The organism is Telluria sp. PB2R4, from assembly GCF_059685695.1.
Genome location: NZ_JCASIC010000017.1, coordinates 1 through 83,106, shown reverse-complemented (window position 1 = coordinate 83,106; position 83,106 = coordinate 1). Strand labels below are relative to the sequence as shown.

Here is an 83,106-nt window from a genome sequence, read left to right as displayed (position 1 = left end):
TGCGCTTGTGCCCGCGCCTGTGCCTGCGCTTGCGCCTGCCCCGCTGCCGCCGACGCCGCCGCCGGGTGCACGGGCGGTGGCAGCGACGGCGTCGGCGTCGGCATGGGCGTCGGCGCCGGCGCGACCGGCGGCGTTGGTGCAGGCCGCGGCGCTTCCACCGGCGGCTTGGCCAGCAACGGCGGCACCGTATTCGACTGCGGCGGCTGCGCGGGCAGCGCAGCCTGGGCCGTGCCGCACCATGGACAGAAATTCACCCGCCTCGGCATCAGGCGCCCGCAGTGGGGGCCGATGCAGCGGTAGACCGCGTCGTCTTGCACCATGCCGTCCTTCATTCCGGGTCCGGGATACCGTCGCCGGCGCTGGGCGCGCCGTCCTCAGGGTCGGGAATCGCATCGCCCAGCAGCGCCGCCAGTTCAGGCTGCGCGCCGACCGTGCTCCACTTGTCCAGCTTCGGGTTCCAGGCCATGTTCCAGGCACGCGTCGACGCGTCGATCTCGCCGCGCGCGGCCTGGGTGGCGACCTCGTCGATCGTGAACGGGCCGCGCTGGGCGCCCTGCACGAACAGCTTGTAGCGCGGCTGCACCATCGCGGCCGGCGCCGGCGCTTTCGCTAGCTCCACGCCGCCGACGGCGCGCTGCTGCAGCACCGCGGCCGCATGCTCGTCGCTGTGCAGGAACTGCGGCAGGATCACGCGCTTGTCCACCGGACGCTCGACTTCCCAGCTGTAGGCGTCGCCGGCGGAATCCGGCACCGTCTCGGTCCAGCCCTGGATGCCGCTCAAGGCGGTCTCGATCTGGCTGTGCGACAGCGTCGGGTCGAGCGCGGCGGCGCGCCGGATCCACGCGTCGTACAGGCGGCGTGCGGTGATGTTCGGCAGCGAGGGCGACGGCAGCTGGGCGCCGGTCTCGTCCACCTCGAGGCGCGGTTCGTACACGCGCAGCTGGTAGTAGCGCATCAGGGCCGCCAGCAACAGCAGCTGGTGCGGCCCCACGCCCGCCAGCCGGTGGCGCACACCCTGAATCAGGCCGTCGCGGTAGTACGGCGGCAGCCCGTTGGAGCGGATCGCGTACTCGTTGCCGATCTGGAGCCACTCGCCCGAGCCCGGCTCGACCTCGAACAGGTATTGCCCGCGCGGCTGGAAGCTGGCTTCGCGGTCGCCCAGGTCGGCCTTGCGGCGGATGACGCCGAGCGCGATCGCCTGCAGGAACCACTCGTAGTCGTCGGCCAGCCGGTTCAGCTCATCCATCGAGGGCGACAGCGGGTGGCGGAAGCGGGTGGCGTCGAAATGCAGGTGGGTCGGGATCTTCGGGTTCTCGATCTGGTACGAGGCGCGCCAGGTCGGCAGGCCGCGCAGCACCGTCATCGGGTAGCCCGACAGCTCGATGTAGCAGACCGCCTTGCCGGAAATACCCGTGTTGACGACCGAGAGCAGCTCGCCATGGAAGTAACCGGTCGGCACCGCGGCGCGCAGCTCGCCCTCCATCTTGCGCCAGGCAGCCACGTCGCCGACGCCGATGAAGCACTTGAACTGGTCGGCATTCGGGGTGAACTCGGCCGAGAAGCGCGCGTTCACCCACGGCATGGCGCTGCGGATCCATTCGGCGAACACGCGCTGGCGTTCCTGGGGCGTCATGCTGGACAGGCGTTCGAGCAGCGGGTCGCCTGGCTCCGGCTGCTCCAGTTCCTGGGTCGACAGCTGCAGCTGGGCGCGGCGGAACAGCTTGAGCAGCAGGTCGGCGCGCAGGCGTTCGTCGCCCAGCTGCGGGAACAGGCGCGCCGAGCCGCCGAATTCCAGCAGCACTTCCTCGCTCCAGGCGCTGACGTCGCCGCTCAGGCGTACCGGCGGCGGCAGCGTGTCGCTGGCCAGCTTGATGTAGGTGGCGTGCTCCTGGCGCGCATCGGCGCGCAGCTGGCTGATGCGCTGGTCGGCGGCCTGCAGCATGGCCTGGACCTGGCGCCGTCCGTCCTGGAATTCGCCGGCGATGCCGCTCCACTGGGCATTCCCGTATTCGTCGGTGGCCTGCGGTTCGCCCAGCCAGGACGACATATTGCGCATCACCTCGATCGACTGGTTGGCCGCGACCGCCAGCAAATGGAAGCGCAGGTAGTCGGCGATGTCGCGCTTGAGGTGGTTCATGACTTCGCGCGCCTGCGGCTCCTTGCCGAACATGCGTCCGGCGGCCTGCGACAGGTTGTTCAGCGATTCCTCCACCTGGCGCGTGCGCAGCGCGTCGCGGATGTCGCGGTAGCGGCGGCCGTTGCGCTCGACGTTGACGAGGTCGCGCTGCGACAGGCGCGCCTTGACCTGCTCCAGCAGCGAGAGCACGAATTCCAGGCCGCCCTGCTTGCGGTCGTCCAGCAGCGCGTACAGGCGCTCGCGCACCCGTGTCTTGAGGCGCGCGGTGACTTCACCCGTGTGGCGCTTGATGCGGTCCTCGCTGGTCTCGGCTGTGGCGCCGGCTTCGCGGATGGCGTCGCGCTCGAGCTGCGGGAGCAGTTCGGCGACCTTCTCGCGCCACAGCTTGATATCGTAGGACGCCATGATGCGGTCGACTTCGAGCTGCACCTTGCTCTCGACGCGTTCCAGCAGCAGCCTTCCGTCCTTATCCAACAGGAGCGTGCCGGTGAGCGCATACTCCGGGAAGGGCGTGACGTCCACCGTGCCCTTGCGGAAGTCGGGGAAGATGTCGAAGGGGCGCTCGGCCATGTCCATCTGCTCGCGCATGAAGCTGTCGCGCTCGGCGTCGCCGGCGCGCCTGGCGGCCGTCGTCTCGCCTTTCGCATCGGTGCCGACCAGGCCGAAGAAGGCTTTCACCATCAGCCCGGCCAGCTCGTAGGCGCGGATGTCGTCGCGCAGGCTTTGCTGGGTGTCGAGCACCGACTGGCCGAACGCGGAATAGGCCTTGGAATAGGACAGGCGCATGTCGCCGAAGCGCTGCTCGGGAACGCGCGGGTTGTAGGGCCCGAGCTTGTGCTGCTGCTGGTTGACCGCGACCGAGCGCTTGCGGTTGGCGAAATCGGCCGAGGCGAAGTCTTCGAACAGGGTGTCGGCCACCATCTGGTACACGTCCTTCACATCCAGCGTGGCCTTGTTGGCCAGGTTGGCGGTATCGACGAAATACACGTCGTCGAAGGGTGCGCCGCGCCCGGTGATGCTGTCCGGGTCCATCCAGTGGACTTGCGCGTTCATGTCGCGCATCGCCGTTTCCAGCTCCATCAGGGTGGCGTAGGCATTGGCCTCGGTGCGTTCCTTGTTGGCCTTGGCGAAGCCGCCAGGCATCAGCAGCACCAGGTCGACCTGGCTGTCCGAGACCTCCTGGCGGGCGATGGCTTTCGACAGCCAGCCGAGGTCGAGCACGCTGCCGGCGCCGGTGCCGCCCGCGCAGGAGGCGATGACCACGATGCGGAACTTCGATGTGTCGACCTGCAGGCCGAGACGCTGGTAGTTCTCCTTGCGCTCGATGCCGGCATTGCTGCCCAGGGTGTTCAGCGCGCCCTTGATGCGTCCGCGCAGCTTCGGGTATTTGTCGAACAAATAGAGCCGTGCCAGCGCGCGGATCTGGCCGGCGCCCTTGGAGGGATCGATGCCGAGCGAGCGCAGCTTTTTCGGACGCAGCGGCATCCAGCTTTCGATCAGCGGAAAGCGCGCCAGGCTGTCGTCGGACTCATGGTACTGCGGCAGGTCGAGCGGCTCGACCAGGCGCTCTTCGTCGGTCAGCTTCACCAGTTCGTACCAGGGGTCGGTGCGCTGCGACTTGCCCTCGTCGATGATGGCGTTGTTGTCGAGGTCGAAGTGCAGGAAACGCGCCACCGGGAAGTCGCCGATCGATTCGACGCGGGTCGGGTGGTGGCGGTTCCAGACCGCCGACAGGATGCGGCGGCGGATGCGCATCATCACTTCCATGCCGGTACCGCCGGCGCCGATGAACAGGGTCGGGCGCAGGTCGACCTTCAATTCCTGCTTGGCGTTCAAGGCTGCTGGGTTGGAAAAATCTGCCATGTTGTTCTCTTTATCAGGTTCAGCGGCGGCCGATGAACAGGGCTGCGACCAGCGCCACCAGGCCGACCGCCACCAGCGGGCCGGTGACGGCGAAGGTCAGGAATTTGCTGGCGTTGATGATCGCCAGTACCGCGGCTGCCGACAGGAAGCCCAGGCCGACAAACAACAGCCAGCCGGCGCTGCCCGCCGATGAGGGCGCGACGCGCCGCACCACCAGGTGGTGCACGTAGGCGTTACGCACGAAGAAGTACACCACCAGCAGGATCGCGAACACCACCGCGCCGATCGCCAGGTCGCGGGTCGAGGTGTCGGTGGCCGGCACCGGTGCCGTCGTGGTGTCGGGCACGACCTCGACGGGACGGCCGGCGGTCTCGGGCAAGGTTTGCGGCAGCGAATCTTGCGGCGAAGCCGATTCTTCCGGCAGCTTGAAGCCGGGATCGGCGGGCGATGGCGCGGATGGTTGTTGGGTGCCTTGCATGGGGTTTGTTTCCTTTTTTATTGTTAGCGGCCCAGGCGCACCTGCGCGCCCTCGCGCAGGTCGATTAACTGATGGCCGAACAGCGTGGTCTTGAGTTGCGCCACCTGGGCGCCGCCCTTGTCGTAAATGGGTTGCGTGGTGCCGGGCCGGGCGCGCATGGTGCGCAACTCGTCCTCGACGGTGAGCTGGGCCACGCGCGGCCGGCCGTAGGCCCACGCGGCTGCCCCGCCCGCGGCAAGCAGCGCCGCCGCCAGGCCGCCCAGCGCCGCCAGCGGGCCCATGCCGTAATGCACCCGCACCTCCAGCGGCAGCACCGCGGTCGAGGCTTGCACCGTGCTGGGCGGCGTGAAGATGTCGGGCAGCGGGTCGCCCGGGAACAGCGCGGCCATGCGCTGGCGGAAGTCCTGCGACAGCGCCAGGCGCTGGTTCGCCAGGTGCAGCTCGATGCGCCCCGGCAGCACATAGGCCGAGCCGGCCGACTTGAGCGCCGCCATCGACCACTTGTCGGGCAGCTGCGCCACCGGCAGCTGCATCGTCGAGCCGAGCGGCAGCGATTTGCCCGGCGCCAGGTTCTCGACGCGCTTGCTGGCCAGCGCGATCGGGCGGTCCTCGCCGGCCAGCAGCGAGCGTGCGCCGAGCGTGGCCGAGACGATGGTGTACGGATACATCGCATTCTCGAGCTGCCAGCGCACGCTGGCCCTGGGGGTGCGCGCATCGGGGTCGACGTCGGCGCGCAGGGCGCCGCCAGGCGCCTGCGAGAAGGACACGCCCGGCGCATCTTCCACCTGGGCCGGGCTGAGTCGCACGGTGTCGCGGTCGAGCGGCTTCAGGCGCGCCGGCTGTTCGGTGATGACGCGCCCGATGCGCCCGGATGCAAGCAGGCCGTCCAGCGCGCGGCTGCCTTCCCTGCCGACCGCGAAGGCGTACACCATCAGTCCATTGGCCTGGTAATGCTTGCCCTGCACCGGCATGCGCAGCGGGAAGGCGACTACCTTGTCGATCGCCTGTCCTTTATGTATCAGCTCGTAGAATTCGCGGTTGCGCGCCGCAGTCGCCTGGTCGTTGTTCGGGCTGTTGCGGTTATTGGTCACCAGCCAGACGATGCCGGGCTTGCCGCCCAGCGCCGTGCCGATGGCGGCCTGCACGGCTTCGCCGAGGTCGGTGTCGGCCAGCGCGCCGCTCCCCGGCTTGCGCGCGGTGTCGAGGCTGGCCAGCGCGCCGTCCACGCGGCTGCGCACGGTCTTGCCGTCGGCCTTGAGCGACAGCAGCGCCCTGGGCGAGGGCGCGCCAGGCAGCGACTGGTTGAAGGCCGCCAGCACCAGCGCGTCGCCCGGCTGCACGACGGCGCCGGCCAGGGCGCCGACCAGCGGCTTGAACTGCGACTTCGGGTCGCTGTAGAAGGGCTCCATCCAGCCCGAGTTCTGCACCAGGAATACATGCGGCGTCGCGTGCGCCTTCGCCCATGCAGCTGTCATGAAGAGCAGCGCCGCCAAGGCCGCAAAGAAGGGTCCAATGCGCACGCTCATGCGCGCATAACGCTCGGCCAACGGGTTCGTAGGGTGGGCGGCTTGGCCGCCCACGCGTCCCAGCCACGCCCGCGTCGCGACAGCGCAACCGATGGTTGAACGCGTGGGCGGGAGACCCGCCCACGCTACGATGGGATGCTGAACCACAGCGGCCCTCATGCCGGCTCTTCCAGGCGCCAGCCGCGCATCGCGTTCCAGTCCGGATGATGCAGCCACAGGCAGCCGTCGTAGACGAAGGGCACGCAGTCGAGCGGGCGGACCAGGCGCACCACCTCGTCGAGGATCACGTTGCGGCGGCCGATCCATTCGACCGTGGTCCTGGGAATCACACGGGCTTCCAGCGCATCCTCGGCGCGGCCGGTGACCTTGTGCATGCGCAGCACCAGCCCGCTCGGCTGGCTGCGGTTGTTGTTGAAGGCGCGCAGCAGGGGCAGCACCAGGGTCTCGTCCTGGTTCAGGTCTTCCACATGCTCGCCCGACCAGGGTTCGTCGAGCACCGGATGGCCGCGCCGGAACAGGAAGTTGGCGAAGCCGAGGCGCGCGCCATCGATCGGCGCCGCCTGCGGCCGTTCGCTGCCGAGCTCCAGGAAAGAGTAGCCCTGCCCGTCATGGCCGATGAGCCACAGGCGGCCGTCGCGGCTCTGGGTCGGGCCGCCGAAGGCCAGGCGCGGCTGCCAGCCCGGCGGCCAGGGCGTGAACAACGGCGCTTCGCCCGGGCGCCACGCAAGCTGGCCCTGCTCGTGCAGCCAGTACAGGCGGCCGTCGTAGCCGATCGGGCGCGACCAGCCCGATGCCGGCACATCGGGACAGGCGAATTCCTCGACCGCGTCGACGTCCAGGCGCGCGCTCCACAGCCTGACTGCGCCTTCCGGCGCCACCAGGCAGGCGATGTGGCGGCGCATGGCGCCGGGTGCGGCCGCCAGTGGCGCCTGCAGCACCGGTTCCAGGCGGTAGGTCTCGCTGACCGGGTTGATCCACAGGCGCTGCAGGCCGCCGTTGGTCGGCACGATGGCGACCTCGCCGCGGCGCGGCTCCAGCACCGGCAGCCAGGCATAGGACGAGAGCGTAAACGCCAGGCTCGCTGCGCCCTCTTCCGGCGTCATCACGTGCCACAGGCCGGCTACCGGATCCCAATACTGCAGCACGCCGCGGGTATGGGCCAGCGCCAGCAAGCGCTGTTCGGGGAAACCATAGTGGGCGGCCGCGAACACGCAGCAGGAATTGGGCGGCACCGGCATGCTCAGGTCGCAGCGGCCGGGATGCGGCGCGGCCGGGCGCTCTTCCAGGCTGTCGCCGAGCGGCAGCGAGGTGACGGGCAGGCCATGCGGCACGTGGCGCGGCAGCATGGCGTCGCCGCCCGGCCCCCACCAGCCGGCCTGGCGCGAGGGCGTGCCCGGCAGGCGCTGCAGCGGCTTGCCGCAGTTGGGGCAGAAGGCAAACCCTTCGGGGTAGATGGGCGCGCAGTCGCAGCTGCCCGGCAGCGAAGCGCCGAGCAGGCGGGCCACGTCCGGCAGGCGGCCGGGCGCGTGGGCCTGCCAGTCGATGCGGCCCAGCCCTTCGCTGGCCAGCAACGCAAACTGCCCGTGCTCGTCCTCCTGCCAGACACTGGCAGGCGTTTCCCATCTGTATGCCATCTCGTCGCCTTGTGCCTTGATTACATTGATCGAAATCTAGCCTGTCGAGGCTGTTGTTGTTGCTCAAATCATAGCGCCGGCCACTGCCGCGCGGCGCGCCGTACACGGGGTAGCGCGTGCTGACACCTGAAGGATCAATAGACGAGCCAAAAACGAGCCCATGCGCGGAACTTTTGGCCAACGTACGTATAATGGCGGCGATTTCGCCCTTATTTCCCTCGAACATGCATACGCCAGTTTCGCCAGACCTCCGCCAGCAAGAGGACCTTCCCGCGCACGCCGTCGACGCCGCCGGCGCCCACCTGGGCGACATCCTGGCGATCGCGCTCGGGCACGTACCGGACCATGGGGCATTGGTCGTCTACGACGAACGTACACCCCTGGCGCGTGCGCTGACCGAGGGCTACCGCCGCAACCTCCCCGGCGCGCGCTTCATCGATTTCGACAGCGCCACGCCAGACACCGTGCTGGCCGCCTTCCGCGCCATGGCGCCGCAGGATCTGGTGGTGCTGGTGCAGTCGACCAACTTCCGCCTGGACGGTTTCCGCATCCGGGTCGAGCTGTTCAAGCTCGGGCTGAAGGTGATCGAGCACGTGCACCTGTCGCGCATGCCAGGCCCGCAGTCGGAGCACTACATCGAGGCGCTGGCCTATGATCCGGAGTATTTCCGCGGCACCGGGCGCGCACTCAAGCGCCGGATCGACGCGGCGCCGCATGCGCGCGTGGTTGGCGGCGGCGAGACTCTGCATTTCGCTTCGCCGCTGGAGCCGGCCAAGCTGAACGTGGGCGACTACAGCGACATGAACAACGTCGGCGGCCAGTTCCCGATTGGCGAAGTGTTTACCGAGGCACTCGACCTCGAGGCGGTGCACGGCCGGGTGCAGGTGCACGTCTTCGGCGACACGGCCTACCGCTCCAACCACCCGGAGGTGCCGGTCACCCTCATCATCGAACGCGGGCGGGTGGTGGGCACCGAGAACGCGACCCCGGCCTTCCAGCAGGTGCTGGACAACATCACCCAGGACGAAGGCGAGGTCTGGGTGCGCGAGCTGGGCTTCGGGCTGAACCGCGCCTTTACCCGCGAACGGCGGGTGGACGACATCGGCACCTACGAGCGCATGTGCGGCATCCACCTGTCGCTCGGCGCCAAGCACGGCGTGTACCCGAAACCGGGCTTCAAGCGCAAGGATGCGCGCTACCACATCGACGTGTTCGCGGTGACCGATGCGGTGTACCTGGGCGAGGAATGTGTTTACGCACAGGAGCGGTGGATTTGTAACAACTAGTTTTTCTTCGGCGCCGCAAGTGCTACCATGGCATGTTGCATTCATTTCGTAGAGCATTCCATGGCGGGAAAAGCACTCTCTTGTGTCGATGAAGTCCAGGCGATCGGCGCGGTGCCGAAGATCCTGGAAACCGTCGCCGCAATGACCGGCCTGCGCTTCGTGTGCATCGCCCACGTCACCCGGGACTCCTGGACCGCCTGCGCGGTGCTCGACGAACTCGAATTCGGCCTCAAGCCGGGCGACCCGCTCGATGTCACCACCACCCTGTGCGAAGAAGTGCGCGATACCGGCGCCGCCGTGATCATCGACCACGTGCGCGAGAGCGACCGATACCGCGACCACCACACCCCGCGCATCTACGGTTTCCAGAGCTACTTTTCGATTCCCGTGTTCCGCCCGGACGGCCAGTATTTCGGCACCCTGTGCGGCCTCGACCCGGAGCCGGCGCGCCTGACCGATGCCGTCACCGTCTCGACCCTGCAGCTGTTCGCGGACTTGATCGCCAAGCAGCTCGAGAGCGAAAAGAACCTGGGCGAGGCACGCGCCGCCCTGCTCGACGCACGCGAAACGGCCGAGCTGCGCGAGCAGTTCATCGCCGTGCTCGGGCATGATTTGCGCACGCCGCTCGGTTCCGTCCTGTCCGGCACCGAGATCCTGCTGCTGAAGCACCAGGACCCGTCCACCCGCCAGGTGGTCGAACGCATCCAGCGCAGCACCCGGCGCATGGCGGCGCTGGTCGAGGACGTGGTGGACTTCACGCGCGGCCGCATGGGCAGCGGCATGGCGCTCGACCTGCGGCAGGTAGTGGGCGCCGACCTGCGGCTCTACGAGGTGGTGGACGAGCTGTCCGGACTTTACCCCGAGCGCGTGATCGATACCGCGATCCAGCCCGGCATGTCGCTGTACTGCGATCCGGAACGCTTGTCGCAACTGCTGTCCAACCTGCTGAAGAACGCCCTGGTGCACGGCAGCGAACACCACCCGGTCTTCGTCGTCGCCCACGTGCGCGACGGCCGCTTCACGCTGCGTGTCACCAACGGTGGGCCGGACCTGAGCCCGCTCCTCATCTCCCAGCTCCTGAAACCCTACTGGCGCGCCGCCTCGCGCGCCGGCAGCGAAGGGCTCGGGCTCGGCCTGTACATCGTCGACCAGATCGCGCGCGGCCATGGCGGCGCGATCGAGGTGACGTCGAGCGCCGGCTCGACCTCGTTCACGTTTTCGATGGCGGCGGATCCCCGCGCCTGACGCGGCAGTGGGGGCCGATTGCCAAGCGCTGCGAGGAGCAGGAGCGGTAGCGGCGCTACAATGAGGTTTTATCCGAAGCGACCGACCATGCTGACACCAGAACAGCGCGATCAATACCAGCGTGACGGCTTCCTCGTCATCCCCGGTTTCAAGCGCCTCGATGAGATCGCGGCCCTGCGCCGGCGCGCCGAGGAAATCGTCGACGAATTCGACCCCGCCGAATCGCGCACCATCTTCACGACAAAAGACCAGGAACGCGCCAGCGACGCCTGGTTTCTCGGTTCGGACAACACGGTGCGCTGCTTCTTCGAGGAAGAGGCTTTCGGTGCAGACGGCCAGCTGCGCCAGGCCAAGGCGCTCTCGATCAACAAGATCGGCCACGCGATGCACGATCTCGATCCGGTCTTCGACGCTTTCACGCGCGACCCGAAGCTGGCCGCCGTCGCGCGCGACCTCGGCCTCGCGCAGGCACAGGTCTGGCAGTCGATGTACATCTTCAAGCAGCCCGGCATCGGCGGCGAAGTGCGCTGGCACCAGGACGCCACCTTCTTCGACAGCGATCCGATCACCGTGACCACCTTCTGGTTCGCGCTGGAAGACGCCACCGTCGACAATGGCTGCCTGTGGGCCGAGCCAGGCGGCCACCACGGCCCGCTGCGCGAACGCTTCCTGCGCGATGGCGACAGCATCAAGATGGAAAAGCTTGACGCCACGCCCTGGCCGGATGACAGCACGGCCGTGCCGCTGGAAGCCAAGGCGGGTACGCTGGTCTGCTTCCACGGCCTGCTGCCGCATTACAGCGCCCCGAACCGTTCAGCGGTGTCGCGCCATGCATTCACACTGCATGCGACCGACGCATCGTCCAGCTATTCGCCACGCAACTGGATCCAGCGCGACGCCGGTTTCCCTGTGCGCGGCTTCGACTGAGCAAGGCGCGACCTACATCACCCTGACCCAGCCGCCCTTGTAAAGAATCGGCCCGCTCGGCCCGTTCGGATCGGGCGAGCCGCCCTTCGGTTCGAGGCTGACCGCCAGCACTGCGACGTCGGCGCCGAGCGCCTGGCGCGTGAGCGGCAGCGACAACTCGCGCCCCTGCCCCAGCAGACCGAGCGAACGCGGCTTGCCCTGTTGCGGCACCGCCCACAGTTGCAGTACCTGGTCCGCACTGACCGGCTGCGCATCCACCAGGCGCACGGTCAACCGCTGGCGCTCGCGATCGGCCAGCACCAGCAGCGCGGTGCGGGCCTGTTCGTCGGTCAGGGTGGCGATGTCGCTGAAGGAGGGTTCATTACGCTCCTGCATCACCGTCACCAGCAGCAGCGCCGCCACCATGCTCGAGGCGACGCCGAGGGTGCGCCAGTAGCCGATGGCGCCATGGCGCCAGAATTGCCACGCCGGCGCGTGGGCACGCAAGCCGAGGCGCGCCTCGATCGCGCGCCAGACCTGCGTGCGCGGCGCCACCGGCGGCACGAATTCCGCCATGGCGCCGATCCGGTCGCGCCATTCGGCCACCGTGCGGCGCAAAGCTGCATCGTCATGCATCAGGCCTTCGAAGCGGCGCCGCGCGCGACCGCGCAATGTGCCCAGCACATATTCGGCTGCGAGGCGGTCGCGCAGCGCTTCCTTTCCACGCAGCTTCATGGCCGCCTCCCGCCGGCCGTCAGGCATGCCTGCAGGCGCGCCAGGCTGCGCCGGATCCAGGTTTTTACTGTTCCTATCGGCAGCGCCAGCTTCTGCGCCACGTCGCTATGCGACAGGTCGTGGAAGAAGGCCAGGCTGACCACGTGCCGGTGTTTTTCCTCGAGTGCGGACATGCAGATCGCCAGCGCCTTCGCCTCGCTGCTCAGCTCGAGGGCGTCGGACGGGTTGGCGGTCGGATCGCGCAGGCTGGCCATCACGCTTTCATCGAAGTCCTCGCCGTCGATCGCTATCTCTGCCCCCTGGCGGCGCAACAGGTCGAAGGACTTGTTGCGGACGATGGTCGTCATCCACGTCATCGGCGCCGACACGCCGGCCTGGTAATCGCGGGCGTGGTGCCAGATCGAGACGAAACTTTCTTGCAAAACCTCTTCGGCCAGCTCGCGCCGGCGCAGGATGCGCAGCGCCAGGCCGTACAGCCGCGGCGAGCTGGCCTCGTACAACTGGCGGAAAGCGAGCGCATCTTTCTGCGCGGCGCCACGTAACCAGATATTCAGCTGTAATGAATTTAGCGAATTTGACGACTGAACCACAAGGACACCTTCCCAGCGACGAATGTTTCTGACGATTTTGCTTGGCAATGCAGAAACTTAACATATTTACGTCGCGGGCAATGCAATAAAAATATTTTGAATCCGATAAGACGCGGCCTGCGTATATGCCTAGGTAGCCGTGCCGTGCCGGACCCATGTGGTCGCAGCAAGCTCGCCAACATCCCTGCAGGGAACAACAACATCAAGGAGATCGTCATGCAATCTGGTTACAAGCATCACCGCTGGGCCACCGCCCTTCTGTCGGGCGCGGCCCTGGCCGTACTGACCCTGCCCGCCGTGGCCTCGAGCCACCGCGAAGCCCCGTTCCTGACCGGTGCACCGAAAGTGGACGGCACCGACTTCTACATGTTCCGCAGCTACGCGCCGGGGCGTGAAGGCTTTGTGACCATGATTGCCAACTTCAGTCCCTTCCAGGATCCGCAGGGCGGCCCGAACTTCTACCAGTTCGATAACAACGCCCTGTATGAGATCCACGTCGACAACAATGGCGACGCCAAGGAAGACATCTCCTTCCAGTTCCGCTTCAAGAGCACCTCGAAGCGTACCGCCCTCAACGTGGGCGGCAAGCAGGTGCTGATCCCCTTGATCAATTCGAACACCATCAGCGGCGTCAATCCGGCCTCGCTCAACGTGCGCGAAACCTTCACCATCGACATGGTCAAGGGCGACCGCCGCAGCGGCACCCGCACCCGCCTGGCCGCGGCCACCGGCGGCGCCACCGAGTTCGACAAGCCGGTCGACAACATCGGCGACAAGACCTTCGGCGGCACCAGCGGCTACGAGACCTACGCCAACCAGCATATTTATGACGTCAACATCCCTGGCTGCGGCACCGGCCGCGTGTTCGTCGGCCAGCGCAAGGAACCCTTCTATATCGCGGTCGGCAAGATCTTCGACCTGGTCAACCTGAACCCGCTGGGCGCCGAGGTCAACGGCAACAAGAACGACCTCGAGAACAAGAACGTCAGCGCTATCGCCGTCGAACTGCCGATCAGCTGCGTGGTGGCCGCGGGCGAACCGGTCATCGGCGCATATGCCACCGCCAGCATGCGCCAGGGCCGCCTGATCAATCCGGCACCGGCCAGCGGGATCAACACCGCCGTCAAGGAAGGCGGCGCCTGGGCCCAGGTCTCGCGCCTGGGCATGCCGCTGGTGAACGAAATCATCATCGGCATGGACGACAAGGACCGCTTTAACACCTCGAAGCCGAAGGATGACGGACAGTTCATCAACTACGTCACCAATCCGACCTTGCCGGCCCTGATCGAAACCCTGTTCCCATCGGCCAAGGCGCCGACCAACTTCCCGCGTAACGACCTGGTCACCGCCTTCCTGAAGGGCATCCCGGGCGTGAACCAGCCGAAGAACGTGGTGGCGTCCGAGATGCTGCGCCTGAATACCAGCATCGCGCCGACCGCACTGGCCGCGCAAAACGCGATGGGTGTGGCAGGCGGCGACAACGCCGGCTTCCCGAACGGCCGCCGTCCAGCCGACGACGTGACCGACATTGCCCTGCGCGTGTCGATGGGCGCCCTGTGCGTGCTGACCGGCGCCAACGACGCCCTCGGCGTGGGCTGCAAGCCGGCCGACGCGCCGGCCGGTGGCCTGGCCCTGACCGATGGCGTGCGCAAGACCGCGGCATCGTTCAAGCCGGCCTTCCCCTACCTGAATACCCCGCTGCCGGGCAACCAGTAAGGAGCACGCCATGACTTCCACCCTTCACCGCATGCGCACCGGCGCGCTGCTGGTGTCGCTGTCCCTGATGCTGGGGGCCTGCGGCAGCAGCAACGACCGCGATCACGTGGCCGAAACGCCGCCGCCCCCGCCGACCGGCACCAATCCACCGCCGGCAGCGACTGACTCGTTCTTCGCGCTGGTCGCCGCCCGTGTGGCCTCGCTGCTCGACAACGACGAACCGGTCGCGATCGATGCAATCACCGCCACCACGCCGGAAAACACCGAGCCGGAGCCGGTGCCGACGGCCTGACCCGACCTGAACGGAAGGCGGGATGCCGGCTGCGTCCCGCCCGTCCTGGAGACGTGATGATCCTGAAGATCACCCCCCTGCTGCTGGTCGTGCTGGCATGTGCCGGCGCGGCCGCAGCTCCCTATATCCCGGCCAGCGGCCAGCAGGTGATCGAACGCCTGCCTGGCCGGCTCGACCCGCTCCAGCGCGAGCTCTCGAGCATGCGCGCCCAGCTGGCCGCCAATCCGTCCGACCTGGGACGGGCGTCCAGCCTGGCGCGCCGCTACATCGAGCAGGCGCGCCGTGATGGCGACCCGCGCTACCTCGGCTACGCCCAGGCGGCGCTCGCGCCCTGGTGGAAGCAGCCGCGCGTCCAGGCCCCGGCCGAGGTGCTGGTGCTGCGCGCCACCCTGGCCCAGAGCACCCACGCCTTCGGCGACGCCCTGGCCGACCTCGATGAAGTGCTGCGGCGCGATACCGGCAATGCGCAGGCCTGGCTGACCCGCTCCACCATCCTGCTGGTGACCGGCGACTATGCCGGCGCCCGCGCCGGCTGCGCGCGCCTGTTCGGACGTGCGCCCGACCTGGTCGTACAAACCTGCCTGGCCTCGGTCGGCAGCGTCAATGGCCAGGCGCGCGCCAGCTACCGCCAGCTGGAACGTACCCTGGCCGCTCGCGCCGACGCGCCGGCGCCGCTGCGCGCCTGGTCCGCCACCCTGCTGGCCGAGATGGCCGAGCGGCTCGGCGAGCATGCCGCGGCCGAAGCCCACTTCCGCGCCGCCTTGCAGGCCGACCCGCAGGATACGTATCTGCTGGCCGCCTATGCCGACTTTCTGCTCGAACGCGGCCGCGCCCGCGACGTGCTGCGCCTCCTGGCAACGCGCACCCAGGCCGACGCCCTGCTGCTGCGCCATGCACTGGCGCTGTCCGCGCTCGGCGCGCCCGAGGCCGCAGGCCAGGTCGCCGCGCTGCGTGCGCGCTTCGAAGCGGCTCGCCGCCGCGGCGACACGGTCCATCGCCGCGAGGAGGCGCGTTTCGCCCTGGCGCTGGCGGGCAATCCACTTGATGCCGTGCGTCTGGCAAAACTGAACTGGGCGGTGCAGAAGGAGCCGGCCGACCTGCGCATCCTGGCGCAGGCCGCCGCGGCCAGTGGCGACGCCGAGGCCACGCGCCTGGTGCGCGACTGGCTGCGCCACAGCAAGCTGGAAGACCGCACCCTCGACGGCCTCGAGGCCAAGGCATGATGCGGCGCCTGCTTGCCCTGCTGGTCCTGGTCCTGTTCTGGACACCCGCCGCCTTCGCCCACAAGGCCAGCGACAGCTACCTGAACCTGTCGGTGGACGGTGCGCGCATCGAAGGCCGCTGGGACATCGCCCTGCGCGACCTCGAACTGGCCGTCGGGCTCGACGCCAACGGTGACGGCGAGCTGACCTGGGACGAGGTGCGCGCCCGGCACGGCGCCATCGAAGCCTATGCCCTGAGCCGCCTGAAGCTGGCCGCCGGCGGCGCCGCCTGTCCGCTGCGGGTGACCCAGCAACTGGTGGACAGCCATACCGACGGCGCCTATACGGTGCTGATGCTGCGCGGTGCCTGCGCGGCGCCGGTGGACAGCCTGGAGCTCGGCTATACGCTGCTGGCCGAGCTCGACCCGCAGCACCGCGGCCTGCTGGCGCTGCGCCATGCGGGTAAGGATGCGGACATTACCTCCACCGCCATCCTCGGCCCGGACAATCCGCGCCAGGCGCTGCGCCTGGCCGAGCCGAGTCACTGGCGGCAGTTCGCCGACTATGTCAAACAGGGCACCTGGCACATCTGGATCGGATTCGACCACATCCTGTTCCTGCTGTCGCTGCTGTTGCCGGCCGTGCTGCTCTACCGCGACCGCCAGTGGGTGGGACGCGAAGGCTTCCGCAGCGCCGCCATGGACGTGGTGCGCGTCGTCACCGCCTTCACGCTGGCGCATTCGCTGACCCTGACACTGGCCGCGCTGGGTGTGCTGGCGCTGCCCTCGCGCCTGGTCGAATCGGCGATCGCGGCCTCGGTGATCGTGGCGGCCCTGAACAACCTGCGGCCGCTGTACCAGCGCGGCCGGGTCCTGTTCGCCTTCGGCTTCGGGCTGCTGCACGGCTTCGGTTTTGCCAGTGTGCTGGCCGACCTTGGCTTGCCGCAAGATGCGCTGCTGCTGTCCCTGGTCGGTTTCAACCTGGGCGTCGAGCTCGGCCAGCTGGCCATCGTCGCCGTGTTCCTGCCGCTGGCATGGTGGCTGCGCAAGGGCATGTTCTACCGGCGCGTGGTCATGCTGGGCGGTTCGGCGGTGATCGCGCTGGTGGCGGCTGTATGGCTGGTGGAACGCGCTTTCGACCTGCAGCTGCCATTGTGGAGCGGGATTGCGGCATGAATTGCCGACGCCGGGCAGCGGTTGCTGGTTCGCCAACCATATGTACTATGTATCAGATTTTTTACAAATCCTCTGAGCAATTGATAATAGGTAAAGCTAGAATACTTTTTCCTATTCCAAATAAAAACCCAGGGGAAATATGATACGTCTGCCCATCGGACTAGCCGCGCTGTGCCTCAGTGCCACCGTTTTCGCCGCGCCGCCTTTCGACGACAAATTCCGCCAGCTCGACGAACTGCTGCCGACGCCGGGCGCCGTGCGCACCGCGTCGGGCGCGCCGGGCCACGCTTACTGGCAGCAGCGCGCCGACTACACGATGCGCGCCACGCTCGACGAAAACAAGCGGACGCTCACCGGTTCCGGCACCATCACGTACCACAACAATTCCCCTGACACGCTGAAGTACCTCTGGCTGCAGCTGGACGAGAACATCTACAAGCCGGATTCGGCCGCCCGCAGCACCGCCACCCTGCCTTCGCGCGAAGCATGGCAGGCGCGCGGCACCGACGGCGTGAAGTTCGACGCCCTGCGCAATGTACTGGAAGGGAATGCCTTCCAGGGCGGCTTCAATATCCGCAACGTGCGCGACAGCGGCGACCGTCCGCTCAAGCACATCATCAACGGCACCATGATGCGCATCGACCTGGCGCAGCCGCTCAAGCCGGGCGCGCGCGTGTCGTTCAGCCTCGACTGGAACTACAACATCAACGAGCAGCGGGTGCTCGGCGGCCGTTCGGGCTACGAGAAATTTGACGACAAGAACGACTTGTTCGAGATCGCCCTGTGGTTCCCGCGCATGGCGGCCTACTACGACGTCTACGGCTGGCAGCACAAGCAGTTCCTGGGCGCCGGCGAGTTCACGTTGGAATTCGGCGACTACGACGTGCAGATCACCGTGCCGGCCGACCACATCGTCGCCTCCACCGGCGAACTGCAGAACCCGGGCCAGGTGCTCACGGCCGCCCAGCGCGAACGCCTGCAGCAAGCCAAAACCGCCAAGAAGCCGGTCCTGATCGTGACCCAGGCCGAGGCCGAAGCCGCCGAGAAGGGCCGCGCCACCGGCACCAAGACCTGGCACTACAAGGCCAAGAACGTGCGCGACTTCGCGTTCGCCTCGAGCCGCAAGTTCATCTGGGATGCGCAGGGCATCAAGTCGGGCAACACCGACGTGATGGCGATGTCCTACTACCCGAAAGAAGGCAACCCGCTGTGGGAGCGCTACTCGACCCACGCGATCATCCACACCATCGAGCAGTACAACAAGTACTCGTTCGACTATCCGTACCCGGTCTCGATTTCCGTGAACGGCCCGGTGGGCGGCATGGAATACCCGATGATCACCTTCAATGGTCCGCGTCCGGTCAAGGACAAGAAGACCGGCGAGCTGACCTACTCGAAGCGCACCAAGTATGGCCTGATCGGCGTGATCATCCACGAAGTCGGCCACAACTACTTCCCGATGATCGTCAACTCGGATGAGCGCCAGTGGACCTGGATGGACGAAGGCATCAACTCCTTCGTGCAGTCGCTGGCCCAGGAAGCCTGGGAAGAAAACTGGGAAGAGATGCGCGGCCACCCGCGCACGATCGTGCCCTACATGCGCACCCAGAACCAGGTGCCGATCATGACCAACTCGGAGTCGCTTCTGCAGTTCGGTAACAACGCCTATGCCAAGCCGGCCGCCGCGCTCAACGTGCTGCGCGAGACCATCCTCGGCCGCGAACTGTTCGACTTCGCGTTCAAGGAATACGCCCAGCGCTGGAAATTCAAGCGCCCGACGCCGGCCGACTTCTTCCGCACCATGGAAGACGCGTCGGGCACGGACCTCGACTGGTTCTGGCGCGGCTGGTTCTACACCACCGACGCGGTGGACATCAGCGTGGACGGCATCACCGAATACACCGTCAGCACCAAGGATCCGGAAATCGAAAAGGCCTGGGCACGCGCCCGCAAGCAGGAAGAGCCGATCTCGGTCACCGACCAGCGCAACAAGGGCATGGAGCGCCGCGTCGACCGCTTCCCGGAGCTGAAGGACTTCTACAACGAGAACGACGACTTCACCGTCACCAACAAGGACCGCAACAAGTTCAACGAGACCGTGGCCGGCCTGGAAGACTGGGAAAAGGCCCTGCTCAAGGAAGGCAAGCACCTGTACCTGGTGGACTTCTCGAACAAGGGCGGCCTGGTGATGCCGCTGATCGTCGAGATCACGACCAAGAGCGGCAAGAAGTACATCGAGCGCATTCCGGCCGAAGTGTGGCGCATGTCGCCCAGGAAGATCACCAAGCTGTTCGTCACGGACGAGCCGATCGTGGGCCTGGTCCAGGACCCGTACTGGGAAACCGCCGATATCGACGTGAGCAACAACGCGTGGCCGGCCAAACCGACCCCATCGCGCCTGGAGCTGTTCAAGACCGAGCGTGACCCGGCAACGGGCAACCTGATGCGCGACTTCAATACCAAGCTGGCCCCACCGAAAGCAGCGGGCCAAACTGGCGAGGCGCCGAAGGCTGAGTAATAACTGGTTTGACCTGGGGCGCTTGAGTCAGGCGCCTTATACCGGCAGGGCTGCGCGCCCTGCCGTTTCTTTATTGAAGACGACCGAGCATGAAAATGAAACAACTGCAGGCGGCGATTGTCGCTGTGTTCCTGACCACCGCCGCGCAAGCCGCACCAGCCTTCGACGACAAGTTCCGCCAGCTCGACGAACTGCTGCCGACCGCCACCGACACCCGCACCGCCTCCGGCGCGCCGGGGCACCGCTACTGGCAGCAGCGCGCCGATTACCGCCTGCGTGCGACCCTGGACGAGAACAAGCGCGCCATCCTTGGTGCGGGTAGCGTCACCTATCACAACAATTCGCCGGACACGCTGTCTTACCTGTGGGTGCAGCTGGACCAGAACATGTTCCGCGCCGATTCGGACAACCGCCGCATCTCCACCCTGCCCTCGCGCGAAGCCTGGCTGGCACGTGGCAGCGACGGCGTCAAGTTCGACACCCTGAAGGCCACCCTCGAACAGCGGCGCTTCGAAGGCGGCATCCAGGTCACCAGCGTGACAGGCAGCGATGGCCGCGCCTTGCGCCACACGCTGAACAAGACCATGATGCGGATCGACCTGCCGCAGCCGCTCAAGCCGGGCGCGCGCGTCTCCTTCAACCTGGCCTGGACCTTCAACATCCCCGAAGCGAACGTCGTCGGCCGCCGCACCGGCTTCGAGAAGTTCGACGACGGCAACGATATCTACCTGTCGGCCCAGTGGTTCCCGCGCATGGCGGCCTATTACGACGTCAAGGGCTGGCAGAACAAGCAGTACATGGGCGACGGCGAATTCACGCTGGAGTTCGGCGACTACGACGTGCAGCTGACCGTCCCGGCCGACCACGTGGTCGCCTCGACCGGCGAACTGCAGAATGCCGATGCGGTGCTCACAACGGCCCAGCGCGAGCGCCTGCGCCAGGCACGCACGGCGAAGAAGCCGGTCGTCATCATCACCCAGGCGGAAGCAGAAGCAGCGGAAAAGGCGCGCTCGAAAGCCACCAGGACCTGGCACTTCAAGGCGCGCGACGTACGCGACTTCGCCTTTGCCTCGAGCCGCAAGTTCATCTGGGATGCGCAGGGCATCAAGAGCGGCGACAAGGACGTGCTGGCGATGTCCTACTACCCGAAGGAAGGCAACCCGCTGTGGGAGCGCTATTCGACGGCGGCCGTGATCCACACCATCGAGCAGTACAACAAGTATTCCTTCGACTATCCCTACCCCACCGCGATCTCGGTGAACGGCTCGATCGGCGGCATGGAATATCCGATGATCTCGTTCAATGCCGGCCGCCCCGTCAAGGACAAGAAGACCGGCGAACTCACCTATGCGAAGAGTACCAAGTATGGCCTGATCAGCGTGATCATCCACGAGGTGGGCCACAACTACTTCCCGATGATCGTCAACTCGGACGAGCGCCAGTGGACCTGGATGGACGAGGGCATGAACAGCTTCCTGCAGTTCCTGGCCGAGGAAGCCTGGGAAGACAATTACCCGTCGCGCCGCGGCGAGGCACGCAACATCGTCGACTACATGCGCAGCACCAACCAGGTGCCGGTCATGACCAATGCCGAATCGACCATCCAGCGCGGTAACAATGCCTACGCCAAGCCGGCCACCGCGTTCAACATCTTGCGCGAGACCATCCTGGGCCGCGAACTGTTCGACTTCGCCTTCAAGGAATACGCCGAACGCTGGAAGTTCAAGCGCCCGACCCCGGCCGACTTCTTCCGCACCATGGAAGATGCGTCGGGCACGGACCTCGACTGGTTCTGGCGCGGCTGGTTCTACACCACCGACGCGGTGGACATCAGCGTGGACGGCATTACCGAGTACACCGTCAGCAGCAAGGATCCGGAAATCGAAAAGGCCTGGGCACGCGCCCGCAAGCAGGAAGAGCCGATCTCGATCACCGACCAGCGCAACAAGGGCATGGAGCGCCGCGTCGACCGCTTCCCCGAGCTGAAGGACTTCTACAACGAGAACGACGACTTCACCGTCACCAACAAGGACCGCAACAAGTTCAACGAGCTTGTCAGCGGCCTGGAAGACTGGGAAAAGGCGCTGCTCAAGGAAGGCAAGCACTTGTACCTGGTGGACTTCTCGAACAAGGGCGGGCTGGTGATGCCGCTGATCGTCGAGATCACCACCAGGAGCGGCAAGAAGACCATCGAGCGCATTCCGGCCGAAGTGTGGCGCATGTCGCCCAGGAAGATCACCAAGCTGTTCGTCACCGACGAGCCGATCGTGAGTTTGGTGCAGGACCCGTACTGGGAGACCGCCGACATCGACGTGAGCAACAACGCGTGGCCGGCCAAACCGACCCCATCGCGCCTGGAACTGTTCAAGACCGAGCGTGACCCGGCAACGGGCAACCTGATGCGCGACTTCAACACCAAGCTTGCTCCGCCCAAGGACGCGCCGAAGGCACCGGCAGCAGAGAAGAAGGCCGAACAATGATCCAGCGCCGCTTCAAGGTCCTGTTCGCCGCCGCGCTTTTCGCACTGAGCGCGGCGGCGGGCGCGCACCGCTTCCACATGGGGATCACCGAGGTCGCCTTCAACGCGCGCACCGGCAGCACGGAGATCGTCCATACCTACATGGCGCACGACGTCGAGGCGCTGTTGATGAACATGTACGGGCGCCAGTTCGACCTGACCGATCCCGAAGACCAGGCCGTGCTGCGCAAGTATGTCGAGGGACGCTTTTGGCTTCAAGGCCAGGACAAGGCGCGCCTGCCGGTGCGCTGGGTCGGCATGACCGCCGATTCGCAGAGCGTGGTCATCTACCAGGAACTGGAGAACGCGCCGCTGTCGAAGACGGCGGCGATCCACCATGCCGTGCTGGTGGACTTCCTGCCGGACCAGGTCAACACCGTGAACCTCAACAACGCCGGCGCGGTGCGCTCGCTGACCTTCAGCCAGGCGGCCGTGGAACAGTTAACCCAGGCAACCCAGGAAACCCGCCCATGAAACTCCGCCCTCTTCCCTGTGCGCTGGCCGCGCTGCTGGCCCACGCACCCGCCATGGCCGACGACTTCGTCCTGCAGCGCGTACTGGTCGAGGGATCGCGCGCCAACCAGATCGGCCTGACCGACTCGGCCAGCGCCGGCAGCGTCAGCGCCAGGGAACTCGCCCAGCGCACCGTCTACCGCCCGGGCGAGCTGCTCGAGGCCACGCCGGGCCTGATCGCCAGCCAGCACAGCGGCGAGGGCAAGGCCAACCAGTTCTACTTGCGCGGCTTCAACCTCGACCACGGCACCGATCTCGCCACCTGGGTCGACGGCATGCCGGTCAACCAACGCAGCCACGCGCACGGCCAGGGCTGGACCGACCTGAATTTCCTGATCCCGGAACTGGTCGCCCGCCTCGACTACCGCAAGGGACCGTATTCGTCGGCAGAAGGCGATTTTTCGTCGGCCGGCAAGGCTTCCGTGGCCTATGCCAACCGCCTGGTCGCGCCGCTGGCATCCCTCACCGTCGGCGAGGATGGCTTCGCGCGCGGCGTGCTCGCAGGCTCGCCGGAAGCCTTCGGCGGCACCCTGCTGTACGCGCTGGAGCTATTGAAGAACGACGGGCCGTGGACGCGGCCGGACGGCTACCGCAAGATCAATGCGGTGCTGCGCTACAGCCGTGGCTTCGCCAACAACGGCTGGAGCGTCAGCGCGATGCATTACCGCGGCCACTGGAACGCCACCGACCAGGTGCCGCTGCGCGCAGTCGCCGGCGGCCAGCTGGGACGCTTCGACACGATCGACCTCAGCGACGGCGGCGAAGCCCAGCGCAGCAGCCTCTCCGGCGTGTGGCGCCAGACCGGGGCCGAAACCGCAACGAGCCTGAGCGCCTACGTCATCCGCAACCAGGGTGACCTGTATTCGAACTTCACCTATTTCCTGAACGACCCGGTCAATGGCGACCAGTTCAGCCAGCCGGACCGGCGCGTCACCACGGGCCTGGACGGCAGCCACACCTGGCACGTAGTGCGCAAGGGCGAACTGGCATCGGACCTCACCGCGGGCCTGCAGCTCCAGAACGACAACATCTTCAACGCTTTGCACGACACCCGCGCGCGACGCCGCCTGGCCACCGTCCGCGAAGACCATATCGTGGAATCCAGCATGGGTGTCTACCTGGAAAGCGCGACGCGCTGGAACGAGCACCTGCGCACCGTCGTCGGCGTGCGCGCCAACGCCTACCGCTTCCGGGTCGAGAGCGACCGCCCGGAGAATTCCGGCCGCGCGCGCGACACCCTGGCCACGCCGACGCTGAACGTCGCCTACGGCCCCTGGAAGCACACGGAGCTCTACCTGAACTATGGCCACGGCTTCCACAGCAACGACGCGCGCGGCACGGTGGCCGCGCTCGACCCGAAGACGCTCGATCCGGTGGACCGCACCCCGGGCCTGGTGCGCTCGCGCGGCATGGAACTGGGCCTGCGCACGGTGGCGATCCCAAAGATGGAGACCACGCTCGCACTGTACCGCCTGGATTTCGATTCGGAGCTGAGCTATATCGGCGACGCCGGCAACACCGAGGCGGGCGATCCGAGCCGGCGCTACGGGATCGAGCTGTCGAACAGCTACAAGGCCAACAAGTGGCTGTCGGTGGACTTCGACGCGGCCTATGCACGGGCGCGTTCGCGCGGCGGCAACCCCGCCGGCGACCGGATTCCGGGTGCGGTGGAAGGCGTGGCCCAGCTGGGCCTGACGGTGGATCGCGCCGGTCCATGGTCGGGCGCGCTGCGCCTGCGCTACTTCGGCCCGCGTCCCCTGATCGAGGACGACAGCGTGCGCTCGCGCGCCAGCCTAACGCTCAACGGCCGCATCGGCTATCGGCTGGGCAAGGACATGCACATCGAGCTGGAAGGGTTCAATCTCACCAACCGGCGCGATTCGGCGATCGACTACTATTACGCGTCGCGCCTGGCGAATGAAGCCGATGCCGTGGACGACATCCACTTCCACCCGATCGAGCCGCGTTCTTTCCGCCTGAGCTTCACGAAGAACTGGTAGCGACTTCTCACGAGTTGCCCAACCGCATGCTAGCCGCATGGAAAGCTGCTACGCTAAGCGGATGACACCACGTGAACTCCCCTACACCGCCCCGCTGCAGCTGGCGGACGCCATCCGCAGCGAGGGCTACGCCCTGCTGCGCCCCCTCGATGTCGCGCGCCTGGCCGGCTGCACGCTCGACGAGCTGCAGTCGCTCGTGCCAAGCTGGGACCGGCTCGAACTCGACAACTACCTGAAGGATGGCGGCCGTTACCGCCGTCGCCGCCATTCCTGCTTTATACATGAGGAAAAAGGCTCCGACGACGGCGGCGACGGCGGCCGCGCCCTGGTGCAGGTGCCGCACCGCCCGCACTGGCAGCCGGTCGAATACAACGCCCTGCACGGCGGCATGCACCGCCTGTTCGCGCCGATCGAGACCGCGACGGTCGCGAATCCGGCCTGGGCCCGCCTGCTGGGCGCGCTGGGCCAAGCCTGTTCCAGCGTGCGCGGGCACCACACCTGGTACGTGGAAGCGCACCAGTTCCGCATCGATACCGCCGACGGCATCGGCCGCCCGACCCCGGAAGGGGCACACCGCGATGGCGTCGACTTCGTCGCGGTGATCCTGATTGGCCGCACCGGCATCAAGGGCGGAGAGACGCGGGTGTTCGAGGCCGATGGGCCTTCCGGCAAACGTTTTACGATGCTGGAACCATGGACCCTGCTGCTGCTCGACGACGCCGCCGTCATCCACGAATCGACGCCGATCCAGCCCTTGGCCGAACATGGCCACCGCGATACGCTGGTGCTGACCTGGCGTGCCGGGGCGTTCCAAGGTGCGGACGTCGCATAAAAAAAGCGCCCGCGAACCTTGCGGCTGGCGGGCGATAATCCAATTTTCAGAGAAAACTGGAGGAGACGGTGCCAATATAGCGCGATTTTTTGTGCACTGCAATACCGTAGAATTACGTAGTCACTTTTGGTTGGGAAGCCTTTCCAAATACAGCCTGTCGGCAGGGCATTGTTGCACTGCGCAATATTCGCTTCCACGTATCAGTAACGCAGGAAACGCTCACTGCGCAGCAGTTCCCGCAATCGGCCGGGTTGTGCCGGCTGGCTCCGTGCGGCGGCCGCCATGGCGGCGGCCGAAGGCGTCGGCGCCGCCATCAGCACCGGCCCCGGCTGGGATACCGTCCCCTGTGACCCCTCGCCACCGGCGCGCGCGCGCAGTGGCGGCGCCGACGAAGCAAGCTGGTGCGGCCGCACCGGCGCCATCGCCAGCGCCAGCCGGCCGCCCGCCAGCCGCTCGATGAAATCGGCACGCTCGCCTTCCGTCATCTCCCTCCGCACCAGTTGCACCAGGGGCGCGACGTTGTCCACCGCCACGCCGGACGCCCGGACCGCCGAGACGACGAAGCGGAACCCGTCCTTGCGCTTGCCGCCCCACTGCCGCGGCGCCAGGAATTCGCGGCTCGTCAACAACGTGCGCAGCACCGCCCGCTGGTCTCCTCCGCTTGCCTCCCACACCCGCGCCACAGCGCGCTGCAAGTCCGCACTGGGCGCGGAGACGAAATGCCGGACCAGCGCCGCGCGGGCCGCCGCTTCGCCGCCGGCGGCCGGCCCACCCCGCGGGTAGGCAGCGTCGACTGCCGCGCGCAGCGTCGCATAGCGGCCCAGCACCGGTGGACGCAAGGCCGCGCGCGCCGCATCGTCCGTTTGCAGAAAATACTCCAGCCAGAACGCGGTCAGCACTTCTTCGAGCTGGCGCGGGCTGGCGATGGCGCGCAACAGCGTCTGCTCGCCGGCCGGGCTGCGTGATTCGGCCAGTGCGCGCAGTTGCGTCTCCAGGTGCGGCGGCATGGGTGGCGGGGCGAGCTGGCTGTCGACATAGGCGCGCACGTCGACGCCACGTACCCGCGCCAGTTCTCCCGGCGCCGCGCCGTAGCCGAGCCGGTTCAACAGGTGCAGCGCCAGCCCCTCATCGACCGGGCTGGCGCCATGCGCCTGGACCGCGCCACCCGTCGACAGGAGCAGCAGCGCGCGCACGGCGCCGTACATCAACAGGTTCAAGACTCGCATGCTTATTTATATACCTGCCATGGGCGCCTTGCCTACAACACGTGAATCGGCCCGCAGGACATTGCAATTTTGCTACACTTAGCGGCTCATACCGACGCTGATTGACGACGATGCCTACCTTCCCCCGCCTTCCCCGACATATCCCCGTTCCCCTGCTGGCCGTGGCCGGCGCAGCGCTCTGCTTTACGCTGGCACTGGCGGTGCCGAAGCGCGCCACCGCCAAGGACGAGAAGCCGGCTGCGGCAACGCCGGCCCTGACCGTGACCACCGGCCAGCCGGCCGCAGCCACCCTGCCGCTCGGCCTCACCGCCAACGGCAGCGTCGCCGCCTGGCAGGAAGCCGTGGTCGGCAGCGAGTCGAACGGCCTGCGCCTGCTCGAGGTCAGGGTGAACGTGGGCGACGTGGTCAAGAAGGGCGACACCCTGGCCGTGTTCTCCAGCGATACCGTGCGTGCCGACGTCGAACAGGCGCGCGCCGCGCTGCAGGAAGCGCAAGCGAACGCCAGCGCCGCCAAGCTCGATGCCGGCCGCGCGCGCGCCCTGCGCAGCTCGGGCGCGCTGAGCGAACAGCAGGTGACCCAACTCCTGACCGCCGAACGCACCGCCCAGGCGAGAGTCAACGCCAGCAAGGCGACGCTGGCCCAGCAGCAGCTGCGCCTGGACTACACCACCGTGACCGCGCCGGACAGCGGCATCATCTCGGCGCGCAGCGCGACCGTCGGCGCCGTCGTGGCCGCGGGCACGGAGCTGTTCCGCATGATCCGCCAGGGCCGCCTGGAATGGCGCGCCGAGGTCACCTCGAGCGACCTGGGTCGCATCAAGCCGGGCATGCGCGCGGCGGTGCGCGCCGCCAACGGCAGCGAGATCGCCGGCAAGGTGCGCACGGTGGCGCCGACGGTCGATCCGCAGACCCGCCTGGCGCTGGTCTACGTCGACCTGCCGCCGTCCCTGTCGAGCAACGCGCCGCTGAAAGCCGGCATGTTCGCCAGCGGCCGCTTCGAGCTGGGCGCCACCAGCGCGCTCACCGTGCCGCAGCAGGCGGTAGCGGTGCGCGACGGTTTCAGCTACGTGTTCCGCCTGAACCGCGACAGCCGCGTCAGCCAGCTGAAGGTCAGCACCGGGCGCCGCCTCGGCGACCGCATCGAGATCGTGGGCGGCCTGGCGGCCGGTACCCCGATCGTGTTCAGCGGCGCCGGCTTCCTGAACGATGGGGATTTGGTACGACAGGTACCAAATCCGGTCCGGAATGTCCCGGCGCCGGCCAAAACGCCGCGCCAGACCGCGGCACGCTGAGCGGAGCAGCGTCATGAACTTTTCCGCTTTATCGATCCGTAACCCGATCCCGGCGATCATGCTGTTCGTCCTGCTCACACTGGCAGGGGTACTGGCCTTCAAGGCCAACAAGATCCAGGACTTCCCGGACATCGAACTGCCGATCGTGACCGTGGCCGCGACGCTGGAAGGCGCCGCCCCGGCCCAGCTCGAGACCGAGGTAGCGCGCAAGATCGAGGACTCGGTCGCCACCCTGCAGGGCGTCAAGAACATCTATACCAAGGTGCTCGATGGCGTGGCCACGGTCACCGTCGAATTCGTCCTCGAGAAGGACCTGGCCGAAGCGGTGAACGACGTGCGCGACGCGGTCGCGCGGGTGCGTGCCGACCTTCCGCCCGAGATGCGCGACCCGAGCGTGACCAAGGCCGCCACCGCCGGGCGCGTGGTCGCGACCTTCATCGCCTCGCCCGCGCCGGGCGCCGGCAGCGCGATGGACGACCAGGCACTGAGCTGGTTCGTCGACAACGACGTGGCCAAGCGCCTGCTGAGCGTGCCGGGCCTGGGTTCGGTCAAGCGCGTGGGCGGCGTCACCCGCGAAATACGGGTGGAGCTCGACGATGCGCGCATGGCCGCGCTGCAGGTCTCGGCGCTGGACGTGTCGCGCCAGCTGCGCCTGGTGCAGCGCGAAGCACCGGGCGGACGCGGCGACGTGAACGGCGCCGAGCAGTCGGTGCGCACCATCGCCACCGTGGGCTCGGCCCAGGAACTGGCGCAGATGGACATCCCGTTGGCCGACGGCCGCCACGTGAAGCTCGGACAGGTGGCCACCGTGACCGACACCGTGGCCGAACCGCGCTCGCTGGCCGAGCAGGATGGCCGCAAGGTGGTCGGCTTCGAGATCTTCCGCACCCGTGGCGCGGGCGAAGTCGACGTGGCCGAGGGCGCGCGCGCGGCCGTCGCCGAGCTGCAGAAGGAGCACCCGAGCGTGGTGCTGCGCGAGGTGATCGACAACTCGGCGCCGGTGCAGGAAAACTTCGACGCGTCGATGGAGATGCTGTACGAAGGCGCGATACTGGCGGTGCTGGTGGTGTGGTGGTTCCTGCGCGACTGGCGCGCCACCCTGGTGGCCGCCGCTGCCCTGCCGCTGTCGGTCATCCCGGCCTTCCTGGGCCAGTACCTGTTCGGCTATACGCTGAACATGGTGACCCTGCTGTCGCTGGCCCTGGTGATCGGCGTGCTGGTCGACGATGCGATCGTCGAGATCGAGAACATCTCACGCCACCTGCGCATGGGGAAGACCCCGATGCAGGCGGCGCTGGAGGCCGCCGACGAGATCGGGATGGCGGTGATCGCCACCACTTTCGCGCTGGTGGCGGTGTTCCTGCCGACCGCCTTCATGGGCGGCATTCCCGGTAAATTCTTCAAGCAGTTCGGCTGGACCGCGGTCATCGCGATCCTGGCCTCGCTGGTGGTGGCGCGCCTGCTGACGCCGATGATGGCGGCCTACATCCTCAAGCCGGCCAAGCATCTCGGCGAAGAAAAAGATGGCCCGCTGATGCGCCGCTACATGACGGCGATGCGGTGGTGCCTGCGCCACCGCCTGGTGACGGCGATCGGCTCCGCCCTGTTCTTCATCGGCTCGATCGCCCTGGTTCCGCTGCTGCCGACCGGCTTCGTACCGCCGGCCGACCGCTCGCAGACGATGGTGACGCTGGAACTGCCTCCCGGCTCCACGCTGTCCGAAACGCATGCGGTGGCCGAACAGGCGCGCGTGGCGGCGATGGGCGTCGAGGGCGTGAAGAGCGTCTTCAGCTCGATCGGCGGCGGTTCCAGCGGCGACGCCTTCGCGCCGGGCGCGGCGGCCGAAGCGCGGCGTGCGGTGCTGACCGTGACCACCGTCGAGCGCGGAGACCGCGATGTCGGCCTGTCCGAGCTCGAGCGAGCGCTACGCAGCCGGATGTCGCAGATCCCGGGCGCGCGCTTCAACGTCGGCGCCCCCGACACCGGCACCAAGATGCAGCTGGTGCTGCGCAGCGAGGACCCGGTGGTGCTGACCGCGATCGGGCGCCAGGCCGAGCGTGAACTGCGCACCCTGCAGGGCATCGGCAACGTCAGCTCCAGCGCTTCGCTGGTGCGTCCGGAAATCATCGTGCGCCCGGACTTCGCGCGCGCGGCCGACCTGGGCGTAACCGCCGCGGCGATCGGCGAAACCGTGCGCGTTGCCACCGCCGGCGACTATGAAGTCTCGCTGGCGAAGATGAACCTGGACGAGCGCCAGGTGCCGATCCGCGTCAAGCTGCCGGACGCGGTGCGCGCCGACCTCGACGCCCTGGGCCGCCTGACGGTGCCGGGCGCGCGCGGCCCGGTGCTGCTGGCCAACGTCGCCACCATCACCATGGAAAGCGGCCCGGCCCAGATCGACCGGCTGAACCGCACCCGCAACGTCACGCTCGAAGTCGAGCTTCAGGGGCGTTCGCTGGGCGAGGTCAACGAGGAAGCACGCGCCCTGCCCGTGTTCCAGAAGCTGCCGCCGAACGTGCAGATCGCGGAACTGGGCGACGCCCAGGAAATGCAGGCCTTGTTCGCCAGTTTCGGAGTGGCGATGCTGATCGGTGTGCTGTGCATCTACGGCGTGCTGGTGCTGCTCTTTAACGACTTCATGCAGCCGGTGACCATCCTGGCGGCGCTGCCGCTGTCGATCGGCGGCGCCTTCGTGGCCCTGCTGCTGACCGGCAGCGCGCTGTCGATGCCGACCATGATCGGCCTGATCATGCTGATGGGGATCGTGACCAAGAACTCGATCCTTCTGGTCGACTACGCGATCCTGGCGCGCCAGGCCGGCATGAACCGCTTCGACGCGCTGGTCGATGCCTGCCACAAGCGATCGCGCCCGATCGTGATGACGACGATCGCCATGGGCGCCGGCATGCTGCCGCTGGCCCTGGGCCTGTCGGGCGACCCGAGCTTCCGCTCGCCGATGGCGATCGCCGTGATCGGCGGCCTGATCACGTCGACACTGCTGAGCCTGCTGGTGGTGCCGGCGGTATTCACCTATGTGGACGACTTCGAGCACTTCATGAAGCGCCAGGTGGGAAGGCTGCGGCGCAAGGGCGTGCCGCAGCCGCTGAAGGAGCCGGCGTCGGATACGGTCAAGTAAATCGCGCCAGCATACCTTCACAAAACAAAAAACCCGGCCGGGCCGAAGCCCGCCGGGTTTTTTTACTGATGGCCGGAGCCGATCAGTTGCGGCCGATCAGTCGCGGTAGTAGCGGTACTCTTTGCGCTCGGTGGTGTTCGAGCCGCCCAGCAGCTTGGCCAGCAGGAAGCCGACACCGGCTGCGACCAGCAGGGCGGTGCCCGGATTGGTCTTCACGTACTCGGTGCTCTTGGCCGAGTAGTTATGGTAGGTCTCGCCCAGCTGGCCCTTGCGCTGGCCCAGGCTGTCGGACGCGCCGCTCAGCATGCCGCTCAGGCGGTCGACGCCGGCGTGTGCGGTGCTGACCAGGCGGTCGACCAGCGGCTGCGCACCTTGCGCGAGCTGGTCGATCTTCTCGTGGGCCTTGTCCGGGGTGATGCTGGACATGGCGCCCTTGATACCGCCCTGCGACTGCGACTGGTCGCTGCCCGAGGACGCATTGGACGACTGCGCGCTGGCACCGCCCATGCTGCCGCTGCTGCCGGTCGTGCTGCCGAGGCTGGAGCCGGTGGTGCTGCCGCTCGAGCCCAAAGCGCTGCTGCCGCTCGAGCCGAGTGCGCTGTTGCCGCTCGTCGAGCCGCTCAGGCTGCCGCTGCTGCCGGCTGCGCTCGAACCCAGCGAACCGCTCTGCTTGTTGCTGTCGCTGGAGCTGGTGCCCAGGTTGCCCGAGCCCTGCGAACCGCTTTGCATGCTGCCCGCATTGCTGGTGCCGCCGATGGCGCCGGTGCTGCTGCCGGTAGCCGGCTTGGCGCTGCTTGGCGAGGCGTTGGTGCTGCCGAGGCTGCCCGACGAGCTGCTCTGGCTGTTGCTCGATGCGCTGCTGCCCTGGTTCAGGCCGGTGCCCTGGCTTTTACCAATGCTCGAACCCAGACCCTCGCGGCTTGCGTCGCTGCCTTTTCCCTCGGTAGATTTCTGATTATCCATGATGTATCCCTCGTAAAAATGTAGACCAACGCGAAGTAGACCGATACTCGACTATCACCACATTCTTCCTCGATTCCGCCGGAAACAGAATGAAGGGACGAAAGTGGCATGCGCTACATCAAGGTGGTACCCAGTTTCTTGCCTTAGGTCACGCCTTCGTTGTCGTGACCTAAAGCGAGCGCAAAAGTTCCACCGTTAGCGCCGATGCCATCTCGTCGCTGCTGGGGCGGTCGCCTGTGGCGGTCCGAATCGCGCGCAGTATCGGACAACTGCGTCGCGATACAAAAAATACAACAGCCATGCTCACGCAACCGTGCGGTGACTAACAGAGCCATGTCATCCGCTTCCTGCACGGCAGGAAATCAAGCCTGCGCGCCGCCTCGACTGCGTTATCATATGAATGATAATCATTCTCATTTAAGCAAAAGGAAGACGCATGTGCGACAAACACGCTCCGCCAGCCGCCGAGGCATCCCCACAGGGATCGCGCCGCCGCCGCGTCTGGGAACTCAGCCAGGCCAGCCACTGCCCGCTGGTCGGGGTCACCCTGCCGCTGGCCAGCCTGCGCAGGCTGGTGGAAAAGATCACCGGCGGCCGGCTGCTGCACGACGACTACGATGTCCATGTCGGCGCCGTCAGTGAATGCATCCTGCGCAATCCCTTGTCGGAAGCGCTGCAGAAGGAACTGGAGCGGCGCTATGCCGCCGACGTGGTCCGCTTTCGGGCCGCCAGGACCACGCAGGAAGTCGGCGCACTTTGGGCGCAGGCGGTCGACGCCGGCAACGTGCCGGGCGCGTTCTGGGCCGCGCTCACCCATGCGCGCTGCACCGCGGAGCTGGAGCAGCGGATGTGCCGCGACATCCACATGGTGCAGCACCAGGCCGGCGCCTGCGCGCGGGCCGACATCGACAAGCACAAGGCGCTGGTCGCCGACCACACGCGCCTCGTGCGCGAACTGGCCAGGGCCCAGGGGCGCTGCCAGTCCCTGCTCCAGGAAAAGACCGTGCAGGCCGAGCGCTACGAGGGGCAGCTGATGGCCGCGCGCGCCACGCTCATTGCGAAGGACACCGACATCCACCAGCTGCGCACCGAACTCGCCCGGCTGCAGGCGGAGGTGCCGGAGCTCGAGACGCGCAAGCGGCTGGCCAACCGGCTGGCGCAGATGGAAGAACGGGAAGCGGCGTTGCGCGCCCAGATGGCGGCACTGAAGTCGGTGCGCAGCGCGGCGCCGGCCGCGGAGCCAGCGTCCGCGGTCGCGCCGGGCGAAGCGCCCGCGCAGGCGCCGGGCGAAGCGCCCGCGCAGGCGCCGGGGGCAATGGTGGAAGTCCCGATGCGGCTGGTCAACCGCAGCGTGCTGTGCGTCGGAGGCCGCAGCGGCAGCGTGCCGGTCTACCGCAACGTGATCGAGCGGGGCGGCGCGCAGTTCGCGCACCATGACGGCGGACTGGAAGACAGCGCCGGCCAGCTCGACGCCAGCCTGGCGGCGGCCGACCTGGTCATCTGCCAGACCGGCTGCATCAGCCATCATGCCTACTGGCGGGTGAAGGACCACTGCAAGCGCACGGGCAAGCGCTGCATCTTCGTCGACAACCCGAGCGTGTCGAGCCTGGTGCGTGGGTTGCAGGAGGTGGTCACGCCGATTTAAGAAAGAAATCCAGGCGCAAAAGAAAAAGCCCGTGTTCTTTGGGAACACGGGCTTTCAATATCCTGGTGCCGCTGACCGGAATCGAACTGGTGACCTTCGCATTACGAATGCGCTGCTCTACCGACTGAGCTACAGCGGCTCTACGCGGGCAAACCCGACGAAGAGCCGTATTCTAGCAAACAAGTCCGGCAACTTGCTAGTCCGGCTCGGCACTCAGCCGTAAATTATTAAAAAATCACTCCGCGTGATAACGCGTCACCAGTTCGACTTCCGACTTTGACCCCAGGAACACCGGCACGCGCTGGTGCAGCTTGGTCGGCTGGATGTCCATGATGCGCCCGCTGCCGTCGGTGGCGGCGCCGCCGGCCTGCTCGACGATCATCGCCATCGGGTTGGCTTCGTACATCAGGCGCAGCTTGCCCGGCGAGCCCGGTTCGCGCATGTCGGCCGGGTACATGAAGATGCCGCCGCGGTTCAGGATGCGGTGCACGTCGGCCACCATCGAGGCGATCCAGCGCATGTTGAAGTCCTTGCCGCGCGCGCCGGTGGAACCGGCCAGCATCTCGTCCACGTAGCGCTGCACCGGCGGGTGCCAGTGGCGCTTGTTCGACATGTTGATCGCGAACTCCTTGGTGGTTTCCGGGATCTGCATGTCGCTCTGGGTCAGCACCCAGGAACCCATTTCGCGGTCGAGGGTGAAGCACTGCACGCCGTTGCCGGTGGTGAGCACCAGCATGGTCTGCGGGCCGTACACCGCATAGCCGGCCGCCACCTGCTGGGTGCCCGGCTGCAGGAAGTCCTGCTCGGTCGGCTCGCTCATGCCTTCCGGCGCCTTCAGCACCGAGAAGATGGTGCCGATCGAGACGTTGACGTCGATGTTGGACGAGCCGTCGAGCGGGTCGAACAGCAGCAGGAATTCGCCCTTCGGGTAGCGGCTCGGGATCTTGCGGATGGTTTCCATTTCCTCGGATGCCATCGCCGCCAGGTGGCCGCCCCACTCGTTCGCCTCCAGCAGGATCTCGTTCGAGATCACGTCGAGCTTCTTCTGGACTTCGCCCTGGATGTTCTCGGTCTCGGCGCTGCCCAGCACCTCGCCGAGCGCGCCCTTGCTGACCGAATAGCTGATGCGCTTGCAGGCGCGCGCCACCACCTCGATCAGGAGGCGCAGCTCGGCATTGATGGTCTGGTGGAGGCGCTGTTCCTCGACCAGGTACTGCGTCAGACTTACGCGTTTCATGGACTTCCTTTGGTTTGGGTGTGGATTCTTTTGTTCTGGACTTCTGTAGGGTGGGCAGGTCCCCTGCCCACGCGTTCAAACAGTGCCTGAACAAAGGCGCTGCGACTGTTCACATGCAGGTTGAACGCGTGGGCGGGAAACCCGCCCACCCTACGAAAGTCAGTTCGCGAGCGCTTTCGTGACGATCTCGCGCACGTCGTTCGACAGGCGCTGCTGCCCCGCCACCTGCTGCAGCGCCGTCTTCATGTGCTGCTGCAGTTCCGGGGTGTAGCGGCGCCAGCGGTCCATGGCGCGCGCCAGGCGCGCGGCCACCTGCGGGTTGAGCGCATCTAACAGGGTCACGTGCTCGGCCCAGAACAGGTAGCCGCTGCCGTTCGGCGCATGGAATTCGACCGGGTTGTTCATGCAGTAGGTCGCCACCAGGCTGCGCGCGCGGTTCGGGTTGCGCAGGTTGAAGGCCGGGTGGCGCATCAGCTCGCGAACCTTGGCGATGTCGGTGGTCGGCGCCGAGGCCTGCATCGCGAACCACTTGTCGACCACCAGCGCTTCGCCCTGGAACTCGTCGTAGAAGCGCGCCAGCTCGCTTTCGGCTTCGGGCGCCCGTGCATGGATCAGCGCACCGAGGGCGGCGGCGCGGTCGGTCATGTTGTCGGCATCGATGCACTGGCGCAGCGCCAGGGCGATCGTTTCCTCGTCCGGCGCGGCGTTCAGGTAAGACAGCGCCAGGTTCTTGAGGGCGCGCTTGCCGGCGGATGCCGCGTCCGGGCTGTAGGCGCCGGGGGTCTGGTTGGCCTGGTACTGGGCCAGCAGTTCGGCGCGCAGGCGCGCGCCGATGTTGGCGCGCATGAACTGGCGCGCCATGTGCACGGCCAGCGGGTCGACCACGCTGAGCTGCTCGGCGATCATGGTTTCGCTCGGCAGCAGCAGCGCCTGCTCGCGGAAGGCCGGATCGAGCGATTCGTCCGTCAGCATCTTGCGCATTGCCTCGATGAAGGTGTCGTCCAGGCTCAGGCGGCTGGAGACCGGCGCCTCGCCGGTGAGTTTCAGCAGGCGGCCCATGGCCAGGCGCTGGCCGGCTTCCCAGCGGTTGACCGGGTCGCTATCAAAGCTGAACAGGTGCAGCAAATCGCTGTCGCTGTAGCCGTGCTGCAGGATCACGGGCGCGGAAAAATCGCGCAGCACCGAGGGCACCGGTTGTTCCTTCACATTGGTGAAGACGAAGGTCTGCTCGGCCTGCGTCAGTTCGAGCACGGTGGTGGTGCCGAGTTCCTTGCCGTCCAGGACCAGGGGCATGTCATTGCCTTCGGGGTCGAGCAGGCCAATGGCGACCGGGATATGGAAGGGCTGCTTCTCAAGCTGTCCCGGCGTCGGCGGGCAGGTCTGGAACAGGGTGATGCCGTAGGTCTGCGCCCCTTCGTCGTAACGGGCTTCGAAGCGCAGCACCGGGGTGCCGGCCTGGTCGTACCAGCGCTCGAACTGGTCGAGGTCGCGGCCATTGGCGTCGGCCATCGCCCGGCGGAAGTCGTCGCAGGTGACGGCCTGCTCGTCATGGCGTTCGAAGTACAGGTCCATGCCCTTGCGGAAGCCTTCGCGACCCAGCAGGGTCTGGTACATGCGCACCACTTCGGCGCCCTTCTCGTACACCGTCACGGTATAAAAATTGTTGATCTCGACGAAGGAGTCGGGGCGCACTGGATGCGCCATCGGGCCGGCGTCCTCGGGGAACTGGGCCTGGCGCAGGGTGCGTACCTGGTCGATGCGGGTGACGGCGCGGCCGGTGCTTGTTCCGATCATGTCCGCGGTGAATTCCTGGTCGCGGAAGACCGTCAGGCCCTCTTTGAGCGACAGCTGGAACCAGTCGCGGCAGGTCACGCGGTTGCCGGTCCAGTTGTGGAAGTATTCGTGCGCCACCACTGCCTCGATGCCCTGGAAGTCGATGTCGGTGGCCACCCGCGGATTGGCCAGCACGAACTTGGTGTTGAAGATGTTCAGGCCCTTGTTTTCCATCGCGCCCATGTTGAAGTCGCCGGTGGCGACGATCATGAAGCGGTCCAGGTCGAGCTCGAGGCCGTAGCGCTCTTCGTCCCAGCGGATGCTGTGCTTGAGCGACTGCATCGCGTAGTCGGTCTTGTCGAGGTTACCCTCTTCCACCCACACCTGCAGCAGGGCGTCGCGGCCGTCCGCCAGGCGGAAGGTCTCTTCCTGGCACACCAGCCGTGCGGCGACCAGCGCGAACAGGTAGGCGGGTTTCTTGAACGGGTCTTCCCACTTGGCGTAATGGCGGCCATCGCCCAGGTCGCCTTCTTCCAGCAAATTACCGTTGGACAACAGCACCGGATAGCGTTCCTTGTCCGCGCGCAGCATGACCGTGTATTTCGCCATCACGTCCGGGCGGTCCGGGAAATAGGTGATGCGGCGGAAGCCCTCGGCCTCGCACTGGGTGAAGAAGTTCCCGTTCGAGGTGTACAGGCCGCTCAGTGTGGTGTTCTGCTCCGGCACGCAGACGGTTTCGATCTCGAGCGTGGCTTCTTCCGGCGCGTTCGGGATGGTCAAGAGGTTGCCGTTGATCGCGTAGTCACGGTCTTCCAGCAGGCGGCCGTTCAGGCGCAGCGCCACCAGCTCGATGTCTTCCCCATGGAGCTCGATCTCGCGCTGGGCGCTGTCGGGATTGCGGCGCACCGTCATCCGGTTGGCGACGACGGTTCGGGCAGGATCGAGGTCGAAGCCAAGCTCTACAGTTTCCACCAGGTAGCTCGGCGGGGTATAGTCACTCCGGTAAATCGTCTGTGGCGTATCGGTGCGCATAGGAAGTCCGCAAAAGGCAGGTTGGGAGGCAGGGCTGGTTGCCCGCTCAGGTGCTTATTTTACCAACAAGATTTTCTGCCAGCCGCCACGTTTCCTTATGTATCAGAATGTGCACGCCGTAACCACGTGTAAATTAATGTCCAGAGTTTCTGGACAAGCGGTAATTTAGAGGATCGGAAAAGTCCGTAATGACGAGGGAGATAGCAATGAAACGCCTGATGATCGCCGCCGGAGCGGTGTTCGCGCTACTGCTGACGGGGTGCGCCACCACGGTCCGCAGCAATGTCACCACCTTCCACCAGTGGCCGGCGCAGATCGAGGACAAGAGCTATGTGTTCGAAGCGCCGCAGGCAGCGGACGACACCCTCGAATACCGCGCCTACCAGGACCTGGTGCGCGGCCAGCTGGCGCGCCTGGGCTTCCGCGACGCCGCCGGCGGCACCCCGGCGCTGACCGTCTCGATGCGCTTCGCCACCACCGAGGTGCCGGTGCGCGTGGTGGAACCGATGACGCCCTTCGCCCACCCGTTCTACCATCCGTTCTACCACCCGGCGACGCGCTTCGGCTACCGCGGCATCCGCCGTCCCTATTGGGGCGGCTGGTACAGCCCGTTCTACGATCCGTTCTGGAGCCCTGCCTACCAGGTCTCGATCGAGCACCGCTACCGCCGCGAACTGCAGGTCGGCATCAAGTCGGCCGGCGACGGCAAGCGCCTGTTCGACGTCACCGTGCACAACATGAGCCGCCAGCTGTCGACTCCGGCGCTGATGCCGGCGCTGGTGCAGAGCGCGTTCGAAGGCTTCCCGGGGCCGTCGGGCGTCGCGCGCAGGGTGGAGCTGAAGCAGCAGAATGGCTGAATAAGCCAGGCCGCAATGAAAACGGAGCCGCTGGCTCCGTTTTTTGTTCTTACGTAGACGCTAATCACCCAGGAATCGTAGGGTGGGCAGGTTTCCTGCCCACGCGGTGATAGCTGCAAGATGATATGTCATGGCCGTGCTGGCGGAAGTTGACCGCGTGGGCGTTTGTAATTCCGGGCATTGCCCGAAATTACCCCGCCCACCCTACGAAAAATATGCTTCCGAGCCCATGGTGATCGCCACGACCAGCAGGATCGCCAACGCCAGCACGATCAACAAGCGCCCGAACTTCGGCGTGCCGTCGTCATCCTTTTTCGTCCCGCTCATGGCAGCAGCACCGTCGAGCCGGTCGTGCGCCGCCCTTCCAGCGCGCGGTGCGCCTCGGCTGCGTCGGACAATTTGAAACGCTGGTTGACCCCGATCTTCACCTTCCCGCTCTCCACCATCGCGAACAGGTCGGCCGCCATCGCCTCGAGCTCGGGCCGCGTGGCGGCATAAGCGAACAGCGTCGGCCGTGTGATGTACAGCGAGCCGCGCGAGGCCAGTTCGGAGAGCAGAAACGGCGGCACCGCGCCGGAGGCGTTGCCGAAGCTGACCATCAGCCCGCGCGGCTGCAGGCAGTCGAGCGAGCGGATGAAAGTGTCCTTGCCGACCGAGTCGTACACCACCGGCACCTTGGCGCCATTGGTAATCTCCAGCACGCGCTGGACCACGTCTTCCGTGTTGTAGTTGATGACGTGGGCCGCGCCATGGGCGCGCGCCAGCGCCGCCTTTTCTTCCGAACCGACGGTGCCGATCAGGTTCACGCCCAGCGCTTTTGCCCACTGGCAGGCGATCAGACCGACGCCGCCGGCGGCCGCGTGGAACAGGATGGTCTGGCCGGCCTGCAGTGGATAGGTCTGGCGGAACAGGTACTGCACCGTCAGCCCCTGCAGCATCATGGCGGCGCCAGTCTCGAAGGAAATCGCATCGGGCAGGCGCACCAGCATGGTCGCCGGCATGACCCGCGCCTCGCTGTAGGCCCCGGCCGGGCCGCCCGCGTAGACGACCCGGTCGCCCGGCGCCACGTGGGTGACGCCCTCGCCCACCGCCTCCACCACGCCCGCCGCTTCCTGGCCCAGGCCGGACGGCAGGGCCATCTTGTACAGGCCGGTGCGGTAATAGGTGTCGATGTAGTTCAGGCCGATCGCGTGGTGGCGCACGCGCGCCTCGCCCGGTCCCGGTTCGCCTACCTCGACATCCAGGTAGGCCAGCACCTCCGGGCCGCCGGTGGCGGCGATGCGGATGGCTTTTACCATGTGCTGCTTTCCTTCAGCTGCGACAGCACCAGGCGCGCGGTCGAGACATTGGTGGCGCAGGCGATGTTGTGCACGTCGCAGGCGCGTACCAGGGCATTGATGTCGGGTTCGTGCGGCTGCGGCGTCATCGGGTCGCGCAGGAAGATCACGCAGTCGATCTCGCCCTCGACCAGTTGGGCGCCGATCTGCAGGTCGCCGCCGACCGGCCCCGAGTGCTTGCGCTCGACCGTGAGCCCCAGCTCGTTGGCCAGCCGCCCGCCGGTGGTGCCGGTGGCCGACAGGGTGCAGCCCTTGAGGAAGCCGAGGTACTCGCCCGCGAGGGCAATCATGTCATCCTTTTTCTTGTCGTGTGCGATCAAGGCGATGCGCGGTCTGGTCTGTGTCGTCATTTTTTCAGCGAGAGAGAATAAATCCCCAGGAGCACCAGACCGGTACCGGCCAGCTGCACGCCGGTGATCGGCTCGCCGAGGATCAGCGCGCCGAGGAACAGCGTCGATACCGGCCCGATCATCCCGGCCTGCGAGGCGGTCGCGGCGCCGATGCGCTGGACCGCGGCCATGGTCATGAACACGGGGAAGATCGTACAGAATACCCCATTCACCAGCGACAGCCAGTAAACCTCGGACGGCTGCACCAGCATGCTCGCCGGGCGCAGCAGGAAGAACTGGCCGATGCAGGCCGCGCTCGACACGCACATGGCGTAGGCCACCAGGCGCAGCGAGCCGATGCGCCTGACCATCTCGCCGGTGCCGAGCAGGTAGACCGCATACGAGATGGCCGAACCCAGCACCAGCAGCGAGCCGAGGGCCACGCTGCCCGCGCCACCGGCCAGGTCGTGCACGAACACCAGCACGATGCCGCAATACGCCAGCCCCAGCGCGGCCCATTCCATCGGCCTGACGCGGCGCTTGAACACCACCACGTTCGCCAGCAGCACGAAGGTCGGCGTCAGGAACAGGATCAGCCGTTCGAGCCCGACCGAGATGTGCTGCAGCCCCAGGAAGTCGAGGTAGCTCGACAGGTAATAGCCAAGCAGGCCCAGCACGACGATGCGCCAGCGATCCTGGGTCGACAGCGGCGGCTGGGTCCGCATCTTCCAGAGCGCCACGGCAGCAAACACCGGAAGCGAGAACAACATCCTGAACGCGATCAAAGTAACCGCATCGATGTGGTAGCGATACAGCAGTTTGGCGACGATAGCCTTCGTGGAGAACAGGACGGCGCCGGCGACGGCGATCGACAGGCCGGCAACGAGGGCGGCGCGTGGTAAGGGAGCAGCAGGATTGGCGAGGGAGCTTTCGTTCATCCGACGATTGTACGAGTGATACGCCGAGTTCGCTGGAGGGGCGCAAGAACGCGGCCGGCGCCACGCTGTCGAACCACGCACATCAATCATATCGAGGAGAGATAGCATGCCGAACTCGTCAAACCATCGTCACAGGCGGCACGAAGCGGGCGCAAGTCTTGTGCACGGCCGCGGGAGATCCCAATGAGCCTGTCCGGCATCGACGAGCGTCTCGGGCGGCCGGTCGCGCTGGGTGTGGCCTGGATGGCGCTGCTCGCCTGTGCCTGCTGGGCATGGTTCATGTTCCAGGGTGCGGCGCCTCCGCGTCCCGCCCTCGGCTTATCGCTCCCGCCGCCACCGGCGCCGCTGCGCTCCAGCGAGCTGCTGCTGCTGTTCGCGATGTGGACCGGCCTGTGCGTCGCCCTGATGCTGCCGGCCGCCGCTGGCGGTGTGCTGATCTACCTGCGCATCGTGCGCCGCCGCGCCGCGGTGCGCTGGCCGCGGCTGGCAACCGCCCTGTTCGCCACCGGCTGCTTGCTGGCCTGGACCGGTTTCGCTGCGCTGGTCACCCTGCTGCACTGGGCGCTGCACGACGCCGGCCTGCTGGACGGGACGCTGGCGGCGCCCCAGCCGGCCCTGGGGCTGGCCCTGGTGGCCGCCGGCGCCTGGCAGTGGACCCCGGCCAAGCACGCCTGCCTCCAGCATTGCCGCACGCCGCTGCCGGGCGTGCTGGTGGACTGGCGCGGCGGCGCACTGGGCGCCTTGTGGCAGGGTGCCGAACATGGGCGCCATTGCCTCGGCTGCTGCTGGCTGCTGCTGCTGCTCCTGCTGGGCGGCGGGCCGGGCAATCCGGCCATCGTAGCGGCGGTCGGATTGCTGGCGCTGGCCGAGCTGCGACTCGGGGAAGGCGCGCTGGCGGCCTGCGTTGCCGGTGTGGCGATGGTTGCCTGCGGCACCTGGCTGTTGTTTCCGTGACAGTTTGCTCATCAGCCTGGGCGATTTTGCAAGGGGGGCCTATGTTAAAATGTCGGCCACTCTTGCATACAGGAACCGGTAGGTTCTCATACTGTCGAAGGAACTCTGGAAATGGCTGGACACAGCAAATGGGCCAACATCAAGCATAAGAAGGCCGCCACCGACGCCAAGCGCGGCAAGATCTGGACGCGCCTGATCAAGGAGATCACCGTGGCCGCGCGCATGGGCGGCAGCGACATCGCTTCCAATCCGCGCCTGCGCCTGGCGGTCGAAAAAGCGGCCGACGCCAATATGCCGAAGGATAACGTCACGCGCGCGATCCAGCGCGGCGCCGGCGAGCTCGAAGGCGTCAACTACGAAGAAATCCGCTACGAAGGCTACGGCATCGGCGGCGCGGCGATCATCGTCGACTGCCTGACCGACAACCGCGTGCGTACCGTGGCCGAAGTGCGCCACGCCTTCAACAAGTACGGCGGCAACATGGGCACCGAGGGCTCGGTGGCCTTCATGTTCAAGCACGTCGGCCAGTTCCAGTTCGCGCCCGGCGTGGACGAGGACAAGCTGATGGAAGCCGCGCTGGAAGCCGGCGCCGACGACGTGATGGCCGACGACGAAGGCGGCTTCGAAGTCCTGTGCGACCCGTTCGCCTATGCAGGCGTCAAGGAAGCGCTGGAGAAGGCCGGCTTCAAGGCCGAGGTATCGGAAGTCATCATGAAGCCGGATAACGAAACCGTGCTGACCGGCGAAGACGCCGTCAAGATGCAGAAGATCCTCGACGCGCTGGAAAACCTGGATGACGTCCAGGACGTCTACACCAACGCCCTCATTGACGAGTAAGCCCAAGGTCCCACATGAAAATCCTCGTAGTCGGCTCTGGCGGCCGTGAACACGCCCTGTCCTGGAAACTGGCCCAATCGGAACGGGTCCAGACCGTCTTCGTCGCCCCGGGCAATGGCGGCACCGCGCTCGATTCGCGCCTGGTCAACATCGAGATCCTCGATCCGGCCGCGCTGGCCGACTTCGTCGTGGCCGAAGGCGTGGCCCTGACCCTGGTGGGCCCGGAAGCGCCGCTGGCCGCCGGCATCGTCAACCTGTTCCGCGCACGCGGCCTGAAGATCTTCGGGCCGACCAGGGAAGCGGCGCAGCTGGAAAGCTCGAAGGACTTCGCAAAGGCCTTCATGCAGCGTCACGGCATCCCGACCGCCAAATACCAGAGCTTCTCCGATGCCGCCCAGGCGCACGCCTATGTCGATGCGAACGGCGCGCCGATCGTCATCAAGGCCGACGGCCTGGCCGCCGGCAAGGGCGTGGTGGTGGCGATGACGCTGGAAGAAGCGCACGCGGCGGTCGACCACATGCTGTCGGATAACGCCTTTGGCGACGCCGGCGCGCGCATCGTGATCGAGGAATTCCTGGCCGGCGAAGAAGCGAGCTTCATCGTCATGTGCGACGGCAAGAACATCCTGCCGCTGGCCACCAGCCAGGACCACAAGCGCCTGAAGGACGCCGACGAAGGCCCGAACACCGGCGGCATGGGCGCCTACTCCCCGGCCCCGATCGTGACCCCGTCGATGCACGCGCGCGTGATGCGCGAGATCATCAACCCGACCATCCAGGGCATGGCGAAGGACGGCATCGTCTTCACCGGCTTCCTGTATGCCGGCCTGATGATCGATGGCGAAGGCAATCCGCGCACGCTCGAATTCAACTGCCGCATGGGCGATCCGGAAACCCAGCCGATCATGGCGCGCCTGAAGAGCGATTACCTGACGGTGCTGGACCACGCCTGCAACGGCACCCTGGATGCGGTCGAGCTCGAATGGGACCGCCGCACCGCGGTGGGTGTCGTGATGGCCGCCGCCGGCTATCCGGACAGCCCGCGCAAGGGCGACGTCATCGACGGCGTCCCGGCCGAGACGCCGGAATGCGTCACCTTCCACGCCGGCACCCAGTTGGTGGGCGGATCGCTGCAGACCAACGGCGGGCGCGTGCTGTGCGTCGTCGGCCTGGGCGACAGCGTGAAGATGGCGCAGAAGCAGGCGTATGAGACGGTGGAGAAGATTCACTTCAACGGCGCGCAGTATCGCCGCGACATCGGGTGGCGCGGGCTGAAATAAGTACACAGCCGGCGGCAGGTGTACAATCCCCCCCTTTTGCCCACTCCACACGCATGACCACGCCCACCCCTTCCGCCGTCAAGACCTGGCTGCTCGACCTCCAGTCCCGCATTGTGGGCGCGCTCGAACAGGTCGACGGCAAGCCCTTCCTGGTTGATACGTGGGAGCGTCCGGAAGGCGGCGGCGGTATCTCGCGCCTGATCGAGGAAGGCAATGTGTTCGAGCGGGGTGGATGCAACTTCTCGCACGTCACCGGTTCCAGCCTGCCACCGTCGGCCATGGCCGCGCGGCCGGAACTGGCGGGCCGGGCCTGGGAAGCAATGGGCGTGTCGCTGGTGCTGCACCCGCGTAACCCTTATGCCCCGACGGTGCACATGAACGTGCGCTTCTTCGAAGCCACCGCCGAAGGAAAAGAACCGGTCTGGTGGTTCGGCGGCGGCATGGACCTGACGCCCTACTATGGCAACATCGAGGATGCGCGCCATTTCCACCAGGTCTGCCACGACGCCCTGGCGCCCTACGGCGACGACCTGCACCCGCGCTTCAAGGAGTGGTGCGACGAGTACTTCTACCTGAAGCACCGCAAGGAACCGCGCGGCGTCGGCGGCATCTTCTTCGACGATTTCAACGCGCTTGGCTTCGACGACTCGTTCGCGATGGTGCGGAAGGTGGGCGACGGCTTCCTCGATGCCTACCTGCCCATCGTGAATGCCCGCAAGGACATGCCCTACGGTGAGCGCGAGCGCGACTTCCAGGCCTACCGCCGCGGACGCTACGTCGAGTTCAACCTCGTGTGGGACCGCGGCACCCTGTTCGGCCTGCAGTCGGGCGGGCGCACCGAGGCGATCCTGATGTCGATGCCGCCGATCGTGAAATGGCGCTACGACTGGCACCCGGAACCGGGCAGCCCCGAGGCCGCGCTGACCACCGACTTCCTCGTCCACCGCGACTGGCTGGCAGCGAGACCGCATTCGTGAACCAGTGCGTTGCCCTGCTGGGTGGCAGCTTCGACCCGGTACACAACGGCCACGTCGCGCTGGCCGCGATGTTTGCCGGGCTGCTCCAGCCGGACCAGCTGCGCATCCTGCCTGCGCGGCCGTGGCAGAAAAGCAGTCTGCAGGCCAGCGACGCCCAGCGCGTGGAAATGCTCGAACTGGCTTTCAGCGGGCAAGCTTTCAAGGTCACGATCGACTTGCAGGAAATCGAACGCGGCACCTCGACCTATACGGTCGATACGCTGCGCGGCCTGCGTGACGAATTGGATAAAACCGTGGGAGCCGGCGCCTCGATCGTCTTCCTGATGGGCGCCGACCAGCTGCAAAAGCTCGACACCTGGCGCGACTGGCACGAACTGTTCGCACTGGCGAACCTGGGCGTGGCCGCACGCCCGGGCTATTGCCTGGACCAGGACCAGCTGCCGCCCGCGGTGGCGCACGAACTCGCACGAAGGCTGGCGACGCCGCGTGAGGTGCGCGCCGCCCCGTACGGCAAGGTATGCCTCGCGCATACCTTGGCGGTAGATATATCTGCCACACAAATTAGAAATGCCTTGCAGACAGGGAAGTACGACCGCGCCGACCTTGGCGCGCGCCTTCCCCCGCAAGTGCTAGACTATATTCAACAACATAACTTATATAAAAGCTAATGGATATCAAGAAACTGCAAACCCTCGTCGTTGACGCCCTCGAAGACGTCAAGGGCCAGGAAATCGCCCTGTTCGACACGACGCACCTGACCAGCCTGTTCGACCGCATCGCGGTCGTCTCCGGCACCTCGAACCGCCAGACCAAGGCGCTGGCCGCTTCGGTGCGCGACAAGGTCAAGGCGGCAGGCGGCGACGTGATCGGCATGGAAGGCGAAGACACCGGCGAATGGGTGCTGGTCGACCTGGGCGACATGATCGTCCACATCATGCAGCCGGCCATCCGCCAGTACTACCGCCTCGAGGAAATCTGGGGCGAGAAGCCGGTCAAGCTGGGCGCCGCCAAGCGCAAGTCGACCCCGGAAGCCGCCGAGGCGGACGAACCGAAGATCAAGTCGAAGCACCTGGCCGCCAACAAGGACGAGCCCGAAGCCAAGCCGATCAACGAGCGCAAGCCGGCCGCGCGCAAGGCTGCCGCCACCAAGACCACCACCGCTGCCAGGAAGCCGGCCGCCAAGAAGGTCCCGACCGGCAAGACCGTGAAAGTGGCGCCGAGCAAGACCGAAGTCGCCGCCGTCGAAGCGACCAAGGCCAAGCCGCCGAAGCGCACGCCGAAGGCAGCTGCACCGGCGGACGCCGAGCCGGTGAAAAAAGTGATCCGCCGCGTCAAGAAGGCTGTGGAATAAGCCGCCTTTTCGTCAAGCCATGCAGCTGATCATTGCCGCAGTCGGGCACAAGATGCCGGCCTGGATCGAATCCGGGTTCGGCGAATACACGAAGCGCATGCCGCCCGAGCTGCGCATCGTGCTCAAGGAAATCAAGCCGGTCGAGCGCTCCGGCAGCAAGACCGCGGCCACCGCGATGGCGCTCGAGCGCGAGCGCATCGAGGCCGTGCTGCCGAAAGGCGTGCGCATCATCGCACTGGATGAGCGCGGCAAGGACCTGACCAGCGTCGGGCTGTCGCAGATGCTGGAAAACTGGCAGCAGGACGGGCGCGACACCGCCTTCCTGATCGGCGGCGCCGACGGGCTCGACCCCGAACTGAAGGCGCGCGCCGAAGGCATGATCCGCATCTCGAGCATGACGCTGCCGCACGGTATCGTGCGCGTCATGCTGGCGGAACAGCTGTACCGTGCCTGGTCGATTACCCAGAACCATCCGTACCACCGAGTGTGAAGCACGCCGACCAATGAAACTCACCGACAAGAAGATCTACCTCGCCTCGAAGAGCCCGCGCAGGCGCGAACTGCTGCGCCAGGTCGGCGTCGAATTCGAACTGCTGATGCTGCGCAGCGACCCGGCGCGCGGCGTCGACGTCAGCGAAGACGTGCTGCCGGGCGAAGACCCGCACACCTACGTGGCCCGCGTGGCGAAGGAAAAAGGCGCGTTCGCCTGGAATATCCTCCAGCAGCGCCGCCAGCCGCTGCGCCCCATCCTCACCGCCGACACCACTGTCACCCTCGACGGCGACATCCTCGGCAAGCCGGCCGACAATGCGGAAGCCGTCGCCATGCTCGAGCGCCTGTCCGGCCGCACCCACCAGGTGCTGACCTCGGTGGCCATCCACGCCGAGCGCGTGGCGGAACAGATCACGCAAGTGTCGAACGTACGCTTCGCCCAGCTCACCCCGGCGCAGATCCGGGCCTACTGCGCCACCCCGGAACCCTACGACAAGGCCGGCGGCTACGGCATCCAGGGCCTGGCGGCGCTGTTCGTCGAGCATATCGAAGGCAGTCATTCGGGGATCATGGGGCTGCCGCTGTTCGAGACGGCGCAGCTTCTCCGTAAAGCCGGTTATCCCGTGTAGGGTGGGCAGGTTTCCTGCCCACGCGTTCAACCGTCGGATGCGCCGCAACGCGCGCGTGATTTGAACGCGCGGGCGTTCGTCCATTAGGCCACTGGCCTAATGGACCCGCCCACCCTACGGAAAACCCACCCGCCCGTGTATGATGTCGCTCTGAACAATACCCCGCGGCTGGCCATGAACGAAGACATCCTCATCAACATCACCCCGCAGGAAACGCGCGTGGCGCTGATCCTGCAGGGCGCTGTGCAGGAACTGCACATCGAGCGCACCCTCACGCGCGGGTTGGCGGGGAACGTCTATCTCGGCAAGGTCGTGCGCGTCCTGCCGGGCATGCAGTCGGCCTTCATCGACATCGGCCTGGAACGCGCGGCCTTCCTGCACGTCGCCGACATCTGGGAAGCGCGCAACCACGAGGGCGCCAACGGCGCACTGGCAGCGCCGACCCCGATCGAGAAGCTGCTGTTCGACGGCCAGGTACTGACCGTGCAGGTCATCAAGGACCCGATCGGCACCAAGGGCGCGCGCCTGTCGACCCAGATCTCGATCGCCGGCCGCATGCTGGTCTACCTGCCGCAGGACCAGCACATCGGCATCTCGCAGAAGATCGAAAAGGAAGCCGACCGCGAACACCTGCGCACCCGTCTCACCAACCTGCTGCCGAAGGAAGAGAAAGGCGGCTACATCGTGCGCACCCAGGCCGAGGATGCCTCGGACGTCGACCTGTCCGCCGACGTCGACTACCTGCGCAAGACCTGGGCCGCGATCGTCCAGGGGGCCCGGACCAGGCCGCCGACCTCCCTGCTCTACCAGGACCTGAACCTGGCCCAGCGCGTGCTGCGCGACTTCGTGCACGACGAGACTGCGACCATCCAGGTGGATTCGCGCGAGAACTTCAACATGCTGGTCGAGTTCGCGCAGGTGTACACCCCGAGCGTGCTGGCGCGCCTGACCCACTACACCGGCGAGCGCCCCCTGTTCGACCTGTACGGCGTCGAAGAAGAGATCCTGCGCGCCCTGGGGCGCCGCGTCGACCTCAAGAGCGGCGGCTACCTGATCGTCGACCAGACCGAGGCGATGACGACCATCGACGTCAACACCGGCGGCTACGTCGGCGGGCGCAACTTCGCCGACACCATCTTCAAGACCAACCTGGAAGCGGCGCACGCCATCGCGCGCCAGCTGCGCCTGCGCAACCTGGGCGGCATCATCATCCTCGACTTCATCGACATGGAGAACAGCGAGCACCGCAACGCCGTGCTGGCGGAACTCAAGAAGACCCTGGCGCGCGACCGCACCAAGGTCTCGGTGAGCGGCTTCTCGGCCCTCGGCCTGGTCGAGATGACGAGGAAGCGCACCCGCGAATCGCTGGCCCACATCCTGTGCGAGCCCTGCCCGGCCTGCAGCGGCAAGGGGCAGGTGAAAACCTCGCGCACGATCTGCTACGAGATCCTGCGCGAACTGCTGCGCGAAGCCAAGCAGTTCAACCCGCGCGAATTCCGTATCGTCGCTTCGCAGGAAGTGATCGATTTGTTCCTGGAAGAAGAATCGCAGCACCTGGCCATGCTGGGCGACTTCATCGGCAAGCGGATTTCGCTGCAGGTGGAGAAAGGTTACCACCAGGAACAGTACGACGTCATCCTGATGTGACGCTGGCGCGGCGTCCGGTCGAATCCCGCTAAGATGGGCTCGACACTGACCGCATCACCAGGGACATCCATGGACACCGCACCCGTATCGAAGGACAAGGACGACACAGCGCAAGCGGTGAAGGCCAGACACACCAGGCTCAAGCGCAAGATGAGCATGGAAGACGCGCTCCAGTGCATCGGCCAGGGCTGCGTGGCGCAGATCGAAGCGAACCTGCCCGGCGTGCTGGTGCAAAGCGTGGAGAGCCTGCACCAGATGCGCATCGGCCTGCGCCGCCTGCGGGCCCTGCTCGACATGTTCGGCGAGCTGGCGCCGCCGCCGGCCGAACTGCGCGACGAGCTCGACTGGCTGTCCGGCGAGCTCGGCGCCACCCGCGACTGGGACGTGCTGGCCGGCACCACCCTGTCCGGCGTCAAGGGCATCCAAACCGAAGCGCTGCAGGCGGCCGCCACCGAACGCGCACGCGCGCTGCACAAGCACCTGCTGCCCACCCTGCAGGCGCCGCGCAGCACCGAGCTGATGCTGCGGATGCGTGCCTGGCTACACGACCGCCAGTGGCGCCCGGCCGGCGGACTGCAGAAAGGCGACCCGCTGACCCAGCCGGCGCTGGATGGCCTGGTGCCGCTGATGCGCAAGGCGCAACAGCGCCTGCGCAAGCGCATCAAGGGGTTCGACGAGAACGACGCACCGGCCCGCCACCGGGTGCGCATCGCCGCCAAGAAGGCCCGCTATGCGGCCGAGTTCTTCAGCGACCTGCTGCCGCGGAAAGAGGTCAAGGCCTACGTCAAGCACCTGTCCCGCCTGCAGGACCGCCTGGGCCACCTCAACGACCTGGCGGTGGCGGCCAAGCTCTTGCCGGTGCTTGAAAACAGTGGCCACGCGCACGACGGCGCGTTTGCGCGCGGCTATGTGGCGGGGGCATCGGACGCACACAGCCAGGGTTTGCGTGATGCACTCGAGAACGTGGCGCGTTTGAAACTGGTCCGTTGACGTGGACCAACACCGTTTTTTCTTGACTTGCGCCGCCAAGCTCGTTAGCGTCTCGTATTATGTAGCGGTTTCCCTCTTTTCACGACCAGCGGCAGATCAGCTTGTTTCTCGACATGCGCACACAATCATCTGGCCGCAACAGCGAGGCGCAGGGCCGGCGCCATACCGGACAACCGGACGCCGCCAACGATGCGGACGATTCCCACCATGCCGAACTCGAGGCTGCGGTACTGCAGCTGACCCAGGACCAGATGCTCATCAACCAGGCACTGGTCGAGAAGATCCTTGCCTGCAAAAACGCCGAAACCGCGCTGCGCGAAACCGAGCAGAAGCTGCACGAGCTGCTGGCCCACCAGACCGCCAAGCGCGAAGCCGAGCGCAAGCGCATCTCCTGCGAGATCCACGATTCCCTGGCCCAGAACCTGCTGGCGCTGCGCATCGACATCGTCATGCTCTACCAGCATACGGGCACGCGCCAGGGGCGCCTGCACGACTGGGCGGGCGCCGCGCTCGACAATGTCGACACCACGCTGCGCACCGTCAAGCAACTGATGGGCGAGCTACGGCCCGCCGGGCTTGAACTGGGCCTGATAGCCACCCTCGAGTTGGAAGTGCGCAAGTTCACGCGCGCCAGCGGTATCGCCTGCGAACTCGATGCCGGCGCCGAGCTCGCCGACCTGGCGCTGGACGAGGAAGCCGTGCTCACCGTCTGCCGGGTCCTCCAGGAATGCCTGAACAACGTGTTCCGCCACTCGCTGGCCAGCCGGGTCAAGGTGCGGCTCGGCATCAACGGCGGCCTGATCGAAATGAGCATGGCCGACAACGGCATCGGCTTCGATACCGCCGCGCCGCGAAAACCGAGTAGTTATGGCCTGATCGGCCTGCACGAACGGCTGGCCATGCATGGCGGCGACCTGGCCGTGGCCAGCAGCCACATGCGCGGCACCCGGGTCACGATGCGGCTCCCCCTCGGGACCGCCCTCACGGAGCCCCCCGCAGCGGCCCCGTGATCGGATAGAATCATGCATTAATTTCATCCATGACCCGGACCGGGACGGCATGCTTCATTGTCGACGGCCACAGCAGCTGTAGCCCGAACCCATGCCTATCTCGACCGAGCTGCTTGCTTCCGTTACCGACCTCCTGAGTCCCGGCGGCAAGCCAGGCAATGCGTCCGATGCGGTGCGGGTCTGGAAGCGCCTGTACGCGAAATTCAGTCCCCTGCTCGGCCCCCTGAGTACCGAACTGCTGTTCGTACGGACCCTGCACGCGCACACGGCCGACTTTCCCTGGCTGGACGCATGCGCCCTGCCGGACAAGTCGCGCGATGTCTTCCGCGCGTTCACGCAGTGCCTGGACGGCCTGGCGCCGGCCGACATCGTCGCGGCCAACAGGGTGTTGCTCGCGACCTATATCGCGGAACTGTCGGACCTGATCGGCGAGCGCCTGGCAACCCAGTTCCTGCGCGCTGCCTTCCCGCCGGGCGGAGACACCAAGAACACTTAGGAGAATGCGGCATGACCGACCAACTTGAATTGCGCCACATGTCGACGGGCATACCCGGTCTCGACACCATCCTCGGCGGCGGCTTGCCCGAGCTGTCGTTCAACATCATCGGCGGCACCCCGGGCAGCGGCAAGACCACCTTTGCCCAGCAAATCATGTTCGGCCTGGCAGGCCCGGGGCGCAAGGCGCTGTTCTTCACGGCAATGGGCGAGCCGCCCGTCAAGATGCTGCGCTACCAGCAGCAGTTCAGCTTCTTCGATTTCGATAAGGTAGGCGACTCGGTCCACTTCATCAGCCTGGCGCCGCAGGTCGAGGAAGGCGACTACGACGTGGTTCTCGCCCAGATCCTGGAAGAGGTGCGCGCCCACCAGCCGGCCCTGGTGTTCATCGACTCCTTCCGCTCCTTCATCGAGGGCGCGCGGGGCGGCCACCGGGAAGCGGCGGCGCTGCAGACCTTCGTGCAGCAACTGGTGGCCCACATGACGACCTGGAAGGCGACCAGCTTCCTGATCGGCGAGTACACCTCGGGCGAGGCGCACCAGAACCCCATCTTCACGGTGGCCGACGGCATCTTCTGGCTGAACCAGCTCGTGCAGCGCAACGCCATGTCGCGCAAGATCCAGATCATCAAGATCCGCGGTCAGAAACAGCGTCCCGGCCTGCATGCCTTCCGTATCGGCCAGGACGGCATCGAGGTATTCCCGCGCGTGCTCCCTGCACCCGAGCCGATCGGCGCCGAGCCCCGGTCGCACGTGCCGCCGGCGCGCCTGTCGAGCGGCGTGCCGGTGCTGGACGACATGCTGGGCGGCGGCATCCCGGCAGGCTACTCGGTGCTGGTGGTGGGCCCGACCGGTTCCGGCAAGACCATCCTGGCCACCGAATTCCTGGCTGCCGGCGCGGCCCTGGGCGAACCGGGCGTGATCGCCCTGTTCGAGCGCAGTCCCAGCCAGATGATGAACGAAAAGCTCGACCAGCTGGTGCGAAGCGGCCTGGTCGGCATGAAGAGCGTGCGTGCGCTCGACCTGTCGATCGACGAGATGCTGCACGAACTGGTCGAGATGATCGATGCCATGGGCGCCAAGCGCGTGGTGCTCGATTCGCTGTCCGGCTTCGAGATGGCGATGGCGCCGGAATACCGCGAAGATTTCCGCGAGTCGCTCTACCGCCTGGCCACCGTGCTGGGCGCCAAGGGCGTGACCGTGATGATGACCAGCGAGCTCGACGACCACTACGGCGAGCTGCGCTTCAGCCCCTACGGCAGCGGCGTGCTGGTCGATGTGGTCATCATGCAGCGCTACGTGGAATCGCAGTGCGAGCTGCACACCCTGATCTCGGTCGTCAAGGTGCGCGGCAGCAAGCACAGCCGGCAGATTCGCCGCTTCGAGATCACCGACGCCGGCATCGCCATCGATGACGGCCCGGCGCCCTACGATGGCGTGCTGCGCGGCAGCGCCCAGCTGCGCGCGCCGTAAGCCTTCCGCTGCCGTTCAGCGGGCGGCCGAAGGAAAGAACAGCTGCTCGCCTTCCGGCCTGAAGGCGGCAATGCGGGCCTGCCCTTCGCTGGACGTGATCCATTCGATCAGCCGCTTCGCACCCGCATGGTTCACGCCCTTGTGCCTGGCGGGGTTGACCGCGATGATCCCGTAGGGGTTGAACATGCGCTTGTCGCCTTCCACCAGCACGGCCAGGCCCGTCCTGGCCTTGTAGGCGCCGTAGGTGGCGCGGTCGGTCAAGGTATAGGCGCGCATTTCGGCGGCCATGTTGAGCACCTCGCCCATGCCCAGGCCCGCCGACACATAACTGGCGCCCGCCGGTTTCACGCCCGCCGCCTGCCAGTAGCCCTTCTCCATCACGTCGGTGCCGGAATTGTCGCCGCGCGAAATAAAACGCGTGCCGCTCGCGGCGATCTTGCGGAAGGCGGCGATTACGTCCCTGGTGCCCTTGATCCCGGCCGGGTCCGCGCTTGGTCCGACCACGATGAAGTCGTTGTACATCACGTCGCGCCGGTCGACGCCCCAGCCTTCAAGCACGAACCTGTCTTCCAGCGTGCGCGCGTGCACGAGCGTCACGTCGACGTCGCCGTTCCTGGCCAGTTCGAGCGCCTTGCCGGTGCCGACCGAGATCACGTGGACCTTGATGCCCGTTTTTGCTTCGAAGGCCGGCAGCAGCACCTTGAGCAGGCCGGAGTTCTCGGTGCTGGTGGTGGTGGACAGGCGGATCGTGTCTTGCGCCTGCGCCAGCGGCGAAGCCAGGAAGGCGCTCAACAACAGAGTCGTGACGAAACTGCGTCGTTTTTTACGCCGTAGGGTGGCGTTCGTTGCGACATAAGCAGCCGCGCGGGCTGCAGCACTGTGATTTGAACGCGTGGGCGGGAGACCCGCCCACGCTACAACGGCATTTGCGATAACGGTATAGCGGCGCTGCATGGTTTGCTCCTTGTATCAGCGGTATTCAAGGCGGCCGTCACGCAGCTTCAGGCGGTGGATGCCGGGCAGCCCGATCAGGTCGCGGTCGTGGCAGGCCATCACGACGCTGCTGCCCTGCTCGAGCAAGGTGGGAATCAGGCTGATCACCTGCTCGCGCGCCGGGCCGTCGAGGTTGGCCGTCGGCTCGTCGAGCAGCAGCAGGCGCGGCTGCAACACGCGGGCGCGCGCCAGCGCCACGCGCTGCTTTTCGCCGCCCGACAGGCGCGCGGGATCGGTATCGCGCAGGTGCGCTACACCGGCCCATGCCATCGCCTCCTCGACCGCGGGCGCCACCTGCTGCCTGCCGCCGCCGCGCGCCAGCAGGCCGTAGGCGATGTTATGGAAGACGCTGGTCGAGAACATGATCGGGTGCTGGTGCACGAACACGATCGCGCGGCGCAGTTCTTTCGGATAGGGATGGAGCAGCATGCTGCGGCCCTCGAATTCGACCGTGCAGGCATCAACGCGTTCCAGGCCCGCGAGCGTGCGCAGCAGCGTCGACTTGCCGGCGCCGTTCACGCCGGTCAGCACGTAGGCGGTGGCCGCCTCGATGGCCAGCGCATCGATCTCGAACAAGGTGCGCTCGCCGTGGCGTTTGCGCAAGCCGTGCAGGGTCAGCAAGGTGTTCACCAGCGCCCTCCCGCCGCATGGGCTTCGCCCTGCAGCAGCACCAGCGCGCCGTTCATCAGGAGCGCCAGCGAGACCAGCACGATGCCCAGCGCGATACCCTGCGCGAACTCGCCCTTGCTGGTCTCGAGCGCGATCGCGGTGGTGATGGTGCGGGTCTGCCCTTCGATGTTCCCGCCCACCATCAGCGCGCAGCCGACTTCCGAGATCACGCGGCCGAAGCCGCTGATCACGGCCGCCATCACGCCATAGCGCGCCTCGTGCAGCACGGTCAGCATCACGCGCCAGGCTGACGCGCCATGGGCGACGGCGGTTTCGGCATAGCGCGGGTCGGCCGCCTGCACCGCCGCCAGCGTAAAGGCGAGCAGCACCGGCAGGCCGATCACCATTTGGCCCAGGATCACGCCTTCCTGGGTGAACAGCCATTCCATCCCGCCCATCGGGCCGCGCCGCGACAGCAGCAGGTAGAGCAGCAGGCCGATCAGCACGGTGGGCAGCGAGAGTGCAGCCTGGGCCAGCCAGATGGCCACGCGCCGGCCCCGAAAGCGGTGCATGGCGATCACGTAGCCGAGGAAGATCGCGGGCGGCGCCGCCAGCAGCAGCCCGAGGATGCTGGTCTTGAGCGAGACCCAGACGATGCGCCACAGCGCCTCGTCGCCGCTGAACAGCAGCGCGAAAGCGTGCGTTGTCGCGTCCAGCACGTCAAGCCATCCGCGGTGCGTTCAGGGGTTCCAGCAGGTCCGGCTCGAACACCAGGCGCTCGTGCCCGGCCAGCAGCAGGAAGTGCTTGCCCGAGCAGCGCGCCAGCAGCGACATGCCGACGCGCTCGGCCACCATGTGACCCATCTGGGTGGTGCCGGACCGCGACAGCAGGAAAGGGATGCCCATCTGCGCGCCCTTGATGACCATCTCGGAAGTCAGGCGCCCGGTGGTGTAGAACAGCTTGTCGCCGCCCTCCAGCCCATCGAGCCACATCAGCCCGGCAATGGCGTCCACCGCGTTGTGGCGGCCTACGTCCTCGACAAAGTACAGCAGCTCGCCGGTGCTTGAAAACAGCGCGCAGCCGTGCACAGAACCGGCCTGCTTGTAGATCGACTGCTGGGTGCGAATCAGCTCGACGATGCGGTATACCACCGATTGCGGCAGGCGCGCATCGACCGGCAGCGTGATCTGGTCGACCTCGTCCATGAGTCCGCCGAACACCGAACCCTGCCCGCAGCCGGTGGTGACGACCTTCTTCGCGGTGCGCTCCTCGACATCCGCGATGCCGTTGCGCGTGACCACCGCCACCGCATCGACCGACCAGTCGACCTGGATCGAGACGATGTCCTCGATCGCGCGCACCAGGCGCTGGTTGCGCAGGTAGCCCAGGGTCAGCGCCTCGGGCGCGCCGCCCAGGGTCATCAGGGTGACGATCTCACGCTTGTCGACGTACACCGTGAGCGGCCGCTCGGCGGGAATGGCAATGGTGGAGGCGCGGCCACGCTCGTCCAGCGCCTGCACCTCGTGGGTCAGCGGTGCGCGCGCATCGGACAGGTCAGGACGGTAGCGTGGCGGGTTGGAACGGTTCATGTTGCCAATTGTGCCATGCCGGCCAGGATTTGGCCGCCACCGTAGCTCCCCTGCGGTGCGACCTCTCCCCCGGGCGTGACTTTGATCGCGCAATACTTGAACTCCGGGATCTTGCCGAAGGGGTCGAGCGCCGCGTTGGTCAGGCGATTGATGGCAGCTTCGTAGTAACAGAAGGGCACGAAGATCGCGCCGACCGGCGAGCTGTCGTCCGCGCGTGCGAACAGCACCACTTCGCCGCGCCGCGAAGCGATCGTGACCGGCTGGCCCGGCTGGATGCCGAGTCGCTCCAGGTCGAGCGGATGCACCAGCGCCACCGGGTCGGGCTCGATCGCGTCCAGCACGGTGGCGCGCCGCGTCATGCTGCCGGTATGCCAGTGCTCGAGCTGGCGGCCGGTGATCAGGACCATCGGATAGTCGACGTCGGGCCGCTCGTCGGCCGGGATGATGTCGGCCGGAACGAAGCGGGCCTTGCCGCCTTCGCGCGGGAACAGTTCGGTGAACACCACCGGCTGGCCGGTGTCGCCCTCGTTCATGCAAGGGTAAACCACCGCGCCGTTGCGCTCCAGGCGCTCCCACGTGATGCCGCCGATGCTCGGCATCGTGTGGCGCATCTCGTCGAACACGTCCGACACGTGGGCGTAGTTCCACGGCAGGCCGAGCTGCCGCGCCATCTGCTGGATGATCCATAGGTCCTGCCTGGCATCGCCCGGCGGGTCGATGGCCTGGCGGCCCAGCTGCACCAGGCGGTCGGTGTTGGTAAAGGTGCCGGTCTTTTCCGGGAAGGCGGATGCCGGCAGGATCACGTCGGCGAGGTAGGCCGTCTCGGTCAGGAAGATGTCCTGCACCACCAGGTGTTCGAGCGCAGCCAGCGCGGCGCGGGCATGATTGGCGTCGGGGTCGGACATGGCCGGATTCTCGCCCATGATGTACATGCCGCGGATCTGGCCGGCGTCGATGGCATCCATGATCTCGACCACGGTCAGGCCCGGCTTCGGATCGAGGGGCACGCCCCAGGCCCGCTCGAACTTCGCGCGCGCGGCAGGGTTGTCGACGCGCTGGTAGTCCGGCAGCATCATCGGGATCAGGCCGGCATCCGACGCTCCCTGCACGTTGTTCTGGCCGCGCAGCGGATGCAGGCCGGTGCCGGGGCGGCCGATCTGGCCCGTCATCAGCGACAGCGCGATCAGGCAGCGCGCATTGTCGGTGCCGTGCACGTGCTGCGATATGCCCATGCCCCACAGGATCATCGAGCCTGCCGAGGTGGCGTACAGGCGCGCCACGTAGCGGATGGTCTCGGCATCGATGCCGCAGATCGGCGCCATCGCTTCCGGGCTGTACTCGGCCACGTTCTTTTCCAGGTCTTCGTAGCCCACCGTGCGGCTGGCGATGAAGTCGCGGTCGACCAGGCCCTCATGGACGATCACGTGCATCATCGCGTTGAGCAGCGCGACGTCGGTGTCGGGCTTGAACTGCAGGTAGCGATGGGCGTGGCGCGCCAGCTCGGAGCGGCGCGGGTCCATCACGACCAGCTTTGCCCCCTCCTTCACCGCGTTCTTGATCCAGGTCGCCGCCACCGGGTGGTTGACGGTGGGGTTGGCGCCGATGATCACGATCACTTCGGCGCGCGTCACGTCCATCACCGGGTTCGACACCGCGCCCGAGCCGATCCCTTCCAGCAGGGCCGCCACCGAAGAGGCATGGCACAAACGGGTGCAGTGGTCGACGTTGTTGGTCTTGAATCCGGTGCGCACCAGTTTCTGGAACAGGTAGGCCTCTTCGTTGCTGCCCTTGGCCGAGCCGAAGCCGGCCAGGGCCGCGCCACCATGGGCGTCGCGGATTCGCGCCAGCTTGCCGCCGGCCAGCGCCAGCGCTTCGTCCCAACTCGCTTCGCGGAACACCTCGAGCACGCGGTCCGGGTCCATGGTGAAGTCGCCGGTCTTGGGCATGCCCGGGCGGCGGATCAGGGGCTTCGTCAGGCGATGCGGATGGTGCGCGTAGTCGAAGCCGTAGCGCCCCTTGACGCACAGCCGGCCCAGGTTGGCCGGGCCGTCACGCCCCTCCACGTACAGGATCTTGTTGTCCTTGATGTTGTAGGTCAGCTGGCAGCCGACGCCGCAGTAGGGGCAGACCGAATCGACCTGCTTGTCGGGAATGTGCAGCGCGACCTCGCGCGCCGGCATCAGGGCGCCGGTCGGGCAGGCCTGCACGCATTCGCCGCAGGCCACGCAGGTGGAGGCGCCCATCGGGTCGTCCTGGTCGAACACGATTTTCGTGTCCTGCCCACGGAAGGCCAGGCCGATCACGTCGTTCACCTGCTCGTCGCGGCAGGCGCGCACGCAGCGGGTGCACTGGATGCAGGCATCCAGGTTGACGCTGATCGCGGCGTGGGTCCGGTCGGCCTGCGGCTGCCGGCGCGTCGGCGCGAAACGCGGCTTGCCCACGCCGAGCTTTTCGGCCCAGATATCGACTTCATTGCGGCGCGTGTACTCGGCTTCGGGCATGTCGGCCTGCAGGAGTTCGAGCACCATCTTCTGGGCGGCCACGGCGCGCGGGCTGTCCGTGCTCACCTTCATGCCGGCGACCGCGTTGCGGCAGCAGGACGGCGCCAGCACGCGCTCACCGGCAATCTCGACCATGCAGGAGCGGCAGTTGCCGACGGCGTCCATGCCCTCCTTGTAGCACAGGCGCGGCACCTCGATGCCTTCGCGTTCGGCGACTTCGATCAGAGTCTCGTGCGGCAGCGCTTCGACGATGCGGCCGTTCAGTTCAAAGGAAACGGTGCGGATGATGGCGTTCATGGCGATGGTCCTTTTTACTGTGCCAATTCGTGCGGGAAGTATTTGATGACGCAGTCGATCGGATTCGGCGCCGCCTGGCCAAGGCCGCAGATCGAGGCGTCGCGCATCACCTGCGACAGCTCGCCCAGCAGCGCGGTGTCCCATTGCGGCTGGCGGATCAGGTCGAGCGCCTTGGCGGTGCCGTTGCGGCAGGGCGTGCACTGGCCGCAGGACTCGTCCTTGAAGAAGGCCAGCGTATTGCGCGCTGCGGCCACCGCGCTGTCGCGATCGGACAGCACGACCACGGCGGCCGAGCCGATGAAGCAGCCGTAGGGCTGCAAGGTATCGAAGTCGAGCGGGATGTCGCCCATGCTCGCCGGCAGGATGCCGCCCGAGGCGCCACCCGGCAGGTAGGCGTAGAAGGCGTGGCCATCCTGCATGCCGCCGCAATACTCGTCAATGAGTTCCCGGATCGTGATGCCGGCCGGGGCCAGCTTGACGCCCGGCTCGCGCACCCGGCCCGAGACCGAGAACGAACGCAGGCCGCGGCGGCCGTTGCGCCCGAAGCCGGCGAACCATTCGCCGCCGCGCTCGAGGATCTCGCGCACCCAGTGCAGCGATTCGAAATTGTGTTCCAGCGTCGGGCGTCCGAACAGGCCTACTTGCGCCACGTAGGGCGGGCGCAGGCGCGGCATGCCGCGCTTGCCTTCGATCGATTCGATCATCGCGGACTCTTCGCCGCAGATGTAGGCGCCGGCGCCGCGGCGCAGGTGAATCGGCGGCATGTTCGCCACCGGCGGGTCAAGGCGCAGCTTGTCCAGCTCGCTTTCGAGCATGGCGCGGCAGCCGTGGTATTCGTCGCGCAGGTAGATATAGATGGCCTCGATGCCTACCGCCCAGGCGGCGATGAGGGCGCCTTCGAGGAAGCGGTGCGGGTCGCGTTCGAGGTAGACGCGGTCCTTGAAGGTGCCCGGCTCGCCTTCGTCGATGTTGATGGCCATCAGGCGCGGGCCGGCTTCGGCACGCACGATGCGCCATTTGCGGCCCAGCGGGAAGCCGGCGCCCCCCAGGCCGCGAAGGCCGGAGCCTTCGAGGGTGCCGATGACCTGTTCGACGTCGTGCTTGCCGGCGGCGCAGGCTTGCAGGAGCGCATAGCCGCCAGCCTCGCGGTAGGCCGCGTAATCCACGTAATGTGCCACGGGCTCGCTTGTTTCCCCGGCGCCGACCCTGGCCAGCACCTCGTCGGTGCTCGCATGCGGCACGGCGCGCTGCCCCACCACCGCCACCGGCGCCTGTTCGCAGCGGCCGACGCAGGGCGCCTCGAGTACCCTCACCTCGCGTCCGAGCAGCGCCGGGAGCCTGTCCAGCAGCTCCCGGGCGCCCGCCATCTCGCAGGACAGGCCGGCGCAGACGCGTACCGTCAGCGCGGCAGGCGCGGCCTCGCCTTCCTTCACCAGGTCGAAGTGGTGGTAGAAACTGGCGACCTCGTAGACCTCGGCCTGCGCCATGCGCATCTCCTGCGCCAGTGCTGCCAGGTGGCTGCTGGCCAGGCAGCCGTAGCGGTCCTGGATCTTGTGCAGGTGCTCGATCAGGAGGTCACGCTTGCGCGATTCCTGGCCCAGCAGCGCCTGGACGTCGGCGAGCGCCTGCGGATCGACCCGGCGGCCTTTGGGAGCTTCGCGCTTGCGCTGGCGGCTGGCGCCGGCACTGGCGACGGCGATCGGGATGATGGGGTGGTTCATGGTTGTCCCAATTGTTCGATGTGGGTTGATACCTTGTTGAATGCAGCCCGGCGCTGCACGATGGCGCCGGGACTGCAAGCCGCTAGTTGAACATCGCCGACGCCTTCTGCAGCGTCACCCAGATGCCGAACATCAGCGGAATGCCGACCGCCATCCAGGCAAACGCCGTCACGGCCGGATTGGCGGCGGCGGCCGTGCCGCGGCCGGCGCCGCGCGTGCCGCTGGTGGCGGTGACTTCACGCTCGCGCGCCAGCTTTTTCTCGGCCACCAGTTCATCGTCGGTCATGAAGTGGCGGTCGTCCAGCGGCTTGATCATCGCATTGAGCCCGATGCCGATCACGACCAGTCCGGCCAGCACGTACATCGTCACGTCGTAGGCCTGCGCCTTCGGCACGCCATTGGCGATCTGGTACTCGCGGAGGTAGTTGATCAGGAGCGGGCCGACCACGCCAGCCGCGGCCCAGGCCGTCAGCAGGCGACCGTGGATCGCGCCGACCATCTGGGTGCCGAACAGGTCCGCCAGGTAGGCCGGCACCGTGGCGAAACCGCCGCCGTACATCGACAGGATAATACAGGTGCAGCCGACGAACAGGGCGAGCTGGCCGGCGTGGCCGGCGGACGGAATCGACACGTAGAGGATGAAGCCGAGGATCAGGAAGACGAAATAGGTTGCCTTGCGGCCGATATAGTCGGAGCACGACGCCCAGCCGAAGCGGCCGACGATGTTGAACAGCGACAGCAGGCCGGTGAAACCGGCGGCAATTGCCGCGATCTGGCCCTTCTGGGCCGCGTCGAGGTCGTTGATGCCCACGTCGAGGCCGATCAGGCGGCCGCCGAACACTTCCTGCAACAGCGGCGATGCCATGCCGAGGATACCGATGCCGGCCGAGACGTTCAGGAACAGCACGCCCCAGATCAGCCAGAACTGGGGGATGCCCCAGACCCGGCTGGCATGGACGTGGCGCGCGGTGATCATGGTGTTGCCGCTCGCGGCCGGCGGGGTCCAGCCTTCCGGCTTCCAGCCGGCGGCGGGCACGCGGTAGGTCATGGCGCCGGCCACCATGAAGACGAAATAGATCGCGGCCAGGGCGAGAAAGGTTTCCCAGACGCCGACCGAGGTCGGGGTAGCGAAGTATTTCATCAGCCTGTCGGCCAGCGGTGCGCCGATCACGGCGCCGCCGCCGAAGCCCATGATGGCCATGCCGGTGGCCATGCCGCGGCGGTCCGGGAACCATTTGATCAGCGTGGATACCGGCGAGATGTAGCCCAGCCCCAGACCGATCCCGCCGATGACGCCCGAACCGAGCCACATCAGCCAGATCTGGTGCGTATACACGCCGAGGGCGGAGATCACCAGCCCGCCGCACCAGCACAGGGCCGATACCAGGCCGGCCTTGCGTGGGCCGGCGTGCTCGAGCCAGCCGCCGAACAACCAGGCCGCCAGGCCCAGGAACACGAAGAACAGCGTGTACATCCAGCCCAGCATCGAAATCTTCCAGTCGCAGGTGGTCGCGAAGATCTGCGCCATGAATCCCATGTCGGCCGGGCAGGCCAGCGATTCGGTGATGCCCAGCGCTTTCGACAGCGGCAGCCAGAACACGGAAAAACCGTAGGCCATGCCGATGCACAGGTGGATCGCGAGCGCCGCCGGCGGCACCAGCCAGCGATTGAAGCCCGGCCCTGCGATGGTATGTTCCTTGTTCAGAAAACCTAATCCAGCCATGTCCCCTCCGAAATAGTTATTTATTTGAATATGCTTTAAAAAGCATATTTTTTCGTCAATTTTGTTATTTCGAGCGAGGGTATCATGGTGCTTTTCCGCGTGAAATAGGCTATTTTCAGCATATGCTCAACATCCACATCCGTCCGCACTGGGAGATCAGCCTGAAGGGCGAGCGGCCGCTCGATACCGCCGATCTGCTCGGCCTGCTGCTGGCGATCCAGGACACCGGCTCGATCGCCCAGGCCGCGAAGTCGGTGAAGCTGTCCTACCGCTATGCCTGGGGCCTGCTGCGCGCGGCCGAGGAGCTGTTCGGGCAGCAGTTGCTGCAGACCGGACGCGGACGCGGCACCGCCCTCACGCCGCTGGCGCAGAAGCTGGTGTGGGCCGACCGCCGCATCGCCGCGCGCCTGTCGCCAACGCTGCAAAGCCTGGCCTCGGAGCTGGAAGTGGAGCTGGCGCGTATCACGGGCGCCGCGCCGCGTCCGCTGCGGCTCGATGCCAGCCATGGTTTCGCGGTGGCGGCGCTGATGGGCTGTATCGACCGCGATGCGCTGCCGCTCGATTCGCGCTACCGCACCAGCACCGATGCGGTGATGGCGCTGGCGCGGCGCGAATGCGACCTGGCCGGTTTTCACGTACCGTCCGGGCGCTTCCAGGCGGCGACGGCCGGCTGGTACCTGCGCTGGCTCGACCCGGGCCTGCACTGCCTGGTGAAGGTGGCTGGCCGCGAGCAGGGCCTGATGACGGCGCGCGGCAACCCGCTCGGACTGCATGCGCTGGCGGACCTGGCGCGACCCGGGGTGCGCTTCGTGAACCGCCAGGCCGGCTCCGGCACCCGCATGCTGCTGGAAATGATGCTGGCTGCCGACGGTCCGCCGCCGGACACGATCCAGGGATTCAACAGCGCCGAGTTCACCCATTCGGCGGTGGCTGCCTACATCGCCAGCGGCATGGCCGATGCCGGCGTCGGCATGCGCGCGGCAAGCGCCCAGTTCAAGCTGGAGTTCACGCCACTCGTCGACGAGACGTATTACTTCGCGCTGCGCCAGGACGCCCTCGACGAACCCGCCATGCGCCAGCTGCTGGAGCTGATGCGGGCACCGTCCTACCATGCGATGGTGGACGCGCTGCCCGGCTATGACGCGCGCGGCACGGGCGAGGTCGTGTCCATTGCCGAGGCCTTTGCACTGCCGGCCTGACTCGGCCCGCAGGAATCAGCGGCGCCGCTTCTTCCAGCTGTATTCCGGTCCCGTCACGTCGACGCCCGGATGGCCGACCAGGTCCGGATGCTCGGACGACATCGTGATGAAACGCACCCCTTCGCCCTCGCGCTGGCGCTTGCGCAGGGTTTCCATGTACTGCATCGCCTCCACCATTTCCGCGGTCTCGAACAGCTTCTCGTGGGGCGTGCATGCGTCGGCTTCGACGATTGTCCAGTACACCATGTACATCATTGACCTCCTGTTGCCTATTGTGGCCGCAGTCGGCATGCCGCGGCGCACCGATCACCCCGTTTCGATGCCTCTGGAAACTCTCACTTAGCAGAAGTTAGCCTCTGAACCTGGGAAAATGAGTGCAAAAAGTAGGACTTGTCCGAAAAAGCCTTTATATGTGCGCCATTTCACACAACTCGTCGCACCTGCCAATTAGGCTATGCCCTGTCTTAACAAATAGCGGGTCAGAAGATGAACACTCAGATGCAGTCCCAGCCGGACCAGTCTCAAGAACTCGCATTGTGGGGAGGACTCGAGTGCACGGTGAACCGTGTGCGCGATAATTATTTCAGCCAGATGGAGCGCAATGGCCACGCAGAGCGCCTGCAGGACATCGAACGCTTCGCCTCGCTCGGCATCAAGGCGATCCGCTACCCGGTGCTGTGGGAGCGCACCGCCCCCGACGGCATCGACAAGGCCGACTGGACCTGGTCCGACGAACGCCTGCCGGCCCTGCAGCAACTGGGCGTCACGCCCATCGTCGGCCTGCTGCACCACGGCAGCGGTCCGCGCGACACCAGCCTGGTGGATCCCGCCTTTCCCGAAAAGCTCGCCGAGTACGCCGGCGCGGTAGCCCGGCGCTACCCATGGGCCGAGTACTACACCCCGGTCAACGAGCCCTTGACCACGGCGCGCTTTTCCGGCCTGGCGGGCGTCTGGTATCCGCATGGCAGCGACGAATCCACGTTCGTGCGCGCCCTGATCAACGAATGCCGCGCCACGGTGCTGGCGATGCGCGCGATCCGCGCAGTCAATCCGGATGCCAAGCTGGTCGGGACCGACGACCTGTCGAAGACCTACGGCACCCCCGAAATGGAGGAAATCACCAGCTTCTTCAACGAGCGCCGCTGGCTGGGCTGGGACCTGCTGTGCGGGAAGGTGGACCAGCACCATGCGCTGTGGAGCTACCTGCTGGAGTCGAACGCCAGCGAGGAAGAGCTGCTCTGGTTCCGCGACAACCCCTGCCCGCCCGACATCATCGGCGTCAATTATTACGCAACCAGCGAACGCTGGCTCGACCACCGTCCGGAACGCTATCCGGAAAACCGCCGCCATGTCTACCGCGGCGTGCCGCATGCCGACATCGAGACGCCGCGCGCGCTGGCCACGCCGACGCCCGGCATCGCGCCCCTGCTGATGGAAACCTGGGAACGCTACGGCCTGCCGATCGCCATCACCGAAGCGCACATCGACGCCAACCGCGAAGACCAGATGCGCTGGCTGGTGGAGATCTGGAACGCGGCGCGCAGCGCCCGCCAGCAGGGCGCCGACGTGCGCGCCGTGACGGTCTGGGCCCTGCTCGGCTCGTACGACTGGAACTGCCTGGTCACCGAATGCCGCGGCTACTACGAGCCGGGCCCGTTCGACGTGCGCAGCGGCGAACCGCGCCCGACGGCGGTGGCCACCCTGATGCGCGAACTGGCGACCAGGCGTCCGCTGAGCAACCCGGTGCTGCAGGGTGAAGGCTGGTGGCGCCGTCCGGGCCGCTTCTTCTGCAAACCGGTAGCGACCCGTACCGCAGTGGCGGACATCGCGATCCGTAGCCAGTTCAAGTCCAGCATCGTTCAGCCGATCCTGATCACCGGCGCCACCGGCACCCTCGGTTCGGCCTACGCCCGCATCTGCAAGACGCGCAACCTGGCGCACCACGTCTTGAGCCGCCAGGAAATGGACATCACCGATCCTGCCTCGGTCGAAGCGGCCATCGTGCGCTACAAGCCGTGGGCGATCATCAACGCGGGCGGCTACGTGCGCGTCGACGAGGCCGAGGACGATGCCGAGCGATGCATGCGCGAGAACACGCTCGGGCCGACGATCCTGGCGCTGGCCTGCATCCGCCACCAATTGCGCTTCATGACCTTCTCGACCGATCTCGTGTTCGACGGCGCCAAGGGCAGGCCGTATGTCGAGTCGGACGCCCCCAATCCGCTCGGCGTCTACGGCCGCAGCAAGGCCGAAGCGGAACGGAGCGTGCTCGACGCCGACCCGCAGGCCCTGGTGATCCGAACCAGCGCCTTCTTCGGGCCGTGGGACCGGCACAATTTCGTCACGCAGGCGCTGGGCGCCCTGGAAGCCGGGCAAGCTTTCCAGGCGGCGGACGACATGACCGTTTCGCCGACCTATGTGCCGGACCTGGTCAACGTCTCGCTCGACCTCCTGATCGACCGCGAGCGCGGTGTGTGGCACCTGACCAATGCCGAGGCACTGTCCTGGGCCGAGCTGGCCAGGCGTGCCTGCGATGCGGCGGGGGTGGATGCGTCCGGGCTGGAAGCGGTGCCGAGCGAGCGCTGCGGCCACCAGGCGCGCCGGCCGGAGTTCAGTGCGCTGTCGAGCGAGCGGGCATTGATGCTGCCGTCGCTGGACGATGCGCTGCGCAGGTACCTGGAAGCGCGGCAGGACGTCGCGCACGGGCGCGATGCGGAAAGGCCGGGGGAAGCGGCGCATTACGCCAGCTGATTCGTTAGTACCTCGTCTTTCGTAGGGTGGGCAGGTTTCCTGCCCACGCGTTCAGTCCACGCATGCACTGATTGAACGCGTGGGCGGCGAAGCCGCCCACCCTACGGGTTTTACGACTGTTCATCCGCCGCCACGAACTGCAACCGGTACAAATTCGCATACATCCCGTTCGCATCGAGCAGTTCCGCATGCGTGCCCTGCTCGACGATGCGTCCATGCTCCATCACCACGATCCGGTCGGCCCGCTCGATGGTCGACAGCCGGTGGGCGATCACGATGGTGGTGCGGTCCGACATCAGGGTCTCCAGCGCTGCCTGCACGGCGCGCTCGGACTCGTTGTCGAGCGCCGAGGTGGCTTCGTCGAGGATCAGGATCGGCGCATCCTTGTAGATCGCGCGCGCGATCGCCACGCGCTGGCGCTGGCCGCCCGACAGGCGCATGCCGTTCTCGCCGATGCGCGTCTCGACGCCGTCTTCCAGCTTGGCCACCACATCCGTCAGGTGCGCCGCCTTCACGGCTGCCGCCAGGCGCTCGTAGTCGATCTTCTCGACGCCATACGCGATATTGGCCGCCAGGGTATCGTCGAACAGCACCACGTTCTGGCTCACCATCGCCAGCTGCGCGCGCAGGCCGGCCAGCTTGATGTCCTGGTAGGGCACGCCGTCGAGCAGCAGGCGGCCTTGTTCCGGATCGTAGAAGCGCGTCACCAGGTTGACAAAAGTAGACTTGCCGCCGCCCGAGATACCCACCAGCGCCACCGTCTGCCCCGGCTGCACATCCAGCGTCACGTCCTGCAAGGCCGGGTTGACCGCGTTCGGATAGCGGAACGAGACGTTCTCGAAGCGCAGGTGGCCCTGCGCCCGGCCCGGTTCGCGCGTGCCGGTGTCGACTTCGGCCGGCGCGTCGATCAGGCCGAACACGGTCTCGGCCGCCGCGATCCCGCGCTGCATCGGGCCGTTCACTTCGGCCAGCGACTTGAGCGGCGTGAGCAGCATCAGCATCATGGTCACGAACTGGGTGAACTCGCCCACGGTCATGTCGGCCTGGATCGCCAGCACCACCACCAGCGACAGCGCCAGCGACGTGGCGACCTGGGTGATCGGCGTGGTGGCGGCAAAGGCCACGGTCATGCGCTGGGAGAAGCCGCGCAGCGCTTCGCTGCGGGCATGGAAGCGTGCGCGTTCGTAGCGCTCGCCCGAGAACACGCGGATCACCTGGTGGCCGCGGGTGGCTTCTTCCACCACCTGGGTCATCTCGGCCGTCACGCGCTGGTTCTCGCGGTTCAGGCGGCGCAGGCGGCCGGTGGTGGTGCGCACGATCACGGCGGTCAGCGGGATCACGACGATGGCCACCAGGGTCAGCTTCCAGTTCAGGTAGAGCAGCGTGCCGAGCAGGCCGATCACCACCAGGGTATCGCGCACGCAGGCAACGAACACCGACTGCAGCATGTCCACGACCTGGCGCACGTCGCCCACCACGGTGTTGATGATCTTGCCGGTCGACTCTTCGTGGAAGCGCCCCACAGGCAGCCGCAGGACGCGGTCGAAGACCATCGCACGCAGGTCGTTGAGCACGCGGCTAGTGACCCAGTTGTTGAGGTAGGCGGTCGAGAAGGTGCCGATGCCGCGCAGGACGAAGATCGAGACCAGCACGCCCGGAATCCACCACAGGCTGAACGGGACCTTTTCCTTGAAGCCGAGGTCGAGCAGCAGCTGCAGGGCCTTGCCCAGCAGCGGCTGGGTGGCGGCGGTGAGCGCCATCGACAGCAGCGCCAGCCAGGAACGCGTCTGGTAGGGTTTGACCACCGCCAGCAGGCGCTTGATGATGACTTTATTTTCCACGCTGTTGTTCCATTTCGTCTTTCGCAGTCAGGCAGAAGCCCATCAGCAGGGCCACCATGAGCACGTAGAACATGCTGCCTTTCAGGGACCAGAAAATGACTTCGGTGAGGCCGAAGGCGAAGTAGCTGAGCACCACCAGCATGCCGGCCAGGGCCGGCGCGAACTGCGGCATGCCGCGGCGGGCGCCGTGGACGCCGCGTCCGACCGTGCGCGCGAAGAAGGCGAAGGGCATCGCCAGGATGCCGAGATAGGCCAGCAGGCCGAACACGCCGCCGGTGGCCTGCGCCTGCAGCAGATCGTTGTGCAGATGGTCGAAGCCGAGGACCACGTCCTGGACCTCGCCCTGTTGCGCCAGCGCGCGCAGCTCGGCGCGCACGCTCAGCGGATCGCGCCCGAACCACGGCCGCTCCGCGATCATGTGGCTTGCGCCCTTCCACAGCTCCAGGCGGATGCCGACATTGGAGAAGGCGCTGCCGCCGTCCATCCAGGTCTGGACGTCGTGCACGCCCTGCCCGACCCGCTCCTGCACGCCGAAGGCGGGAATGAAGAAGGTCGAGGCGAACAGCGCGAAACTGCCGATCAGGAGCAGGCGCACGCGCCGGCTCTGCAGCAGGCGCGCATAGGTCAGGAACAGGATGGCCGCCAGCACCAGCGCGATCCAGCCGCCACGCGTGCCGCTCATGACCGTGGCCGCGAGTCCCGCCAGCGCGCCGAGCGCCGGGAAGATCGCCTTGCGGGTGCTGTGGCGGTAGTCGATGGCGGCCGCCAGCGCCACCAGCGCCAGGCACAGCGCGATGTCGCCGAAGGTGATGGCATTGAGCCAGCCGCCCGGGCGCTCGATGCCCTGCACGAGGCGCTGGTAAGCGATGAAGGGCAGCGCGGCGAGCGCGCCGGCGATCACGCCCCACCATAGGGTCGCCCGTGCCGGCCGCGCCAGCACCACCAGCATGGCGGCGCTCAGTCCCAGCAACATGCGCGAGGGCTTGTCGAGGTAGTGCAGGGTCGCGTCCGGACGTACCAGCACGTACGCCAGCGCCAGCAGGAAGTAATAGCCGAAGGCCGCCACCACCCAGCGGATGTCGCGCCAGTGCGGCGCCATCGCCGCCCACGCCTTGCGCGGCATGCACACGGCGACGAGCACGAAGATGAGGCTGCTGAAGCCGATGCCGGACGGGGTGATGAGGCTAAGGAAAGGGAACAGGAAAACCAGGAAGCCGATCCAACGCTGCATCGGCACCCCGATTTTCGTCTGATTATTGTTCATTCATGTTCTTGTGGGATATTCTTGCAGACCCTGAGCCGTGTTCAATCGGTGACAACCAAGCGAAACCCATGCAGCAACAAGATCTGAGCATCTCTGTCGTGATCACCACATACAACCGCCCGGACGCACTCGAAGCGGTCGTGGAAGCCTGTTTCATGCAGGATGACAAGAATTTTGAAATCATTATCGCTGATGACGGCTCGACTGCCAACACGCGGGACACCATAGACCGCCTGCGCGCACGCTCGCCGGTACCCGTCAAGCACGTGTGGCAGCCGGACGAGGGCTTTCGCGCCGCCATGGCGCGCAACCGCGGCACGCTGGCGGCAACCGGCAACTATATCATCTTCCTGGACGGCGACTGCGTGCCGCAGCGCGACTTCATCAAGCGCCACCGTGCGCTGGCGCAACCGGGCTTCCTGGTGTCGGGCAGCCGCATCCTGCTGAGCCAGGCGCTGACCGAACGCGTACTGCGCGAGCATATCGACGTCGCCGGCTTGCCCGTGCTCGCACGCCTGCGCTACCGCCTGCGCGGCGACATGAACAAGGTGCTGCAGACGATGCTGCGCTGGCCCGACGCCGGCCGCGTGCGGCGCAAGTTCAGCTGGCGCCGCATCAAGAGCTGCAACCTGGCCGTGTGGCGCGCCGACCTGGACAAGGTCAACGGCTTCGACGAGAGTTTCGTGGGCTGGGGCCACGAGGATTCCGACCTGGTGGTGCGCCTGTTCCATGCCGGCGTACTGCGCAAGGACGGCGCCCTGGCCACCGAGGTGCTGCACCTGTGGCACCGCGAGGCCAGGCGCGACGAGGAATCCAGCAACCGCCAGGTGGTGCTGCAGCGCGCCGCCGACAAGACCGTCCAGGCGAGCCAAGGGCTGCGCGAGCACGCGGGCGAGGCGCTTCAAGAGCAAGGACGGTCGGATCAGCGGTGAAGATGTCGCTGACGACCGGATTCTTCGCAAGGGCGCGCGCAGCGCAGTGCGGATGTCTTCGTGGCGGGGCGTTCATTGGATCGCGGTCGGCCAGCGAGCCGGCACGCTGAAGTATTCGAGCTAGCCGAGCGCAGGATGGCGCTTGATGCTGGCCCGAATGCCGAGTGGCTACCCGGTTCGACGTTCATTCGCTTGAGAGAACGCCAGCTATTCTGCAGAACGCACCAATCGCCAAGCCGATATCAGGCGACACATAACTTACTCGACGCACACAGCAAATAGGCTTCCAGGTCGCGGATGCCTAGCGGTTTGCTGAAAAGGTAACCCTGGTAGATCGTACAGCCGTGCATTGCAAGAAACTGCCGCTGGTATTCGGTTTCCACACCTTCCGCAATCACTTGCAAACTCAGGCTTTTTCCCAAGGCGATAATAGAGCGGGTAATCACCGCCGCATTGGTATCGGTCACCACGTCGGAAACGAAGGAACGATCGATCTTGAGCTGATCGAGGGGCAGGCGCCTCAGGTAGGACAGCGACGAGAAGCCGGTACCGAAGTCGTCGAGCGAAAAACTGACACCAATAGCTTTCAGTGCCGTCATTTTCTCGACCGTTGCGTCGGTATCGGTGACCAGGGAGCTTTCGGTCAGCTCCAGCTTCAGCCGGCGCGGATTGGCTTTGGTACGGCGCAGCGTGTCTTTTACCTGGTCGACGAAACCAGGATGCCTGATCTGGTGCGCGCTGAGGTTGACCGCGATGGTCAACGAGCGGGTAGTATCGCACCGCTCCCACACGTGCAGTTGCTGGCATGCCTGTTCGAGCACCCACGCCCCACAAGAGATGATCAGGCCGGACGTCTCGGCCACCGGGATGAACTCGGCTGGTGAAATCGGCCCGCGCGTCGGATGATTCCAGCGCAGCAATGCCTCGACGCCCAGCATGCGGCCTGACTCCGAGACCTGGGGCTGGTATGCAAGGTGTAATGCGTCGATCTGCAGAGCAAGGCGCAGTTCGTTCTCCAGCTCTACCCGCGAGTGGATTGCCTTCTGCATCGCGGTGTCGAACAGCCGCAGGGTATTGCGACCAGCGGACTTCGCTTCGTACATCGCGATATCGGCACGCTTGAGAACTTCTGCCGCGCTGTCGCGCCCGCAGCGAAAGTAAGCCAGGCCTATGCTGGCAGACCCGCTGTGCACATCGCCATCGATGTCATACGGTTCGTTCAAGCTCTGCAACACATTGCGCCCGACCGACATTGCTGCTTCAAGTTCACCACCCAATCCGGTCATCAACACGACGAATTCATCACCGCCAAAGCGCGCGGCAATATTTCCGCTGCCAATCGCGGCAGCGATGCGCTGTGCCGTCTGGCGTAGCAACACGTCGCCAATATCGTGTCCGCGGGTATCGTTCAAGGTTTTAAGCCGATCCAGATCGATCCACAGCAACGCGCCTTCTTCGCCGGTGGTCCTGCCGCTGTCGAGGAAAGCCTGTAATTCGTTTTCGAGCATGAGCCTGTTTGGCAGGCCCGTCAGACGGTCCGTAAAGGCGAGCTTGGCGACCTCATTTTCGGCAGCCTTACGCCGGGTAATGTCGGTAATGATCGAGAATACCGAGTCCGGCTTTCCGCTCGTGTTTCGCACCAGGGTAGAGTTGATCTCCAGGGTCAGTTCACGGCCATCGGCAAAACGCTTGTTCATTTCGCCCTGCCACTGTCCATGTTCGAGCAAGTACCTGCAAAGCGTGTTGAAGCGCTCCTTGTCATCGTAGACAAGTTGACCGATGGAGGTGCCAATGACCTGGTCAGCGCTCAAGCCATACAGCTGCTCTGCGCCCTTGTTCCAGAACGTGATGCGATGGGCCGCGTCATGCACGACGATGGCATCTTTTGCTTTATTGAGCAGTGATGCCTGTTCCGAAATCCGGGCGTCCGCAATCTGACGCTCCAGCTCGGACGCAGCCCTGGCAGCGAAAATCTGGATGGTCTGCGTCACGAATTCCAGCTGCGTTACCGCGCCCTGGAACAGGACAAACAGAAGTCCGTGCGGACGTCCATCGACAGTGTCGAGTCGGCATCCGACGTAGCCGCCCATGCCCAGGTGTGCGGCACCGGAAGCGGGATAACAGTCCGACACATCGTTGATGACAACGCAACTTGGCGATGCAAGCAAGCGCTCGCAAGGCGAGCCTGCGATGTCATAGGAGAAATTGGGAACTACTTCATTCCTTACTACGGCGGTGACGGTCTCGACTGAAGACAGGTCTGCTCCAAACCGGGCGACAAAGGCGCCATCGCCGCCGACCGCAAGCGCCATGTTCCGTGCGAATTGTGAGAAGAAGTTGTCACCGGAACTCGCCGAGACCCCGGCAACGATTTTTACGGCTGCCGATTCAATACGCTTTCGCTCTTCCCTCGATCGTATGGCGGCGATACCGAAAGCAATGTTTTCAGCCAGCGTCTGCAGCAACTGGACTTCTTCGGCATCGAATGCGCCGGGTGTGCCGCTATGGATGCTGATGGTACCAAGCTGCTCGGAGGCATGGTTCAAACGAAGACACAGGCCATCGCGTCCATCCGAAGTCGGCGGTGTCCCGGCACATGCCAGAGGTGTGATGCCAGGTGGGCAGTATGCAAACATCTGCGTCGGCTTGGAGCTAGCGTCTTCCGCAAGCGTAATAGAAGCTGCCTGGTAACCTCCCGTCTCGACAATCATTTCGCAGATATCGGCGAGCAATTTGCTCTCATCGGCTTGCCGTATCAGCCTCTCACTGCATTCTTTCATGATTCGAAGCGCACGGCTCAGACGTTCCAGATGCATTTTCGACTGCCTGCGTTCCGTGAGGTCGGATACCCCGCCAACGACGCGAACGGCGCGCCCTTCCGGATCACGGATAATGCTTGCACGATCCAATACCGGCGCAAACGTCCCGTCGACGCACTGGAGCCGATATTCTGCGGACCACTCCTCGTCAGTGGCGACAATCGCCGCATGGAGACTCGCCACAACCGGATTCCTGTCCTCTGGATGCACGAGATTGGACCAGCACGCGAATTCGGTATCCGTCGAATCCGAAGGCAGAGCGAACGTTCCGCGAATATTCGGGCCACGCCACATTTCGTTGGTTTGCGGGTTCCAGTCCCAGATATTGTCATTCGTTGCGTGGGCAATCCACTTGAAGCGCTCGTTTATTTCCTCGAGTTTCGCCTGCATCTGCCTGGCAGCGGTGACATCCATGATGAAGCCCTGAAGTGCAACAATGCTTCCATCTGGCCGTCGAATAGCATGCCCGTATTCGTTGACGATCTTGATAGCGCTGTCGACGGTAACGATACGATAGCTGAGAACAAAGCTGTCACCGGACTGGAGTGATCTTTCGACTTCTTGATGGATACGGTCGCGGTCCTCGACATGAATGATTCGCACATAACTCCGTCCGGCCAAGCCGAGGAACGCCTCCGGTGCATAGCCAGTCAGTAACTCAACCCCAGCGCTGATATACTGAATTGTCCAGTCAGAATCGTTCAGGCAGCGATAAGCAGCTCCAGGATATTCTCGAAGCAAGGATTCAAGAACGGGGAGAGAAGAATTCATATGGATACACCTGTTGCCGCGATTGATATGGAAACGCTACTAAAATATTCCGGCACGATGTAGTCGACTACCGGGTGCAGCACTCCTGAATGCGGGTTTTAGGAGCGCTGCACCTCTTACTGTTTGCGGCTAGAACTGTTCCCAATCACCTGCACCAGCGAGGGCCGCTTTCGGAGGCGCCTTGCTTACACCCGCTGAAGCTCTGCTATTCGGCCCCGAAGCCGGCCGCGCAGGCTTTTTCGCCAAAGCCGTCCTGGTCACGACTTTTGCCGGGCTCGGCAAACTTTGCGGAATGTCTGCCTGACGCGCGTTATCGAGCTTGAAGACACTCACCACCTCAGCCAGCTGAGCAGCCTGCTCCTGCATCGATTCGGAGGCTGCTGCCGCCTCTTCGACAAGCGCTGCATTTTGCTGCGTCACCTGGTCCATTTCAGCAACTGCCTGGTTGATTTGCTCGATGCCGGACGTTTGTTCCTGGCTTGCCATCGAAATCTGCTCGATGATGGCTGTCACCTGGCGTACGCTGTCGACAATCTCGTGCATGGTAGCGCCGGCCTGCGTGACCAGTTTGCTGCCATTCTCTACCTTGTCGACCGAGTCGCCGATGAGCAGTTTGATTTCTTTCGCCGCATTTGCCGAGCGCTGGGCGAGCGTCCGTACTTCGCTCGCTACGACGGCAAAGCCGCGACCCTGCTCGCCCGCACGGGCAGCTTCCACTGCCGCATTCAGCGCCAGGATATTCGTCTGGAATGCGATCCCATCGATGACGGTGATGATGTCGACAATCTTCTTGGCGGACTCATTGATCTGTTCCATGGTGCCCACCACTTCGTGGACGACCTCGCCGCCTTTCACCGCCACCGCCGATGCCTTCGCTGCGAGCGTGTTTGCTTCACGTGCGTTCTCTGCGTTCTCCTTGACGGTGGAGGTAAGTTCTTCCATTGACGAGGCGGTTTCTTCGAGCGAGCTGGCTTGCTGCTCGGTCCGCGAGGACAGGTCGAGACTGCCCGCTGCAACCTGGGAGGATGCCGTAGCGATCGTCTCGGTGCCGTTGCGTACCTGACCGACAATGTTCGCTAGGCTATCGCGCATTTGTTTCATTGCATGCAGCATGCTCGACTGATCGCCTGGCCTGATCCCGATCGCGACATTCAGGTCGCCGGCAGCAATCGCGCTTGCGATCCTGGCAGCTTCATTTGGTTCGCCACCGAGTTGTCCGGTCAGGTTACGCGTGATGAGAACGCCGAGCGCGACTCCCGCTGCAGCACTGCAGAAAGTCAGGATGAGCATCATCGACCGGCTTGCCTGATACAGTTCAGTCGTCTCGACGGAAGCTGCTTTTGCCCGCGCTTCCTTTTGTTGGGACAGGTGAGTCAGCACTTGGTCCAGGCTGTTGGCATGCTTGCGGGTTTCGGCCAGTGCCTGCGTTAGCGCTTCGCTACGTTGGGCCAGCGGCTCCTTGTCTGTCAGCGAGAAGACGCGGGCCAATTCGCTTTCGTAGCTGGCGGTTACCGTCGCGGATTCAGCGAACATCCGCTTGGCTTCTTCGGTGACAAAGAGCGGCTGCGCCTTGCCAAGGTAGTCCTTGACCGCAGCCAGATACTTATTGATATTGTTGAGGTTGGTTTCGCGCTCTTGGAGCGTCGTCGACAGCAAGTAATTGCCTCGCGCGCGTCCGGCATAAATAAGATTGATATTTGCTTCCTTGATATGCGATAGCCCGATGAGTTCGCGCTCATACATCGCGTCCGCCATATCGTTGATCTTGCCCATGTTAAAAATACCAATCATGGCAACGACTGCGCCAATCAAGGCCAGGATCAGGAATCCCGCGATCAGCTTGGTGCCAACTCTCATGTTTGCAAACATTTTTCCCTCGACTTTCGATGTTGTAATTACTTAAGCTGCAAGCTGATCGTTCAAATTAACTTCGGTAAGCGACATCAGTCGAACGATGTCGACGAGGACAAGCATGCGCTCACCCAACACGCCGATACCGGTCAGGTAACTGGCGTCGATGGCGTTTCCCATTTCCGGTGCAGGCCGAATATCCCCTTCGGACAGGAACACGACGTCCGACACACTGTCGACCACCATTCCGACGGTTGTGTGATCCATATTCAAGATGATGACCACAGTCGTTGCGTCGTATTTCGCGTCCGGCAGATTGAGCTTGATCCGCAAATCGACGATAGGCACGATCACGCCACGCAAGTTGACGACCCCTTTAACGAACGAGGGCGCATTGGCAATGCGCGTCACGCGCTCGTAGCCTCTGATCTCCTGTACGCACAGGATGTCGATCCCATACTCCTCCTTGCCGAGCCTGAACGCCAACATCTCCTTGTTCTCGGCTTTTTCGTCTTCCATGTGCTTTCCTTATAGTCGCAACACGGTGCACCGCTTTTGCACCGCCTTCACACAATCCTACACTTTGGTAGGAATAATCCTACGAAATGTTTCATAAAGAGTAAGGCATTTTTTAAAGATGTTGTCTTGCGCCAACATTGCGAGTCATCGCAACGTATGCGCGGCCCTAGACTACCAACGTCCATCGCATACAAAACTTGATCCAAATCAAATTCGATTTCCTATAGGAATTTTTATGCGCTTGAGCAGAAATCGATTACGAACGCATATGGGTACAAGCACGGTTATGCTTTTAGTATGCAAACAGATAACTTTCCGTGGTAGGCAGAGGCAGCACGGCATGCATAGATTGACCTTTCATTTCTGTCATGCAATCATCGTTCGATGTGCCAACTCCCCGGAAAGGAAGCCAACGTGCGTCGAACGTATGCATTTCTCCTTGCAGCAGTTGTCTCGGGCGTGGCCGCCGCCCAGGCTTACCAGCCCGATTTCGACCCTGCCAGACTGAAGGGTCCGGCAAAGGGTCCGGCCAACGAGGTGATGGTGCTCGGTTCGCCCCACCTCTCCTACTTCCCGAAGACCTTCGACCCGGCCACCCTGCGCGGTCTCGAGGACCGGCTGGCCGGATGGAAGCCGGCTGCCATCAGCATCGAGGCGCTGTCGGGTGCGCAGTGCGACCACGTGCGCCGTTATCCGGGCCGCTACAAGGACACGATCGCCTCCTATTGCTGGGATCCGGCGCCGGCCCGGCTGGCGACCGGCCTGGACGTGCCTGCGGCGACGGCGCAGGCCGAGCAGCTGCTGGCGTCCTGGCCCGCGCAGCCCTCGGCCGGCCAGCGGCGCCGCCTGGCGGCCCTGTTCCTCGCGGGCGGCGAGCGCGCATCGGCGGTCGTGCAATGGCTGCGCCTGCCAGAAGCCGAGCGACGCGCGGGCGATGGCCTCGACGACAAGCTGGTGGAGCTGCTGGACAAGCTGAAAGATCGCCGCGACGAAAGCTACCTGATCGCCGCCCGCCTGGCCGCGCGTCTCGGCCACGAACAGGTATTCGCGATGGACGACCACACGGCCGACCGCATGATCGCGGACGAGAAGGGCTGGGGCGATGCGATCAGGAAGGCCTGGAACAACCCGGCCGTGGAAAAGCGCCGCAAGGCTGGCGAAGCGCTGCAGGCCAGGCTGGCGACGCCGGAGGACCTGCTGGCCCTGTACCGCGCCTACAACGCGCCGCAGGAGATGCGGCTGGCCTTCGAGGGCGATTTCGGTGCGGCGCTGGAGGAGCCGTCGGCGCAGCGCTTCGGGCGCCAGTATGTGGGTTACTGGGAGACGCGCAACCTGCGCATGGCGGGGAACATCCGCGACGCGCTGACGCCGCGCCCGGGAAGCCGGATGCTGGTTGTCGTGGGGGCCTCGCACAAGGGGTATCTGGAGGCGTATTTGCACCAGATGCATGATGTGCGGGTGGTGGATGCGGGGCCGCTGTTGCAGTGAGCAGTTGTAGGGTGGGCGGCTGCACCGGGCGATGCGATTCATCCACACCGTTCATGCCGCCCACGCGTTCGACCGGCAGGTGAATAGCCGTTCCATCTGCTCAACAGGGAGTTGAACGCGTGGGCGGCATCCTAGCTGCGGAGTAAGCTGATCGACGGGTGGAGCCGCCCACCCTACGATCGTTCGTGGCCGTGGGATCGTTCGTGGCCAGCGCGGCGTGGGTCAGTATTCGACTGCGACATCCTTCGCCCCCAGCGTCAGCTCCAGCTGCTGCTTGAGCGTATCCGACGGCGCCACCCGCCAGTCGTCGCCGAGCTGCAGGATTGCTTCGACGCCCTGCGGCTTGATGCGCAGACTGACCGGCAAGCCATCCTGCTGGCGGTAGGGCTGCAGGATCTCGGCCAGCTTGCCCGGATTGAGGTCGCAGCCGACGTCCATCTCGAGCTTGAAGCCGTACTGGATACGCGCCGCCGCGATGTCGAACACCTTTTCGGCGGTGATGCGCAGGCCGCCGTTGAAGCGGTCTTCGGATACCTTGCCGACCACCAGCAGGAACTCGTCTTCCTTGAAGACGTTCTTGTTCTGCTCCAGCAGCTCGTTGTAGATGGTCACCTCGACCACGCCGGTCTTGTCGTCCAGCGCCACGATCAGGATCTTGCCGCGCTGGGTCATCTGGGTACGCACGCCGGTGATCACGCCGCACAGCATGCGCGGGTCGCGTGATGGCTCCAGGTCCTTCAGCTTGGTCTTGGCGAAGCGCCGCACCTCGGCGGCGTACGAGTCGAACATGTGGCCCGACAGGTAGTAGCCGAGCGCGATCTTTTCCTCGGCCAGCTTCTGGCGGTCGGTCCAGGGCGTCGCCTTCACGTATTCCGGTGGCGCGACCAGGTCGGAATCATCCCCGCCGAACAGGCTGACCTGGTTGGCGGCGGCAGCGGCCTGGCCGGCCGCTTCCATCGCGAAGCCGACCGTGGCCAGCAGCACCGAACGATCGACCCCGAAGGCATCCATGGCGCCGGCGCGGATCAGCGATTCGATGGTGCGGCGGTTGATCTGCTTGCGGTCCACGCGCATGCAGAAGTCGAACAGGTCCTTGAACTTGCCGCCATCAAGACGCGCCGCGATGATCGCTTCGATCGCGCCCTGCCCCGCGCCTTTCACGCCGCCCAGGCCGTAGCGGATGTTGGCGACCTGCTTGCCGGTGACTGACCTCGGCTGGCCTTCCGGGGTGAAGCGGAAGTGCGATTCGTTGACGTCCGGCGGCAGGATGGTCAGCCTGCAGACGTCGATCGCATCCTCGACCAGGATCTTGATCTTCTCGGTGTCTTCCATCGCCAGCGACATGTTGGCTGCCATGAACGCGGCGGTGTGGTGCACCTTCAGGTAGGCCGTGTGGTAGGACAGCAGCGCATAGGCGGCGGCGTGCGACTTGTTGAAGCCGTAGCCCGCGAACTTCTCCATCAGGTCGAAGATCTCGTCGGCCTTTTCGGTGCTCAGGCCATCTTTCGCCGCACCCGCGCGGAAGATCTCGCGGTGCTCGGCCATTTCTTCGGCCTTCTTCTTGCCCATCGCGCGGCGCAGCATGTCGGCGCCGCCCAGCGAGTAGCCGCCGACGATCTGCGCCATCTGCATCACCTGCTCCTGGTAGACCATGATGCCGTAGGTCTCGGACAGGATAGACTCGGTGCGCGGATCGGGGTAGTCGAATTTCTCGCCGTGCTTGCGCTTGCAGAAGTCGGGGATCAGGTCCATCGGGCCCGGGCGGTACAGCGCCACCAGCGCGATGATGTCCTCGAAGCGGTCGGGACGCGCATCCTTGAGCATGCCCTGCATGCCGCGCGACTCCAGCTGGAAGATCGCGACGGTCTTCGCATCGGACAGCAGCTTGTACGAAGGCCGGTCATTCAGCGGCAGGGTCTCGAGGTTGAACCCGGCGTCCTGCGGATCGAGCGCGCGGATGTAGTTCACCGCGCGGTCGAGGATGGTCAGCGTGGTCAGGCCCAAAAAGTCGAACTTCACCAGGCCGACGGCTTCCACATCGTCCTTGTCGTACTGCGACACCACGCCGGCGTCGCCGCCCTGGGTGTACAGGGGGCAGAAGTCGGTGAGCTTGCCCGGTGCGATCAGCACGCCGCCGGCGTGCATGCCGATGCCGCGGGTGATGCCTTCGACCTGCTGGGCCAGATCCAGCAGCTGCTTGACCTCTTCCTCGTTCTCGAGGCGCTCCTTGAGCAGCGGTTCTTCTTCGATGGCTTCCGCGATCGACACCTGCTTGCCCGGCTTGAACGGAATCAGCTTGGAGATGCCGTCGCAGAAGTTGTAGCCGAAGTCGAGCACGCGGCCAACGTCGCGGATCGCGCCTTTCGCGGCCATGGTGCCGAAGGTGGCGATCTGCGATACTGCATCACGTCCATACAGATCTTTGACGTGCTGGATGACGAGTTCGCGCTTTTCCTGGCAGAAGTCGATGTCGAAGTCGGGCATCGAGACGCGTTCCGGGTTCAGGAAACGCTCGAACAGCAGGTTGTACTTCAGCGGGTCGAGGTCGGTGATCTTCAGGGCGTACGCCACCAGCGAACCTGCACCCGAGCCGCGGCCCGGGCCGATCGGCACGCCGTTGTTCTTGCCCCACTGGATGAACTCGGCCACGATCAGGAAGTAGCCCGGGAACTTCATCTTGATGATGGTGTTGTTCTCGAACTCCAGGCGCGCCTCGTAGCGCGGGCGTGCCTCCTCGCGCTTGGCTTCGTCCGGGAACAGCTGCACCAGGCGCTCTTCCAGGCCCCGCTTGGTTTCAAGCACCAGGAAGTCGTCGATGCTCATGCCATCCGGCGTCGGGAAGTCCGGCAACTGCGGCTTGCCCAGCGTGAGGGTGACATTGCAGCGCTTGGCGATTTCCACCGAGTTGGCAAGCGCGCCCGGCAGGTCGGCGAACAGCTCGGCCATCTCGGCCTGCGACTTGAAGCACATGTTTTCGTTGAAGCGGCGCACGCGCTTGGCGTTGGCCAGCATCTCGCCTTCGGCGATACAGGTGCGCGCCTCGTGGGCGATGAATTCTTCCTTGTCCAGGAACTGGACCGGATGCGTCGCCACCACCGGCAGCTTGAAGCGCCCGGCCAGCGCCACCGAATGGCGCACGACCTGCTCCTGGTTGGCCTGGCCGGCGCGCTGGATCTCGATGTAGAAGTGGCCCGGGAAGATGCGCGCCCAGCGCGCGGCCGCGCGTTCCGCGCGCTCGATGTCGCCCTGTTCGAGGGCCTGGCCGACGTCGCCAAAGCCGGCGCCCGACAGCACGATCAGCGCGTTGGCCTGGTCGACCTCGGGTTCCAGCGTGGAGGTGGAGGTGGCGAGCGCCTCCAGCCACTCGACACGGATCTCGGCGCGGCCCTTGTACTGGTTGGTGAGCCAGGCTTTCGACAGCAGGTCGCACAGCTGCAGGTAGCCGGTGCGGTTCTTGGCAAGGATCAGCAGGCGCGAGGGCTTGTCGCGGTTCTCGTCATTGGTGATCCAGGCGTCGACGCCTACGATCGGCTTGATCCCCTTCCCGCGCGCCGCCTTGTAGAAGCGCACCAGGCAGAACATGTTGGCCAGGTCGGTCACGGCCAGCGCCGGCTGCTTGTCCTTGGCGGCGGCGCCCACGATGTCGTCGATGCGCACGAGGCCATCGACGATCGAGTATTCGGAGTGGACGCGCAGGTGGGTGAAAGTCGGGGAAGTCATCCCGATATTCTACCCCGGACGGCGAGTTTCGATGTTGTCAAAAGGCACGCGACTTCGGCACCCAGTGAAACCTGCCAGGGTCATTTCCATCACTGAAACGCCCAGCTGATGTATTCATAGATGTGTCGTTAAAACCTATATGGAATCATCTATGATTCCACAGAAATTTTATTGCACTTATAGATAGGTCCTTATGCACTATAATGACTTATCTATGGAGATGCTTAACGATGCCCAAGAAGCTGACCACTACCGAGACCTGGCCAACACTGGTACAGGAGCGTCTGAAAATATGGGGTAGCTGTATCCGTACTCAACGCCTGCGCCAGCGCATCACCGTCGCTGACTTGTCCACCAGATTAGGCGTTTCCAAGACTACCTTGCTTCGTCTTGAAAGAGGGGACCCGGGCGCCGGAGCCGGCGCTTATGTGACAGCGCTGCTTGCACTGGGCGTCGCTGACCGGGCAGTGCCGGCACTGCCTGCGGAACTGTGGCAGGGAGAGTTTGGTCAGCGTGTCAAGTTGAGCCAGCAGGAAAAAGGGGGCGCTGATGTTGAATATTTCTAAGCCTCTGTTTGTGTACCTTCAACGACCGGATACTGGTGAGTGGGTCACAGTTGGACGATACAAGAAAGGCCAACCGGGGGAAGGCGTTTTTTTATACGCTCCTTCCTACGTCGAGGCTGGGCTCAGTTGGCCTGTCGACCCGAAAAACCTGCCATTTTTGCCGGGTGAAGACGTCCGCGCGCCTCGATACCAGGCGTGGGGACAAGCCTTGCTGCGTCGGGAACATAATCTTCCAGTAGATGCCCCTCCCCTTCAGTACCTGCTAAAAGCCAGCAACCTCGACCGATGGGGGCTCTCGCCGTGGGACCAGGCAATAGACCGCCGGGCGCAACGATGAACACGCCTGCGCTGCCGCAACTCGATGAGATTGTCGAGGAGTTGGCAGCGCTTGCAGAACGCCGCCCCACCATACGCGCAAGGATGCGTGCCCGACTGGTCCAGACAGCCAGTATTGGCGGGGCGCGACCGAAAGCGACGGTGCGAGGGGAAGATGGAGAATTCTGGCTCGTAAAGCCAGAGGTCATGTCGGATGTGGCGAATATTCCCCTTCTCGAGCACCTGGGCCAGCAATGGGGCGCCGCATGCGGATTGAACTTTGCGAAGACGGCCTATCACCCTGCGGCAGGAGGCCGCAGCGCGGTTCGCGTTCTGCGGTTTGACCGCAATCATTTGCAGCGCCACATTTGCGTGAGCGCCGCCTCTCTGCTGCAGGCGGAATAACCAGGTCAACTGCAGACTGACCGCTGGAGCTATCCGTTCGTCCAAACCTATGCAAAGCTAGCCGTTGTTATCCAAAGCTGCCGTGCCGTTGGATTCCTGCTTCGCCGGGGCCGGTTTCGTCCCGCACTTGCGCGCAGGACCAGCGCCATCCCCTCCACAGGCAGT

63 protein-coding genes, 1 tRNA gene and 1 pseudogene are annotated in these 83,106 nt (G+C 65.7%); 36 read left to right on the top strand and 29 right to left on the bottom strand.

The features are described 5' to 3' along the window. Positions 1–300, top strand: a pseudogene (locus AC56LU_RS22365) (hypothetical protein); the annotation flags it as partial. Between the two features lie 28 nt (positions 301–328). Here AC56LU_RS22365 and AC56LU_RS22360 read toward each other — a convergent pair. From AC56LU_RS22360 to AC56LU_RS22345, 4 genes are all read right to left on the bottom strand, one after another. Continuing rightward, complete coding sequence (locus tag AC56LU_RS22360; RefSeq protein ID WP_497177801.1) at positions 329–4,000, bottom strand: tubulin-like doman-containing protein; 3,672 nt, start codon at positions 3,998–4,000, stop codon at positions 329–331. A 19-nt stretch (positions 4,001–4,019) separates the two neighbouring features. Continuing rightward, the gene (locus tag AC56LU_RS22355; RefSeq protein WP_497177800.1) at positions 4,020–4,478 is read right to left on the bottom strand and encodes a hypothetical protein; all 459 of its coding nucleotides are present in this window, start codon (positions 4,476–4,478) and stop codon (positions 4,020–4,022) included. 23 nt (positions 4,479–4,501) lie between these two features. After that, positions 4,502–5,953, bottom strand: a complete 1,452-nt coding sequence (locus tag AC56LU_RS22350; protein WP_497177799.1) for a hypothetical protein — start codon at positions 5,951–5,953, stop codon at positions 4,502–4,504. A 206-nt stretch (positions 5,954–6,159) separates the two neighbouring features. Then, positions 6,160–7,638 carry a hypothetical protein gene (locus tag AC56LU_RS22345; protein WP_497177798.1) on the bottom strand — a complete coding sequence of 493 codons (1,479 nt, stop codon included), beginning with the start codon at positions 7,636–7,638 and terminating at the stop codon, positions 6,160–6,162. Between the two features lie 224 nt (positions 7,639–7,862). Between AC56LU_RS22345 and AC56LU_RS22340 the strand changes: the two genes are divergently transcribed. From AC56LU_RS22340 to AC56LU_RS22330, 3 genes are all read left to right on the top strand, one after another. Next, positions 7,863–8,924, top strand: coding sequence for a hypothetical protein (locus AC56LU_RS22340; protein ID WP_497177797.1), 1,062 nt, complete (start codon positions 7,863–7,865; stop codon positions 8,922–8,924). A gap of 60 nt (positions 8,925–8,984) precedes the next feature. Further along, complete coding sequence (locus tag AC56LU_RS22335) at positions 8,985–10,169, top strand: GAF domain-containing sensor histidine kinase (RefSeq protein ID WP_497177796.1); 1,185 nt, start codon at positions 8,985–8,987, stop codon at positions 10,167–10,169. Between the two features lie 87 nt (positions 10,170–10,256). Further along, a complete protein-coding gene (locus AC56LU_RS22330) occupies positions 10,257–11,096 on the top strand; it encodes a phytanoyl-CoA dioxygenase family protein (RefSeq protein WP_497177795.1) in 840 nt (279 codons plus the stop codon). 12 nt (positions 11,097–11,108) lie between these two features. Here the strand turns inward: AC56LU_RS22330 and AC56LU_RS22325 are convergent, their stop codons facing one another. Next, the gene (locus AC56LU_RS22325; RefSeq protein ID WP_497177794.1) at positions 11,109–11,810 is read right to left on the bottom strand and encodes an anti-sigma factor; all 702 of its coding nucleotides are present in this window, start codon (positions 11,808–11,810) and stop codon (positions 11,109–11,111) included. After that, complete coding sequence (locus AC56LU_RS22320) at positions 11,807–12,400, bottom strand: RNA polymerase sigma factor (protein ID WP_497177793.1); 594 nt, start codon at positions 12,398–12,400, stop codon at positions 11,807–11,809. The genes AC56LU_RS22325 and AC56LU_RS22320 overlap by 4 nt, the downstream gene beginning before the upstream one ends. A gap of 216 nt (positions 12,401–12,616) precedes the next feature. Between AC56LU_RS22320 and AC56LU_RS22315 the strand changes: the two genes are divergently transcribed. From AC56LU_RS22315 to AC56LU_RS22275, 9 genes are all read left to right on the top strand, one after another. Next, the gene (locus tag AC56LU_RS22315; protein WP_497177792.1) at positions 12,617–14,116 is read left to right on the top strand and encodes a DUF4331 domain-containing protein; all 1,500 of its coding nucleotides are present in this window, start codon (positions 12,617–12,619) and stop codon (positions 14,114–14,116) included. 10 nt (positions 14,117–14,126) lie between these two features. Then, positions 14,127–14,408 carry a hypothetical protein gene (locus AC56LU_RS22310; protein ID WP_497177791.1) on the top strand — a complete coding sequence of 94 codons (282 nt, stop codon included), beginning with the start codon at positions 14,127–14,129 and terminating at the stop codon, positions 14,406–14,408. Between the two features lie 56 nt (positions 14,409–14,464). After that, entirely contained in the window at positions 14,465–15,631 is a 1,167-nt protein-coding gene (locus AC56LU_RS22305) for a hypothetical protein (RefSeq protein WP_497177790.1), read from the top strand. Then, entirely contained in the window at positions 15,628–16,785 is a 1,158-nt protein-coding gene (locus AC56LU_RS22300) for a HupE/UreJ family protein (RefSeq protein ID WP_497177789.1), read from the top strand. Before AC56LU_RS22305 ends, AC56LU_RS22300 begins: the two co-directional genes overlap by 4 nt. A 139-nt stretch (positions 16,786–16,924) precedes the next feature. Next, the gene (locus AC56LU_RS22295; protein WP_497177788.1) at positions 16,925–19,303 is read left to right on the top strand and encodes a M1 family metallopeptidase; all 2,379 of its coding nucleotides are present in this window, start codon (positions 16,925–16,927) and stop codon (positions 19,301–19,303) included. 89 nt (positions 19,304–19,392) lie between these two features. Further along, positions 19,393–21,783, top strand: coding sequence for a M1 family metallopeptidase (locus tag AC56LU_RS22290; RefSeq protein WP_497177787.1), 2,391 nt, complete (start codon positions 19,393–19,395; stop codon positions 21,781–21,783). Then, positions 21,780–22,295 (top strand): DUF6702 family protein, encoded by a 516-nt coding sequence (locus tag AC56LU_RS22285; RefSeq protein ID WP_497177786.1) that lies wholly within the window; start codon positions 21,780–21,782, stop codon positions 22,293–22,295. Before AC56LU_RS22290 ends, AC56LU_RS22285 begins: the two co-directional genes overlap by 4 nt. Further along, positions 22,292–24,334 (top strand): TonB-dependent receptor, encoded by a 2,043-nt coding sequence (locus AC56LU_RS22280; protein ID WP_497177785.1) that lies wholly within the window; start codon positions 22,292–22,294, stop codon positions 24,332–24,334. The genes AC56LU_RS22285 and AC56LU_RS22280 overlap by 4 nt, the downstream gene beginning before the upstream one ends. A gap of 61 nt (positions 24,335–24,395) precedes the next feature. Further along, positions 24,396–25,166, top strand: coding sequence for a 2OG-Fe dioxygenase family protein (locus tag AC56LU_RS22275; protein ID WP_497177784.1), 771 nt, complete (start codon positions 24,396–24,398; stop codon positions 25,164–25,166). A gap of 200 nt (positions 25,167–25,366) precedes the next feature. On the opposite strand, the gene AC56LU_RS22270 is transcribed toward AC56LU_RS22275, so the two are convergent. Then, entirely contained in the window at positions 25,367–26,383 is a 1,017-nt protein-coding gene (locus AC56LU_RS22270) for a DUF1800 family protein (protein WP_497177783.1), read from the bottom strand. A gap of 119 nt (positions 26,384–26,502) precedes the next feature. Here AC56LU_RS22270 and AC56LU_RS22265 point away from each other — a divergent pair, with 119 nt between their 5' ends. Then, on the top strand, positions 26,503–27,684 hold the full coding sequence (locus AC56LU_RS22265) for an efflux RND transporter periplasmic adaptor subunit (RefSeq protein WP_497177782.1): 1,182 nt from the start codon (positions 26,503–26,505) through the stop codon (positions 27,682–27,684). A gap of 13 nt (positions 27,685–27,697) precedes the next feature. Continuing rightward, positions 27,698–30,820, top strand: coding sequence for an efflux RND transporter permease subunit (locus AC56LU_RS22260; RefSeq protein WP_497177781.1), 3,123 nt, complete (start codon positions 27,698–27,700; stop codon positions 30,818–30,820). Positions 30,821–30,916: 96 nt separating this feature from the next. Here the strand turns inward: AC56LU_RS22260 and AC56LU_RS22255 are convergent, their stop codons facing one another. Beyond that, the gene (locus AC56LU_RS22255; protein WP_497177780.1) at positions 30,917–31,783 is read right to left on the bottom strand and encodes an ElaB/YgaM/YqjD family protein; all 867 of its coding nucleotides are present in this window, start codon (positions 31,781–31,783) and stop codon (positions 30,917–30,919) included. 436 nt (positions 31,784–32,219) lie between these two features. On the opposite strand from AC56LU_RS22255, the gene AC56LU_RS22250 reads away from it, so the two are divergent. Then, positions 32,220–33,428, top strand: coding sequence for a DUF2325 domain-containing protein (locus AC56LU_RS22250; protein ID WP_497177779.1), 1,209 nt, complete (start codon positions 32,220–32,222; stop codon positions 33,426–33,428). A gap of 63 nt (positions 33,429–33,491) precedes the next feature. On the opposite strand, the gene AC56LU_RS22245 is transcribed toward AC56LU_RS22250, so the two are convergent. From AC56LU_RS22245 to pepN, 3 genes are all read right to left on the bottom strand, one after another. Further along, positions 33,492–33,567: transfer RNA gene (locus AC56LU_RS22245), tRNA-Thr, on the bottom strand. 96 nt (positions 33,568–33,663) lie between these two features. Beyond that, on the bottom strand, positions 33,664–34,665 hold the full coding sequence (locus AC56LU_RS22240; protein WP_497177778.1) for a class 1 fructose-bisphosphatase: 1,002 nt from the start codon (positions 34,663–34,665) through the stop codon (positions 33,664–33,666). A 159-nt stretch (positions 34,666–34,824) separates the two neighbouring features. Then, positions 34,825–37,470: an aminopeptidase N gene (gene pepN / locus AC56LU_RS22235; protein WP_497177777.1), complete on the bottom strand. Its 2,646-nt coding sequence runs from the start codon at positions 37,468–37,470 to the stop codon at positions 34,825–34,827. Between the two features lie 206 nt (positions 37,471–37,676). Between pepN and AC56LU_RS22230 the strand changes: the two genes are divergently transcribed. Continuing rightward, positions 37,677–38,327, top strand: coding sequence for a DUF4136 domain-containing protein (locus AC56LU_RS22230; RefSeq protein WP_497177776.1), 651 nt, complete (start codon positions 37,677–37,679; stop codon positions 38,325–38,327). A 204-nt stretch (positions 38,328–38,531) separates the two neighbouring features. Here AC56LU_RS22230 and AC56LU_RS22225 read toward each other — a convergent pair whose 3' ends face one another. The 4 genes from AC56LU_RS22225 to AC56LU_RS22210 are packed head-to-tail and all read right to left on the bottom strand — an operon-like array spanning position 38,532 to position 40,931. Continuing rightward, positions 38,532–38,654: a hypothetical protein gene (locus tag AC56LU_RS22225; RefSeq protein ID WP_497177775.1), complete on the bottom strand. Its 123-nt coding sequence runs from the start codon at positions 38,652–38,654 to the stop codon at positions 38,532–38,534. Further along, positions 38,651–39,625, bottom strand: coding sequence for a quinone oxidoreductase family protein (locus AC56LU_RS22220; protein ID WP_497177774.1), 975 nt, complete (start codon positions 39,623–39,625; stop codon positions 38,651–38,653). Before AC56LU_RS22220 ends, AC56LU_RS22225 begins: the two co-directional genes overlap by 4 nt. Beyond that, the gene (locus AC56LU_RS22215; RefSeq protein WP_497177773.1) at positions 39,619–40,014 is read right to left on the bottom strand and encodes a methylglyoxal synthase; all 396 of its coding nucleotides are present in this window, start codon (positions 40,012–40,014) and stop codon (positions 39,619–39,621) included. Before AC56LU_RS22215 ends, AC56LU_RS22220 begins: the two co-directional genes overlap by 7 nt. Next, positions 40,011–40,931 carry a DMT family transporter gene (locus AC56LU_RS22210; protein ID WP_497177772.1) on the bottom strand — a complete coding sequence of 307 codons (921 nt, stop codon included), beginning with the start codon at positions 40,929–40,931 and terminating at the stop codon, positions 40,011–40,013. The genes AC56LU_RS22215 and AC56LU_RS22210 overlap by 4 nt, the downstream gene beginning before the upstream one ends. Positions 40,932–41,114: 183 nt before the next feature. Here AC56LU_RS22210 and AC56LU_RS22205 point away from each other — a divergent pair, with 183 nt between their 5' ends. The 13 genes from AC56LU_RS22205 to AC56LU_RS22145 all read left to right on the top strand — a co-directional run bounded on the left by AC56LU_RS22205 (position 41,115) and on the right by AC56LU_RS22145 (position 53,066). After that, positions 41,115–41,885, top strand: a complete 771-nt coding sequence (locus AC56LU_RS22205; RefSeq protein WP_497177771.1) for a copper chaperone — start codon at positions 41,115–41,117, stop codon at positions 41,883–41,885. Between the two features lie 111 nt (positions 41,886–41,996). Beyond that, a complete protein-coding gene (locus AC56LU_RS22200; RefSeq protein ID WP_497177770.1) occupies positions 41,997–42,722 on the top strand; it encodes a YebC/PmpR family DNA-binding transcriptional regulator in 726 nt (241 codons plus the stop codon). A gap of 14 nt (positions 42,723–42,736) precedes the next feature. Beyond that, positions 42,737–44,002: a phosphoribosylamine--glycine ligase gene (gene purD / locus AC56LU_RS22195; protein ID WP_497177769.1), complete on the top strand. Its 1,266-nt coding sequence runs from the start codon at positions 42,737–42,739 to the stop codon at positions 44,000–44,002. 53 nt (positions 44,003–44,055) lie between these two features. Continuing rightward, the gene (gene hemF / locus AC56LU_RS22190) at positions 44,056–44,979 is read left to right on the top strand and encodes an oxygen-dependent coproporphyrinogen oxidase (protein WP_497177768.1); all 924 of its coding nucleotides are present in this window, start codon (positions 44,056–44,058) and stop codon (positions 44,977–44,979) included. Continuing rightward, the gene (nadD, locus tag AC56LU_RS22185) at positions 44,976–45,647 is read left to right on the top strand and encodes a nicotinate (nicotinamide) nucleotide adenylyltransferase (RefSeq protein ID WP_497177767.1); all 672 of its coding nucleotides are present in this window, start codon (positions 44,976–44,978) and stop codon (positions 45,645–45,647) included. The genes hemF and nadD overlap by 4 nt, the downstream gene beginning before the upstream one ends. Further along, positions 45,647–46,330, top strand: a complete 684-nt coding sequence (rsfS, locus tag AC56LU_RS22180) for a ribosome silencing factor (protein ID WP_497177766.1) — start codon at positions 45,647–45,649, stop codon at positions 46,328–46,330. The genes nadD and rsfS overlap by 1 nt, the downstream gene beginning before the upstream one ends. Positions 46,331–46,349: 19 nt before the next feature. Next, positions 46,350–46,820, top strand: a complete 471-nt coding sequence (gene rlmH / locus AC56LU_RS22175; RefSeq protein ID WP_027867782.1) for a 23S rRNA (pseudouridine(1915)-N(3))-methyltransferase RlmH — start codon at positions 46,350–46,352, stop codon at positions 46,818–46,820. 13 nt (positions 46,821–46,833) lie between these two features. Then, positions 46,834–47,451, top strand: coding sequence for a Maf family protein (locus AC56LU_RS22170; protein WP_497177765.1), 618 nt, complete (start codon positions 46,834–46,836; stop codon positions 47,449–47,451). Between the two features lie 174 nt (positions 47,452–47,625). Then, on the top strand, positions 47,626–49,098 hold the full coding sequence (rng, locus tag AC56LU_RS22165; protein ID WP_497177802.1) for a ribonuclease G: 1,473 nt from the start codon (positions 47,626–47,628) through the stop codon (positions 49,096–49,098). Positions 49,099–49,167: 69 nt separating this feature from the next. Then, positions 49,168–50,088: a CHAD domain-containing protein gene (locus AC56LU_RS22160; protein ID WP_497177764.1), complete on the top strand. Its 921-nt coding sequence runs from the start codon at positions 49,168–49,170 to the stop codon at positions 50,086–50,088. Positions 50,089–50,201: 113 nt separating this feature from the next. Further along, a complete protein-coding gene (locus AC56LU_RS22155; RefSeq protein WP_497177763.1) occupies positions 50,202–51,098 on the top strand; it encodes a sensor histidine kinase in 897 nt (298 codons plus the stop codon). Positions 51,099–51,189: 91 nt separating this feature from the next. After that, on the top strand, positions 51,190–51,594 hold the full coding sequence (locus AC56LU_RS22150) for a hypothetical protein (protein ID WP_497177762.1): 405 nt from the start codon (positions 51,190–51,192) through the stop codon (positions 51,592–51,594). A gap of 11 nt (positions 51,595–51,605) precedes the next feature. Beyond that, positions 51,606–53,066 (top strand): DUF7125 family protein, encoded by a 1,461-nt coding sequence (locus AC56LU_RS22145; RefSeq protein WP_497177761.1) that lies wholly within the window; start codon positions 51,606–51,608, stop codon positions 53,064–53,066. Positions 53,067–53,081: 15 nt separating this feature from the next. On the opposite strand, the gene AC56LU_RS22140 is transcribed toward AC56LU_RS22145, so the two are convergent. The 7 genes from AC56LU_RS22140 to AC56LU_RS22110 all read right to left on the bottom strand — a co-directional run bounded on the left by AC56LU_RS22140 (position 53,082) and on the right by AC56LU_RS22110 (position 62,500). Continuing rightward, positions 53,082–53,858, bottom strand: a complete 777-nt coding sequence (locus tag AC56LU_RS22140; RefSeq protein WP_497177760.1) for an ABC transporter substrate-binding protein — start codon at positions 53,856–53,858, stop codon at positions 53,082–53,084. Between the two features lie 177 nt (positions 53,859–54,035). Beyond that, complete coding sequence (locus AC56LU_RS22135; protein WP_497177759.1) at positions 54,036–54,689, bottom strand: energy-coupling factor ABC transporter ATP-binding protein; 654 nt, start codon at positions 54,687–54,689, stop codon at positions 54,036–54,038. Next, positions 54,686–55,387: an ABC transporter permease gene (locus AC56LU_RS22130; RefSeq protein WP_497177758.1), complete on the bottom strand. Its 702-nt coding sequence runs from the start codon at positions 55,385–55,387 to the stop codon at positions 54,686–54,688. The genes AC56LU_RS22135 and AC56LU_RS22130 overlap by 4 nt, the downstream gene beginning before the upstream one ends. Position 55,388: 1 nt before the next feature. After that, positions 55,389–56,258, bottom strand: coding sequence for a formate dehydrogenase accessory sulfurtransferase FdhD (locus AC56LU_RS22125; RefSeq protein WP_497177757.1), 870 nt, complete (start codon positions 56,256–56,258; stop codon positions 55,389–55,391). After that, the gene (gene fdhF / locus AC56LU_RS22120; RefSeq protein WP_497177756.1) at positions 56,255–59,056 is read right to left on the bottom strand and encodes a formate dehydrogenase subunit alpha; all 2,802 of its coding nucleotides are present in this window, start codon (positions 59,054–59,056) and stop codon (positions 56,255–56,257) included. The genes AC56LU_RS22125 and fdhF overlap by 4 nt, the downstream gene beginning before the upstream one ends. Positions 59,057–59,070: 14 nt before the next feature. Beyond that, positions 59,071–60,777 carry an NAD(P)H-dependent oxidoreductase subunit E gene (locus tag AC56LU_RS22115; protein ID WP_497177755.1) on the bottom strand — a complete coding sequence of 569 codons (1,707 nt, stop codon included), beginning with the start codon at positions 60,775–60,777 and terminating at the stop codon, positions 59,071–59,073. 82 nt (positions 60,778–60,859) lie between these two features. Beyond that, positions 60,860–62,500, bottom strand: a complete 1,641-nt coding sequence (locus AC56LU_RS22110; protein WP_497177754.1) for an OFA family MFS transporter — start codon at positions 62,498–62,500, stop codon at positions 60,860–60,862. Between the two features lie 122 nt (positions 62,501–62,622). Between AC56LU_RS22110 and AC56LU_RS22105 the strand changes: the two genes are divergently transcribed. Beyond that, positions 62,623–63,699, top strand: a complete 1,077-nt coding sequence (locus AC56LU_RS22105; protein WP_497177753.1) for a substrate-binding domain-containing protein — start codon at positions 62,623–62,625, stop codon at positions 63,697–63,699. 15 nt (positions 63,700–63,714) lie between these two features. Here the strand turns inward: AC56LU_RS22105 and AC56LU_RS22100 are convergent, their stop codons facing one another. Continuing rightward, positions 63,715–63,954, bottom strand: a complete 240-nt coding sequence (locus AC56LU_RS22100; RefSeq protein ID WP_497177752.1) for a hypothetical protein — start codon at positions 63,952–63,954, stop codon at positions 63,715–63,717. Positions 63,955–64,185: 231 nt separating this feature from the next. On the opposite strand from AC56LU_RS22100, the gene AC56LU_RS22095 reads away from it, so the two are divergent. Further along, a complete protein-coding gene (locus AC56LU_RS22095; RefSeq protein ID WP_497177751.1) occupies positions 64,186–66,450 on the top strand; it encodes a family 1 glycosylhydrolase in 2,265 nt (754 codons plus the stop codon). 110 nt (positions 66,451–66,560) lie between these two features. On the opposite strand, the gene msbA is transcribed toward AC56LU_RS22095, so the two are convergent. Together msbA and AC56LU_RS22085 are read right to left on the bottom strand one after the other, a co-directional pair. Next, the gene (gene msbA / locus AC56LU_RS22090; RefSeq protein WP_497177750.1) at positions 66,561–68,291 is read right to left on the bottom strand and encodes a lipid A export permease/ATP-binding protein MsbA; all 1,731 of its coding nucleotides are present in this window, start codon (positions 68,289–68,291) and stop codon (positions 66,561–66,563) included. Further along, the gene (locus AC56LU_RS22085; protein WP_497177749.1) at positions 68,281–69,555 is read right to left on the bottom strand and encodes an O-antigen ligase family protein; all 1,275 of its coding nucleotides are present in this window, start codon (positions 69,553–69,555) and stop codon (positions 68,281–68,283) included. Before AC56LU_RS22085 ends, msbA begins: the two co-directional genes overlap by 11 nt. A 68-nt stretch (positions 69,556–69,623) precedes the next feature. Here AC56LU_RS22085 and AC56LU_RS22080 point away from each other — a divergent pair, with 68 nt between their 5' ends. Beyond that, a complete protein-coding gene (locus tag AC56LU_RS22080; protein ID WP_497177748.1) occupies positions 69,624–70,487 on the top strand; it encodes a glycosyltransferase family 2 protein in 864 nt (287 codons plus the stop codon). A gap of 242 nt (positions 70,488–70,729) precedes the next feature. Here AC56LU_RS22080 and AC56LU_RS22075 read toward each other — a convergent pair whose 3' ends face one another. The 3 genes from AC56LU_RS22075 to AC56LU_RS22065 form a co-directional block, all read right to left on the bottom strand. Then, positions 70,730–74,077: an EAL domain-containing protein gene (locus AC56LU_RS22075; protein ID WP_497177747.1), complete on the bottom strand. Its 3,348-nt coding sequence runs from the start codon at positions 74,075–74,077 to the stop codon at positions 70,730–70,732. Between the two features lie 129 nt (positions 74,078–74,206). Next, a complete protein-coding gene (locus AC56LU_RS22070; RefSeq protein WP_497177746.1) occupies positions 74,207–75,946 on the bottom strand; it encodes a methyl-accepting chemotaxis protein in 1,740 nt (579 codons plus the stop codon). 30 nt (positions 75,947–75,976) lie between these two features. Further along, positions 75,977–76,447 carry a chemotaxis protein CheW gene (locus AC56LU_RS22065; protein WP_497177745.1) on the bottom strand — a complete coding sequence of 157 codons (471 nt, stop codon included), beginning with the start codon at positions 76,445–76,447 and terminating at the stop codon, positions 75,977–75,979. Between the two features lie 414 nt (positions 76,448–76,861). On the opposite strand from AC56LU_RS22065, the gene AC56LU_RS22060 reads away from it, so the two are divergent. After that, positions 76,862–77,935: a DUF5694 domain-containing protein gene (locus AC56LU_RS22060; protein WP_497177744.1), complete on the top strand. Its 1,074-nt coding sequence runs from the start codon at positions 76,862–76,864 to the stop codon at positions 77,933–77,935. A 222-nt stretch (positions 77,936–78,157) separates the two neighbouring features. Here the strand turns inward: AC56LU_RS22060 and dnaE are convergent, their stop codons facing one another. Further along, entirely contained in the window at positions 78,158–81,655 is a 3,498-nt protein-coding gene (dnaE, locus tag AC56LU_RS22055; protein ID WP_497177743.1) for a DNA polymerase III subunit alpha, read from the bottom strand. Between the two features lie 230 nt (positions 81,656–81,885). On the opposite strand from dnaE, the gene AC56LU_RS22050 reads away from it, so the two are divergent. Further along, the gene (locus AC56LU_RS22050) at positions 81,886–82,221 is read left to right on the top strand and encodes a helix-turn-helix domain-containing protein (RefSeq protein ID WP_497177742.1); all 336 of its coding nucleotides are present in this window, start codon (positions 81,886–81,888) and stop codon (positions 82,219–82,221) included. Between the two features lie 333 nt (positions 82,222–82,554). Continuing rightward, entirely contained in the window at positions 82,555–82,941 is a 387-nt protein-coding gene (locus AC56LU_RS22045; protein WP_497177741.1) for a HipA domain-containing protein, read from the top strand. The last annotated feature ends 165 nt before the right edge of the window (positions 82,942–83,106 follow it).

Bases quoted from the DNA above. Each gene is read 5' to 3' on its own strand.
- pepN (WP_497177777.1), bottom strand. From the start codon at position 37,470: ATGCGCACCGATACGCCACAGACGATTTACCGGAGTGACTATACCCCG.
- AC56LU_RS22070 (WP_497177746.1), bottom strand. From the start codon at position 75,946: ATGTTTGCAAACATGAGAGTTGGCACCAAGCTGATCGCGGGATTCCTG.
- rlmH (WP_027867782.1), top strand. From the start codon at position 46,350: ATGCAGCTGATCATTGCCGCAGTCGGGCACAAGATGCCGGCCTGGATC.
- AC56LU_RS22305 (WP_497177790.1), top strand. From the start codon at position 14,465: ATGATCCTGAAGATCACCCCCCTGCTGCTGGTCGTGCTGGCATGTGCC.
- AC56LU_RS22200 (WP_497177770.1), top strand. From the start codon at position 41,997: ATGGCTGGACACAGCAAATGGGCCAACATCAAGCATAAGAAGGCCGCC.
- AC56LU_RS22160 (WP_497177764.1), top strand. From the start codon at position 49,168: ATGGACACCGCACCCGTATCGAAGGACAAGGACGACACAGCGCAAGCG.
- AC56LU_RS22215 (WP_497177773.1), bottom strand. From the start codon at position 40,014: ATGACGACACAGACCAGACCGCGCATCGCCTTGATCGCACACGACAAG.
- AC56LU_RS22210 (WP_497177772.1), bottom strand. From the start codon at position 40,931: ATGAACGAAAGCTCCCTCGCCAATCCTGCTGCTCCCTTACCACGCGCC.
- AC56LU_RS22260 (WP_497177781.1), top strand. From the start codon at position 27,698: ATGAACTTTTCCGCTTTATCGATCCGTAACCCGATCCCGGCGATCATG.
- AC56LU_RS22100 (WP_497177752.1), bottom strand. From the start codon at position 63,954: ATGATGTACATGGTGTACTGGACAATCGTCGAAGCCGACGCATGCACG.
- rng (WP_497177802.1), top strand. From the start codon at position 47,626: ATGAACGAAGACATCCTCATCAACATCACCCCGCAGGAAACGCGCGTG.
- AC56LU_RS22345 (WP_497177798.1), bottom strand. From the start codon at position 7,638: ATGGCATACAGATGGGAAACGCCTGCCAGTGTCTGGCAGGAGGACGAG.
- AC56LU_RS22300 (WP_497177789.1), top strand. From the start codon at position 15,628: ATGATGCGGCGCCTGCTTGCCCTGCTGGTCCTGGTCCTGTTCTGGACA.
- AC56LU_RS22230 (WP_497177776.1), top strand. From the start codon at position 37,677: ATGAAACGCCTGATGATCGCCGCCGGAGCGGTGTTCGCGCTACTGCTG.
- AC56LU_RS22330 (WP_497177795.1), top strand. From the start codon at position 10,257: ATGCTGACACCAGAACAGCGCGATCAATACCAGCGTGACGGCTTCCTC.
- AC56LU_RS22360 (WP_497177801.1), bottom strand. From the start codon at position 4,000: ATGGCAGATTTTTCCAACCCAGCAGCCTTGAACGCCAAGCAGGAATTG.
- AC56LU_RS22110 (WP_497177754.1), bottom strand. From the start codon at position 62,500: ATGGCTGGATTAGGTTTTCTGAACAAGGAACATACCATCGCAGGGCCG.
- AC56LU_RS22325 (WP_497177794.1), bottom strand. From the start codon at position 11,810: ATGAAGCTGCGTGGAAAGGAAGCGCTGCGCGACCGCCTCGCAGCCGAA.
- AC56LU_RS22280 (WP_497177785.1), top strand. From the start codon at position 22,292: ATGAAACTCCGCCCTCTTCCCTGTGCGCTGGCCGCGCTGCTGGCCCAC.
- AC56LU_RS22105 (WP_497177753.1), top strand. From the start codon at position 62,623: ATGCTCAACATCCACATCCGTCCGCACTGGGAGATCAGCCTGAAGGGC.
- AC56LU_RS22065 (WP_497177745.1), bottom strand. From the start codon at position 76,447: ATGGAAGACGAAAAAGCCGAGAACAAGGAGATGTTGGCGTTCAGGCTC.
- AC56LU_RS22275 (WP_497177784.1), top strand. From the start codon at position 24,396: ATGACACCACGTGAACTCCCCTACACCGCCCCGCTGCAGCTGGCGGAC.
- AC56LU_RS22220 (WP_497177774.1), bottom strand. From the start codon at position 39,625: ATGGTAAAAGCCATCCGCATCGCCGCCACCGGCGGCCCGGAGGTGCTG.
- AC56LU_RS22285 (WP_497177786.1), top strand. From the start codon at position 21,780: ATGATCCAGCGCCGCTTCAAGGTCCTGTTCGCCGCCGCGCTTTTCGCA.
- AC56LU_RS22170 (WP_497177765.1), top strand. From the start codon at position 46,834: ATGAAACTCACCGACAAGAAGATCTACCTCGCCTCGAAGAGCCCGCGC.
- AC56LU_RS22115 (WP_497177755.1), bottom strand. From the start codon at position 60,777: ATGAACCACCCCATCATCCCGATCGCCGTCGCCAGTGCCGGCGCCAGC.
- AC56LU_RS22255 (WP_497177780.1), bottom strand. From the start codon at position 31,783: ATGGATAATCAGAAATCTACCGAGGGAAAAGGCAGCGACGCAAGCCGC.
- AC56LU_RS22085 (WP_497177749.1), bottom strand. From the start codon at position 69,555: ATGAACAATAATCAGACGAAAATCGGGGTGCCGATGCAGCGTTGGATC.
- hemF (WP_497177768.1), top strand. From the start codon at position 44,056: ATGACCACGCCCACCCCTTCCGCCGTCAAGACCTGGCTGCTCGACCTC.
- AC56LU_RS22150 (WP_497177762.1), top strand. From the start codon at position 51,190: ATGCCTATCTCGACCGAGCTGCTTGCTTCCGTTACCGACCTCCTGAGT.
- AC56LU_RS22125 (WP_497177757.1), bottom strand. From the start codon at position 56,258: ATGAACCGTTCCAACCCGCCACGCTACCGTCCTGACCTGTCCGATGCG.
- AC56LU_RS22045 (WP_497177741.1), top strand. From the start codon at position 82,555: ATGAACACGCCTGCGCTGCCGCAACTCGATGAGATTGTCGAGGAGTTG.
- AC56LU_RS22095 (WP_497177751.1), top strand. From the start codon at position 64,186: ATGAACACTCAGATGCAGTCCCAGCCGGACCAGTCTCAAGAACTCGCA.
- dnaE (WP_497177743.1), bottom strand. From the start codon at position 81,655: ATGACTTCCCCGACTTTCACCCACCTGCGCGTCCACTCCGAATACTCG.
- AC56LU_RS22250 (WP_497177779.1), top strand. From the start codon at position 32,220: ATGTGCGACAAACACGCTCCGCCAGCCGCCGAGGCATCCCCACAGGGA.
- AC56LU_RS22290 (WP_497177787.1), top strand. From the start codon at position 19,393: ATGAAAATGAAACAACTGCAGGCGGCGATTGTCGCTGTGTTCCTGACC.
- AC56LU_RS22340 (WP_497177797.1), top strand. From the start codon at position 7,863: ATGCATACGCCAGTTTCGCCAGACCTCCGCCAGCAAGAGGACCTTCCC.
- AC56LU_RS22335 (WP_497177796.1), top strand. From the start codon at position 8,985: ATGGCGGGAAAAGCACTCTCTTGTGTCGATGAAGTCCAGGCGATCGGC.
- AC56LU_RS22205 (WP_497177771.1), top strand. From the start codon at position 41,115: ATGAGCCTGTCCGGCATCGACGAGCGTCTCGGGCGGCCGGTCGCGCTG.
- AC56LU_RS22315 (WP_497177792.1), top strand. From the start codon at position 12,617: ATGCAATCTGGTTACAAGCATCACCGCTGGGCCACCGCCCTTCTGTCG.
- fdhF (WP_497177756.1), bottom strand. From the start codon at position 59,056: ATGAACGCCATCATCCGCACCGTTTCCTTTGAACTGAACGGCCGCATC.
- AC56LU_RS22265 (WP_497177782.1), top strand. From the start codon at position 26,503: ATGCCTACCTTCCCCCGCCTTCCCCGACATATCCCCGTTCCCCTGCTG.
- AC56LU_RS22295 (WP_497177788.1), top strand. From the start codon at position 16,925: ATGATACGTCTGCCCATCGGACTAGCCGCGCTGTGCCTCAGTGCCACC.
- AC56LU_RS22050 (WP_497177742.1), top strand. From the start codon at position 81,886: ATGCCCAAGAAGCTGACCACTACCGAGACCTGGCCAACACTGGTACAG.
- AC56LU_RS22145 (WP_497177761.1), top strand. From the start codon at position 51,606: ATGACCGACCAACTTGAATTGCGCCACATGTCGACGGGCATACCCGGT.
- AC56LU_RS22355 (WP_497177800.1), bottom strand. From the start codon at position 4,478: ATGCAAGGCACCCAACAACCATCCGCGCCATCGCCCGCCGATCCCGGC.
- purD (WP_497177769.1), top strand. From the start codon at position 42,737: ATGAAAATCCTCGTAGTCGGCTCTGGCGGCCGTGAACACGCCCTGTCC.
- AC56LU_RS22080 (WP_497177748.1), top strand. From the start codon at position 69,624: ATGCAGCAACAAGATCTGAGCATCTCTGTCGTGATCACCACATACAAC.
- rsfS (WP_497177766.1), top strand. From the start codon at position 45,647: ATGGATATCAAGAAACTGCAAACCCTCGTCGTTGACGCCCTCGAAGAC.
- AC56LU_RS22310 (WP_497177791.1), top strand. From the start codon at position 14,127: ATGACTTCCACCCTTCACCGCATGCGCACCGGCGCGCTGCTGGTGTCG.
- AC56LU_RS22155 (WP_497177763.1), top strand. From the start codon at position 50,202: ATGCGCACACAATCATCTGGCCGCAACAGCGAGGCGCAGGGCCGGCGC.
- AC56LU_RS22240 (WP_497177778.1), bottom strand. From the start codon at position 34,665: ATGAAACGCGTAAGTCTGACGCAGTACCTGGTCGAGGAACAGCGCCTC.
- AC56LU_RS22225 (WP_497177775.1), bottom strand. From the start codon at position 38,654: ATGAGCGGGACGAAAAAGGATGACGACGGCACGCCGAAGTTCGGGCGC.
- AC56LU_RS22350 (WP_497177799.1), bottom strand. From the start codon at position 5,953: ATGACAGCTGCATGGGCGAAGGCGCACGCGACGCCGCATGTATTCCTG.
- AC56LU_RS22075 (WP_497177747.1), bottom strand. From the start codon at position 74,077: ATGAATTCTTCTCTCCCCGTTCTTGAATCCTTGCTTCGAGAATATCCT.